Origin of the sequence: Corynebacterium tuberculostearicum (assembly GCF_022347385.1) — a bacterium.
Classification (GTDB): domain Bacteria; phylum Actinomycetota; class Actinomycetes; order Mycobacteriales; family Mycobacteriaceae; genus Corynebacterium; species Corynebacterium tuberculostearicum_M.
The window spans coordinates 1-115,343 of record NZ_JAKRDT010000008.1; the positions used below are offsets into that span (position 1 = coordinate 1).

Genomic DNA, 115,343 nt, shown 5'->3' on the forward strand with positions numbered 1-115,343 from the left:
CCGTTCGCCACTCGAGTACCCTGCAAGCAGGGCCTTTCCGTTCGACTTGCATGTGTTAAGCACGCCGCCAGCGTTCGTCCTGAGCCAGGATCAAACTCTCCACAAAAAAATTTCAGAACAACATCCGAAACAGGCCGTGAAAAGCCCGAAACCCAACAAAAGAACAAACCACCACAAACCACACAAAAATGCAGCCCATGCTGGCGTCCAAAAAATTACTACAAAGAAAAAATACAGTTCCCTCAACCCGACGGGGTCAAAAATAAGGAAACCAAAAAAGTTGAACACAATCACATGCCAACCAATCCATCTCAATGCAGCCGAAACACCAAACAGCATTCAAAAAGGTACGCGTTTCACATACCCAACCGGCACACACCAACCAACAAACCACCTAGGCCTATTGGCAGACAAACCAATCAACACACAACCATGCACACAAAAAATAAAAAGTACATTGGCACACTATTGAGTTCTCAAACATCATCCACACACCCCAAGAAAATTAACTTTCCGTTAACCTCTCGTTGGCGGCTCGTACAAACTTACTCAACTCAATGAACCCTGTCAAATCATCGAACCAAGTCCGCACCAAATTCGCTCAAAAGTAACCTCCCGGCTACCTCGCGGCGACTTCGATTAATGTAGTCCACCACAACCACACAACACAAACCCGCAGGGCAGAGTACAAAAATGAAAAATGACGCCCTTCCAACGAGTGGAACGGACGTCATCTACTGCTGTTTAGCTCAACTTAGCGCCAGCGAAGTTCTTCTTGCCTCTGCGCAACACGAGCCAGCTGCCATGCAGGAGGTCTTCTGCAGACGGCTCCCACTCTGCCGATTCAATGCGCTGGTTATTCACGTAGGCACCGCCTTCCTTAATGGTGCGGCGGGCAGCACCCTTGGAATCGGCCAAGCCGCTAGCCACCAGCAGGTCAACAATTGTGCGCGGTTCGCCGGCGGCAACTTCGGCGACAGTGGTTTCAGAGAGCGCGCCAGCAAGGGTCTTTTCATCCAGCTCGGAGAGTTCGGCCTTGCCGAATAGCGCTTGAGCGGCAAGCTCGACAGCCTTGGTTGCCTCTTCACCGTGAACCAGATCGGTCATCTCTTGTGCCAAGCGGCGCTGAGCGGCGCGCTTATAAGGTTCTTCTTCTACCGCACGCTCGTATTCGGCGATTTCCTCCTGCGTCAGGAAGGTAAACCAGCGCAGGTAGTCAATAACTACAGAGTCTCCTGCATTGAGGAAGTACTGGTACCAGGAGTATGCGGAAGTCTTTTCCGGATCGAGCCATAGCTTTCCGCCGCCAGTAGACTTGCCGAACTTCTGTCCGGAGGCGTCGGTAACCAGCGGCACCGTAAGGCCATGTACCTTGGCGCCATCGATACGACGGTTAAGGTCCACGCCAGAGACGATGTTGCCCCACTGATCGCCGCCGCCGATCTGCAATACGCAATCGCGCTCGCGGCGAAGCTGCACGAAGTCATTGGACTGCAGGAGCATGTAGGAAAACTCGGTGTAGGAAATGCCGTCGCCCTCGAGGCGTCGCTTGACGGTATCGCGATCCAGCATCGTATTAAGGGAGAAGTTCTTACCTACGTCACGCAAAAAGTCGATGACGGACATGTTCATGGTCCAATCGGCGTTGTTGACCATGGTGGCAGCCTGCTCGCCGTCGAAATCGATGAAGCGACGCAGCTGCCCCTTGATGGCCTCGAGGTTATGGGCCAAGTCTTCCTCGCTCAGCATGGAGCGCTCGCCGACGTCGCGCGGATCACCAATAAAGCCAGTTGCGCCACCCGCCAATGCGATTGGGTGGTGGCCGGCGTTTTGGAAGCGGCGCAGCATGATAAGTGGGACCAAGTGGCCAGCATGGAGGGAGTCGCCCGTGGGGTCGAACCCACAGTACAGCGCGATGGGGTTCTCACATGCCTCGCGCAGGGCCTCAAGATCGGTGGACTGATTGATCAGTCCGCGCCATTGCAGTTCATCGATGATATTCATGGGGGTCTTTCTAAACGTCGAAGTTAAGCTGGCCATTTCTGGGCGTGGTCTACAAGCATGACTGGGATGTCATCCTCAATGGGATAGGCAATGCCCAGCCGCTCGTTGACGAGGACCTGTTTATCTTCCAGATATGTCAAAGGGCCCTTGTCTTGCGGGCAGACAAGGACCTCTAGCAACTTCGGGTCAAGACTCATGCGTCTTATCTTAGCGGGTAGAGGAAGAAGTTGGATCCCTCTACCCCACCTTCGACTTAGAGCAGGGATGGAACGTTTGCAACCAGGGAGAAGAGATCCTTCGGGTCATCCGGGTTGGCGATGATGTCGATCTCAGACTCCAAGTCGGTGCCCTTGACGGAATCGCGCAGGTAACGCAGCGCGGAGAAATCGTTGATGGCGAATCCGACGTCGTCGAAGAGCGTGATCTGCTCATCGTCATCGCGGCCGGTGGCCTGACCAGTGAGCACCTGGTAGAACTCGACAACCGGGAAGTCTTCCGGCTTCTGCTGGATTTCACCTTCAATACGGGTCTGCTCTGGGAACTCTACGAAGACCTTGGACTTGTCCAGGATGGAGCTCTCCAGCTCGGTCTTGCCCGGGCAATCACCGCCAACGGCATTGAGGTGGACGCCTGGGGCGACGTGGCGCTCAGCCAGAATCTGGTTCTGAGCCTTGTCTGCGGTACAGGTGGTGATGATGTCTGCACCCAAAACCGCCTCGTCGACGCTGGAACAAGCAGTGATATTAAAGCCCAGTGGCTCCAAGTTGCGCTTGAACTTTTCTACCGCCTCAGGGTCGATGTCATAGATGGTAATGTCCTCAATTCCCATAACGCCGCGGAAGCCAAGCGCCTGGAACTCGGACTGGGAGCCCGCACCAACCATGGCCATGCGCTTGGAATCCTTGCGTGCCAAGTGCTTTGCCACCATGGCGGAGGTCGCGGCGGTACGCAGTGCGGTAAGCAGCGTCATCTCGGCTTCGAAGGTGGGGTAACCATTGTCGACGTCGGCAAGCACGCCAAAGGCAGTAACGGTCTGGAAACCGCGAGCTGGGTTGGATGGGTGACCGTTGACGTACTTGAAGGAGTACTCCTTGCCATTGGAGGTAGGCATGAGCTCGATAACGCCGAACGGGGTGTGGGAAGCAACGCGCGGAATCTTGTCGAAGCGCTCCCATTCGCGGTAGTCGGCCTCGAGGTAGTCCACCATTCCGGTAATGATGTTTTCTACGCCTTCGCGCTGAATCCAGCGCGCCATATTCTCTACATCTACGAACTTAACTGCGTGGTTCATAAAAGTTCCTTTCTATTTCTTTGGGTGAAGGTCTGTTTGCGGTGCAGCCGGGAAGCTGGAGGTTGGCAGGTGCTTGGCCTTCCTCTCTTCCGCGATGGCGCGAATGCGGTCGCGCCATGCGTACCACATTGCCATAAAGACCGGAACGAGGAGCAGGGTCGATGCAAGTGCAAAGGTGCCGATTGGATAATCAAAGGCCATCAAGATAATGACTAGGCCAATGAAGATGAGCACTGCCCAGTCTCCGCCTTCGCCAAACGGCGAGCGGTATCCCGGTCGGGTGTAGCTTCCGCTCTTGGCCAGGCGCACAAACTTGAGGTGTGAGAGCGCAACTGCCGCCCAGGACGCCAATGTGCCCAAGGCTGCCAGGTTAAGCACGATTTCAAACGCCATCTCCGGCACCACATAGTTGAGGAAGACGCCTACCAAGCCCACCATGGCCGCCATCACGATGCCGCCGTAGGGCACGCCCGACTTGGACATGCGAGCGCCGAACTTCGGGCCGGAGCCGGAAGTGGACATGTTGTACATAATGCGGCCGGTGGAATACAGGCCGGCGTTGAGCGAGGAAATCGCAGCGGTGATAACGACAAGCTGGAAAATCGGGGCCGCCGCACCTACACCGAGGGACTCAAAGAAGGTCACGAATGGCGACACGTCAGCGACGTAATCGGTGTACGGCAGCACGAGCGTGAGCAGCAGCACGGAGCCGAAGTAGAAAATCAGGATGCGCAGCAGCACGTTGTTGACTGCACGCGGAATGTGCTTTTCTACATTCTTGGTCTCGCCGGAAGTGGTACCAACGAGCTCAATGCCGGCATAGGCAAAGACGACACCCTGGACGACGATCACGGCTGGCATCAAGCCATTAGGTAACCAGCCGCCGGTGTCAGAAATGAGACTAAAGCCGGTCGGGTCGCCACTCGGGTGGCCAAAGATGAGGACGCCGATGGCTACCAACATGAAGATGATCAGCGCGACGATCTTAATCAAGGAGAACCAGTATTCCAGCTCGCCGAAGATCTTCACCGAGAGCATATTGAACACGAGGATGCCGCAGATGACCACGAGCGCAAGTAGCCACTGCGGGACGGAATCGAGCCACGAGGTGTATTGGCTAAACCATTTGATGTAGATGGCGACGGCCGTGCCATCCGCCACAAGGGTCATGGCCCAGTTTCCCCAGTACAACCAGCCGGTGACGAAAGCTGTCTTCTCGCCATAAAACTCGCGAGCATAAGACACGAAGGAGCCGGAGCTGGGGCGATAGACGATGAGCTCGCCAAGTGAGCGCAAGATGATGTAGCCGAAGAAGCCACATACGAGGTAGAGCACGGCGAGGAAGGGGCCTGCGTCCTGCAGGCGGCCGCCGGTGCCCAGGAGAAGGCCGGTACCGATTGCGGAACCGATGGCAATCATCTGCAGCTGGCGATTGCCCATTCCCTTTTGCAGGCCATGGTCTTCCGAGGCGTAGACCGCCTTTTCATTCTCGTGTGGCCCAGCTGGAGTGGGCGGAGAATTTACTGTCATAGGAGAGATCGTCCTTTCATTACGGTGAACGAGTCTGTTAGGTCACATTCCCTGCAAGAATACTAACGCACCACACTGTTACCCATGTCACCACTACCCCCATTGTGTTCAACAACGCAGTTGACAGGTTGGGAATGGGGGTCAATCTCCCACCCCCGCAGCGAGATAAAAAAGAACCGCATGGCCGAAGACCATGCGGTTTCTAAAGCGCACCGAGAATTAGCGCAGCGGCTTCTGCGCCCACGAGCGAGCAGCCGCGGCACGCTGGCGGACAGTCTCGCGCTGCTCAGCCACGCGGACACCAGCGGTGCCGCCCTTGGTGGCACGAGAGGCCACTGCCCCGTCGATGGTGAGTACTTCACGGACGCTAGGCTTTAGCCGCTTGTCGACGCCCGCCAACTCCTCATCGGTGAGCTCCACTAGGTCAACTCCCCGCTCCTCAGCGATGCGCACGCAGGCGCCGGACGCTTCGTGCGCCTCGCGGAAAGGAACGCCTTGGCGAACCATCCATTCGGCCAAGTCGGTAGCCAACGTGAACCCGCGCGGGGCAAGTTCGCGCATGCGGTCCTCGTGGAAAGTCAGCGTGGACACCAGTCCGGTCATTGCCGGCAGCAGCAGGTTAAGCTGCGCCACCGAATCAACGATGGGCTCCTTATCTTCCTGCAGGTCGCGGTTATAGGCCAGCGGCTGTGCCTTCAGCGTAGACAGGAGGCCAGTGAGGTTACCGATAAGGCGTCCAGTCTTGCCGCGGGTAAGCTCCGGAACGTCCGGATTCTTCTTTTGCGGCATGATGGACGAGCCGGTCGACCATGCATCATCCAGGGTGACGTAGCCGTATTCCGGCGTGCACCAGTAGATAATTTCTTCCGAAAGTCGGGACATGTCGACGGCAATCTGCGCCAAGACGAAAGCCGTCTCGGAGGCGAAGTCACGAGCCGCAGTGCCATCCAAGGAGTTCTCCGCGGCGGCATCAAAGCCAAGCTCCTCCGCAATGGCTTCCGGGTCTAGCTGCAAGGAGGAACCGGCTAGCGCGCCAGAACCGTAGGGCGATACAGCCAAGCGCTTATCCAGGTCCTGCAGACGCTCAATATCGCGCAGAAGTGGCTGTGCATGCCCCAAAAGCTCGTGCGCCAGAAGAATTGGCTGTGCCGCCTGCGAGTGAGTTTTGCCCGGCATAATGGCGTCCGGATGTGCTGCTGCCTGATCAGCCAAGGCATCCACCAAGTCACTCACCTGAGCCGCGGTATCGCGAATGGCATCGCGTACCCACATGCGAAACAGCGTCGCGACCTGGTCATTACGGGAACGACCGGCGCGCAGGCGACCGCCGACCTCTGGGCCCACAATCTCGATGAGCCCGCGCTCCATCGCACCATGGACGTCTTCGTCCGTGGGCGCTGGGTGGAACTCACCGGAGGCCACCTTCTCCCCTAGCTCGGTGAGGCCGGAGAGCATGGTGTTCAAGTCGCCGTCGGAAAGCAAGCCCGCTTTGTGCAGCACCTTGGCATGGGCCTTGGAGGCTAGTACGTCATATGGCGCCAGCACCCAGTCAAAGTGAGTGGATACAGAGAGGGCAAACATCGCCTCAGACGGTCCGCCGGAGAAGCGGCCACCCCATAGGGCACCCTCATTAGTCTTATGCGGTTCCATGTGCTCCTACTTCTGCGCGCTGGTGGGGAAACCACCGTCGCGGTCACGCTGGTTGGAGATCTGGGTGGACAGGCCGTGCAGCTGCACAAAGCCCTTAGCTGCGGTCTGGTCGAAGGTATCGCCAGTGTCATAAGTAGCCAGGTCAAAGGAGTACAGGGACTGGCCGGAACGGCGACCGGTGACTGTGGCGGTACCGGCATGCATGCTCAGGCGGATATCACCGGTGACGTTTTCCTGGGACTCCTCAACGAAAGCATCCAAGGAACGCTTCAGCGGCGAGTGCCAGAGGCCGTCATAGACCTCCTCGGACCAGCGGGCATCGGTCAAGCGCTTGTAGCGAGCCAACTCGCGTTCCACGGTGACATCCTCCAGCGCCTCGTGGGCCTGGATGAGGACCATGGCGCCCGGAGCCTCATAGACCTCACGGGACTTAATGCCCACCAAGCGGTCCTCCACCATATCCAGACGGCCAATGCCCTGGGCACCAGCGCGGCGGTTGACCTCTTCAATAATCTGCAGCGGGGACATCTTCTGACCATCGACTGCGACCGGGATGCCCTTCTCAAAGGAGATGATAATTTCATCCGGGGCATTACCCAGGCCTGGATCCTCGGTATAGGCGTAGAGATCCTTTGTTGGCGGGTTCCACAGATCTTCAAGGAATCCGGTCTCTACCGCGCGGCCCCACAGGTTCTGATCGATAGAAAATGGCGAGGACGCGGACTGCTCAATCGGCAGGTTGATCTCTTCCGCGAAGGCGATGGCCTTATCGCGGGTCCACGCATAATCGCGTGCAGGGGCGATAATTTCGAGGGAAGGATCCTGGGCGCGGAAGGAAACCTCGAAGCGTACCTGGTCATTACCCTTGCCGGTGCAGCCGTGGGAGACGTGGGTGCCGCCGAATTCCTGCGCGGCCTTTACCAAGTGCTTGGTAATGAGGGGGCGGGAAATAGCCGATACCAGCGGGTACTGCTTCATGTACATGCCGTTTGCCTTGATGGTGGGAACGCAGTACTCCTCTGCGAACTCATCCTTGGCATCGATAACGATGGACTCTACGGCACCGCAGTCAAGTGCACGCTGGCGAACCGATTCCATGTCTTCGCCACCCTGGCCCAAGTCCAGGGAAACGGCGACAACGTCACCACCGGTCATTTTTGCCAGGTATGGGATGGCAACGGAAGTATCAAGGCCACCAGAGTAAGCCAAGACTACGCGTGCGGACATGGTTAATCTCCTTGTTCTATTGGAAACAATTCATCTAAGCACATAATATACGATGGTGGTCTGGATTGCCACCACCACCGTCTAAATATTTCGCGTGGTAAGTGTCACCGCCAGATCTGCGCCCGTGACGCCCTCGCGCGCCAGGACGAAGATGGTGTCATCGCCGGCGATGCAACCAATGACATCGTGCAGCCCCACCCTGTCAATAAAGCTGGCAAGGTACTGGGCCGCACCGGCAGGGGTGCGCAGCATAGCTATATTGCCGGAAGAATCATGGGATACCACCAGTTCATCGAGCATGCGGCGCAGCTTTTCACGGGGGCCGCCCACCTGGTCTTCAAATTGCTCCAGCTCACCGCCGACCACGTAGAAGGAACGGCCACCATCGCGCTTTACCTTCTTCGCGCCCAGCTCATCCAAGTCACGGGACAAAGTGGCCTGCGTGATGTCGATGCCGTCTGCGAGGAGAAGCTCGGATAGTTGCACCTGGCTGGTGACGCGATTGCGATCCAAAATCTCTAGGATCTTGGCCTGCCGAGCATTGCGGGTGGTCGGGGTGTTCATTACTTAGTTGATCTCCTTATTTATTTCGAGCAACCAGACAAGAAGCGCTTTCTGCGCATGCAGGCGGTTCTCCGCTTCATCAAAGACGCGCGACTGTGGTCCATCAATTACCTCAGCCGTGACCTCATTTCCACGGTACGCCGGCAAACAATGTAAGAATATTGCATCCTTATGCGCTTTGCTCATTATGGTCGAATCAACCTGATATGGCAGGAATGGCGTACGCCTATCGCGGCCATCATTTTCCTGCCCCATAGAGATCCAAGTATCGGTGATGACTACATCTGCGCCTGCAACTTCATCCACGTCATCAGTAATGGTGATGTTGCCCCGCTTGCGCGCGCGGTCGACGAATTCCTGACGCGGCTGGAATCCTTCGGGCGCGATAATAGAGACGTCTATGCCGGCCGTGGCAAAACCAATCATGTAGGAGTTAGCCATATTATTATCGCCATCGCCCAGGTAGACGGCCTTTTTGCCTTTGAGGTCACCTAAATTCTCACGACAGGTCAGCAAGTCAGCCAGAATCTGGCAGGGATGCAGGTCGTCGGAAAGCGCATTGACCAGAGGAACGGTAGCAGTCTCCGCCATCTGGAGAAGGTTGTCATGGTCAAAGGTGCGCCACACGATTGCCTCCACGTACCGCGAAAGCACCGCGGCCGTGTCTTGGTAAGACTCCCCCTTGCCCATCTGAGTCGTAGAAGTATCGACGGTAATGGCCTTGCCGCCCATATTCGCTACTGCGGTTTCAAAGGAAAAGCGGGTCCGCGTAGATGTTTTATCAAAGAGCACCGCTACGGTCTTAGGCCCCTCTAGTGGGCGCTCCGCAAAGGGATCCTTCTTGAGCCTTTCAGCTAAATCCAAAACGGTTGCTTGTTCTTGTGGGCTGAGATCGTCGTCAGCCAGAAAGTGTCGCAGGTTCATGCCAGTTCCTCCATTATCGTCCGAAATGTTGTCAGTGCTGTGTCTAGTTCGTCGTGGGAAATAACCAAGGGTGGGGTGAGGCGGAGTACATTCTCACTGGGCGCGTTGAGGATGAGCCCCTGTGCAAGTCCGCCGCGCACGGCCTGCTTAGCCACAGGTTCTGCTAAAACAACGCCGAGCATCAGTCCGCGGCCCCGTACGCGTTCTACAAGCGGCAATTTTTCAATCTCTTGCCGCAGATAGTCACCCTTATGAGTAACTTCCGCAAGAAATTCCGCATCCACGTATCCGGTGACGCCTGCTATTGCTACTGAAATCGTCATAGGGGCGACTATAGCAATAAATACACTCGGCCGTATGTTATTCATGTAAATTGGGGATATTCCCTGGTTAATGCAGCACCAGAAATGAAAAAATGCATGAAAAAAGGGGCGGTGAGGTAAATCTCACCGCCCCTTCCTAGGGCCTAGCTATGCGCGCATCTCTGCGCCCAAGCGCTGCTTAGCCAGCTCCGCTGCGGCCGTGCGGTGCTCATTGACTTCCTCATCGGTCAACGTGCGATCCGCTGCACGGAACAGCAGCTGGAAGGCTAGGGACTTCTTGCCCTCACCCAATTGCTCGCCACGGAACATGTCGAAGAGCTCGACGGACTCGATGAGTTCGCCCGCTCCCTCTTCCACAGTGGCGCGCACGCGCTCTGCTGGGACTTCTTCATCCACCACGAGCGCAATGTCCTGGTGCAACGCTGGGAAGGAGGACAGTACCGGCGCAGGGAATTTCTCTTCCAATGGCATAGCGGTAACGTCCAGTTCCATAGCGCAGGTACGCGCCGGCAGGTTCAGCGCTTCCAGAACCTGCGGGTGAAGCTCACCGGCATGGCCCAGAACCACGTCAGTACCTGCCACCTTCACGGCAGCGCAGCGGCCTGGGTGCCAGGGAAGAACGTGCGCGGCCTCCAGCTCGATATCCACACCTGCGGCACGAGCGACCTGGCGGGCGGATTCGATGGCGTCGGCGTAGCTATATGCGCGTCCTTCGCCCCATGGTCCCTCATGCTCGATATTGCCGGTGGCCACCGTTGCAACGTGCAGCGGCTGCTCAGGAAGGGTATCCAGGAGTTCGGAAACAACCTGTTCAGAAGGTCGCTGCTCTACAGAAGGCATGGGCGATGCCTCGGCACGCTTGAATGCCACCTGCTGCAGGCCATACAGGGCGAGGTCGCTGCGGCCACGCGCAACATTGCGGCCGATGGCCTCCAGCATGTTCGGAAGCAGAGTCGTGGACAAGATGGCCTTGTCGGCCTCAAGCGGATTCTGCACCTCTACGGTGCGGCGGCGAGCATCATCCTTGTCCAAGCCCCACACATCAAAGGTGTCGTTGGCCACGAACGGGGCCGGCAATACCTCTGCATAACCGGCATAGGCCAGGCCGTGGCCAATAGCGCGGCGACGCTTCTGCGCTGGGGTGAGACCGCGACCGCCGGCCAGAGTAGGCAGGACGGTAGGAATGTCTTCCAAGCCCTCGAGACGTAGCACCTCTTCGATGAGGTCAACGTCCATGGAGATATCGGTGCGCCACGTAGCAGGCGTTACCTGCAGCATTTCACCCTCATCAGCGACAGTGCAGCCAACTTCCTCGAGGCGGGAAATAACAGTCTCACGGGAGTAGTCAACGCCGGCATACTCGCTAGCCTTTGCGGTGCGCAGGGCAATGGGCTCGCGCTTGGCGACGTCCCCAATAAGCGTCCGGCCTTCCTCAATAGTGCCACCTGCCAGCTGCTGCAAGAGCGCACAGGCGGTGTCCAGAGCGACCTCGACGACCGCTGGATCCACGCCACGCTCGAAGCGGCGGGAGGACTCGGACGACAACTTATGGCGGCGGGAGGTGCGCGCCACGGTAATCGGATCCCAGATAGCGGATTCGAAGACCACGTCAGTGGTTTCCGCCGAGATTTCGGAGGTAGTACCGCCCATGACTCCGGCCAGTGACTGGATGCCATTGTCATCGCAGATGACCACATCTTCTGCAGAAAGCTCACGCTTTACGTGATCCAGGGTCTCAAACTTCTCGCCTTCGTTGGCATTACGGACAACGAGATTTCCTTGGATAACGTTGGCGTCAAATGCATGCATCGGGGCGCCCAAAAGCAACATCACATAGTTAGTAATGTCCGTGGGCAGGTTGACGCTGCGCTGGCCGCAGAGCATAAGCTCGCGCTCGAGCCAGAACGGGGTGCGTGCCTGCGGGTCGATGCCGCTGACCTTGCGGAGGCCGAAACGCTGCGCCTTGGTCTCGGGGGTGAGAGTGACGTCGATAAGCGAGCCCTGCGCCGCTGGAACAGCAGAGGTATCAATGCCAGCAACGGACGGATCTTCGGCAATATCGGCAAAGTCCAGGTCGAAAGCGGAGGCAATCTCACGGCTCAAACCGCGCGCGGACAGGGCGTAGCCGCGATCCGGGGTGATGTTGACGTCAAAGTCGGTATCATGCAGCCCAATAACCGGGCGAGCATCCTCGCCCACCTTATCGGCGACGTCATCACCCAAGACGATGATGCCGTTGGCCTGCGCACCCAAACCGAGCTCAGCACCGGAGCACAGCATGCCATTGGAGATGTGGTCGTAGGTCTCGCGCGCCGCAATCTTGAAGCCGCCAGGAAGCTCCGAGCCCGGAAGCGCCACAACGACATAGTCATTCAAACGGAAATTACGAGCACCGCAAATGATGCCCTGCAGCTCGCCCGTGCCATTAGCCTGGCCTACATTTACCTGGCAGTAGCGGATGGGCTTTTTGAACTGCGTAAGTTCCTCGATCTCTACCACCTGGCCGATGACCAGCGGACCGGTGCTCTCCGGAACGACAGCGTAGCCCTCGGTTTCAAAACCGACGCGCACGAATCCGGAGTCCATATCGGCAGCGGAAACGTTCCAACCAGGGTTCTTAGCGCCCAGGATGCGGGTGACCCAGTCTTGGGAAATAAGCATTAGTGTGTCTATCCTTTCTGGGTTTTAGGCCTGTACGCCAAACGGCAGGGTGAAGCGGACATCGCCTTCGACCATGTCGCGCATATCGGTCAAGCCATTGCGGAACTGCAGCGTGCGCTCGAGGCCCATACCAAAGGCAAAGCCCGTGTATTCCTCTGGATCAACACCAACGGCGCGCAGCACATTGGGGTTCACCATGCCGCAGCCGCCCCACTCGATCCAGCCAGCGCCACCCTTCTTATTGGGGAACCACACATCAACCTCGGCAGAAGGCTCGGTGAACGGGAAGTAATTCACGCGCATGCGCGTCGTGGTCTCCGGACCGAACAGCACCTTGGCCAAGTGCTCCAGGGTGCCGCGCAGGTGGGCCATGGTCAGGCCCTTGTCCACGGCCAAACCTTCTACCTGGTGGAAAACCGGGGTGTGGGTGGCATCCAGCTCATCGGTGCGGAATACGCGGCCTGGGCAAGCGATATACAGCGGCACATCGCGCTCCAGCATGGTGCGCACCTGGACCGGAGAGGTGTGCGTGCGTAGCACCTGCTTAGAGCCCTCGCCGGAGACGTGGAACGTATCCTGCAGGGTACGTGCTGGGTGATCCGGCTTAAAGTTCAACGCATCGAAGTTGAAGTACTCCGCCTCAACCTCGGGGCCATCCGCGATTTCCCAGCCCATACCGACGAAAATATCCGCAATGCGCTCAGAGAGTGCGGTAATTGGGTGAAGGGCACCAGTCTGGGTGCGGGTGGTGGGAATGGTGACGTCAACGGTCTCTGCTCGCAACTGCTCCTCGCGAGCCTTTTGCTCCAAGACATCCTTAACCTGGGCAAAGCGCTTTTCCATCTTGCCGCGGGCCATGTTGACAGCCTTGCCAGCGCTCTTGCGCTGGTCCTTAGGCAGCTGCCCCAATGACTGGCGAGCCTGCGGAATATAGCCGCCATCTCCTAGGTGCTCGCGGCGGGCTGCAGCCAGCTCATCGAGCGTTTCGGCTGCGTCGAAGGCTGCGATAGCCTTATCGGCCGCGGCCCCAAGAGCCTCTTCGGTCAATTCGATCTGCGGTGTATCGGACACGTACTTCGTACCTTCTTCTCGCGCGAAAACTAACGCGTGCAATCTTACTCTGTCCCGGCTAGGCCGACCGCCCCAGGGACCCCCTTTTCATTCGGGGATCTGCTTAGCTGTGCTCTTGGGCCTTCGCGGACTCATAAAGACAAATGCTGGCGGCTGTTGCCAGGTTGAGTGACTCTGCTCGCCCACGTAGCGGAATACGCACCCGCATATCGGCTTCTTCCAGTAGCTCGCCCAACCCGTGGGCCTCGTTGCCAAAAAGCCACGCCGTCGGCTGAGACAAATCTGCCTCGGCAAGGTCTACCTCGCCATCAGCGGCTGTCGCCACAATCTGCATGCCCGACTTACGCAGCTGCCCCAAGACGTCCTTAATATTGGGGTCTCGCGCTACCGGGACATGAAACAGCGAGCCGGCTGAGGAGCGCGCTACCTTGCAGCTGAGGGGATCGACCGTCTCGCCCGCAAAAATTACTCCATCTGCTCCCATGGCGTCGGAAGTTCTAATCAAGGTGCCTGCATTGCCGGGCTCCGAAGTAAGCACGGGAACAGAAACCAAACTTGGCTTGCCATTAAGGATTTTGCCCGCGGACCACAGCACTGGCTTACATAGCGCGAAAAGCCCCGTGGTGGTGGCGGTATCAGATAAATGCTTAGCCGCTTTATCGGTGATGGGATGTACGTACACTCCCATGTATCCACAGGCGGTAATAATGTCACCGAAGCGTTCTGCGGCCTTTTCAGTAACGAAAACATCGACAGCAGCGCCCGTAGACACCGCTGCATCTACGGCGTTTTCTCCCTCAATCAGGAATTGCTTCGCCTTCTTCCGGTTAGCAGCGCGGTGCAGCTTGGCTGCGTTAACAATGCGCGGGGTGCGTTCAGTAAAGGCAGAGTCAAAATCCAAATTCATGGCTTCTACCCTACCTACTAGTTGCCTAGACCCAGACTCAGCCCCAGCTGCGTAGGCAAAACAAAAAATCCTGTTGCCGATATGGCAACAGGATCACAATGCTGGGTGCTACTTAGCTAGTGGCACGCCGCGGGCGTCCTTATCGTAATCACCGGCGCCGGCAATGATCATGATGAACTCAATGAAGACCCAGATTCCGACGATGGCCCAAAATGCGAATCCAAGCAAGAACCAGAAAGTAGCCCAGCCCAAGATATTAAGCACCAGCTGCGCTACGCCGAAGGTCGTGCGACCGGTATAGAAGTTATGCGCGCCAAAGGAACCCAAGAAGAAGCACAGAAGCAGAGTCGCGATCCAAGACTTTTGCTGTCCTTGCGCCACATACTGCTGCTGCACTGGATAGGAACCCATATTCGGTTGTGGTGCATAGCCCTGGTTGTACTGCGGCTGGTAACCGGCTTGCTGGTTGTAGGGGTTGTACTGCTGCCCCTGGTTGTTGTCATAGGACTGGCCAGAATACTCGCCATTTTCTGGTTGGTAGCCACCATTTGGGTTTGTCACAGGGAATCTGCTCCTTGGTCTCGGGGTCACTCGTGGTCTGGACTCAATGTAGCATGCGAGACTGAGCTCACTAGACAGATAGAGTGTAAAACGAACAAAGCCCGCTTCGCCCGGCACATAAGCCGGAGAAACGGGCGTTGTATTCCTAGTAACTAGGCAGCCTTAGGAGCGTTGACGTCCTCAGGCAGAGCAGCCTTAGCAGCCTCGCACAGTGCGGAGAATGCCTCGAAGTCATTGACAGCAAGCTCAGCCAGGATCTTGCGGTCAACCTCGATCTCAGCCAGGCGCAGGCCGTGGATGAGGCGGTTGTAGGTGATGTCGTTCATGCGGGCAGCAGCGTTGATGCGCTGGATCCACAGCTTACGGAACTCAGACTTACGAGCGCGACGATCGCGGTAAGCGTAAGTCATGGAGTGCAGCCACTGCTCCTTCGCCTTACGGTACAGGCGGGAACGCTGGCCGCGGTAGCCCTTAGCGGACTTCAGAATCGCGCGACGCTTCTTCTTTGCGTTAACTGAGCGCTTTACTCGTGCCACAGTGATACTTCCTTAATTCGAATTGTGATGGCGGATGTGGGTTGATTCGGCGCTATTATGCGCGGCCGAGCAGGCGCTTGACGCGCTTGGTGTCAGGTTGTGCGACTGCCTCGGTGCCCTTCAGACGGCGGGTACGCTTGGACGGCTTGCCCTCCAGCAGGTGGCGGCGGCCAGCCTGCTCACGGCGCAGCTTGCCGGAACCGGTCACCTTGATACGCTTTGCGGTGCCCTTGTGGGTCTTCTGCTTCATGAGTATTAAGTCCTTAAATCCTACGTGGAATCTGGTCTACTTCTTGCCCTTGCGAACCGGACCCAAGACCATGGTCATATTGCGACCATCCTGCTTGGGGCGGGACTCAACAACGCCAACTTCAGCGACGTCATCGGCCAAACGCTCCAAGAGGCGGAAACCTAGCTCCGGACGCGATTGCTCACGACCACGGAACATGATGGTCACCTTGACCTTGGATCCCTTCTCGAGGAAGCGAACTACGTTACCCTTCTTGGTCTCATAATCGTGATCATCGATCTTCGGGCGGAACTTCTGTTCCTTAACCACGGTCTGCTGCTGGTTCTTACGGGCTTCGCGAGCCTTCTGAGCCTGCTCGTACTTGAACTTGCCGTAGTCCATGATCTTGGCCACTGGGGGCTTTGCCTTCGGGGCTACCTCAACCAAGTCAAGGTCAGCCTCGTATGCAAGCTTGCGAGCATCATCGGTACGGACGATGCCCACCTGTTCACCACCGGGGCCTACCAAACGGACCTCGGGTACTCGGATACGCTCATTGATGCGAGCTTCAGCGCTGATTGTGGTTCTCCTCGATTAGGGGGTGTATGAGTAAGTAGTTCACCTACCGGGACCACAAACGAATCGAACCCGGTCTGCCAAAGACAGCCGGGAGTTCTCACAGTGCCAAGCACGGGTGCTTGGTTACCTTTACCTTTATCCTACGAACCATGTTCGCGGCATCGGGTGGGAGAAGCTCCGCTTGTGACCCACGAACCTCGAAAAGGCGTCATGGGCGGTAGTGGCTTTGAGGATAGCAGCTTCTACCCTTTCCACCAAATCGCAACTCGCTTAGCTGTCCTTGCATTGAGCAGCTGGTTCAATGTTGCCCTTCTCTACCCCTTTATCAACGATGTCCACTAACTCATGGGCGAGATACTTTACCGCTGGCTCGGCTTTGGCATAGTCCTCGCCATCGGTAACCACAGATAACGCGACGCCGACGCGCTTGCCAGCAACCTCATGAACGCCAAATTGGCGGTAGGTGTACTCATTGTCGTCCTCGTCCAAGCCCCAGCCGCTCTTGGCGCGGGTTCGCTTCTCTTTCGACAGACCAATCTTCTGCCAAGCCACAATGTCTTTGAGCACCTTGTGGACGTAGTCCGCCTCCTCAATGCAAGGCAATTCAGCACCGAAGACTGCTTGGTCTTTCAATGACCACGTGGAGTAACCAAAAGCGGTGTCATGGATATCCGCGTGTGATCCATAGTCTTCGAGCAATTCCTCTACTGCCTTATCGGCGGAGCCTTCGCGCCATTTCACCTGGGACCATAGGGCGTAGGCGGCATCGTTATCGGATTCCTTGATTGCCAAGTCAACCAGGCTTCTATCCGCGCCGTCTTTAAGCGCGGCGATAGCGATAGGGACCTTAACCGTGGACCAGACAGGACCCTTGCCCTTATCGCCCACAGCAATGGTGTCATCACCGGCCGAAATAGCAACCCCAACCTTGGCGTGGTACTTCTTTGCAGTCTTGTCTACTGCACGGTCAAGCTGAGTGCGCACTAAGTCCGGGTCGGGCGCCGGAGAGGTCGTCGCGGGCGCTGAGACGTTCTCGGCCTCAGGATCACCAGAGCAAGCGCTCACCATAAACAAGGTGAGCGCTGCCAACAGGCTGGCGCCGAGGCGGTAACTATTCACAGTGTCCCTACTTCAACATGTCCTTTAGGTAGCTACCGGTATAGGAGCCCTCCACCTGCGCGACATCTTCCGGGGTGCCCTGCGCGACTACGGTGCCACCGCCGGCACCGCCTTCCGGTCCCATATCCACGATCCAGTCCGCAGCCTTGATGACATCGAGGTTGTGCTCGATGACGAGCACCGAATTTCCCTTGTCTACAAGGCCCTGGATGACCAACATCAGCTTGCGGATGTCTTCAAAGTGCAGACCGGTGGTCGGCTCGTCCAGGATGTAGATAGTCCTACCGTTGGTGCGCTTTTGCAGCTCTGAGGCGAGCTTAACGCGTTGCGCCTCACCGCCAGACAGTGTGGTAGCGGCTTGGCCGAGGCGGACGTAGCCCAAGCCGACGTCGACAAGCGTGGCAAGGTAGCGGTGAATCGAGTTGATGGGCTCGAAGAAGTCCGCTGCCTCAGAAATTGGCATGTCGAGCACCTCGGCGATGTTCTTTCCCTTGTAGTGCACTTCCAGGGTCTCGCGGTTATAGCGAGCGCCCTCACACACCTCACACGGAACATACACGTCCGGCAGGAAGTTCATCTCGATCTTGATGGTGCCATCGCCTTGGCATGCCTCGCAGCGCCCACCCTTGACGTTGAAGGAGAAGCGGCCGGCCTTGTAGCCGCGAACCTTGGCCTCCTGGGTTTCGGCAAAAAGGTTACGGATCTTGTCAAAGACGCCCGTGTAGGTCGCCGGGTTGGAACGCGGCGTACGGCCAATCGGGCTCTGGTCAACCTGGACCAGCTTATCCAGGTGCTCCACGCCCTCGACGCGCTTGGCGCGGCCGGGCACCTGGCGGGCGCGGTTGAGCTTATTGGCCAAGGTCTTGGCCAAAATCTCATTAACCACGGTGGACTTACCAGAACCAGAAACACCGGTAATGCATGCCAACACTCCCAGCGGGATTTCGACGTTAATGCCCTTCAGGTTATTCTCGCGTGCACCCACCACTTTCAGGGTGCGGCCCTTGTCGATCTCGCGGCGGTGATCCGGGACAGCGAGCACCTTCTTGCCAGAAAGGTACTGGCCAGTCAGGGACTCCTCTACCTTTTCAATTCCCGCCGGTTCGCCTTGATAGACCACCTCGCCACCATATTCACCGGCACGCGGGCCCACATCGACAAGCCAATCGGACTCTCGGATGGTGTCTTCGTCATGTTCGACCACGATGAGGGTATTGCCAATATCGCGCAAACGCTGCAGGGTCTTAATAAGGCGCTGGTTATCGCGTTGGTGCAAACCAATGGAAGGCTCATCGAGCACATAAAGTACGCCGGCCAAACCGGAACCAATCTGCGTGGCCAAACGGATGCGTTGTGCCTCGCCGCCCGAAAGCGTGGATGCGCCGCGATCCAGGGTCAGGTAATTCAGACCGACGTCCAGAAGGAAGCGCAACCGAGCCTGGGTTTCCTTGAGTACCGCACCGGCAATGATTTCCTCGCGGTGCCCCAGCACCAAAGAGTCCAGGAATTCAGAGGCATCCTCAATCGAAAGCGCACACAGTCCCGCAATGGACTGCTCACCATGAGTAGTAGAAGCCAAGCGGACAGCCAAGATCTCCGGCTTCAAGCGCGTGCCTTTACAGGTGCTGCACGGCACGCGGCGGGTGTACTGCAACAGGCGGTCCTTTTGGGACTGAGAATCGGTCGTTTCCAGCTTGCGGTGAATGAAACCGGTCGCGCCCTCAAACGGCGCGGTCCAATTGCGCTGGCGCCCGTAGCGGTTCTTGTACCGAACCTGCACCTCCTCGTCCGTGCCATAGATGAGCGCATGGCGCTGCTCCTTGGTCAATTCGCTCACTGGCGTCTTAGGGTCAAAGCCCTTTGCCTTGCCCAGACCCTCCACTAGTTTGACAAAGTAGCGGGAGTTGGGAGAGGAGTGCCACGGCTGAATCGCATCAACCGCCGGGGCATCCGGATCCGGAATAAGCAGGTCAACATCGACTTCCAGCTTGGTACCCAAACCATCACACACCGGGCAAGAACCAAACGGAGCATTGAAGGAAAAGGCACGGGGCTCATACTCTTCAATGGTCAAGGTGTGGCCATTGGGGCAGGCGGCCTTTTCCGAGTACGTGTGGGTGAGCTCTTCCCTATCTACGAACTCGATGGTGACCAGACCATCGGCCAAGCGCAGGGCCGTTTCCACCGAATCCGTTAAGCGTTGCTTCTGCGAGGCCTTCACCTGCAGGCGGTCAACCACTACCTCAATATTGTGCTTGATCTGCTTCTTTAGCTTGGGAGGATCACTGAGCTGATGGGTCTCTCCATCCACTCGCACGCGGGAATAACCCTGCGCCGAAAGATCCTGAAAAAGATCTACAAACTCGCCCTTGCGCTTACGCACTACCGGTGCAAGCACCTGGAACTTCAGCTTTTCTTCCAGATCCAGCACCGCATCCACAATCTGCTGCGGCGTTTGGCGTTCAATCACCGCATCGCACTTAGGGCAGTGCGGCGTACCAGCACGGGAAAATAGCAAGCGCAGGTAGTCGTAGATCTCCGTGATCGTGCCCACCGTAGAGCGTGGATTATGGTTGGTGGATTTTTGATCAATGGACACCGCGGGTGACAGGCCATCAATAAATTCCACGTTGGGCTTATCCATCTGCCCTAAGAACATGCGGGCATAAGAACTCAAGGATTCCACGTAGCGGCGCTGGCCTTCAGCGAAGATGGTGTCAAAGGCCAGCGAAGATTTACCGGAGCCGGATAGGCCGGTAAAAACAACCATTTTATCGCGGGGAATATCGATATCCACGCCCTTGAGGTTGTGCTCGCGGGCACCGCGCACCACCAAACGATCAGCCACTATGCTCATACCTCCAGTCCTAGGGATTGCAATCTTCCCTCGAATGTACCCGTAGGCTGGGACACATGACTAACGAGCTTCAGCTACATCAGATTTCCGTGTCCGAGATGGACAATAACTGCTACCTCCTTCAGGCGGGCGAAGAGGGCTTGCTTGTCGACGCCGCCGATGACGCGCCCGCAATCCTCGACATGGCCCGCAAGGCCGGAGTGAAAATTACCGCGGTGCTCACGACCCACCGCCACTGGGACCACGTGCGCGCACTCGAGGAGATTTTGTCCGAAACGGGTGCTACTCACTACGCCTCCTTCCTTGATTCCCCCGCCATCCCGGCTGAGGTAGACGTGGAGCTGCGCAAGGGCGATTCCATCGAGTTCGCGGGTCTTCAGCTGCCAGTCATCATCTTGCGCGGCCACACCCCCGGCGGTGCAGCCCTAGTTGCAAGCATCGATGGCGTCACCAATCTCTTCGTAGGCGATTCCCTCTTCCCCGGTGGCCTGGGCAAGACTACCTCTGAGGGAGACTTCGTCCGCCTATATAAGGACGTCACCGCGCGCATCTTTGATGAGTTCCCCGACAATACGATCGTGCGCCCGGGACACGGCAAGTCCACGACCTTGGGCGAGGAGCGCCCCAAGCTTGGTGACTGGTGGGAACGCCGCTGGTGATCCAAAGGCGGTTTTCCGCGTACAATGGTCTAGCACACGATAGGTCTAGAACAACGAGCTAAGGAGCTTTAAGGACTATGATTCGCAAGCTTGCCCGCCCCATGCTGGCATCCGTATTTGTATGGGAAGGCGTAGACAACCTGCGCAACGCGTCCGAGCACGTGAAGGAAACCGAGGGTTTCCTCAAGACCGTGCGCAAGGCCGTTCCTTCTGAGTATCAGGGCTACATCCCCAATGACCCAGAACTAGTTACCCGCGCCATTGGCGGCGCTAAAGTAGGCGCCGGCTCCACCTTGGCTCTGGGCAAGGCACCGCGCACTTCCGCTGCGGTACTGGCCGCCGCTACCCTGCCTAACCTGATTGGCAAGAATAACTTCTGGGCAGCAGACAACAAGGAAGACAAGGAATCCCGCCGCAACGGATTCGTTACCAACACCGCTTTGCTCGGCGCCCTGTTTATCGCTACCCAGGACACCGAGGGCAAGCCTTCCCTGCGTTGGCGCGCACAGAAGGCCGGCAAGCGCACGAATAAGAAGATTCAGCAGGCGCTGCCTACTAAATCTGAATCCGAGCAGAAGCGCGAAGAGCTCTCTGCCCGTGCTAACGAGCTGTCTTCCAAGGCCGGCGACTGGATCAACGAGACCTCTGCCAAGGCACAGGCTTATGTAGACGACAACAAGGATGACTGGCAGTCCACCGGCCGCGGTCTGCTGGATACCGCCAAGTCCTATGTTGACGATGCCAAGACCTACGTAGAGGACAACAAGGACGATTGGCAGGAGTCTGGCCGCGGCTTGCTGGGCAACGCTAAGTCCTTCATTGAGGACTCGGTCGACAACGCCAAGACTTACGTTGAAGACAATAAGGGTGACTGGCTCGAGACCGCACAGGCTAATCGCGACATCGCCCGTACCCGTGCTGTGAAGGCAGCTACCAAGGCTCAGGCACGTGCCGACAAGGCCGTCGCCAAGCTGGATGGCGCCAAGTCCAAGCGCGCAAACAAGAAGGCTTCCAAGCACGCTGACAAGCTGCAGCAGGAGGCAAATAAGAAGATTGAGGCAGCTATCAAGAAGCTGGAAAAGCGCTCTAAGTAGCCACATCTTCCTTGGCCGAGTATCTCGGCGATGACTCAACGGCCCAGCCTTATGCTGGGCCGTTGTTCTTTGTCACAGCAGGGTCTAAACTCATCTCTCCCCCTCGCCGGACAGCGTGCCCGGCACCTTCCACCCCATCAACGTCCAATCACCAAGGAGTCACGTGAACTCAGCATCCCAAAAGCACGCGGCGGCCGCAGGTTCCTCGGAGCGCGAAGCCATCGCTACGGAGCAAGATTATGTGGACGGCCTTTTCTCCCGCCTCGACGATGAGGTGGCTGCAGCAAATGAACGGCTCAATGAGGTGCAGGCGGACGTAGATCCCTCCACCCCGGACGCAGATGCCTTGGTACGCCGCGAAACGGAATACCACGGGCTCCAAGCCAAGCTGGATCGTCTCAATGTGGCCCAAATGGGATTGGTCTTTGGCCGCATCGATATTGACGCCCCCGGTGACAATCCCACCGCGGAAGGCCTAGATCGCCGCTACATCGGCCGCATGGGACTCGATGCGCGTGAAGAGGACTATCGCACGCTCCTTCTAGATTGGCGTGCCCCCATGGCACGGCCCTTCTACCTCGCTACCACCGCCCAACCAGAAGGCGTGCACACCCGCCGCCAAATCCGCACCAAGGGGCGCACCGTCACCGGCATTCATGATGAGGTCCTTGCCGGTCCCGGCGTGCGTGAAGAAGAGGCCGGCGTAGCGAGCGAATCCGCTCTCTATCACGCTATGCAGCGAGCCCGCACGGGCCACATGGCTTCCATTGTGGAGACCATTCAGCGGGAGCAGGACGAGATTATCCGCGATAACACCCGCGGCGTGATGGTGGTAGAAGGCGGCCCTGGCACCGGTAAGACCGCAGTTGCGCTGCACCGCGTTGCCTATCTGCTCTATACCCACCGCGAGCTGCTTTCTGCCACTGGCGTACTCATCGTTGGTCCCAATAGCAGCTTCTTGGACTATATTTCGCGCGTGCTCCCAGAACTAGGCGAGACCGGCGTGGTGCTCTCCACCATCGGCGGACTCTTCCCTGGAATCGAACCGGAACACGAAGAAGACCTGGTGGCTCGGGAAATCAAGGGCAGCGACGCCATGGTGGAAATCCTCTCCACCGCGGTCAAGGACTACCAGCTGCTTCCCGACGACCCGCGTGAACTGGCAGTCGACGGCCTGGCCCTAGAGGTAACGCCCAGCATGGTGAAAAGCGCCCGCACACGTGCACGCCGCTCGCGAAAGCCACACAATGAGGCTCGCGGTGCCTTCATTGAGCACCTCGTAGAAGACCTTGCCCAGCAAATGGCAGAAAAGGTAGGTGCCGATCCGCTTGGCGGAAAAAATCTCCTTTCGCGCGCCGATATTGATCAATTCCACGATGACCTTGCTGAGGACGCGGCGGTTACTGCCTTGATCGATGAGTTTTGGCCCGAACTACACCCCACCGATGTACTTGCTGCTCTAGTCTCCTCACGCGAGCGTATCGCTTCTGCCGCCCACGGGTATGACGAGGAAACCCAAGAAGCGCTCTACCGCGCAGAGGGGCGAGCATGGACGGGTTCGGATGCGGCCTTGCTAGACGAGCTTGCCGTCCTCATCGGCCTACCCAACCCTGAAGAAAAGAAGGCAGCCGATGATGCGGCGTGGCGCGACCAAGTGGCTGATGCGGAAGACGCATTGGATATCTTGTCCTCCTCCGAGTCCACAGATAATGACGATGACATGTTTGAAGCAGAAATCCTCTCTGCCCACGATGTCATCGACGCCGAGACCTTGGCGCACCGCCAGGAGGTACGCGATAAACGCACCACTGCCCAACGCGCCCGCGAAGATCATACGTGGGCTTATGGTCACATCATCGTGGACGAAGCCCAGGAATTAACGCCTATGGAGTGGCGAATGCTCTTCCGCCGCTGCCCTTCGAGGTGGATGACTTTGGTGGGTGATACCTCCCAGACTGGTTCCCCGGCAGGTGTTGATGACTGGGGCGAAGCTTTGGAGCCGTTTGTGGCGCAGCGCTTCCGTCACCACTTCTTAACCGTCAACTATCGCACCCCGCAGCCCATTACGGAATTGGCCAATGGCCTGTTGGAAATGATTAACCCTGATGCCATCCCGGCGACAGCCATCCGTGATGGAGTGCAGGTGCGCCGGCTTGAGCAGGGCAACTACGTCCCTGGAGTACACAGCGAAGAGGACGGCAGGCTCACAGCGGTTATTGACGCCGGCACGGCGGAGCGCTACAAGGGCCTCGAGTTTGACCACGTGGTCGTGCTCGATCCGCAGCGCATCGTGGATGCCTCCCCACAGGGATTGCAGAACCTCTATGTCTGCATCACTCGTGCCACTCAATCCCTCACGCTCGTTGGTGACTGCGGCGAAGTTCTTTAGGCTCCCGTAAGCTTTATGCCATGGCCTTATCTGACATCATGCGCAAAGCTGAAAGCTCACTTAACTCCATTACTTTGAAGCGCTCCCAACGGCGTGGATGGCAGCCCCTGATTGTGGGATATACAGGCTATGGCACCACCGATCAGGTGAGAATCTTCGGCCGCGTACTCATGCACGATCCTGATGAAGGCAAGAAGGATACGTGGGGTCAGCGCGGCTACCAGCAGTTTCTTACCATTCAAGTAGGACACCACGATGTTTCGGTAACTATTGGGGAAAAGACTGTCACCGGCACCACCGATCGAAACGGATACATTGACTTACTAGTCCATGACCACGAACTAGAGCCCGGGTGGCATACGGCAACAATCGAGGCCGCACATGCGAAGGCTGTGGAGGCTCAACTACTTATCGTTGATCCGGCGGCCAAGATCGGCATTGTTAGCGATATCGATGACACGGTGCTTGTCACGTGGCTGCCGCGTGCGCTCACCGCGGCGTGGAATTCCTGGGCCAAGCGCCCTAGCAAGCGACAGGCCGTTCCCGGAATGGCCGAATTCTATGCTCAACTACAGCAGCGCTTCCCCCAAGCCCCAGTGTTTTATCTTTCTACGGGCGCTTGGAATACCTTTGGCTCGCTCAAGAAATTCCTGTCTCACCATGGTTTCCCCGCGGGTCCCATGCTGCTGACGGACTGGGGCCCAACGGAAACGGGACTTTTCCGCAGCGGTCAGGAGCACAAGCGTGTTCAGCTGCGCAATCTGCTCATTGCCTACCCGGATATGCAATGGATTCTCATTGGCGATGACGGACAACATGATCCACTGACCTACGGCGATGTGGCTAATGAGCATCCGGACCGGATTCACTCTGTGCTCATCCGCAATCTGAGCCCGCAGGAGCAGTTGCTCTCCCACGGCTCGCTGAGCCCTTTGGCCGATGCCAATGAGGAGGGCCACTTCTCTATCCCCTTGATCCAGGGCGCGAACGGCAACGCCATCGCCGCCGCATTCAACGCTGCACACCCTACGGACTAAGCTGCGCTTAACGACGAAACTCGCCTTGGTCTTTCCAGAACAAGACCAAGGCGGGTTTTAATCACCGCTTTTAGCTGACGGTGTGAACGATCATTACATCGCAGTCAGACTGGCGAGCAACGTCTGCCGGCACGGAGCCCAGCAGGCGACCGGTCAGGGAGTTGATGCCGCGGTTGCCCACGATAAGCAGGTCAGCATCGTTGTCGTTGACGATGGACATCAGGGCCTGCACTGGGGTGCCCGGGCGAACAGCGGTTTCTACCTTGGAAGCGCCGAACTTCTCAGCGTGTGCCTTAGCATCCTTGAGGTTTGCCTCCGCCTTCTCATCGCCCAAAATGGTTACGGAATCCTGGCGCAGGGTCTTGGAAGCCTGCTCCTGGTTTTCGTAGTAAGCACAACCGATAATCAGATTGGAATCGAATGCGGCGGCGATCTTAGCTGCTCGCTCTACAGCGAGGAGAGAAGACTTAGAACCGTCAGTACCGACAACGATCGAGTTGTAGTCGCTCATGATGACCTTTCTTTGTGGGTGTGTACCCGGAGTGTTCATTTAGCCTACAGAGGCATTACTGCCAGTGTAACAACGAAAAAAGATTAACGTTTCTCGCTGGTATTAACTACGACGACGTCTACCTTTGACTTGTGGGTTAGTTCCGTTGGGACAGAACCAAAGACTCGACCACGAACGGAATTCACGCCGCGGTTTCCCACCACGAACAGGTCCACGTCATAGTCCTGGCCTACTTCCAACAAGGCTTTTACTGGGTCTCCAGATTTCCCTACGATTTCAATGTGTTCCGCACCCTCTGACTCGGCGATACGGGTGGCATTGGTTAGGTAGGTACCGGCCATGTCCTCACTTACAACGGGCAGACCGGCTTCGTCGCCCCTCGGAGCACCAAGCATGGATCCAGCGTGGTTATAAAAAGCTGAGATAATAATCAGCTTAGCGTCGTACGCCCGTGCCATGGACGCCGCAGCGCGGACCGCGCGCAGGGAGGTTTCAGAGCCATCGGTGCCGACGGCAATGTTTTTATAAGTAAGCATTATTCTCCTTGCAGTTGAACTATTTCACAGTGACAACTAAACGGCGCTTCTGGCACTTATCCAGTATAACTAGCGCAGCCCTTAAGAGAAGCACCCGCGGAGCCAATCATCACTTTCAGGGGGAGAAAACTAAATTCCCGCTTCCTTCAATCCACGCAATTCCTTCTTTAGATCAGCAATCTCATCGCGCAGACGACCAGCCAGCTCGAATTTGAGCTCGCGTGCGGCGGCCCCCATTTGGGCCGAGAGGTCGTCGATAAGCGCCTGCACCTCATCGGTAGCCATGCTGGAAATATCCCGCTTCTCCACCACTGCAGAGGGGTCAGAATTGGACTCTTCGTCCCCGCCGTCTTCATAGACTTGGTCAAGGATATCGGCAATCTTCTTCCGCAAAGGCTGCGGGTCGATGCCGTGTTCCTTGTTATAGGCTATCTGCTTTTCGCGGCGTCGCTCCGTCTCCTCGATTGCCTCTTGCATCGAATCGGTGATTTTATCGGCATACATAATCACCTCGCCAGAGACGTTACGGGCAGCACGGCCGATGGTCTGGATGAGCGAGGTGGTAGAGCGCAAGAAACCTTCCTTGTCCGCATCTAGGATGGCAACGAGCGATACCTCGGGGAGGTCAAGGCCCTCACGCAGAAGGTTGATGCCCACCAGCACGTCAAACTCGCCTAGGCGCAATTGCCGCAAAAGCTCGACGCGCTGCAAGGTGTCGATATCCGAGTGCAGGTAGCGCACCTTAATCCCCTGCTCCAGCAGGTAATCGGTGAGGTCTTCTGCCATGCGCTTAGTCAGCGTAGTCACCAGTACTCGCTCTTGCTGCGAAATGCGGGTGCGTACCTCATCAATAAGGTCATCAATCTGGCCCTTAGTGGGTTTGACGGTAACCTTCGGATCCACCAGACCTGTCGGGCGAATCACCTGCTCCACGTACTCACCGTCCGAGGACGTAAGTTCAAAGTCGCCAGGGGTGGCAGACATGTAAACGGTTTGTCCCACGCGTTGTTCAAACTCATCGAAGGTCAGCGGGCGGTTATCCACTGCGGAGGGCAGCCGGAAACCGAATTCCACCAGGTTGCGCTTGCGGGACATATCGCCCTCGAACATGCCGCCAATCTGTGGGACCGTGACGTGAGACTCGTCAATGATGGTGAGAAAATCCTCGGGGAAGTAATCCAGCAGAGTTGCCGGTGCGGAGCCGGCCGGACGGCCATCGACGTGGCGGGAGTAGTTCTCGATGCCGGAGCAAAAACCTACCTGCTCGATCATTTCTAGATCGTATTCGGTGCGCATGCGAAGTCGTTGTGCCTCCAGCAGTTTGCCGCGGTTTTCCAGATCTTCCAGGCGCTCGGCCAATTCCTCCTTGATGGCAGCCACAGCTTTTTCCATGCGTTCGGGTCCTGCCACGTAGTGAGTCGCGGGGAAGATGCGCACTTCGTCTACTTCCTCGATGACATCGCCAGTGACGGGGTGAATGTAGTAGAGGGAATCGATATCATCGCCAAAGAATTCAATGCGCACTGCGCGCTCCTCATAAGCCGGAATGATATCGACTGTGTCGCCCTTGGCGCGGAATGTACCGCGGGTAAATCCCACATCGTTGCGTTCGTATTGGATATCCACCAACAAACGGAGGAAGCGGTCCCGGTCCAGCTCCTCGTCCACGGAAATAATGACCGAGCGATCCAAATAGGACTGCGGGGTACCCAAGCCGTAAATGCACGATACGGAGGACACAACCACCACGTCCCGGCGGGACAGGAGGGCCGAGGTAGCCGAGTGGCGCAGGCGCTCCACGTCCTCGTTGATGGACGAATCCTTTTCAATATAGGTATCCGTCTGCGCGATATATGCCTCTGGCTGGTAGTAGTCATAATAAGAGACGAAGTACTCCACCGCGTTATGCGGCAAGAGTTGACGTAGCTCGTTCGCTAGCTGCGCTGCCAGAGTCTTATTTGGTGCCATTACCAGCGTGGGCCGTTGCTGTTTTTCGATCAACCACGCAGCGGTGGCGGACTTACCTGTACCGGTAGCACCCATGAGTACTACATCGCGCTCATCGCGGTTGAGGCGTTCATTGAGCTCTGCAATAGCGGCGGGCTGGTCTCCGGCCGGCTCGTATTCAGAGACAACCTGAAACTCACCTGGGGTGCGCTCGACCTCGCTGACGACGCGGTGCTCGGAATTTGGAATAAGAGGATGTTCAGCAGCAAAAGCCATGCCCACTACTCTACTGCTTATACGGCGCAGCTAGCTATGTTCACGGCAAGGAGTCCTGCGCGGTGCGCAGCCACTCTTCCAGCTCGCCGGTGGTCTCCCACAGCGCATAAACAGAAGACGTCTCTGGTCGCATCGCACTATTAATGCGGCGGCGCAGCCACGCTTTAGACTGCGGCGTATACAGGGGCGCAAGATCCTCGCGGTGGATTCCTTCCGGCAGCGCATCAGCTTTCAGCTTCAACAAGGCGCCCAGTGCGATCATGGTTTCTGCGTCATCGGAGTCCATGGGCTCTTCGGCACATGACTTCTGAAAGGCTGTGAGATCGAAAGAGCCATCACGCAAGCTAGCGAGCAGTTCTCGCGCCGCGTGATTATCAAAAGGCCCAGTATCCCACGTTCCCACGGCGAGTAGCTTAAGACGCGAAAGTTAACGCAACTTCGAAACTGCGTAAACTCTAACCACCCAACGGTTAAAGTTTGGGTGACCCCGCATCTATGACTCCGCTTCTATACGGTTCATGACCTCGGCCGCTCGCGCACGCAGCTGCTCCAGCGTGCCGTTGTTGTCAATGACGTGCGTGGCCGCGGCTAGTCTTACCTCATCCGCTACCTGCGCTGCTATGCGACGTCGCGCATCGTCCTCTTCCAGCCCGCGTAAAGCTACGAGGCGACGGACGCGCTCTTCTACGGCCACGTCGACCACAATGACGTAGTCCATGTCTTTGTCTAAGCCGTTATCCACCAAAAGCGGCATATCGTAAACGGCGAAGTCATAGCCGTCTTCACGTGCCTCCGCGAATTGGCGCTGCGTTTCCGCTTGGATGCGTGGATGGGTAATGGAGTTCAACAGTTCGGTATGTTCCTTGTCCGCAAAGGCTCGCCGAGCCAGTTCCTTGCGGTTGAGGCTGCCGTCCGGCAGCAAAATATCTTCTCCAAATGCTGCCGCCAGCTCCGATAGAGCGGGCTTGCCAGGCTTGACGACGTCGCGGGCAATGCCATCGGCGTCAACCACACGCCACCCCCGTTCGCGGCAGAGCGTTGCGACTGTTGACTTACCACTGCCAATACCGCCTGTAAGGCCAATGAGTTTCATGGCAGCCACCCTACGCGAAAAGGAACCCCGCCATACACGATGATGCGGGGTTCCTCTGTCGCTATAGGTGTCAGCGTTACTTTATTCCGCTGCTTCCTCCGGCTTCGGCGGAATGCGGAGCAGTTCATCACTCGGGGTAACCTGGCCGGCTTCGCCGGAGACCGCGCCGAATTTGGTGGCGTTAGTGACCACAACCGGAGTAATCAGGTTATAGCCCTTGGAACGGATGAACTCCGGGTCAAAGCTAATCAGCTTATCCCCTGCGGAAATGCGTTGCTTCTTTTCCACGTGCACGTCGAATCCTTCGCCTCCCAGTTCCACGGTATCGAGCCCTACGTGGATGAGCAGTTGCACGCCATTGTCGAGGCTTAGGCCTACCGCATGGCCGGACTTTTGAACGGTGAGCACCTTGCCGTCGGCAGGCGCATAGACGGTATTGCCAGTTGGCTGGACTGCCATGCCAGGCCCCAGCTTTGCGCCTGCGAAGATAGGATCCGGGACCTCCGAAAGATCAACTGCCTCGCCCTCTAGAGGGGAATCCAACACGATGTCGTCCTTACCGGCCTGCTTGGCGGCTACACCAGTAGCAGCAGCGCCCGCAGCGCTGGCAGCAACGGCGCCACCCGCATTCGGGGACTCTCCCTTGTCGGCCTTGGCGGGCTTAAACTCCGAACGAGCAGCTACGTCATCCACAGATTCGCCCTGTTCGCGGGCGATGCGCTCCAAGTCTGCCTGCTTTTCTTCTGCTGTGCGGTAGCCGAAGAACAGGGTCAGGAAGAAAGAGGTAAGGAATGCAGCCGTGATACCAAGGACGTAGCCCAGCTGCGGCGTCATAGCGCCGGTGGTCAATGCAGAGGTAAAGACGAAGGCCTCAGCGCGGACATCAAAGATACCGATGATTGCGCCGCCTACCGCACAACCTGGCAGCAACCGGTAGTAGCTGCGGCGGAAGCGCAACAAGATGCCGTAGAGGGAAGGCTCCGACACGCCACCGAGGATGCCCGCTGCGAAGGCACCAATAGAGACCTGGCGCATGGCATTGTTCTTCTCCCTGAAGGAGATAACCATGACCGCGCCAACAACGCCGAAGCAGGCGAAGTTCCATGCGCCCATCGGGCCTTGGATGAAGTCGTAGCCGTAGGTCGCGATGTTCTGAATCATGATGACATTCAGCGGCCAGTGCAGGCCCATCGGAACGAGGAACGGGTACAGCAGCGGAATGACGATAGCCAAGATGAACGGCGAGAAATCATTGATTTGGTACAGGACCCAGGAAATGCCATTGCCCACGCCAATGCCGAACGGGCCGAGCAGGAAGGCCGTTGCCGGAATCATGATGAGCAAGGAGAAGAACGGCACGAAGACCATATGAACTGCGCTCGGGATGATCTTCTTTAGCCCCTTTTCCACCCAGTACAGGCCGATCGCGGCCAAAATGGGCGGGAATACCTGGGAGCCATAGGAGTTGATGACCAACGGCAGGCCAAACACGTTGACGGTATCGCCCTGCTCACCCAGCGACATAAATTCGGGGGTCAAAAGTGCTGCGGGAATAGCTGCGGAGACCCACATATTCGCGCCCAGCTTTTGGGCCGCGGTCGCACCGACCATTACGGGCAAGAAATAGAAGACCGACTGGAACATGGCATGAGCCAGACGGAAGCCTTCCGGCTGCTCCTCCAGCGGTGCACGGAAATCCTGGATGTGTGCCGTGTCCGCCAGGATGAGCAGCATGATGATGAGCGAGGCGCCGAGCAATGCCCACAGGACGGGGCGGAAAGTATCAGAAAGGAACTCGAAGCAGTAATCTACCCAGTCATACTTACCGCGAACACCGTCATACTCCTTCTTGGAGGACGCTTCTTTGTCGCCGGAAGCATGCACACCGGGCTGCTTGATGATCTCGTTGTAGTAGTCAGCAACGCCGCCGCCCATGACTACCTGGTAGCCGTGAGCGCCCTGGGGCACGGTACCAAGCACCGCTGGGTCGCTATCGAGCTTTTCTTGGTCAACTTTCCCCGCATCGGCCAGTTGAAAGCGCAGGCGCGTCGCGCAGTGCGTCAGCGACGTGATGTTGTCGGCGCCGCCGATACTCTCAACGATGTGGGTGGAAGTGTCCTTAATAGATGCCACTTCTTACTCCTCAGTTCAAATACCACTTATAACCAGTACTGCACTGGCTATAACGTCAGGTTTGAGTATAAGAGGATTCCCACATGAACAAAAGCCCGTTTTGTGGACTTGCCAGGGAGTTTTTCCACTTGTCACTGCTTGTCCGCTGGTCAACCATCTAAAGGCAACGATCATCCCGGCAAACGATTGCACAAACTGTCTAAAAGATCACAAAAGCCGCGCCCACCCCATCTAGGTGATGAAGTGGGCGCGGCCGTGAGCCAAGCCCTAAGGCCTAGCGGAAACTAAGCGGAAGCTTTAGTTGCCAGCGAGCTTGTCGCGCAGTGCAGCGAGCTGCTCGTCGGAAGCCAGGGAGCCGCCAACCTCTGCCTGAGTCTCGGATGCCGGAGCTGCATCGGAGGAATCAGAGGAGTAGTTGGAGGACTCTGTAGACTCAGCAGCCTCAGCGGCTGCGGCGCGGTTGCGCTCGATCTGAGCGGTGTGCAGGTTGAAGCGACGCTCGGACTCTGCGTAGCGTGCCTCCCAAGCCTGACGCTGCTCGTCGAAGCCTTCCTTCCACTCGTTGGTCTCAGGGTCGAAGCCCTCAGGGAAGACGTAGTTGCCCTGCTCGTCGTAGGAGTCAGCCATGCCGTACTTGGACGGATCGAACTCTTCGGTGTAGTCCTCGTCCGCCTGCTTAACGGACAGGGAGATACGACGACGCTCGAGATCGATGTCGATGACCTTGACCATAACCTCCTGGCCAACGGTGACAACCTGGTCCGGAACCTCGACGTGGCGCTGAGCCAGCTCGGAGATGTGAACCAGGCCCTCGATGCCCTCCTCGACGCGAACGAAGGCGCCGAACGGAACGAGCTTGGTGACCTTGCCCGGAACGATCTGGCCCACAGCGTGGGTGCGGGCGAATACGCGCCACGGATCTTCCTGGGTAGCCTTCAGGGACAGGGAAACGCGCTCGCGGTCCAGATCGACGTCCAGAACCTCAACGGTTACCTCGTCACCAACGGTAACAACCTCAGATGGGTGGTCGATGTGCTTCCAGGACAGCTCAGAAACGTGAACCAGGCCGTCGACACCGCCGAGATCGACGAAGGCGCCGAAGTTGACGATGGAGGAAACAACGCCCTTGCGGACCTGGCCCTTCTGCAGCTGGTGCAGGAACTCGGAGCGAACCTCGGACTGGGTCTGCTCGAGGTATGCACGGCGGGAGAGGACAACGTTGTTGCGCTGCTTGTCCAGCTCGATGATCTTTGCTTCCAGCTCCTGGCCGATGTACGGCTCCAGGTCACGGACGCGACGCATCTCAACGAGGGATGCAGGCAGGAAGCCACGCAGGCCGATATCCAGGATGAGGCCGCCCTTGACAACCTCGATAACGGTACCGGTAACAGGCTCTTCCTTGGCCTGCAGCTCCTCGATGGCGCCCCATGCGCGCTCGTACTGCGCACGCTTCTTGGAAAGGATCAGGCGACCTTCCTTGTCCTCCTTGGTGAGAACAAGTGCGTCAACCTCATCGCCGACCTCAACAACCTCGTCCGGGTTGACGTCGTGCTTGATGGACAGCTCGCGGGAAGGGATAACACCTTCGGTCTTGTATCCGATATCCAGCAGTACCTCGTCGTGGTCAACCTTGACGACGGTACCCTCGACAATGTCACCATCGTTGAAGTACTTGATGGTGGCGTCTACAGCTGCGAGGAAGTCCTCTGCGGTTCCGATATCGTTAATCGCAACCTGCGGGGTGTTAGAAGATGGCATATTGAAAAATGCTCCGAATAAATGTAGGAAATCGAAATTGGACAACTGCGCGTCTCTCGAAAAAAGCTTGCTAAGCTGCGCAAATGCAGCTAAAAAGAGAAATAATCGATCCCGCCTCGTGATTGCTTAAAGCCTTCCTACAGGGGCTTAGAACAACCCGTGGCATAGACACGCCCGTTCAACACTACATCTGTCCAGCTAAAAGGGCAAATACGCAGACCAACTATTTCGCAAAGGAATTTCTTCCACCGTGACTTCCCCCTCGCACGCAAACCAGGCCTACTGGGATAGCGACGCCGCCCACTACCACACCGAGCACCCCGACTACCTATCTTCCTTTTACTGGTGCCCAGAAATGCTGCACGAAGACCAAGCACACTTGCTAGGCGACGTCTCGGCTTCCTCCGTCCTCGAAATTGGCTGCGGTTCCGCACCGTGTACCCAATGGCTCCAGACACGCACGCACTTCGCCACCGGTTTCGATATTTCCCGCGGCATGCTCAACCACGCTGCACCCGGACTCCCCTTAGCCCAGGCCGATGCACTGTCACTCCCCTACGCCACGGGCTCTTTCGACGTAGCCTTCTCGGCGTTCGGCGCCTTCCCTTTTCTTGCCAACCTTGACTTAGCCCTAAGTGAAGTCTCGCGTGTCCTCAAACCTGGCGGTAGGTTCGTCCTTTCTGCCAACCACCCCATGCACTGGATATTCCCTGATGATCCCACCGATCTGACGGCCGATATCAGCTATTTCGATCGCGCTTATCTGGAGCAAGACCGCGAGGGCAACCTCACCTATGCGGAGTTCCACCGCACTATCGCCGACTGGTTTCAGGCATTACAGGGCGAAGGCCCGTTCCTAATCGAGGACATCATCGAGCCCGAATGGCCAAGGGAGCTCACCACTACGTGGGGCCAATGGTCGCCGGAGCGCGGCGAAATCTTCCCCGGCACGATTATTTTCGTCTGCCGGAATTGCCGCTAACCTATGGGCATGTTTCTGGATCGAATTGGCCTACTCCTACGCCGCGGCCTCGCATGGTGGATCGACGCCTTCCTGGCAGCGGCCGTTATCGTTGTGGTGCGCTGGGCAATCAATGCACTTGCCGACGCCCCCTTAACCGGCCAAGCCCTGGAAATTTACAACGCTGTGGCCCTCGCCCTAGTCTTCTACGCCTACCGCGTATGGGCCGAGGCCACGAAGACAACTTCGCTAGGAAAATGGTCACTCAAGCTGGAGATCATTGGCACCCAGCCCGGCGTGCGCGCGGCCTGCCTGCGCAATTCCTGGCTGTTACTTTCTATACTCACACTGACGGGAGTGCCGTTTATTGTGCCGTTGCCACTCGGCGTCCTAAGCGTGAGTGTCCTCGCCTTCGGCCAAACACCGTTCGACATGCTGGCCAATTGCCTAGTCGAGCGCCGATCTCAGATAGACACGCCTTCTTTTCGCGGCACCAAGTAATACAGGAGCGCAAGGACTACCAGGACAGCGAACATCCACGAAGATGGGAAGAGGAATGCTAGTGCCGTAGCTACCACCATCACCGCTACGGCCGTTAACCTCCTAACCTTAGGGTTAGGTGCCAAACGGGCGTTAGCCATGGCACCCCCAAAATACGCCACCGCAATAATTCCGTACCCGATTACACTTACCCTATATTCTGCAAGATACCGTTCGAGCCCGAAGTCAGCAATATCGGTGGCTGGAAAGATTACTTGAATGGCCCACAGGCTTTCAAAGACGCGGAGGGTCCACCTATTCGTCTTCTCTTCTAACGCCACGGCTCGGCAATTCCCTTCTTAGCTTTTCGACTTACACTCATAACTTTTTCCGCACAGAAAAGGCTACCTAAAAAAACTTAGTGCGCATCCCGCCACAACTTTTGAACTTTCCGCATTGCATAGCCGGGCATGCCCAAGTCTTCAATGGCTTGCTTATTCCACGTTCCGCGGACCTGTCCATCCACCACGATGGCGCGGCGAAATACTCCACGATTTCCCGGTACCAGTACTTCATGGACCTCGTTTGTCATCGCAAATAGACGGGCTTGATAACCCAAGATGTACTCGTCAAATGCTCCCAGCAGCAATACCGATTGCTTCTTTCGCGCTTCGGCCATTTCCACTATCTCAGCCGACACAAGGTCCTGGGAATCTTCGCCGCAGCGCACGATGTCCGGCGCGAGGTTTTCGGCTGCGGGCCGTATCAGTCTTTGTGGGAGCTTTGCCCACCAGGCAAAGTCCCGCAATGTTGCGGGACCGTGCGTTCGGAAGTACCGAGTCATCAGCTCCGCGGTCGCCGCGACTTTATCACCGTTGAAGGTCTCCTCTAGCCCCGGCAGATCCACCGGTGTGATGAGCTGATCGGCTCCTGAATAGACGGCGTGACCGCTTTCCATTGCTACACGCACAACATGCCAAAAGGGTACGTCGGGCAACGCTGTTGCAGCCCGCTCCTTGAGCTCGGCGCGCGAAAGCGGATTCTCAATGAGCTTGGTTACCCCTGCTCGCAGCTCGGTATCACCCTTGCGCCCCTTCGCGCAGAGTTCGGTTATCCAGCCTATGTCCTTGATAGAAGCCGCGAAAAGCGTATTGCGCATGGGATACCCACGCACAATGTTTCCAGCATCTGAATGGTCTTTCGCCCGCAAGGCCAGTGACCGGCGCACCGAATGCAAGTCTTGGCCTTGCATGACGCCGAAGGCGCGGGCTGTCTCCTCAGCGCTCTCCCACCGCCTCATGGTTAGGCCTTGCGAGGCGAGCCTCAAGCGCGCCTTTTCCCGGCGGGAGAATATAACCGAGCTAGTGGGCTGCGGCATCCCAATCCTTGCCTGCGCCGGCGGAGACCTCTAGCGGCACGTTGAGCTCGATGGCAGAGTCCATCTCTCGTTCGAGAATCTCTCGAACCGTGTCAGCCTCACCGGACGCCACCTCGACTACCAATTCATCGTGAACCTGTAGCAGCACGCGAGACTTCATTCCTTGCAGTGCGCGGTCCACACGAATCATCGCCACCTTAATGATGTCCGCGGCAGTGCCCTGAATCGGTGCATTAAGCGCTGCGCGCTCTGCGTTCTCGCGTGCTAGGCGGTTATCGGAGTTGAGCTCTGGCAAGTAGCGGCGACGGCCGAAGAGCGTTGCCGTGTAGCCATCCTTGCGGGCTTGGACCACGACTTCATCGAGGTACTTCTTCACGCCGCCAAAGCGCTCAAAGTAGCTTTCCATGATGGACTTTGCTTCCCCGGCCGGAATGCCCAATTGCTGGGATAGGCCGAAAGCGGAAAGTCCGTATACCAACCCATAAGACATGGCCTTAACCCGACGGCGCAGCTCGGGTGTCACTTGATCAACGGGAACGTCGAAGACTCGAGAGCCAACATAGTTGTGCAGGTCTTCGCCTTCCTTGTAGGCCTCGATGAGGCCCGGGTCAGCGGAGAGGTGCGCCATGACACGCATCTCAATCTGGGAGTAGTCCGCAGTCATGAGTTCATCGAAGCCATCGCCCACGATGAAGGCAGAACGAATCTGGCGGCCTGCTTCGGTGCGCACGGGGATGTTTTGCAGATTGGGTTCGGTGGATGACAATCGGCCGGTAGAGGCCACGGTTTGGTTAAACGTGGTGTGAATGCGGCCGTCAGGCTGCACGGTTTTGATGAGGCCCTCCAGGGTGGTCTTCATCTTCTGGTACTCGCGGTGTGCCAAGAGGTGATCGAGGAAAGGGTGAGGGTTTTTGGCCGCGAGCTGTTCAATCTCCTTGGCCGCGGTGGAGTAACCCGTCTTCGTCTTTTTGGTCTTGGGCAGCTCGAAGGTCTCAAAGAGCACGGTTTGCAGCTGCTTCGGCGAGTTGAGGTTGAGCTTGTCATCGCCGGCAAGCTCGCGGGCGGCGCGCTCTTGTTCGGCAACCTGCTCTACAAAGGCATCCTTTTGCGTTTCGAGAATGTCAACGTCAACGGCGATTCCGGTAGCCTCCATGCGCGCCAGGATGGTTACCAGCGGCAACTCGAGGTCGGTATAGAGCTCGAAGGAATCAATCTCCTGTAGCTCCGCAGTGAGCCGTTCTGCCAGCTCCATAATTGCCGCGGCTTGGTCAACCAGGGAGGAATCATCCAGGAGAGACAGCTGCTCCGTGGCGGCGCCGAGAGTCTTTTGGAGGTGGCGCTGGTAGACGTCGGCAAGCGCATAAGTGCGCTGACCTGGGCGAAGAAGGTAGGCGGCAAGGGCTGTGTCATGGGCAATGCCGGCCAGCTCTATCCCACGACCAGCAAGCATATGAAAGGCCGCCTTTGCCTCGTGGAAATACTTCGGCGCATCGGAGGCCAACCACTGGGCTAGGGCCTTATCGTCCTCAGCAGAAAGATCGCCCAGCTCCACTTGCAGGCCGTGGCGTTCCAGGTCCACGAAAGCAATCGCAGACGCATCGCCCTGTCCCGGGTTTCCCTCGCCTTGGACATACACCGCAACGTGCTCGCGGCCGGGCAGCCACTGGGACAGCGGCTCTTCATCGATGACCGTCTCTAGCTCTTGGACTTCCTCGGTCTGCTCTGCTGCCTCAGCACCATCATTGGGAATGGCGGCGAGTACGCGATCGCGCAGGTTGGTACCGAACTCCAGGTCGTCGAACTTGGCGGCAACGTCGGCGACCTTGGCTTCCTTAAAGGCCAAATCATCTGGACCGACTTCTAAGTCCATGTCCGTAATCATCTGGGTGAGCTTCCGGTTCATCTGCACCTGCTCGATGCGCTCGCGGAAGTTATTGCCCACCACGCCCTTAATTTCCTCGGCGTGCTCTACCAAGGATGCCAAGTCTCCATACTTGACAATCCACTTGGTGGCCGTCTTCTCGCCTACCTTTGGGATGCCCGGCAAATTATCGGAAGGGTCGCCGCGCAGGGCGGCAAAGTCTGGGTATTGCGCGGGGGTGAGACCGTACTTTTCCTCAACTGCAGAGGGGGTAAAGCGGTGGAGCGTGGATACGCCCTTCATGGGATAGAGCACCGTCGTGGACTCATTGACCAACTGGAGGTAGTCACGGTCGCCGGTGACGATGAGAGTCTCATAGTCCTGCGCCTCGGTTGCGAGAGTGGCCAGAATGTCATCGGCCTCGAAGTTCTCCCGAGAGAGGGTGGTAATTCCCAGTACCTCGAGCACCTCGCGAATGAGGTCTACCTGACCCTTAAATTCCTCCGGCGCGGCCTCGCGCTGGGCCTTATAGTCCGGGAACATCTCAGTGCGGAAGGTCTTGCGTCCCACGTCGAATGCCACCGCAATGGCGTCGGGGGCCTCTTCCGCCACGATATTAGAGAGCATCGATAAGAAGCCATACACGGCATTGGTGTGCTGACCTCCTGAGGTGGAGAAATTATCCACCGGCAGGGCATAGAAGGCGCGAAATGCCATGGAGTGGCCGTCAATGAGCAGAAGTCGAGGCTGATTAGTAGTCACCTGCCCCATCCTAGAGAACCAAGCCGACATCCGAACACCCCGGTGCAGATTTTGTGGATGACGTGCGCATTCCGCCGCTGCCCCTACCCAATTAGGAATTCGCCTAGTGCCTGCGCTACTATTTTCACAGTCAAAGGCAGTCCGCCTTTACACTGTGCGCCCCTGTAGCCCAATTGGCAGAGGCAACGGATTCAAAACCCGTCCAGTGTGAGTTCGAGTCTCACCAGGGGCACTTTTCGCAACAACCCTCTGACCGGGAACTTCCTGGTAGGGGTTGTTTTTTCGTGTTACGAAACTGCAGTCATTGCGATCATTACGATCACTAGATGTTGTCAATTGTTGTCACGGAATCAGGCCCATAGATCAGACATCTTCGCAGACACAGCCCCTAGGTCGTCGTCAAAGAGGTCAGCATAAGTATTTAGGGTCATGGCCGCGTCCTCGTGCCCCAGCTGCCTGCTCACCACCAAAACGGTGGCCCCAGCACTAATCAGGAGAGACGCCGCGGTGTGCCTCAAACCATGCGGGGTGATATGCGGGAACGTGGGGTCTTCGGCCTGTAGACGAGCCACGGCCTCCGTGAACCAACTGCCGGAGCTGGGCAAACGCATAGGGGTATTGGGATCGCCGGGGCTGTGGAATAGGTATTCTCCTGGTCCCACAGCTGCTACACGTGCCCTAAGATCGTCGGCCACCACATCAGAGAACGCCACAGTACGGGTTTTGCGTGTTTTTGGTGGCCCCACGACTATTTTTCCGCCCACAGTGGTGGCAGAGCGACGTACTACTATTCTGCGGGTAGAAAAACTAATGTCCCATCACGAAGCATTGGACTACGCCACCTCGCAGGAAGTAGAAATCGAGTACCATCTCACCCAACCCGTCAATACGGGGTAGTAAAAGAAACGGAACTAAACCCAGGACGCTTCATCACCCGGTTGTGCTGCCTGTACCAACGATAAGCCGTAGGAGCTTTGCCTGTGTAAAACGGGTTGCGACTAAAGCGGTGAGAAAAATGCGGATCGTGGTCTAAAAGCTCACCTAGTACGCGTGTGGTTGCTGCCAGCAACTTCATCTGCGCTGATTTACCACCCCGGTCAGCGTAGACGGGATCAATAAGCCAAATGAACTGAGCTTTCCCGTTAGTCGGGTTGATTCCCACCCAAGCCGGCCCGATGGTGTGCGAAATAAGTGAGCGCACCACACTACGTACATAAGGGTTTAAGTCTGCGGGGTCACCACCGGCTGTTCCTATCTGGTCAACGTCAACAACCAGGACGGCGGCATACTGCTTACTGGTAAGCATGACGTACTCGCACCGTCCTAAAGCCTCAGTGTCGAAGCGATACATGCGCGGCGAGTTCGTACCGTCAGCATTACGCATATAAGACTTGGAAAAATCCCGTCCAACAGACCCGTGGAGCACCTCGCGGCCTAAATGCGCGCGGAGCAAGTCGCGGTCACTGGCGGATGCTGGGGTGTTATCCAGCCCGCCACGATCTGGTTCGACACGGGTAGGTGTTTTAATGTGCGCGTTTTGCGCGTAAGCCTGTAGACTCATGGCCATGCTTTCTCCCAGAGATGAGCTGGGTGATAAGCGAAAGTCACTGGGTTGCCGCCCGGTGGCTTTCTTCGTTTTCACTGTCTCCCACCGACTCTAAATGACACCAGTGTCATTTAGTAGTCATGACACGCGAAAAATGTGCCTTTTACCTGCAGTTACGCATGGCTTTCCATGTGTAACTGTTTTCGTCTGCAGATCTACTTCCCCATTTTCTCGTGCGCATATTTACCGTCACTGCGGTGGGGATGACGCATGTGGAACTGCTGGGTTTACAGGAATACATCTTTACATAACCTGTATTCCTGTAAACCCTTATTTATTGTTGCGCACGTATTCTTCGAGGTAGTTGCTGACAATCTCGCGTATGGTCACTCCTTTTTGCGCGGCGATGACTTTGAGTTCTGAGTGAAGTTCTCGGTCAATTTCGACGGTCATCTTCTTGACGTAGTCGCGGCCGGTGGGTTGGTGGAATGCACCTCGTACTGTTTTCTTCTCCACTGCCGGGGTCGGCTTTGCGGTTTTCTTTGTCGAGGTTCGCGGGCCTTGCTGTGCTCTGGCGCGTTCTTTGCTGGTGCTCATTTCATCATCTCCATGAGTTCGTCTGCGACCTGTTCATAGCCGTGCATGTCTGGGCCTGGGCAGTAACCGAAGGCTAGGTGCATGTCCTCGCGTAGCGGTATTTCGGTTTTAAAGTGGGGCATTTGTTCTGCATCAAGCGCTTCTCGTGCAGCATCAAGGGCACTGGTACCTTTCCTGGCAAACGTCAGCAGGACTGCATGTGGTGTTCCGCTAACTGCGTCGCGCAGTTCCCACACGCGGGAAAGGTCAGCGGCAGCAGAACGGGTCGGAAGAATGATGAAGTCACTGACAGCGATTGCTGCTTCGATAGCGTTCTCGTCTCCTGGCGGTACATCGATGAACATGAACTCATCGTCTCCGACGAGTGCTGCTTGCCTATCAACGCGCTTGGGAATGGACAGCTCGACCTCAAACGGTAAAGGGTCGCCTCCGTCTTCCGCGCGTTCCGACCATTCCAGAGCTGAGCCCTGTCGGTCTAAGTCTGTGACTGTCACGGTCTTTCCTCGGTGGGCGAAAACCGTAGCGAGAAACATCGTTGTAGTGGTCTTGCCAACGCCACCCTTGACGTTAATGGCAGTAATGATCATGGCTTCTCCTAGATAAACAAATCCTTACATCTGTCACTTTACATATTTACAGCTATACACTTCTACATTTATACAGGTTAATCTACAGATTAGAAGCAGGGTACAAAAGAGCATCCTGAAGGCTAAATTTCCATAGTCTGGCCCGTCCAAATAAACAGGGATCTGACACTCGTCGAAAAATGGTCAGGATCGAACAGGTCATGCCAAAGGAGTTCAGAGAACATATCCTCAGTAAAGGATCTGTCAATAGCCCACAAGCGCCAAGCAAGCCAACAGCTAAAGGAGACCCTTTCCTAGGTAAACCTACTCAATCCCTGAGTTTTACACGATATTTCAGATAGAAAAATAGTAAATCTCTATGTAATATTTATGCTTGCAGGTACTAAACGCTTGCTTCACCACTCCAGCCCCCGAAAGAGAAGATGATGAAATTTAAAAAGCCCCTCTGGGGAGCATCTCTGGTTGTCCTCACCGCCTTTTCCGCAGTTCCTAATGCAGTTGCGTCTACCGAACCAACCGTTCGTGCCGCCGCTGATTCTGCTTCCGAATCAGTAACTGAGGAATCGATGCAGGAGCTAATTAGCTACGTTGATTCACTTCCTGAAGACGTGGTTAGGGAAAAGAACGACAGGGATCTTGCCTCCTATATCGCTAGCCATGCCCCGAAAGAGTACTTCCCTCCCGTCACCACCTATAATGCCTGGGAATGTGCAGGAGCCATCACCCTAATCATTGCCGGCACAATAGTTCCAATATCGAAAGCGGTTAAGATCGCTAAGCTTGTACGCGGATTGGGCGGCGCAAGCAAAGTCGGCAAAGCAATATCAGAGGCTGGTGGCATCAGGAAGATCGTGGCCACTAAGGGGGCCTCCATTAAGGCTGAGTCTATGAAAAATGGCTTACTCTCCCTAGCCGCAGAGCTAACGGGAATCGGCACTGCGCAAGAGAAGTGCTAAAAGTACTCCATGAAGAAAGCTTCAACATATATAAGTATTGCGCTTTGCATAATATGCATCGTGTTGGCGATAGCCCACGTTGGCTTCCCTACACTTTCCCTTGTTGTACTAGCTCTAGCATTTCTTACTAGTGTTATTGGAGATATTCCGAACAAGAGCAAGCGCTGAAGTAAGGGAATCTACTTCTTACTAGGTAGTAGTTTCCAAAGGTAAACATATGAACAACAAATAGCTCCTCGACTCCCCTTGAGGAGCTATTTTTCATTTCCTGAGTAACCCTTTAAATAGAATAACCTGTGGTTGCACACTGAAAGAATAGCCAAGTTCTAATAGAACATTGGATCTAGTTCAATCGCGTAAAAGTATGCCTTGAACAGGATTTCACTATTTTGGAGAATGGATTACCCTCGTTCTTTGTATTCTATCTCATCTTCCGCTTGCCTAATCCATCGGGCAAGCGTTGGCTGCGATATGTTTAGTCGCTTGCGTCTTAGATATCGACGGCACCCAGGTGCTATCTAAGCGCATCAACCAAAACGAAAAATCCCTGCGCGCACTGTTTTCAACGTTCAGCGCACACGACCACAAGGTCCTTGTCGTCGTGGACCAGCCAAATAACATTGGTCGACTAACTGTCGCGGTTGCTCAAGATCTCGGGATCGACGTGCGCTACCTTCCCGGTTTGGCCATGCGTCAACTCTCACGCATCCACGCTGGCAATGCCAAAACTGATATCCGGGACGCCTATATCATCGCCCACGCTGCAAAGAACCTTCCGGAATCCCTCCGCAGCGTCGACCGTGCCGAAGAAGCTTTCCTCCAATTGAAGGTCCTCAACGGTATCGACGAAGACTTAGCGCGCTCCTACACCAGGCTCATCAATCAGATTCGAAGTGCACTAGTGGGCTGCTACCCGCAATTTGAACAGGCCCTTCGCGGTCAGATAATCCACCGCAAGTGGGTTCTGCACCTACTTGCACGCTACGGCGGGCCGACCAAGATAAAGCGCCTCGGAAAAGCCAAAGCAGCTGCCTTTGCTCGACGCTATAAGGCACGCAATCCTGAACCTGTCCTTGATGCCATATTCGCTGCCATCTCTGAGCAAACAGTCGCCATTGCTGGTGCACACTATGCCGAAATGGGCGTAGCAATGTCAGCGAAGGACGCACTCTTAAAGCTCGAGCACCGCAAACAAATCGAGCAAGAAGTCATCGAGCTCATCAACGACATCCCCCACACTCAAATCCTGCTATCCATGCCAGGAATCGGACCAAAGACGGCAGCACAAATTCTCATGGCTGCGGGCGACATGTCCGACTTTCCGACAGCTGGGCACCTGGCCTCTTACGCTGGTTTATCGCCCCGAACGAATCAGTCCGGAACCTCGATCATGTCGAACTCACTGAACCGAGCCGGCAATAAAAAATTAAAGAACGCCCTATGGCAATCATCTTTTGCATCGATCAGATTCCACGAGCGTTCCCGGCAATTCTATGAACGAAAGCGCCGTGAAGGCAAGAGACATAACGCCGCAGTAGTAGCACTAGCCCGCAGACGACTCAACGTCCTCTACGCCATGATGCGCAACCACGAGCACTACCACGATCCCACACCATCACAGGAAGACCTAGCCGCCTAGACACTAAGAGTAAAGATAGCCGACCGGGTAAAATCCCAGTCGGCTAGCAGCCATGCCCGAAAACAACACGGCCAAACAACCCCGGCTGGAAAATTAACCCCGGCTAATCCACCCGCGAGGTTGACAAACTATATAGGAACACCCCCACACCTTCCTCAGCAGAAGCAGAGACTGCACACGAGGAAGAACCCAAGCAACCCCCACAGCAAGGATTCTTCGGACGCCTTCGCGGCCTATTTTCCTAGCCAGTGTCGAATGATCTCCTGGGCGTGACGCAACGACTCCCCATCCGAATTACCCGACCGGGATGCAGCATCCATTGCGTCAAAAACTCATCCGTCCCAGACTCCATATCGTTAGCCATGCGACCTACACCTTCATCTACAAATGTGTCCGCATATGTTGTGTTAGAGCACGATGGTTGTCTAACTCCGCTCCTGAAAAATAGGCATTTACTAGGAACAAGAAGTTTAAATTCTATCTACTGCAGACTAATACGGTCTGCAATATGCTGATGCTGAGTACGCAGTACTCTCTTTCTTTTCATCTGGCACACATTAGACAGGAAATGAGGACTCTATGAGAGTATCTCCGCCTTGCCGCAACAATTCTGTCCGCTTCGACTCTGGTAGCTGTCGCTCCACAGGCATCTGCCCAAACGCCTAATGAGCCTCAGGTCATCGACAATAAAGTTCTAACAGTAGACTCTGAGGGAAACCCTACGTCTGGGGTAGCAACACTTGACATCGATTCTCCGTCGCAGGACGGAACTTCTTTCCGCAAAATTCCTGGATTCCCAGGAACCAAAACTGAACAAGTCGGAGGAGGAAGCTGGAACTACGGGTGGGAGCTCATTAACGGCACCACCAAGCGATGCTTTTCCCACTACAACCACCCAAGCCGTTCGCACAGAGCCAGCGTATCGATGGGCACCCTAACCGACAGCAAGACGGTACGCCCTAACAATTGGGCGAAAGCCAGCGTCATGGCAGGGATAACTGCCGGGACATGCAACGTCTACTGGGATAACCAGTAGATTCTAAATTAAGAAGCCGCGCCTAAAGAACGTTCTGGGCGCGGCTTTCCGCTTCTGGAAGCAATTCGTTTTCAAGGACCTCTATCAAATCAAAAATAGAATTCCTTTCTTCAGGAAACATCCGATGATTGAGATAGTCCCATGCCTCAACTTCTTTCCCTACAAGAGAATCAAGTTCTTCCAGAAAATTATCTACGCTTTTTAGGCTCTCAATAGCAGTTTTTGTTCTGACAATTATTTGTTCGATGTTTATCTCGTTCCCCATGCAAAAAATTGTATCCCATAAACGAAGTGTGCACGTCCTGAAATATTTCCTAACGTCGGCGCTTTTTCTTTGCCCTCCGGGCGGCACGATTCAAGCCAGCAGGCGCGGCAGAACGGCGCGCATTTTTATCCATAAGCTCGGCAAACTCACGCACCGCAAGCACTAACTCCTGGTGCTCATCACTGACGTAAAACTCGCGCCCCATCCGGAGATCGCGAGTCATCTCCCTGACGACACGAGCCGCGTCAGCTACCTCCTCTCTGGGGGTACGCAGCTTCAGCGTGGCTTGCTCATGCGCCTGCGCCAACTCCTCTTGGTGCTGTCGCTTACGGCGTTCACGCGACGCAGCAGCACGGCATGCACCCGAGCAAAACCGCGCCTGCCGCCCACGCGGATCCGTCCGTTGCGGGATTGGTTTGCCGCACCTTTCGCAGACTTCTTTTTGGGTCGCCATGCCCCCACTTTATCGCACGTGCGATAAAAGTCGCCAGGCACTGAAATGCCTGGTCACCCGATGTCACTAAGAGTGCATATAGTGTGTGTCTCCCAAGCCGCTTCGCGGCGTGGGCTCGGGCCGGTTCCTCCGGCCCGAAAGACTGACGGCACCCCGCCGCAAAACTGCCCGGCTTGTCCGCCAGGACTGGCCGGTGGGCCAGCAACATATTTGGCAACATTCCGCCCGACCGCGCTTATCAGTCCTGCGGGGCGGTGTGGCGGCTTCTCGCGGCGCGCTGTGTGCCCGTCTAAGCCGTTGAAGACCCGGCGGCGGTACCCACGGAGGGCTGGGGGCTTCTGCGCGATTGAGTACGCGAGGACTGTATCGGGGCAACCGAGCCGGACGGCTCGGGCGGCAGCCCAGACCGAGCGCCCCGAGCACCCGGAGCCGGACAACGCGGCGGTTGCGATATTCCTTTTCCGCACGACCGAAATACGGGACGTGCAAAGGAGCTTTCCATGCAAAGAAACTCGAACCCCCGCACCAGTCTTAGGCGACTCTCCGAGCTGCGCTCGCTCGCGCTAGGCGCTGCCGTCGGCGCGATTCTTGCCGACCCCATGGCCACGATCCACAGCTGGAACGAACTGCTCGACCTACTCGACTTCTGGCCGTAGCGGCAACACACTATTGGCACTCTTAGTGACACCGGGACATAGTCCATCAAACCCAGTCTTGTTAAGAGAGGTTTTACTTAACTGCCTAACGGCAGGGGAACCGTATATTGCTTACGGTGTGAGCCCCTTTTTACTCCGCAGGAACCATTCCTTGTTCACGCAGCGCAGCAAGGTGTCGAGTGACCGTCGCACGAGACAACCCCGTCTCCTCCATTATTTGCTTACGCGTCAACACGGCCCCTGTTTGTACATAGGAGTCACCGATTAAGGCTTGTATACGGGCGCGCGTAGTCTGACCTTCCACTCGCTTCTTACGATGTGTCTTTTCGAGCTTCGACCTTTGTGCTTGCGCATATTTACCTTCGGGGTCGGTTTTCCAGCGTTGTGCGGCTTTCTGGCCGCCTCTGCGGCCCATGGTGGCTAGTGCTTTGCGTTCGCTGCTGGTGGCTTTTCCTGGCGCGCTAGTGCTTCCATAAGCCTTACTCTTGGACTGGGTGACGTAGCCACGCACGCGACGTGCCATGGTTTGGCGGTCGCGCATGGGTGGCATCTCACTGTCACGCCCGGCTCCGCCGTGTGTCTGGGCGACGTTGTAGGCGTGCTCGTAGGCATCGATAATGGCAGCGTCCGTCAGGCGCTGCCCTTGTTGGCGCAGACGGTGGCCGGCCTTGAGCGCATGACGGAAGGCGGTTTCGTCACGTGCCGCTTTACCTGGGGTAATCCACAGCACGCGCACACCGTCAATAAGCTCCGGATCGTATTGGTCAAGACCATCAGCGATTTCAGCATCTACGTCCTGGGCAAGAGCTTTAAATGCTTGGGCTTCCTCGCGACGGGTTTTAACTGCATTGATAAGTTCCCGGCCAGAGGAAAACTGTTGGCGCGGGGTGGGGTTGAACTGGTCGTGTCCTGCCATGTCCCTCACCTTTTTTACCAAGTCTCCAGGACGCTTCAGTTTTCTTCAAGTGAGGTTTTATATAACTGCCTGGCGGCAGGGGAACCGTATATTGCTTACGGCATTCACACCCTAGGGCTGTATCAGACCAGCTTTCTTTAGGGCAGAAATATGCCGAGCTACAGTGCTTCGTTCGCATCCAATTTCCTCGGCTATTTGCCGTGCGGTCGGGGCACTTCCGGTATCAAAAAGAGTCTGAGCATAGACAGACAGAACGCGTCCACGAGTGCTTTGGCCTTGAACAGACCGGCGCTTATTTGCTGCTGCTAAAGCTTCTCGTTGTTCTTGCGCATATTTACCCTCAGGGTCTGTTTTCCAGCGCTCTGCTGATTTCTTGCCGCCTTTGCGTCCCATGGTGGCCAGTGCTTTGCGTTCGCTGCTGGTGGCTTTACCTGGCGCGCTAGAGCCGCTGTAGGCCTCGCTCTTGGACTGGGTGACATACCCGCGCACGCGCCTAGCCATGGTCTGGCGGTCACGCATGGGTGGCATCTCACTGTCACGGCCTGCCCCGCCGTGAGTGTGTGCGACGTTGTAGGCGTGCTCATAGGCATCAATGATCGCCGCGTCTGTCAGGCGTTGGCCTTGCTGGCGCAAGCGGTGGCCAGTCTTAAGCGCATGCCTAAAGGCTGTTTCGTCACGGGCAGCTGTTCCTTGGACAATCCAGAGCACACGCACGCCGTCGATTAACTCTGGGTCGTACTGGTCGAGTCCACCGGCGATTTCCGCGTCTACCTCCTGGGCAAGGGCTTTGAATGCTTGGGCTTCTTCGCGACGAGCCTTCACCACGTTGATAAGTTCCCGGCCAGAGGAAAATTGCTGGCGCGGGGGCGGGGTTGAACTGGTCGTGTCCTGCCATGTCCCTCACCTTTTTACCAAGTCTCCAAGACGCATCACCCTATTGTGCTGCCTGTACCAGCGATAGGCCGTACCACACTGACACGCCCTCTACCATGTAATCTGTGACTATGGGAAAGCTGATTGGGGAGCGACATGTTTCCGTCATCCTTTTTGAAGGATTCGAGGTGTTAGACGTCTTTGGGCCGGTGGAGCTTTTGAGTCAGGTTCCGGACATACGTATAAGTTTTTTAGGAAAGGAAAAAGAGCCCGTCCAGAGCGCCCAGGGCGTACGTGTCTTGACAGATCTGCCTTACACAAACCTCGAGAATCCGGATATTCTCCTGATCCCCGGGGGTGCGGGGACGCGAACCCTAGTTCAAGACACCACCTTCCTGTCCTGGTTAAAGGAAACGGGACAGCGCGCCGAGATAGTGGCATCGGTCTGTACTGGGTCAGCCCTACTGGCAGCCGCGGGTCTCCTTAAAGGGCGCCGAGCAACGAGCAACAAGAGGGCATTCGGTTGGGTTTCTTCCTTGGATGATGATGTTGAATGGCAATCTCAAGCCCGCTGGGTGGAGGATGGAAAAATATGGACATCCTCGGGCGTTGCGGCGGGTTTGGACATGGCTGCCTCGCTGATCCAGCACCTCTTCGGTGCAGAAGCTTTTGAAGAAGCGACCACGCTAGCGGAATATCAGCCACAAACAGACAGCACTGTCGACCCCTTCGCCCATATTTATGGCCTCATCTAGTTCACCTTATAGAAAGCCTCAGCTGGCCTACCCGACCCCCGCAGACGTACCTCATCCCAAGCCAGACAGTCGACGACGCCCATGATAGACCACGGCCGACGGGCAGGTGTACGAAAAACGCCCGGGCAGTGGTGTTGTTGTGCATCGTGGGAGTAATCGGCGCCGCCATCGACTTCGGCACCATGCACTTCCTTGAAACCTCCGGGGCAAACGCCCTGATTGGCCGGGCAATCAGTTACATTCTGGGCAGCCTGTTCGCCTACTACGCCAATAGCGTTGTCACTTTCTCCGGCAACCGGTCCCCCACCGAGAAGCGGGGGCTTCATCGTCTACACCGCGTGTTTGATCATGGCGGTGCTGGGCAACAAGCTCGCCCGTATCCCGCTGGCGGATTTCGAACACACGGTTTTTACTCTCGTGGGTGATTTCGCAGGCAACAGCCACCACCCTCAACTTCATCCTGCAGAGCAAGTGGGTGTTCACCAGCGAAAACACCTCGCGGTGAGCGCATTCCGCTCCGCCAAGCCCCTGTCTAGTAAGCGACAACCCGGCAATCAACCCTCATCCTGCCCGGCAGGGCAAGGTGGGAGAAGGACTGTCGGGTTAGACGTCCATCTCGATCGAGGTGGGAGTTCCATCCCTCTTCGTCTTCACCGTCACGGGGTGCCCTCCGAACATGTACCCGTCGTCGAACTCGACGCCAATGTTTCCCCTGTGGGGAATGTTCACCGCAGTCGGAGTCAGCTTGGCGTAGACGTCCTCCACCCCAAGTTTCGGGGCGGGTGTCGGCCTCCCTTCCGCCTCGGCCACATCGTGGTGCCACCGGTTCGCGGCCGGAAGGGTGTTGTTGCAAAGTTGGGGCAGTAGGAAGACCTGCGCGAAATAATCACAGCCATGGGTATCTTCTCTGGTCGTCATTTCCCCCCGTGACATCATTCTGTCGGCAGTGCGGTGGTACTGCCGCTACGGGGTGAGCTACCGCGATCTGGAGGAAATGATGATCGAGCGGGGCGTGCCAGTCGATCACACCACGATCTACCGCTGGGTCCAGAAATACGCCCCTGAGCTGGACAAGCAAACACGGCGGTCCCGGCAGGTACCCGACTGACAGGCCACTTCCTGGCGAGTGGATAAGACCTATATCCGGGTCGGCGGCAGGTGGTGCTACCTCTATCGGGCGATCACCGCCGGTGGTCAGACCCTGGATTTTTACCTCTCTCCGAAGCGGAACGTGGCCGCAGCGAAGCGTTTCCTGGCCAAGACCCTCAGATCCAATGCATCAGCCGGGTATCCCAGAGTGATCAACACCGATAAAGCACCCTCCCTAGCCAGGGCAATCGCCGAGTTGAAGTTAGAGGGAATCTGCCCGCCAACAGTGGAACACCGGCAGGTAAAATACCTCAACAACATCCTGGAAGGCGACCATGGTCGGCTGAAGCAGATCCTCGGGCCGAAAGGCGCGTTTAAGAACCGGACATCTGCATATCGGACGTTGAAAGGGATGGAAGCGATGCACTCATGACGGAAAGGCCACGGCGCGATGTATGCCTACGAGCAACCGAACCCGGATGCGGTGATCGTCAACCGGGTCTTCGAGGCTACCTGAGAACGCCGACCCGCAGCGAGCATCAGAGGATGAAGACTGGGTCGTCACGGCTCTCCGCCTGAAGTTTGCAACAGCACCATGCGGGTTAGGTACCCACACACAAACCATCAGACACTCTCATCATAGTTGTCAAATCGTTGTCACAAACCGGGTCATCGTAAATTATCCCCTGGTCAGACTATTAAATTGCGACAGGCCGTGTGAGTTCGAGTCTCACCAGGGGCACAAAGAGAAAAACCTCGGACCTTTCTTACTGATTAGGTTCGAGGTTCTTTTAATGCTTCAGCCCTTCTCCTCGATTTCAGTTTGATCGGATACTTGGAAACGCTCGGGTACTTTTAGTCTTTCGATGCCCAAATAGCCCGCCAGAGCAAGGCAGACTACCGCTTGCACAGACCGCACAACCACCAAGCTAGGCAATTCCGCCCTAAGAACGAGATATCCGAATCCTATGGCTGAAAGGACTGAGTACACCCCCATAATCAGCGAACTATTCCCGTCTGACTTCTTCAGCATTTTCTTCAAATAGAGAAAGGACACTATCCACGATAGTGCTACCACTGAACGGATCAGTAGGAGCCCTCGCAGTATCCACCGCTCGACCTGTACATCTTCAATTCCGTTAAACGAATCTCGATGAATCGAGACAAACGCGTCGGCATATTCATCAAACGAGACAATACACAGGACCACATTCAGGGCAGAAAGCGCAAGAACAAGAGCAATAGTTGCTAAGAACACCTTTTCACGGCGCCCATTTGCCCCCAGGCTACTTCCATCATTTCGTTGATCAGACATTCCTCAAGCCTCTACTCCCAACAGACAGTGCCTCTAGGTTCACCCCAAACCTAGCTATTTACTTCTACCCTAAGACAGTTACCACAAAGTTACTTTACCAATACAGAGTGTAAACTATTGTTGACATCAAGACAATATTCTTTTATCTTGGGTCTTGTAGATGCGATGTGTCTGTCACGATGAGGTGTTTTATGAAAAGGTTACGAATTGAACGCACGAAAGCGGCGGTATTCACCGCATTGGCAATCATCACGCTTCTGGGTGCATTAGTTCTTCAACAACCTTCACAGGTTTGGATATCAATTCTGCTGGGTGGAGCAGCAGCATGGTTTTGGTGGAAGGTACATTTCTATACAAAGCAGGAAGAGCTATAAAAACTAAATGTGCTTAAGCTCGCCCACATGGCGCGAGAAACCTAAGCACATTTGGAACGATTGCTTGCGCAATCCCACCGCCAAAAATTGGCCCTCTCACACAACCTAGTAAAGCTCAGGCAACGTAGGTAGATGGTACTTGCGCAGCGCTGCGTTGATCTGCGGGATGGAAGCCTTCAGCTGCGGTAGCGCTAGACCGATGAGTCCGGCCACGCCTGCGATGCCGAGGAGTGCTCCCAAGATGGCGGGCTTTGAGCTCGCGCCGTTGCTCGATGCGGAGCTGCCTGCGGCCGGCTGCGTAGTATCGACCGGTTTGCCGTCATCGTGTGCACGGGCGGTTAGCCATTCGTCCTTGCCCAGAACACCCTGGGTCAGGCGGGTCTCGCCGATCCAGCCGTACCACGGATCCTGCGGGCGCTGGTTGTCAAAGCCGCCACCCATGACCCACTGCAGGTCCCGCGGGAGGAGGCCTTCGGCGCCTACGGCATTGCGCAAGATAGGCGCGCCGTTGATGAACATCTCCACGCTATCGCGCTCCGGATCATTGACCACGGCGATGTGCATCCACTCGTCCTTGGGCACCTCGTGGGACCATACGGTAGAACCGCTTCCCTGCTTCGGCTCCGCCCACCAGCGCAGCTCGCGCAGGTTGGAGATGCCAAACATGACCGTGGGATCCGTGTCCTCAGAGCCGTCGACCAACTTATTGATGGCTGAGTCGCGGCTGAGCGCGCTTCCCCAACCATGCTGGGCACCATTGAAGTCTTTAGGAATCTTGACGAAGGATTCGAAGGTGTAGCCCTTGGTGGTATCGACGCTATTGGCCGCGGCGCCCTTGTCGGTGCGGAACTCGGCGTTGCCTACCTTGCCGGCAGGGTCGGACCAGAAGAGGGAACCGGCATCAGAAGACAGCGGGTGGTGATCGGAGCTATAGGTCACCCGATCACCTAGCATGGCGCCAGAGCGGTGCAGGTCGCTGCCGGAATCGCTGGCAATATCGGGGATGGTGGTGCCGCGGCCGGCAGGGGCGCCGTCGGCAAGCGCATGGCCGTCCTTGTCCTGGGCCTGGCCCGGGCGCCAGTGGAATACCGTGCGATCATTCTTGGCAAAGTCATCCGCGCCCTTGGGCAGCTCATCCTCCGCGATGGTGTAGGGCCTATAGCCTTCCGCGGCGATGTCGCGCGCACGCTGCGCTAGGTCCGGCTGGTGGCCCTCGCCCACGGTGAAATCCGGGGAAAAGGAGGAAAAGCGCTGCTCAAAGTCGAACGGAATGGCGTAGCTATCGCCCTGATCATCCAGGGTGAGCTTATCGAATTGCGTCAGCTCCTCGTGCGGCTTCTGCGCCACCCACGGCGAGAGCGCGGTCATCTCCAGCTGCTTGCCGGAAAGGTCGAACTCGAGCACGCCCAGCAGACCATTTCCGCCCTGATAGGCCATCTGATAGTCCTGCAAGATGGAAACGACATCGTGGCCGGCATCGTTCTTATCCACGCGGTAGCCCGCACCGTGGTGGTGGCCGCCCATCACCAGGAAGATCTGGTCGTTGCGCTTGATGAACGTATCCCACAGGCCCTTGCCATAGTCATCGGAATAGAAAACGTTGCCCTCGCCATCGATATTAAGGGCTTCGTGCGTCGTGACGATGACGGGGAGGTTGGGGTGCTTATCGATGATGCCTTGCGCCCACGCAAGGGCCTTCTCATCGGCGCGCCAGCCCAGCGCAAGGTTGAGGTACTTCTGCCCCTCGGCTTCAAAGATGTGAGCCTCGGAGTCATTATTGACCGCAGTGTAGCGCTCTTGGAAGGTCTCCGGATTAGCGTTCTTGGCACGATCGGCGCTAAACCACTTGTCATACGGGTGAGCCGCCGCACCCTCGACGTCCATGTCGTGATTGCCGGGCAGGATGGAGTAGTTCAGGTCAGAATCATCGAGGACCTGCATGGCCTTATCGGCTACCTGCCATTCGCCCTCCACGTTCCATTGGTCGACGACATCGCCCAAGTGGGTGACAAAATCCATGTTCAGCTCGTCTTGGTGATCTACCAACCATTGAGTTTGGGCCAAATAGGGTTCGCTTCCGTAGCGAGCTTGGGCCAAGTTGCCCGTCTCAGGGGTGGAATAGCGCGAGTAGAACTGGGTATCCGGTAAGACGCCGATACTGAAACGAGAGCCCTCGCTTGGCGACGCCCCCTCGGCCCCAAACTCCGCAGCACTTGCGGCCGGTACAACGATGAGGTTACCCGCCACCGCGGTTGCAGTTAGGGCAGGCAGGACGAAACGGTTTTTCATAGAGAGTCCTTTAAGACTGGAAAGGAATGCTTGCTCAGGGGAGATGGCGGGAATACGCGAGGGATTCTAGGACGTGAAGCTTTCAGCTAGTTGAAGCCCGCGTAAACAGGAGACTGAATAATGGGAAACTTATGGTTGCTTCTGAATGGACCATCCCACTGTGGCCAAGTCCGTATATCCTGCCCCGAACTGCATAGTTGCATTGGGGTGTATTAAACTGACAGAATATTCGTGAATACCGTTTTACCTCTACGGTTAGGGAGAAGTTCCTCCCTTCTCGCGGTAGGTAGCTAACGATCCTCTAATGAAAGATATGCATTACGCTTCACAGCGGTTCGCCTAGCCTCCCACTTCGGCACTTTTCTGCCGCCTTACTAGGCCAGTCGCCCTCCGCACCAGCCCCCTCCCAGGTAGATTTTTATTTTATGCAGTACATTTTGAACGCTATCCGCGGCGCCCTCATCGGCATGGCCGAGCTCGTACCGGGCATCTCCGGTGGCACCGTGGCGCTCATCGTGGGCATTTATGAACGCGCAGTCCACAACGCCAACGATCTCATCTCCGGCCGCTTCAAGAAGGTCGAATGGAGCTTCCTCATCTCCGTAGCGATCGGCATGTTCATCGCCGTCTTCGGAATGTCCACCGTGCTTTCTAACTTCGTAGATAATCACGTATCGGCTTCCGGAGCGCTCTTTTTGGGCATGGTGGCTGTGTCCATTTTTGTACCGCTATCCATGCTTTCTAAGCAGGAGAGGCTGCGCCCCTCTTCCATCATTGCCTTTGTGATCGCTGCGATTGCCATCTTCTTTATCACCGGATTCACCTCCGAACCGCACGAGGACCCCAGCCTCATCGTGGTCTTCTTCGCCGCCGCCATCGCGGTATGTGCACTCATCCTGCCTGGCATCTCCGGCTCGCTTATCCTGCTGACCATGGGCCTCTACCAGCCCATCATTGGCGCCGTTTCAGATCGTGACCTAGGCACTATCGCCATCTTCGCGCTGGGTGCCCTGTGTGGTCTTGCGGCGTTTATCAAGGTGTTGAACTTCCTGCTGGATCATCACCGCGCCCCTACGCTGATGGCTATGGCAGGTTTCATGCTCGGTTCTCTGCGCGCACTGTGGCCCTGGGGAGCTGACCAAGATGCCTCTAGCGGCATCATCATTGGCATGTTCATCCTCGGTGCACTCATCGTCTCCGCCTTCATCTTCGTAGATATGAAGAAAGCCCGCGCTATAGATGAAAGGACGGCGCAAAAATAATGCCGCGCTCGTTTTCTCGCCGCGCGATTATCGCCGCGGTCCTCGTCCCCACGCTGAGCTTGGGTGCCTGCGTCACCAACGAGGAAGATTCCACTCCGGACGGCTGGGAAGAACCCCATTCCGCAATGGTGCCGGAAATTGCCGCCATGTATGACGACAACGATGGCGTCCTTACCGCCGGAACTAACCCGCCCTATGCCCCATTTCAGCTTAAGGATTCCCACGGGGCGCTCCAGGGCGTTGAACTCGATCTTGCTCACGCCGTTGCCGGCGTCTTGGGACTCGATTTCCAGCCCGTGGAACAGGACTTCTCCATGATCTTGCCCGCCGTGCAATCGGGCCAGATTGATATGGGCGCATCCGGGTTCACGGATAACCCCGACCGCCGCAATGAATTCGACTTTGTAGATCACCTCTACGCCGGCATCCAGTGGGCCGAGCGAGTAGATGGACCTAAGAAGGTTGACCCGGATAATCCTTGCGGCTTGACCGTTGCGGTGCAGCGCACCACGGTATCTGAAACCGACGATGTGCGGCCTAAGAAGGATGCATGCAATGGCGATCTGACTGTCTTGTCTTATGACACCGGTGACAATGCCGCGCTGGCGGTCCTTATGGGTCGCGCAGATGCCCTGTCAGCGGACTCCCCAGTTACTGCGTGGGCGGTCAACCGCTCCGAAGGAAAGATGCAGCAGGTAGGCGATATGTTCCAAGCATCGCCCTATGGCTTTGCCGTACCCAAGGATTCCGATTTGGGCAAGGCCTCGGCTGCGGCACTGCAGCACCTCATCGAAACCGGTGAGTATGCAGAAATTTTGTCCCGTTGGGGCATCGAGGATGGCTTAATAGACCAGGCAATGATTAATGAAAGGCCGATCAATGGTTAATGAAAATGCGGCGACGCCAGCTACGGCAGAGCCTAAGAAAAAGCCCGCCAAGATCGAGGCGCGACCTCTACGCCACCCGTGGCGCTGGGTCTTCGCCGGCCTGCTTATCGTGCTCGGCGTGTGGTTCATCATCGCCTCCGCCCGCAACGAGGCTTTTGGCTGGGACACCTACTTCCAGTATCTCTTTGATAAGCGCATTGCGCTTGCCTCCCTGCACACCATTGCCATCACCATTTTGTCAATGATCATCGGCGTTGTGGGTGGTGCCATACTCGCGGTTATGCGCATGTCCCCCAATCCAGTGCTGCGCAGCGTTTCCTGGGTATTCCTCTGGGTCTTCCGCGGCACGCCTATCTATGTGCAGCTGGTGTTTTGGGGCCTGCTGTCCGCTATCTACCAATCCATCAACCTGGGCTTTACCGAGGTATCCTTGCAGACGATCCTCACCAACGCCTTCTTCCTTGCGGTGATGGGCCTGGGCCTCAATGAAGCCGCCTATATGGCCGAGATTGTGCGCTCCGGTATCACCTCTGTTCCCGAGGGGCAGAAGGAAGCTTCCAAGGCACTCGGCATGTCCTGGTGGATGACCATGCGTCGCACCGTCCTTCCGCAGGCCATGCGCATTATCATTCCGCCCACAGGCAATGAGTTCATTTCCTTGCTCAAGACCTCTTCCCTCGTGGTGGCCATTCCTTATACCGAGGAAATCTTCGGCCGTTCCACGGATATTTCCGCCGCCCTCTTCCAGCCCATCCCGCTGCTACTGGTCGCAGCGTCCTGGTACCTCGTGGTTACTTCCCTGCTGATGGTGGGTCAGTACTTCCTGGAGCGCCGCTTTGAGCGCGGTGCCACCCGCGAACTCACCGGCCGCCAACTTGCTGCGCTGGCAGACGCTGAAGGAACCATCCCCCGCAACGTATCCGTGATTTCGGAGGCTAAAAACTAATGGCTACTCCCATGATTTCCGCCCAGAACGTCCATAAGTCCTTCGGGCAGCTCGAGGTCCTCAAAGGCATCGATCTTGAGGTCCAGCCCGGCGAAGTGGCCTGCCTACTAGGCCCCTCGGGCTCCGGCAAGTCCACCTTCCTGCGCTGCGTCAACCACCTTGATAAGGCGACGGCGGGCCGACTCTATGTCGACGGCGAGCTGATTGGCTACCGCGAAAAGAACGGCACCCTTTATGAGATCAGCGAGAAGGAAGCCGCAGAGCAGCGCTCCGATATCGGCATGGTCTTTCAATCTTTCAACCTTTTCCCCCACCGCACGGTGATTGAAAATATCATCGAGGCACCGGTGCAGGTGAAAAAGATTCCGGAAGAGACCGCCCGCGCCCGCGCTATGGAGCTGTTGGAGGACGTTGGCTTGGCGTCCAAGGCCAATAACTACCCGGTACAGCTCTCTGGCGGCCAGCAACAACGCGTGGCCATTGCTCGTGCGGTGGCCATGGATCCTAAGCTTATGCTTTTCGACGAACCTACGTCCGCCCTCGACCCCGAGCTCGTCGGCGAAGTGCTGCGCGTTATGAAGGACCTCGCAGCCGAAGGCATGACCATGCTCGTAGTCACCCACGAGATGGGGTTTGCGCGCGAGGTGGCCGATAAGGTCTTCTTCATGGACGGCGGCGTGGTCATCGAGTCTGGCAGCCCAGCTGAGGTTTTGGATAACCCGCAACAACCACGCACCAAGGACTTTTTGGCTTCGTTGCTATAACCCCACTACACTCCACAGATTGCCTTCAGCCCGCCGCCCTCTTCCGCGAAGAGGACCGGCGGGCTTTGCCGTGGCTGACTCGTCTACGAAAGCGTCAAAATGCCCCGAATCAGTGCGCTGGCCGCGCCCAACCCGGCAACGCTCAGTGAGAGCACGCGGGCCTTTTCTCGTGGAACACGCTGGGAAATGCGGGTGCCGGCCCAAATTCCGACGAACATACCTAATACACCGGCGGGCCACATCACCCAAGGCAAGCCATCAAAGTGGGCCGCACCTGTGAGCGTCTTGGTCATCACGGAAAAGAATCCGCCTACGACAAAAATCGGCTGCAGCGTAGCTGCGTAGACATTTTGGGGCCACTTTGCCGCCTGGGCGTAGACGGTAATAACAGGGCCGGCCACGCCCGCCAAGGTATTGGTAAAGCCGCCGAGAATACCGGCGGAGATGGCAGGGCCTTTGCCCTCCATCGGCGGGACAAACTTCTTTCCAAATGTCACTACGGCCAATGCGGCCAGAAGCGCAGCGCCCACCACGATCATCAGCCCTGCCGTGTCCATGCGCCTAATGAGCAACGCCGCGGCCAAGGAACCAATCACCATAACTGGAGCTATAAGTCCGAACTTCTTCCAGCTCACATTTTCACGCACGGAATAGGTGGTCAGAATCGCATTTATGCAGGCCAGAACGTTGATCACCAGGATGCCTTCGACCGGCCCCATAATGAGCATGAGGATGGGGCCGCCGATGAGGCCGAGCCCCATTCCGGATACCCGTTGCAGTGTCGAACCAACGACAACGACGAGGAAAATAACCAGTGCGAGGCTCACTGCCGGTATTTCTCCTTTACCGCACGGCCGACAGACTCTGGGAACATTCCGGTTACGTCGCCGCCAAACTTGGCTACCTGCTTACACAGCGAGGAACTAATATAGCCGTACTTCTCGTCCGTGAGTAGGAAGACAGTATCGATTCCCGAAAGGCGCCGATTCATCTGCGCCATAGGCAGCTCATATTCATAATCGAGAGAGCTACGCAGTCCCTTCACTAGGACGTCTGCCCCATGCTCCGTGGTGTAGTCCACCAACAGCCCGGAGCAATAATCCACCTTGATGGATGAATCCACGCTTTGGCGGATAAGTTCCATGCGCTCCTCCACGCTAAAGAGCCCAGAAGGCTTGTCAGGGTTACCGGTTACCAACACGGTGACCTCATCAAACATCTGGTTAGCGCGATTGATGATATCGACGTGACCTAAGGTGACGGGGTCGAAGGATCCAGGGCAGACGGCCTTAGTCATGCTACTTTCGCTTTCTTTTCAGGGGATTAGTCTTCGGCGTCCTCGCTGCCGGGGCGAGTATAGACCGCCATATCCATGCGGGCGATGCCAAAGGTGCGCTTCTTAAGCTTTTGGCCGGTGGGCTCAAAACCAGCAGGCCACACCATATCCGCGGAATCGACGTGGCGCTCAATTACTACCATTGCGCGATCAGTAAGCACCGGTTCGATGGCAGCAATGAGTGCATCCACCTCATCAAAAGCATAGGGCGGGTCCGCAAGCACCAGATCGAAGTGTTTGCGCGGGGCACTAGCCAGGTAGGTGCCTACCTTCATCTCTTGCACGCGCACGCCGGGATGCTTGACGACGCCCATGTTGTGCCGGATGATTTTCACCGCATCGGCCGAAGATTCCACCAGTACTGCTTCATCTGCTCCACGGCTCGCCGCCTCTAGGCCCAGGGCACCAGAGCCAGCAAAAAGATCGAGCACCGAAGATCCAGCAAAGCCCCACCGTGCAGTGAGAGATGAAAACAGCCCTTCGCGGGCGCGGTCTGCGGTAGGCCGGGTTCCTTCTGCAGGCACTTTAATGGTGCGTCCGCGAGCTTCGCCGGCAATAATGCGCGTCATTTATGCTTCTCCAATCTCCATCAAAAGGTCTCCGCCCACCACATCACTAAAGTCAGAGACCACAATACGGTGGACCTTTCCTGGTCCCGGGCTTTCTACGGGAGCCTCGAGCTTCGTGGCTTCAACGGTCGCAAGCGGTACTCCGGTATCAACAGTGTCTCCCACATTCACATGGCAACGGACGATGCCCGCGAAAGGGGCGTAAATTTTCATGCTTCTAGGTTAACCCGTCTTAGTTCTTCTCCAAGTATTCCTGTTCGCTTTCGCTCAAATTGCGCGTGAGTTCCTCAGCCAGCTCGGGATTGCGCATCACCATGGCGCGCGCATCCGTGTGGGTGCGCTCCACAATGTCTTGGTCATCCGCCAAGTTCAGTAGCCGCAGTGTGCGGTGAGTTCCGGACTGCATGGTGCCCAAGATGTCGCCCTCTTGCCGCTGGCGCAAATCAAGCTCGGCCAGTTCAAAACCCGAGGACGTTTGGGCGATCTGAGTGATACGACGGAAGGACGGAGTGTTATCGGCTGCCGTCGTGTGCAAAAGGCAGACGGAGGCATTGCCGCCTCGTCCCACACGCCCACGCAACTGGTGCAACTGGGAAACGCCGAAATGCTCGGACTCGCGAATGAGCATCACCGTGGCATTGGGAACATCCACGCCCACCTCAATGACCGTGGTAGAGACCAGGATATCGATCTCTCCCCTGGCAAATGACGTCATTACCTCGTCTTTATTGGGCATCTTCCCATGCAAAATGGCGACCCGCAGTCCCTTGAAGGGACCGTTTTCTAACTGCTGTGCAAGCTCTAGCACCCCGCCTTTGCCTTCAATGCGCGGGCAAACGATATAGGCCTGATGGCCGTGGGCAACCTCCTCGCGTATCCGCTCGAGTGCGCGCAGCACCCAGGTCGGCCGCCACTCGGCCACCACTGCTGACTGAATAGGTTTGCGACCACCGGGCAGCTCGGTCAGCGTTGATACGGCGAGGTCACCAAAGACGGTCATCGCAATGGTGCGCGGAATCGGTGTTGCTGTCATCACCAGCACGTGGGGGCTGAGGCCTTCACGTGCCTTTAACCGCAGGCTATCGCGCTGCTCTACACCAAACCGGTGTTGCTCATCTACGACGACCAATCCCAGGTTAAAGAACTCCACGCTGTCTTGGATAATCGCATGGGTTCCAATGACGATGTCCGCGTCACCGGAGACAATATCCAATAATGCCTGCCGCTTGTCCGCCGTACGCATGGAGCCGGTCAGGAGTACCACCTTGACCCCTTCGGGAACCGAGGTTCCGATGGAGGCAGCGTGTTGGGAGGCGAGTACTTCCGTCGGCGCCAACAGCGCGGCCTGCGTTCCTGCGTCAACAGCCTGCAGCATAGCGCAGGTAGCCACCATGGTTTTGCCAGAGCCAACCTCACCTTGCAGCAAGCGCATCATGGGCAGCGGACGAGCCAGATCGTCTTCAATCTCGCTGATGACGCGCCGCTGCCCTTCAGTCAGATCAAAGGGCAGATGGCTCAGCAGTTCCTCGCGATAGCCGCCTAAGGTAGCCGGCATGGTAGAAGCGGTCCGGGCTTCGGCATCTCGCTGGCGCAATGCCATCACCAGGCCAATGGACAGAGCCTCGTTGTACTTCAGCCTTTGAATCGCACGGTACGGGCCCGCCTCCCCCGGCTCATGGATTTCCCGCACTGCCTTATCGAGGCTGATGATCATCTGATAATCCAGCGGTTCCTCAATCGGCGGGGTCTTAGATAAGACGTAGTGGATGGCACCCATGATGTACCACGAAGTCACCTTGGACGTAGCCGGGTACACCGGTATCCATTCGCGTTCCAAGAGGAGCTGGTCGAGCCTGCCAAACTGCGACAGGTTCCGCAGCGAGCCGGTGGCCTTTGGGCGGTGCTTCTTGCCGGATTCGGCCGCTGGCTGGCGGTAATCATCCAGTTCGCCATCGGGGCGGCCAAACGCATCGATCTCTACAAAGTCCGGCTGCTGCAACTGCGGCTGATTGCGAAAGAACTTAAGCTTGCCGCTCATCATGACGCGCTGTCCGCGGTGCAACATCCGCATCACGTAATTGGCATTGAAAAACGTCGCAATGATGCTGCCATCGAGCTGCACATTGATGATGGTGGTCTTGCCCGAGTCATGTCGGGTAAATCCGGTAATGGTTCCGGTAACCGTGACGATATCGCCCTCCGCAGCGTCTCCTAGGCCGACGTCCTTGTTGTGGCGGATATAGTCTCGCGGATAGTGAGCTAAGAGCTCGCCGCAGGTCTCATACCCCAGTGCTTTGGTAATCTTCGCGGCGTCCTTCGCCGCAAGCACCTCTGTCAAAGGGCGGTTGTCCTGCCAGCCGAGCATTGCTATTCCACTCCGATTTCGGTTGCGATATCCGGTACTTTCAGTGCCATAACGTCCACGCGAAGCTGTTGAGCTAGGTCCTCCTGGTCTAGATCAAGGGCGCTTAAGACTGTGACCTGCTCACCGCCTTCTGCTAAGAGATCGCGGCAAGTGGCAATGATTGATTGCGGGGTTTCCTGGCTCGGGTAAGCCACTCGCATGGACTTGGCAGCATCACGCATGGCGGCAACGACGGCACCAGTATCTGGGTTATCCGGTTCATAGACGGAGATCGCGGCTAAGGCTGCAGCCAGCGATTGCGCGGGCACTACTCGCCCAGCAGCGGTCTGCGAACTCACGCCGGTAGCAAGAACGATGTCCTCGTCTTTCGCCGCAATGGGATCATCCGGTGACACGACGCTAACCCCCGCAGATGCCAGAAGATCGCTGATGGGCCCGGCTGGTGCGGCGGCAAACACTCGGCGAGCAATCGGATCTTCGGAAGCAGGTTCGGCGTGAGGAGGCAACACCTCGAGGTGCAGGTTGGAGACCTTTCCTGTTCCAAAGGCGGTTTCGATGACCTTGCCTGCCTGCCGGGAGTGGATATGTACATTAGCGCTGTCCTCGGTGGCGCGAGCGATGACGAGGCTATCTCCCATAGGGGAAATTGCTGTTTGCAGCGCGTCTATATCTCCCTCGAAGAAAAACACCACTTCCAGTTCAGTTGTCGGCTCCGCCTCGGGCAGGCCTGTGTGCCCAGTCGAGCCTTCGATCTCAGCAAGGAGAGACTCTAAGAGGATAACGAGACCAGCGCCGCCGGCATCCACCACTCCTGCCTCGCGCAGGGCTGGCAATTGCGAAGGAGTGCGCTCGAGGGCCGTTTCCGCGGCAGCGATTGCGGCACTCACAGTACTGTGCAAGGTTGCGCCTGATTGCGCTTGAGCGTCGCCGGCAGCCTCGGCTGCTGCCTTCAAGACCGTAATAACTGTGCCTTCCACCGGCTCGGCGATAGCCCGGTCCACCAGCTCCACGGCCTGCTTGAGGGAGCGGACAAAGACGGCACCGTCGATAACTGAGTCCACAGTTGACTCGGCCACGCCGCGCAGAACCTGCGAGAGCACCATTCCCGAGTTTCCGCGGGCACCACGCACCGCCCCGAGCGCGAGTGAATCGGCGACATCGCCACCATTGTCCAGCTCCGCAACCGCTGCCTCCATAGTGTGCGCCATATTCGAGCCCGTATCGGAATCCGGCACGGGAAAGACATTGAGCGCGTTGATCTCATCGCGGCGATGGGCTAATTCCCCCACGGCGCGGGTGGCCCAATTGCGCATTCCGTGGGAATCCAGCGTGCTGGGGTAGGACATGCGCAATAGTTTACAAGCGCCAGTCTATTTCCTGTGCGCCTTGGTCCCGCAAAAGGGCGTTTGCCCGGGAAAAGGGCTTCGATCCAAAGAAACCGCGGCTGGCAGAAAGCGGTGAGGGGTGTGGGGACTTGATACAGGGGACGTCGGGAAGAAAGCGCTCACACGCTTGTGCATCCCGGCCCCAGAGAATCGCGACCATGGGGCTGCGGTTGAGCGCGCGAATGGCAGCCTCGGTGATCTCTTCCCAACCGATGTGACGGTGCGAACCGGCTTTGCCTGGGGCTACGGTAAGCACCCTGTTCAGCAGCAGCACTCCCTGGTCCGCCCAGGCGCTCAGGTCCCCGTCTTCCCGGCCGTCGATACCCAGATCATCGTGCAGCTCGCGGTAAATATTGACCAAGGAACGCGGCGGTTTCACACCCGGGCGAGTCGAGAAGGCCATGCCCATGGCGTGTCCTGGGGTGGGATAAGGGTCTTGGCCCACAATGAGCACCCGGACCTCATCCAGCGGCATCTGCAACGCGCGGCAGACGTCCTCCGCCGGGGGCAAATAGTCCTGCCCCTCAAGAGCGTGAGAAATCTGTGGCCATTGCTTTTCAACTACCGGTGCCAGCACCGGCTCCCAAGAGGGGTGGTAGGTGGGGTGCATGGTTAAAAGCTCAGCCAGCCTTTCTGATAGCTCGGTGTCGTACCTCCCAGCGTAACCCCGCAGCCGCGGGTTACGGTGCCAATCTTTCGGAATCCGGAGGGCGCTTCCTTTGCCGTCGTGCCGATGAGGGTGTGGTCTTCTCCACCGCTGAGTACCCATTCCCACGGGTCGCAGTCGAGTAGATCCGCGGCTTGGCACAGCAATTCTTCCGGTTGCAAGGCCTGTGGATCCAAGTCCATGTGTACGCAGGAGTGCTCGGCCATCGTCGTGCAGTCTTGGATCAGCCCGTCTGAGTTATCGGTCATGGCGGTGACCCCCGCGGCACGGGCAATGACGCCGCGGCCGGGGTTGAGCCAGGGGGCACAGTGGGCGTCGATAAGCGGCTGCAGGTGCTCATGCCCTGCAGGAAGGTTCCGGCCGAAGCGCTCCAACAAGGCCAAGCCGGCGGCCGAGTGGCCGATCTTGCCGTGCGCTACCACCTGCTGACCTGCCCGCGCCCCGTCCAAAGTCAAGGCGGGAAGGCTGCCGCCCAGGAAGCCTACGGCCGTGATATTGATGACCAAGAGATCAGACTTCGTGAGGTCGCCGCCTACCAACTCGGCGTTATAGAAGGAGCTATGTTCCGCAATTCCCTCGGCAATGCCACGTACGAAGGGCACCGGGGTATCGCCTGGCGCGGCGATTGCAAGCAGGGCAGCAACCGGACGGGCACCCATAGCTTCCACATCGGCAAAATTGCGCAAGATGGCCTTCTTGCCAATCTCGCGCGGGGTAGACCACTCGCGCAGAAAATGACGTCCCTCCACCATCAAATCAGTGGCCGCCACGGTGCGGGAATTCGGCGGCGCGCTGGGCAGTACCGCGGCATCGTCTCCATTGAGCCTACTGGAGGCCACGGAGGTAATTTCCCGGATGGCGGCGCGTTCTCCCACATCTGCGAGAGTCTGAGTTAAGTTCACCAGCTTCCTTTCGATACTATGAGCCCTTATGACATCCCAATTTAACCGCACCGCGATCTTCATTTCACTTGGGTTGTCCATAGTGATGGTTCTGGCGGTCCTTTTCGGCGCAAAATACGTATTCAATAACGTCGCCAAAGCACCAGTGGCGGTCTCCCCCGTGGAGTCTAAGGAGGCAGACTCGCAAGCCTGCCGCAGCTTTATCGACGCCCTTCCGGATCAGGTCATGGATAGGCCACGTGCCGATATTGCCGAGCCCGTGCCTTCGGGCGTCGCGGCCTGGGCCACTACCTCAGAGGATAAGGTCACCGTGCGCTGTGGCGTAGATATGCCTTTCCAGTACACCGAGTACTCCCAGACCCAGGACGTAGAAGGCGAACAGTGGTTCCAGGTGCGCGATGCCACCCCCGGCTCCAACCTCACCACTTGGTATGCGCCGCAGCGCTTCCCCGTTGTCGCGGTCACTGCCTCCACTGACGCAGAGCCGGGCGAGCTGAACGACGCCCTCTCTTCCCTCGAAGAAAAGCCTGCCACTGCCCACGAGGCGCCACTTAAGGCTCTCAAGGCGGGGAATGACCAGATGTGCGCAGAAGTAGACAAGGCCCTGCCCGATTCGGTGGCTGAGGGATACAGCCGCCGCGAGGTTGAGGATAAGAATACCTATGTATGGAGTGCCGAAGGCCGCGAAGACATCGTTGCGCGATGCGGCGTAGCCAAGCCGGAGAACTATCGCGCCGGAGTCAAGCTCCAACAGGTCAACGATATTCCGTGGTTCGAGGACACCACCTTGGCCCATGGCACGACCGCGGGCACGTGGTTTGCCCTCGGCCGCGAGGACTACCTTGCGCTACACGCCCCACAAGATGCCGCGCAGGCGGCCCTGGTGGAAATTGGCGATGTGCTCGCAGAGCACACGGCCGAAAAATAAGCAGCGCTTGGGCCTACTTGGCTAGGGCCTGCTCGATAAGCGCCTCGAGCAGCGCCGGGTACTCAACGCCCGAGGCCGCGAGCACCTGCGGGTACATGGAGATCGGGGTAAAGCCCGGCAGGGTATTGATCTCGTTGATGTACACAGATTCCTCGGTGACGAAGAAGTCGACCCTAGACAAGCCCTCACAGTTGAGGGCCTCGAAGGCGCGGATTGCCATGTCGCGTAGCTTCTCGGTCAGCTCAGGTGCGAACGGCGCCGGGATTTCGGCGGTAACCACATTGTCGAGGTACTTGGTGTCGAAGCCATAAAAGCCCTCGTCGGAATCATCGATACCGGCGAGCAGTGCCGGGACGGAGGCCAGCAAGGTGCCATCGGCATAGTGGAGCACGCCGATTTCTACCTCTTGGCCAACGATTTCCGGCTCCACCAGGATCTTTTCGTCATCCTCTAGCGCCAGGTCGACGGCTGTGGGGAATTCCTCCCAGGTAGTGACCTTGGATACGCCAATGGAGGATCCACCGCGTGCGGGTTTAACAAAGACGGGCAGGCCTAGTCGCTGCTTTTCGTCCTCGCTTAGCTCGGTGCGGCCTTTGAGGATGACCTCGGGCGCTACTGGCAGGTCTGCGGCCGCCAGCACCTTCTTGGTAAATTCCTTATCCATGCCCACCGAGGACGCCAAGACCCCTGGGCCTACATAGGGCAAGCCGGAAAGCTCAAAGAGGCCTTGGATAGTGCCGTCCTCACCGAAGGGGCCGTGCAGAATGGGAAATACCACGTCGACCTCTGCAAAGAGCGTGCCGTCGGTGACGTTGTGGAACTGTCCCCTGGCATTGGGATCAAGAGAAAGGGTCAGCTCCGCACCTGGGCTGACCTCCGGCATAACACCATCGACAATTTCTAAGCCCTCAGTGGTGCCGGGCGTCCACGTGCCCTCACGGGTAATACCGATGGGCACCACCTCGAACTTCTCTGGATCGAGGTGGTTCATGATCGCGCCAGCGGATACGCAGGATACGGAATGCTCGGTGCTACGGCCGCCATAGATAACGGCCACGCGGGTCTTTTCAGTCATGCCCGCAGATTTTACCCTCGACCTACTCCGACTTCTTGGACCGACCCATCAAAGCGATGATCATATCTTCCACCGCCATGCCCTCGTAGCACACGCCATAGACCGCGTGGGTGATCGGCATCTCTACCCCGGCCTGCTGGGCTAGGCGATAGATGGAGTCACAGGAGTAGACGCCCTCCGCGACCTGGCCATTGGTGGCTGCCTTGGCCTCTTCAATCGTGCCACCTTGGCCCAGGCGGTAGCCAAAGGTGCGGTTGCGCGACAATGTCGAGGTGCACGTTGCCACCAAGTCGCCCATGCCTGCCAGGCCGGAAAAGGTAAATGGATCCGCCCCCAGCTCCACGCCCAGGCGGGTAATCTCCGCCAGACCGCGGGTGATGATGGTGGCCATGGTGTTATTGCCCAGCCCCTTGCCGGAGGCGATACCACAGGCCAAGGCGATGACATTCTTGCAGGCGCCACCGATTTCCGCGCCGATGACATCGGTATTGGTGTAGGGCCGCAGGTACGGCGCGGCGACCGCAGCCTGCACGCGCTGAGCGCGGTCTTCATCGGAGCAGGCAATCACCGTGGCGGCCACTTGGCCGGCAGCGATCTCCTTGGCCAAGTTCGGGCCAGACAGTACCGCCACGCGGTCTGCTGGCACGCCCGCCGCATCCATAATGACCTCACTCATGCGCTTGAGCGTGGCAGTCTCTACGCCTTTAGAAATAGACACCAGGGTCGCGTCCTCTGGCAGGTGCGGCGCCCACTTTTCCACGTTGGCGCGCAAGGTTTGGGAGGGAACGCCGAACACGACGACGTCGGCAAGCGCCAGCGCTTCGACATCATCATGGGTGGCCCGCACCACGGCCGGCAGGCGGGTATCCGGCAAATAGTCCGGATTGGTGTGGGTCTCGTTGATGGCCTGCGCCAATTCCGCGCGGCGCGCCCACAGGCGAACGTCATTTCCGGCGTCCGCAAAGACCTTGGCCAAGGTAGTGCCCCAAGAACCAGCACCCATCACGGCAACATTAACCATGGTGTCTCCTCCAAACGTGCAAATCTATAACCCTAACCTTAAAGCATGCCCGTCCCCCGTGGGGCAAGGATGCACAACGCGCCTAACCCGTGGGACAATGGGCCCTTAGACGTTGTTCTTATAAACCCAATTACTGTGGAAAGGCCCCGTGGAGGCAGACGATGCCCAATATTAAAAAGATGCACGAAACCGACAAGGATCAGCAGCACGAGGAGTTTATTTCCGGCCGCCACCAGGAAATCCCGGTGGACCCCGCCAAGGAATTCCACCGCACTACCCTTGCCGCCGGCGCCGTAATCTGGCGCGGCTCCCCGCAGGACCCGGAAATCGCGCTCATCCACCGCCCCCATTACGATGATTGGTCCCTGCCCAAGGGCAAGGTCGATCCCGGCGAATCCCTGCCCACTACCGCGGCCCGGGAAATCCTGGAGGAGACCGGCTTTAGCGTGCGTCTAGGCAAGCTCATCGGCAAGGTAACGTACCCAGTCCAAGGCCGCACTAAGGTGGTCTACTACTGGGTGGCCAAGTACCTGGGCGGAACCTATTCCGCCAATAGTGAAACCGATGAGCTACGGTGGCTGCCCATCGATGAAGCGCAAGACCTCCTGTCCTACGACGTTGATACCGCGGTAGTGGCCAAGGCGGCTAAGCGCCTACGCATCGCGCCCGCTACCCGCGTGCTTTATGTGCGCCACGCACGCGCGCATGAAAGCGGTAGCTGGCAAGGCGATGACAACCTGCGGCCACTGGATAAAAAGGGCCGCCGCCAAGCAGAGATGCTGGTGCCGATGCTCAGTGCCTTCCAGCCCACCGCCATTTACTCTGCCCTGCCCCAGCGCTGCCAGCAGACGGCTGCCCCGCTTGCCGACGAACTGGGCAAGGACATTTCCATCAACAAAAACTTTGGTGACGAGGCCTGGGAGAACGACCCAGAAGCGGCCAAGAAAGCCTTCCACCGCGTGGTCAACGAAGGCGGGGTGCCCGTCATCGTCAGCCAAGGCGCCACCATTCCTGGCATCATTGAAGACCTCGCCCCAAAGTTCCTGAAAAAGCCGGTGGACAAGCTGAAGTTTAAGAAGGCTTCTGTGTGGGTCTTGTCTTTCAACAATGGCGAGCTCACCGGTGCCGATTACCTGGCTAGCCCACTGCCGGTGCGCTAGTTTCCTGGCTTCTCCCCGACCAACAATTAAGGCCCTGCCTGCCACCTGATTCGGTGGACCGGCAGGGCCTTCTGTGCACTCCTATTGTGCGACTGCGCAGCTTTCTAGCCGCGCAGTTCAAGGGTGCGGCGGACAAAGAGAACCATAATGAGTGTATTCAGCGCCGGGAACAAAATAGCGCCGACGATGGTAAAGCTCAGCACGGCGTACAGGACGGCAATTAGGACGAGCACCAAGATGGTCACTCCAACGTTCTTCTTTGCGACCTCGATGGATGCACCAAAGGTTTCGCCCACAGATAGCTCAGGGCGTGCAGCCTTGACGGCCGGCATCCAAGTGAAGAAGAAGGCGGCGAAGAGTCCCGGAATAACCAGGAGAATGAAGCCCAGGGTAATAACCAGGTACGAAAGCACATTCACCGCCATGAGACCGGCGACATTTTTAAAGCTCAGAAAGTCCGTTATCTCCAGCGTCCCGGTATCCACCTGTTTATTAGCAGCCTTGTACCAAGTGCTAACTGACCAAATAACCACGAGGAACATGGCGATAAAGGCTAAGAACATTACTGCAATGAGCCCACCGGTAAGCGCGGCATCGGAACCCGAGCCGCTATTGGCTAGAGCATCAATGGATGCACCGCTGCCTGCTAGGACGGCGAACATCAGCAAATAGAGGATCAAGACAACTACCATCTGCACCAGCGGACCGAAAATCCACTCCGCCCAATTGCGGCCGAAGTAGCGGAAGCTATCCGCGACGACCTGAATAGCATCTACGTCTCGGCCATACAGGGAATCGTCTCCCGGATACGGGCTCCCGGCGTATCCAGGCTGGCCGTACTGCTGTTGTCCATACTGTTGCTGGCCAAACTGCTGGTGGCCGTAGCCAGACTGGCCATTCGCACCATTTCCATGAGATACAGACTCATGGTCGGCTCCGGGATACTCTGCCCCGTTGTTTCCTGAATTGAAGGAATCATTATTCGAATAGGGATTGCTCATAAGTCTAAAGCTAGGGCGATACTTTGTTGCGGGAAACTGGAGCAAGCAATTGTTACCTATACGTTACCGAGTTGTACCCCCATTTACCCCAAGGCGAAAGTTTAAAGTTCACGTGTGAGCGCACGGCGCCCCTACGGCCTCTTCGCGTTGCAAGACTGTAGGGGCACTGCTGGCCCGCCGATCGCCATCGATTCTTCTGCTATTGGGCGTGAACAGCGGGCTTGAAGCTGGGGCGATGCGATTCGTAGGCAGCGATTGCATCCTCGTTGCGGAGCGTAATGCCGATGTCATCCAGCCCTTCCATCAACCGCCAACGGGTGTAGTCATCAATATCGAAGCGGTAGGTATTTTCACCCACCGTGACCGTTCGGGCCTCTAGGTCCACGGTGACCTGGGTTTCTCCTGCTTCCAGCTGTTTCCAGATGAGCTCAATATCTTCTTGCTCCATCAATCCAGTAAACAGTCCGGATTTTCCAGCGTTGCCGCGGAAAATATCAGCAAAGCGGGAAGAAAATACCGCGTGGAAACCGTATTCACTCAACGCCCACACTGCGTGCTCACGGGAGGATCCGGTGCCAAAATCACTGCCCGCGAAAAGCACCGAGCCATCCTTGAATTGCGCCTGGTTGAGTACAAAGTTGTCATCGGAGCGCCAATTTGAAAATAGGCCATCTGAAAAGCCGGTACGCTTGACCGACTTCAAGTAGCGCGCGGGGATGATCTGGTCAGTATCCACGTTGGAAGCACGCAGGGGCACGCCCGTTCCCGTATGCGTAATAAATTTCTCCATTGTCAATGCCTTTCTAAGCGCTTAATCCAGATCTGCAGGGCTAGACAGGTAACCGGTCACGGCAGTCGCGGCAGCCACCTGCGGGGAGACAAGGTGGGTGCGCCCACCAGGGCCTTGTCGCCCCTCGAAGTTGCGGTTGGAGGTGGAGGCGGATCGCTCGCCCGGAGCCAATTGATCTGGATTCATACCCAAGCACATCGAGCAGCCGGCGGTACGCCACTCCGCGCCGAACTGTCGGAAGATTTCGTCGAGGCCCTCCTCCTCCGCTTGGCCCTTGACCACGGCGGAGGACGGCACGACCATCATCCGCGTATTGGCAGCGATGGTGCGCCCCTTGACCACGTCGGCTGCAGCGCGCAGGTCTTCAATGCGGGCATTGGTACAGGAACCGACGAAGACGGTATCGATCTTGATATCGCGCAGCGGAGTACCTGGCTGCAGGTTCATATACTGCAAAGCCTTTTCCACAGTGGCCTTTTCATTATCGTCACCACAATTTTCCGGATCTGGGACCTTCTCCCCTAACGGAAGGCCCTGTCCAGGATTGGTTCCCCACGTAACAAATGGGGTCAGCGAGGAGCCATCAATTTCCACGACAGTATCGAATTCTGCCCCTTCGTCCGTGGGAAGTGTCTTCCAATACTCAACTGCAGCATCCCAGTCTGCTCCTGTGGGAGCGAACTCGCGGCCCTTGACATACTCGAAGGTCGTCTCATCGGGAGCGACCATGCCGGCGCGGGCTCCTGCCTCAATAGACATATTGCACATCGTCATGCGCGCTTCCATGGACATCTTGCGGATGGCCTCACCGCGATATTCAATAATGTGGCCCTGCCCGCCACCGGTACCAATTTTCGCGATAATGGCCAAGATGAGATCCTTGGCAGATACCCCTTCTTGCAGCTCGCCAGTCACCTCAATAGCCATGGTTTTGAATGGCTTTAAAGAAAGCGTCTGCGTAGCCATGACGTGTTCTACCTCAGAGGTGCCAATACCCATGGCGATAGAACCAAAGGCGCCGTGCGTGGAGGTATGCGAGTCGCCACACACGATTGTCATACCCGGCTGGGTGATTCCCAGCTGCGGGCCAACTGTGTGGACAATGCCTTGCTGCGCATCTCCCATGGAGTGCAAGCGCACTCCAAATTCCTCGCAATTCTTGCGCAGGGTCGATACCTGGGTGCGTGAAACCTCATCCTTGATTTCCAAGAGATTGCCGGACTTGATGCCTTGCGTGGGAACGTTATGATCCTCGGTGGCCAAGTGCAGCTCAGGGTGACGCAACGTGCGGCCGGCCAGCCGCAAGCCATCAAAGGCCTGCGGACTGGTAACTTCATGTAGTAGCTGAAAGTCAATAAAGATAAGGTCTGGCGCCCCAGCATCGCCGTGTTGGACGACGTGATCGCGCCAGACTTTTTCTGCCAATGTCAGCTTCTGGTTCATAAACATCTCTCCACACTTGAAATCTCATAAGTTGGGACGTAGATTTCATTGTATGGGAGAGTATAGCGCAGTTTCCGGAATTAAAGTGTTGGATCGAGCAATGGCCATAATGATGGCCGCCGCCAACCACCCCTCCACCCTCAATGAATTATGCGAAACCACGGGGCTACCTCGGGCGACAGCACACCGATTGGCCACCGCACTCGAAGCACACCGCATCCTCGTTCGCACCCCCGATGGAAAGTGGAAGGCCGGCCCAGCCCTTCCCGGCAACCGCGATCACCTCCTCGAGGCAGCCGGGCCAATCATGGAGAAACTGCGCGAACATACCGGAGAATCCATCCAACTCTTCGAGGTCACCGGAAATACCCGCACCTGCATTGCCACCAGGGAGCCGGAATCCGGCCTCCACAACGTCGTGCCAGTCGGGCGCCAGCTACCGCTTAGCTCCGGCTCTGCCGCACGCATCATTGCCGCATATGTAGACATCAATACCGAAGACGCCTCGTTTACCCAAGAAGACATTGAGGCGGCCCGAAACCAAGGCTATTCCGAATCTATTGAGGAACGTGAAGCCGGCTTAGCCTCCATTTCCGCGCCGGTTTTCGATGGTTCCGGAACTTTCCTCGCAGTACTGTCAATCTCCGGATCGGTCGAGCGCTTCCAACCTTCCCCGGCCCAGAAATACGCCGACATTCTCATTTCCGCCGCACGCGAATTGAGCAATCTCCTCTAAGGCCCTCCCTAGCTTTACGACGCCCGCCTCCACCTAGCCCCAAGGAGGCGGGCCCTTTTATTTCCCAAACCGGAAAATTAGAGAAACGCGCCCACACCTATTGAAACTCAAATGAAAATACGGTTTAATGAAAACGCACTGAAAACAACGGGGAACGTCCCCTACCAGAGAGGATCAGGCATCATGACCCACAACACCCACGAAGACCATACCCACACCCATGGCGCCGATTGCGGCCACGTTTCCTTCCCACACGGTGACCACACCGACTATCTCCACGAGGGCCACATTCACCGTGAGCATGATGGCCACTGGGATGAGTGCGAGACCACCGAGCACGTTGAAGCCGAGGCGCACGCCGACCACACCCATGGTGAAGGCTGCGGCCACGTAGCGATCCCACACGGCGACCACGTGGACTACCTGCACGACGGCCACCGCCACGCCGCCCACGGCGATCACTACGACGAGCACTAAGCGCCTATCGGGGCCCAGCCCCACGTGCTTGCCGCCTAGGTCCCTTGAACTGAGGACCCAGGCGGCTTTTTCTATGCCCACCCTACTGCTGAAATCGTCCCCGAAATTCACACCAGAAACATATCTGCAAGCTCGACGGGACGCGCTCTCTCATTTCTGTTAAAACTGACAGTCAGGCTATTAGTTCTTTCCGGTTGGGTGTTACGATTTTTCGAGTGATTACTAGTTGGAAGATTTTTCTTCAAGATTTTGTCCGCTTGTGGCGGACCCCGCAGGTCTGGGTGATCCTCATTGGTTTGATGATCACCCCAGCCCTGTATTCCTGGGTAAACATCTCCGGTTTCTGGGACCCCTACGGAAACACAGAACACCTCAAAGTCGCCGTAGTTAATGAGGACAAAGGCGCATCCTCGGAGATGACCGGCCACTTAGACGTCGGCGGGCAGATGATTGACAAGCTTCATGACAATGACAAGCTGGGCTGGCAGTTCATGGACCGCCAGGAAGCCGAAGACGCCGTTAAGAAGGGTGACGTCTTCGCCTCGGTGATCGTCCCCGAGGACTTTTCGGCAGATTTCGTGAGCCTTTTTAAAGGTACCTATTCTCAGCCCACGCTGGAATATCACGTCAATGAAAAGCTGAACGCCATTGCACCGAAGATTACTGATACTGGCGCTTCGACCCTAGACACCACCATTAGCTCTACCTTTAAAGAGCAGGTAGCGGATTCGGTGGCCACTGAGCTAAAGAACTCCGGTGGCGATTTGAGCCAGAAGATTAACAGTACTGCAAACAAGACCGCGGATTCTTTTTCAGATACTGCAGATACGGTAGCTAACTCCCGCAGCCAGCTTGCTGACGTGCATTCCACCATCGAGAAAGCGCGCCCAACTATCGCGCAAGCCCGTAAGTCTTTGGGCACGGTGCAAAAGACCATCGATGATGCCCAGACCGCCCTGGATCAACTTAACTCCATTACTGCGGAGGTCCAGCGGGAAGTTACTTCTTTCTCCGATGATGCCACCGCCGCCTATGTAGAAGGCACGACCGCGATGGCAGATGGAACCGCCTCCGCCAATGCCACCGTGGGCTCGGTCTCCGGCAAGCTGCGCGGCGCCCTAAATCGCGTAGGTGCCGCATCTGCGGGCGCGTCAGGAATCGTCGGTGAAGCTGACCGGGCAATCGATCAGCTTGAAAAGCTTGCGTCTTCACCGGCCCTGCCACCACAGGTTTCCCAACAGATTAAGGATCAGGTAGGAGACCTCCGCAAACGCAATGATCAAAATAAGGCCGTTCTCGGTGACTTAGATACTCTCAACGGCGATACGAACGACACCATCGATTCGCTCAATAAGACCACGGGTATGCTGGAAAAGATGGCTGCCCAAACGCGCGATGATTCCCACGCGCTGCGCGATAATGTAGCCGAAGGCCTACCCAAGCTCAACGCTGCGCTGTCCGACGTCACCGCTACCACCGGCAAGCTTTCCGCCTCGCTCGAAAGCCAGCAGGCACTGGTCGGGCAAACCGATGGGCTCTTGGGGGGCGTCGACGAGCAGCTAAGCCAGGCCCAGCAAGTAGTTGAGCGTTTTTCTGTGGACCTCGACGGCATTGAGGAGGGGCTTCGCGCCTCCCGCAGCGACGTGATTGCGCTGAGCAATACTGCCAATAACAATTCCATCCTGCAGTCTGTCAAGGGCCTTAACACCGATGAGGTGTCTTCCTTCCTTGCCTCCCCTGCGGAGATGGAAAGCCACGCCGTATTCCCTGTAAAGCACTATGGTTCCGGCATGTCCTCGCTCTTTATCAACCTCACGCTGTGGATCGGCGCGTTCATGCTGCTCATCATCTTCCGTGCTGAGGTAGACCCGCAGGGCCGCAAGGACCTCACCATTACCAAGGCTTACCTTGCCCGCTTCCTTTTGCTTTCCTTCTTTGCCATCGCACAGGCACTCATCGTGTCCATCGGCAACCTGGCCATTGGTGTTGAACATGCCAATGCATTGGCCTACGTCGCTACCGCGGTCATCGTGGGCCTGTGCTACCTGAGCATTACCTATAGCTTGGTTTCTACGTTTGGACACGTAGGCCGCGGCATCGCGGTGGTCTTCGCCTTCATCCAGATTCCGGGCGCATCCGGCCTCTACCCCATTGAGATGACGCCGGACTTCTTCCGCGCCGTACACCCATTCCTGCCCTTTACCTATGGCATCGGTGCCATGCGCGAGACCGTTGGTGGTTTCTACGGCAACCACTATGCACGCAACCTTGCCGCGCTCATCGGCATGGCCGCGATCGCTTACCTCATCGGTACCGTTATGCGCCGCGGCTTGTCCAACGTCAATATGCTGGTCAACGACGAACTGCATAAGGGCGGTTTGGTTATCAATGAGCAGGTCCATCTGGTCGGCAGCCGGTACCGCTTTACCGACCTCCTCCATGCCTTGAATGACCGCGAGGCGTATCAACAAAGCTTGGAGGATAAATGGAGCATGGCGCGCAGGAATTACTCCCAGCTGATGAAGATTACCGTCGCGGTAGGCCTAGCGTTAGTCGTAGCTTTGGGCATCTACTCACGCATTAACCCTGAAGAAAAGGCCATCATCTTCGGCCTGGCCTGCCTGGTCACGCTCATTGCGGTGGGGGTTATCTGCTCCCTTGAGTACGTCAAGCAGAGCATCGCGCACGATAACCGCCTGGTGGATCTCAGCGATGAGGAAATCCAGGAGCACCTCGAGCACCGACAGGAACACCCAAACCGCTACCTCCTAGAGGACTTAGACGAAGATTCCACACCTTCTAATACCAGCGAGACCAAGGAAATGCCCGCCGTTGATGGTGCTGACTCCGGAAAGGGAGGCGAGTAAGTCATGAAAAACATTCTGACCATTCTCCGCGATGACCTCCACGCCATTCGCACCAATGTAATGACCGCGCTCATCATTTTTGGCCTTGCCATCATCCCGTTGCTTTTCACTTCCTTCAACGTGCTGGCTAGCTGGGATCCTTTTGCTAATACCAACCAGCTCAAGATTGCTGTGGCTAGCGAGGATGAAGGCCACGAAAGCGACCTCGCCTCCATGAAGCTTAATTTGGGCGATAAGGTGCTCTCGCAGCTCAGCCGCAATGACGATATCGATTGGGTCATTACTGATAGCGCCGATGCAGTTGAAGGAACAAAGTCCGGCGAATACTATGCCGGCATTGTCCTTCCCAAAGACTTCAGCACGGACCTTCTCACGTTCTATGTAGAAGGAACCGAACCAAGCAAGCTCAACCTCTATACAAATGAGAAGAAGAATGCGCTGTCTACCACCATCACGCAAAAGAGTGCGGACGGCGTCATCCAGAAAATCGACGAGTCCTTCACCCGTGTGGTAGCCAATGTCGGCCTTGGCGTCGTCTCGAATTTTGATAAATACCTCAATGAGGACGATACCCAGACTGCACTCAATAACCTGCACAATCGCGTCAATAACGTCAGCACCCGCCTTGATGCTGCGGCTGGCACCGTAGGTGCACTAAGCAATCTGGTCGACTCCACCCTGCCGCTTACGCAGGCTGCGGACAATATTCTCGCCGAGGCTGGACGCCAGGCTACGAAGACCAACAATGACCAAGGCGAAAACCCCATCGACGTTCTGCGCTCTACCCTCAATGACTCGGCTGGTTCGCTCGACGCTTCCTTGGCTGCTACAACGCGAAGCTACGATGCGCTCTCTGCCCAGGTCGATGAGTTGCTCAATAATGCAAGCAACACCAGCGCACAAACGGCGCAGACCTACCGCACCGCCGCTGAACGGGTGAATGAGCAAACTCAGGCCTTTGAGGGAGTTCGCACTTCCATCAAGGAGCAAGCCGATAAAGTAGCTCTACCTGCCGCAGTCGCGGGTGGATATAAGGCGATGATGGGCCAGATTGATGCCTCCATTGCCCAGAGCAACGCTCTGCATGATTCGCTCGTATCTACCGCCGATGACCTTGAGCAAGGCCGTGGCACGTCCCAAGACTCCCGACAGCGCACCAAGGATGCCATCGCCAATGCCAAGCAGGCTGCTGAAAAGGCACGTAATTCCTATAACGAGAACCTCAAACCGCAGCTAGATCAGCTCAACCAGAGCGTCTCGGTTGTCGCGGACGATATTGATGCTATCAAGCAGGACATCGCAGGCATTCGCTCCTCGGTTTCCGAGAATGACGAGTCGCCACAGCAAAGCCTGGCGCGCGCCCGCGATACCACTGCCGGCCTTGCCGGCACCCTGCGGGAGCAAAGCGGCCGTTTTGCGGACATGGGCCGCAAGATCGACAAGGTGCGCCGTGGCGGCGATTTGGCCAAGCTGGCGGATATCGTCGGCAACGATCCAGAACTGCTTGCCTCTCGCATCGCCGCTCCCGTGGCTGTAGACCGCCAGCCGGTCTACCCTGTCGCTGCCTTTGGCGTGGGTATGACGCCGTTCTACCTCACCTTGTCGCTATGGGTAGGCGCCCTTCTGGCATGCGTGCTGGTGCATACCAACGCCGAGCGTAAATACTTGCGCAAGGACGAGAACGGGAAGTACGACGAGAGCGAATTCACCCGTGGTCAGGCGTTTTTCGGCCGCTTTGCCACACTCGGCCTGGTCGGCCTCGCGCAGGCCACCTTGGTGGTTCTCAGCCTCATCTTCTTCGTCCAGATCGAGCCCGCTCACCCATTCATGCTCATGTTTGCTGCATGGATAGTCTCGCTGGTGTTTATGTTGATCATCTATGCACTTGTCATCACGCTCGATAGTGCCGGCAAGGCCTTAGCGGTGTTGTTGCTCGTGATACAAGTCTCGGGCTCCGGCGGCGCATACCCGCTGCCTTTGCTGCCTGAATGGTTCCAGAACGTGAGCCCCTGGCTACCAGCCACCTACGCCATCGATGCCTTCCGCAGCGCCATTGCTGGTATCTACCACGGCGACATATGGCGCGAGCTGGGCATGCTACTGCTATTTACCATCCCTGCACTCATCGTCGGCCTCGTTCTCCGCCGCGCCATGGATGCCTATCACAAGCGCATGCAGAAAGCGATTATGAAGACGAAGGTTATGGCGTAGCCACGCTTGCCGACGTCTTCCCTTCCACCCTTCCTATACCGCCCACCAAGCCCTTTTCACGGTTTGGTGGGCTTTTTCTTGGTCGGGGGTCCCACGCTAGTGCTCGAAAGACCTAGAAGGGGCTGAGAAAGCCGCATACGCATCCGCTAAGAAGTTCTCGGACGCCCTTTATCGCTAGGTCTAGCTCCTTTCTCTAGGGATTCCCTCGAACGCAGCTATCGGGCACGTAACCACTTACAGCCCACCTGAGTCCCTACTAAAGGACCGCTACGGGAATCTGTGCCCCGCTCTTTACCTCAGCTCCTATACCGTCCCGTGGGCAGGACGGTTAGCGCTTGGACATCGTGGCCTGTCCTACATACCGCTAGACCGCACAGGTCTTGGGTTAAGGGTCAGAATGTGTGTCTAGGATCGGGGATATCTAAGGCCTGACCTGTAGGTTCTTGTAGAATATATGGTTTGTAGGCGTATATCTGAGTTTCAGACGCGAAATCCACGGTGTGCCAGTGCACCCGTGGTAGTAAGCGGTGGAATGGTGGCCTAATGCCAAAGAACCGACCACGCTGTCACTGTGGTGGTAATAAAAATGCAACGGAACAAACAGTTGAGACTCCACCCGATAACGGTGTGAAAGCTGGTGACTCCCCGCCGACAAAGGTCTTCCTGGAGTCGCCTAGGCAGCAATATTCACCCAGGCCACCGTGTATTGCACTGCCTCGAGAACCTGAACGGCACCAACTCAATCAAATGGTGTTAGTGCCAGCCCACGCTGGGACGGCGATTTAGCAGGTGCTACTTGGTTGGCGTTCCCTAGTGCACCATCGGCTGTACTGGGCATGCTAATGACCAGGACTTCACCAACGCCGTCTACGCCCAGTCAAGCAGCCGCAAAACGGGCGTATCTAACCTCAACGACACGCCGAGCCAGACACACATTTTGACCCTTAACCCCAGGTCTTAGGTAAAGAAAAAGCTGCGAGCCATCTGGCTCGCAGCTTTCCGTTGGTACCCCGTACGGGATTTGAACCCGTGTTACCGGCGTGAGAGGCCGGCGTCCTAGGCCGCTAGACGAACGGGGCGCGTTCGCAGCAATCGCACACTGTGCGTTGCGGACTTGTTAAGAGTAAACGATGGGTTAATTCAGCACAAATCGCGCGGTCAAGGACGGTTTTAAGGGCAGGCGAAGGAAAACGCAAAAATTCCCGAGCCCGGTACTGCAGTGAGGGTTCTTCGTGGCCGAGGTGCGGATCGAATCAGTGGTTATTCCGCAAGCAATCTGTGGATAGTCCGTGGCCGAGAACGCTGTGCTAGTAGGACTCGGGATGGCGCTGTGCGTCGAAGTGCATATGCTGCAGGCTCCTATACTTCATACAAACGTTGGTGGGAAGGAAGTTGTGGATTATAGCGTTACTACCTGGCTGTGCTTTCGGGCTGTGCGCCTTGGCTGTGGTGCGTTTCGCTTTCTGTCACCCGCTCTCCTTTCTGTCTGTTTTCTGCTGTACCTGCAGTCTATGCCTGCACGTGCAGGACAGGAAGGGTTTTGCATAACTTCGCGGCGGTCTTAACCCTGGTCTCATTGGCAGCAGGCTGCTGCCTGCGCGGACGAGTGCAATGGTCTGGGGTAGGTTATAACCAGTTTTACTTGCGTCGTGGTCGCACCCCAGACTGACGCTGGAAAAGATGTTTCCCCGGAAATGAAAAATCCTCCAGCCTAAAGGCTGGAGGTCTTTGTACCCCGTACGGGATTTGAACCCGTGTTACCGGCGTGAGAGGCCGGCGTCCTAGGCCGCTAGACGAACGGGGCATAGAACTAGTGATCCTGCCGTTTAAAGCATTTTCACTGCTGGCCTACCAGGACTCGAACCTAGAATGGCGGTACCAGAAACCGCTGTGTTGCCAATTACACCATAGGCCATTTGCTAACTTGCGTTGGAAGCTTATTGCCTTCCGGCTGTGCTCCCTTGCTCGCTGCAACGTGTAATAACTATAATGATCAACGCGTAAACTGCCAAATCGCCAGCGCACACGCCATTTTCAGGCCAGTAGAGTGGTTAATAAAATGCGGCGAATGACAGCGCTGTAGTTCAGCTGTCATTCGCCGCATCGAAGGGCGGGATTAGATATCTATCGCCGCCTTACGGGAGGCGCTCCCCCCTACTGTGCCGCCGGCACATAAGGAGTCACTTCACGGGCCGCACGAAGGCGGGCCAGGGTGGACTCCTTACCCAGCAGCTCCATGGACTCAAAGAGTGGTGGGGAAACCTGGGCGCCGGAAATAGCTACGCGCAGTGCGCCGTAAGCCTTACGGGGCTTCAACTCAAGGTCTTCAATAAGCGCTTTGGATAGTGCCGCCTCAATATTCTCGGTCTTCCACTCCGCAATGCCCTCGAGGGTCTCGATGCCGACCTCGAGTGGCTGAATGGCCTCTTCCTTGAGGTTCTTCTTCGCTGCCTTCTCATCGAGCTTTAGGTCGGCATCCGGGGTGACCAAGAAGCTCATGAGCCCGTAAGCATCAGACAGGGTCTTGATACGGGTCTGCACAAGATCTGCGGCGAAGGCGAACTTCTCGCCGTCATAGTCGGCCGGGAAATCCGTGTATTCGGTCAGGTAGTTACGCAGACGGAAGGCAAACTCTTCTGGGTCTAGCTGGCGGATGTGATCCGCGTTGATGGCCTCGAGTTTCTTCTGGTCAAAGCGTGCAGGGTTACCCAGCACATCGTGGACGTCGAAGTTTTCTACCAAGTCATCCATGCTGAAGATGTCTTGGTCCGCGGACAGGGACCAGCCCAACAGGGACAGGTAGTTGAGCATACCCTCAGGGATAATGCCGTTATCGCGGTGATTAAACAGGTTGGACTGCGGGTCGCGCTTAGACAGTTTCTTATTGCCCTCGCCCATCACGAAGGGTAGGTGGCCAAACTCTGGGGTAAACTCGGCGATGCCGATCTTCTGCAGGGCGTCGTAAAGCGCGAGCTGACGCGGAGTAGAAGAAAGTAGGTCCTCACCGCGCAGCACGTGGGTGATGCGCATCAGGGCGTCATCAACCGGGTTAACCAGGGTGTAGAGGGGCGCACCATTGGAGCGAGCTACTACATAGTCCGGCTGGGTCTCAGACTTGAAGGTCATCTCGCCACGCACCAGGTCGGTCCAGGTCCAATCCTGCTCCGGCATGCGCAGGCGCCAGACAGGCTTGCGGCCCTCCGCCTCAAAAGCGTCGATCTGCTCCTGAGTGAGGTCACGGTCATAGTTGTCATAGCCCAGCTTCGGGTCACGGCCAGCAGCCTTGTGGCGCTCCTCTACCTCTTCAGCCGTGGAGTATGCCGGGTAGACAAATCCGCCGTCGATAAGCTTGTCTAGAACCTCCTTGTAGATGTCCATGCGCTGGGACTGACGGTAAGGCTCGTGCGGGCCACCGACATCGATGCCTTCATCCCAGCCCAACCCAAGCCAGGTCAGGGAATCAATGATGGCCTGGTAGGACTCTTCAGAGTCACGGGCGGCATCGGTGTCCTCGATGCGGAATACCAGCTTGCCGCCGGTATGGCGGGCGTAGGCCCAGTTGAATAGTGCGGTGCGCACCATGCCTACGTGCGGTGTGCCGGTTGGGGACGGACAGAATCTAACGCGTACTTCAGTCATGCCCACCATCGTAGTGGAGGCGCCGATTCCAGTCCGCACCAGCCCAAGCGCCCCTGAATCCTGCCCGGCGCGCGGCGGCTTGCAGTCTATTCCTACACGCAAATTGGGGTAATTGGAAACGGGTTTCACTACAAAGCTACTGGTCGGTGAAATCGGTTTCCATTACGGCTAGCAGGTTATGGGATTCATTTTCTATAGTTTCTGGTGAACTTGTGAGAACTGTAGAAAGGCCTTCCCAACTGTGGCTTCCCCACGCACCCGTTTCCTTGCCACGCTGAGCACGCTAGCGCTTATCACGCCCGCCACGGCCGTCGCCGGCCCCGATGATGGCAAGCACATTGCCACCGATACCCACGTTGACTCCCCTAAGTCTTTCTGGGAGAACAACGACTTCGTGCTGAAGTCTGAATTTGGCGGCCAGGAACCGCCGATCGCAGACACCGTCGCCTGGGTGGGCAGGGGCTACAGTGCCATGGACGGCCACAACCAGTACCTCTATACGCTGCCGAAAAATGGCACTCAGGACTATATTGGGGCGCCCGGAACCACGTACTACACCGCGCCGCACCAAGTGTCCGGCAATACCTCACCCATCTGGTTGGGCTTTGGCGCCGATACCTCCCTGCCCACTGACAAATTCCGCGATGGCGTAGCTTTCCTCGACTTGCTGAGCGTTGATGGCCCCGGCGAGGTCGAGCTTTTCACCAATAAAGATGATGAGGACGGAACCCAGCTGCACCGTATGCTCGGCTCCTTCCCTGATTCACCGCATTCGGCCTATCTCGTTGCCGGCACGCACACCCACAACTCCACGCTGTTTACCAAACCTGGCCGTTACCGCCTGACCTACCGCACCAGTGCGCGCGGAAAGGATGGCCAGCTCATAGCCAATGAGCCACAGACCACCACCATCCAAGTTGGCGGGCAAAAGCCCAAAGAGGAAAAAACGCCGAGCCTCAAGGAGCGCTTCGCCCAGTCTGCGGCCGGCAACGCCGCTGCTGCAGGCTACAGCCTGCGCATGGCCCCCAAGTCCAATCCTGAAAAAGACGGTGACGACAAGCTCACCACCATTTCCTTCGACGCCAAGAACAAGGCACAAGGCACTCTCACTCTGCTTATCGACGGCTACTTCCTCACCGACCTTCCCGTTAAGAATGGCCGCGCGCAGTGGGACGAGTACATGGGACCAGATCCGTCCAAGGTCCAGGCCGTATTTACCCCAGAGGGTGATGCCCCGCGCTGGATTTCTAATCCCCTTGACGTCCAGCCTGGCGCGTCCGTCCAGACAGATTCTTCTTCCGCTGCCGAGACGTGGCAGGAAGCCTCCCACCCGCGCCAGCTTGCCCCCACCCAGGAAACCGAGCTGCAGGAACTGGGCTATACCATCCGTATGCGCAAGCAGGGCAAGGGCGGCACCAAGATCGTGGTCGATACCGACGATAAGAACTTCAACGGCCTTCTCACCGGCGGTCTTTATGATGCCAAGGATTCCAAATACCCCACCGTGGATCTGGAAACCCCTATTACTAACGGGCACGGCGAGGTCGCCTTTGATGAGGGCGAGTACTTCGAAGGCTATTTTGCCAAGGTAAACCTCTTCCCCCATTCCACTGTTAAGGCCGGACACGCTAGCAGCGTTATTACGGAGTCTTTTGCTTTTGGTGAAAACTATGAAGCCAGTGGGAAGTTCTCCACTTCCAATGAGGAACCGGAGGCTACCCCAGGCAAGGAAGACACTCCGTCTTCCGCGCCGCAGCCAGGCACCGAAGAACCGCAAGCCGGCAATGCACAATGCAGCGAAAAGTACCTACTAGACCGTGGTCATGTAGACATCAAGGCCCAGCCTGCCGAGGGAGGCTTTGCAACGGTTCTGCGCGATGACACGGCACAGGTGGACAAGAAGTCTGTTGACCGCAAACTCGATGACGTTGTACTCGGCGTACACGATAATGCGCTCACCCCGCGCAATAAGAAGCTCGCAGGCAAGGAGTTCGATTTCCTAGGAAAGCCCGGTGAGCGCTTCTATCACCTGCCGCAAACCCAGGATCAAAACATCATTTGGCCCGGCTATAACACCCAGGACCTGGATTATTCCTCAACCAAGGACAACGCCGTCAACCTCAACTTGAAGCCCACCTCCACGCCGGACGGTGCCGAGTGGGGCGCATTCATCGATGGCTCCCATGGCAAGGGCTTTTCGGTCCTCGCCAATTCTGCGGCTAAGGACTACACCATTGAAACCAACTTTCCGGCTCATACCCATACACACTGGGCCTTTTCCAAGCCTGGCTTGTACACCTTTGAGGCTACTTATTCGGCCACGGGCACGGACGGCAAGGAACTAAAGTCCGCGCCCCAAACCCTCACCTTTGCCGTGGGCGATAAGACGTTGGATTCCTGTTCCTTCCGCGCGCCGGGCACGTCTGGGAGCGGAGAGCCCAGCGAAAGTCCAACGGATAAGCCTTCCGCGGAGCCTTCCGCGGAGCCTTCCCAGGAGCCTTCCCAGGAGCCTTCCACCCAACCATCCGCCCCAGATACGCCGGACAAGCCAGCTCACCCCGGTAGGCCAGAAGAGCCCACAGGGTCCTCGTTTAGCCCGTGGAGTCTGGTCCTCCCAGCGGTTCTCGTGGTGGTTTTCAAGGCCTTTTATAACTTCTTCCGCGATAACGAGGACCTCATCCGCAAACGCTTCGGCCTCAACTTCTAAGCCTCTTCTACCCCACCAACTAGACGGGAAACCACAATGCACTATTCACCATCCTTTGCCTCCCGGCGCGTCCCGCTGCGGCGCCGATTCATTCACGTATTCGCCGCCGTCTTTGCCACAGCATTGGCCTTCTTCTCCCCCGCCGCGGCACTTGCCTTTGATGAGGTCTTCGACTCTGGCCACGTAGACGCCTTCTATGTCACGGCCCCAGATGGTCAGCTACATCTGTCAATGAAGGAAGACATCACTGGATCGGGCGTCCCACGCTCCGGCGATGATGTGGTGCTCAAGGTTGTCGAGGATGCCTGGTCGGATGCCACCGAGGCCGTGCCGGAGATAGGCCAGCCCACCTACTTCCTGCCGCAATCGCAAGACCAGCGCATCATTTGGCCGGGCTGGGATACCCAACCTGCACGCGATGGCGGCTTTGACAACGTTGACCTAGAATTCGCCGAAGTTTCCGGCCCGGGTTCGGTATATGTCTTTGAGACCAGCGGTTTCGGAGACATACAGGCGGTTACTGATTCCGGTTCAATGGAGCTGACCAGCGGCGAGGTTATCAACCAACCCAATCCAGCCCACCGGCACGTCAACTGGGCCTTTAGCGAGGCCGGCACCTATACCATGACGGTGCGAGCCCATTCCAACGGCGAAACCAGCAATGCTGTGACCTACACCTGGGAAGTGGGCGACGGCGGCGATGCGTCCACAGCCGATCGATCGGCTGACACGGGCGAGGTAAGCAATGACCAAGAGGCTACGAACGCCCAACGACCAGCAGACAAGGGCGGGGCTGCAGCTGCCGATAAGTCCGGCGCCTCCGGGGACGAAGAGTGCACCCCGGGAATGACTCCGCAAATCAAGGACGATACGGTCTCCCCCTCCCAGTGGCGCGATGCTGATGGCGCTACCTTTTATCTCTCCGATAAATCAAGCGTCGATCTGCCTCAAGAGGTAGGTCCAGTGCCAGCTGGTCAGGCGTGGATGATTGGTTCTACCCAGGTCGATGGTGTGCCGTGGCTCGGCGCTAATACCCAAAGTCCGACCATGCGAGAGAATATCCCTGGAGATGTCACCTGGGAGCTAGCAGGCTTCAAGGGACCCGGCCCGATGATGGTCTACTCCCAGGGCGGCTTGGGAAAAATCGTGGGCGATGAGTGGTTCCGCGGCAATGCAGATGAGGCGGAGGGTACCTATTCGATTGCGCCCAATACGCACGTGCACCCCAACTGGGTCTTTGGTGCTCAGGGCACCTATGACGTCACCATCCGCCAGGTGGCCAAGACCAATGAGGGCAAGCAAGTTGCCGGTGAAGCGACACTTCACTTCGTGGTCGGCGGCGACAAGCCGGCTGAAGCCTTTGACAACGGACACTTCGACTTGGGCGCTGCGGTAAATCCGGAGGGCGGCGACTGCGGGCATGGTGCTGCGGCAGGTGGGGCGTCGGCAAGCGCTAGTGGCTCTACCGCAAATACCGGATCAAACACTGGCCAGTCCGGGCAGGCATACAGCAAGGGCGGTTCTTTAGCCAATACGGGGACTCCTATTGTTCCCTTCGGCATCGGGGTGTTGGGCTTGGGCATGCTCTTCCTCGGCCTAGGCATTGCCCGTCTAGCTGTAGCTAAGGCAGCGGACTAATGGCGCGTGCGCTTTCTCATAGACGCAGGCTTCGGACCATAGGCGCGCTGCTGGGCTCCTGCCTGCTGGCTACTGGTTGTGCCCCTTCGGCTGCGTTGGATACCGGAAGCGGAGAAAAATTCGCCGTGGTGGCCACCACCCCGATCCTCGCGGATCTTGCGCGCAACGTCGCGGGAGAAGATGCCCGGGTACAAAGCCTTATCCCCAGCGGAAAAGATCCGCATACCTTTGAGCCAACGCTGCGCACGGTGCGCGATGTTGCCAATGCCGATTTGGCACTGAGCAATGGCTACTTGCTGGAGCCGCAGTCTCTCATCGATACGCTGCACGAATCCACCGATGCCCCCGTGGTGGAAGTCGCCGATGCTGCCTCCACCCGCGGTGCCACTCTGGTGCCGCTGGTAGAAGATGTCTCGCTCGAGGCGATTTGGCTGGGCCTGCGCATCAGCGGTGCACAGCAGCGCTCTTCCGGAGTGGACTTCCGCATGGTCTCTGCCGATGGGCCAGGTAACGTCGCGGCCTATGTGGTCTCTACTTTCGGCACCCCGGAGGTCCTTTTTGACTCGGCCGATGGCATCGATGGAAAAGACTCAGTGACCTTGCCGGCCAACGCCCACACGCACGTCTCCTGGGGATTTTCCCAGCCAGGAATCTACCACCTCGGGTTCCAAGCAGAGGGCACCGACGTCCAACACCTCACTGTGGCCGTGGGAGTAAACCCTCCTAAAGGCATGCACGTGATAGATTCCGGACACCTGGATATTGCAGGTGACCTAGCCAAGCACAGCATTGACTTGCGCGATCAGGACAAGCGCTTCGACCCTGCCACCACCGTGGTGTCAATCCCCTCTTCGGTACTGCAGCCCATACCGCCAGATCCGTCCTACCGCTTCCTGGGCAGGCCGGGATCGGATACCTACCTATTGCCGCAGGCGGTGCTGGGAAAACACATCCACGGCGAGGTGGACCCGCACCTGTGGCACAACGTGGACAATGCCATCGCCTACGTCGATGTCATTGCCGAGGAAATGGCGCAGGCAGATCCTTCCCACGGGGCGTCCTACCGCCAACGGGCGGAGGCCTACACGCAGCGTCTGCGGAATACGGATACCTATGTTGACCGCGCCATTTCTTCTATCGCAGAAGAAAACCGGCACCTTGTGACCACGCACCACGGCTACGCCTATCTGGAGCAAGGATATGACATGTCGGTGGCCGGCTTCGTCACCCCCAATCCGGCCATCGAGCCTTCCCCACGCGAGGTCATTTCCTTGCGCCGCACGCTGGAGAACCTCCATCTACCAGCCGTGTTTGTAGAGCCCGTGCAGCAGGCAAGCACCGAGACCCTGAAGCAGGCTGCCGCGGAGCAAGGCGTGGAGCTGTGCCCCATCTACGGCGATACGTTCGATGACACCGTCAGCTCTTACATCGACCTTATGAGATTTAACGCTGACTCCCTGCAGCGTTGCCTGAACCCCAACCCCACCCATGGAGATAAAAATGCTTAAATTCGCTACTCGTACCGCCACCCGCACCGCCGCCTGCGTCCTTACTGCAGGTCTGGCACTTTCTACCAGCCCTGCGTGGGCGGGCGACCTCGCCCAGGTGGTCGGTGCCGACGAACACGTTGCCCCGCAGGGCGAAGAAAAGGTCATCGACACCGGTCACGTAGACGTTGGCGCCCTGCTTGATGGCACGGATTCTGAGCTTATGGCCCGCGATGATGCCGGCGATAAGCCAGTCTGGCGTCACTTGGACGACCTCGTGTTTTCCGTGGGCGATAAAGCACAGCAAACCCTTCCCGACACTGATGACTTTGGCTTCGTTGGCGCTGAGTCCGGCGATAAGGTCTGGGTGGTTCCTCAAACCGAGCAAGTCGGCGTTCCCTGGCTGGGGTGGAATACCCAGGCGCCCTCCCTTGTCGACGCCGCCGACCGCGGCGTCACCATGGAATTCCTCGGCCATTCCGGACCAGGCGATTTCTCCCTCTTCTTACAAAACGGCGGCTTTGAAGCGCCACAGCTCTTGTGGTCCACCGCGCAGAAGAGCGACGAGGACTTCTGGGTAGACCTCAATACCCACACCCACGCCAACTGGACGTTTACGGAGCCAGGTACTCACCAGGTGGGCATCAGGGTGAAGGGCAAGACCAAGGACGGCGCCGATTTCAGCACTGATGGCGTACTCACCTTCGCCGTGGGCGATGATGCCGACGTCCAAGCGGCCCAAGACACTACCTGGAATCCAGACGATGCCCAGACCGCGGGCTCGTCTATTCCCACCTGGGTCTTTGTTCTCGCCGGCGTTGGCGCCGTAGTACTACTGCTGGCCCTAGGGCTCGCCCTGCGTTCAGCTAAGCGGGGCGATAGCCGTGGCTAAACCGCTCATTTCCGTTGCTGATCTCAACGTCTCGCTCTCGCACCGCAGCGTAATTAGCGATGCCAATCTAGAGGTCCACCCCGGCGAATTCATCGGGCTCCTCGGGCCGAATGGTGCTGGTAAGACCACCCTCATGCGCGCCATTTTAGGGCTCATCCCTTCCTCCGGAACTCGCAGCATCTCCGGCACCGTGGGGTATGTTCCCCAGCGTCACGAAGTGGAATGGGGCTTTCCCATCAATGTCTATCGCACCGTGCTCAGCGGCCGTACCGGCCTTATCGGCTGGCTGAAGCGACCGCGCTCTAAGGATCATGCCGCAGCAGCAGAGGCGCTTCGGCTGGTTCACATGGAAGAATTTTCTACCCGCCCCATCGAAGAACTCTCCGGTGGTCAACGCCAGCGCGTGCTCATCGCCCGGGCCCTCGCCACACAACCACACGTGCTGCTGCTCGATGAGCCCTTTACCGGACTAGATGCGCCCAATACCGAATCGCTCCTCGAGCTTTTTGAAGAGCTTTCCCACCGCGGAACATCCATCATTATGTCCACTCATAACCTTTCTGAAGCCGCACATTCTTGCCACCGCCTCATTCTCTTTAACGGCACCGTAGTAGCCGATGATTCTGCCTCGACCCTTCTTCACCAGACGGATCCGTGGACAAAAACCTTTGGCGTGCGTGCCGGTTCCCCTTTGCTTTCTGCCATTGGAGTCACCGCATGATAGAAATTTCCTTCCTCGATTTCCTGCGCGACCTGGTCAATCCCCACCTTGACTTTCTCGCCCGCGCGGTAGGCATCTCCTTGCTTGCGGCCATCGTATGCGGCGTCATCGGCTGCTATGTCGTGCTACGCGGCATGGCCTTTATTGGCGATGCCGTCTCCCACGCCGTATTCCCGGGACTAGCCATTGCCTTCGCCCTACAGACCTCGGTGCTCGTGGGTGGCGCAGTCGCTGGTGCGGTTGTGGCCTTGCTCATCGCCGCTTTTTCGCAGCGTCGCCACGTGCGAGCGGATTCCATCATCGGTATCTTCTTCGCCGCTGCTTTCGCTTTGGGCATGGTGATAATCTCGCGCACCGATGGTTATAGTGCTTCGCTGACAAGCTTCCTCTTCGGCTCACTCACCGGCGTTTCCCGCACCGATATTATCGTCGCGGGCTGCGTGTGCGCCGTTGTTGTCGCCATCGTTATTGCCTTTGGCCCCCAGCTCAACGCCACGTGCTTGGACCGGGAAACTGCCCGCGCAATGGGCTTGCCTGTCTTTGTGCTGGACATCATTTTGTACCTGTGTGTCACGGCCGCAGTGGTCATTTCCGTGAGCACCATCGGCAATATCTTGGTCCTCGCGCTGCTCATCACTCCGGCCGCGACGGCACGCCTGCTTAGCACAAATCTAACGACCATGATGTGCCTTTCTGCCCTCATTGGTGCGCTGTCGAGCTTCCTAGGCATCTACCTGGCATGGGCCATTGATCTTCCGGCTGGCGCCACCATCGTGCTCACCCTCACCGCCATTTTCTTGGTTGTATGGGCCATCCATCCACTTCTCGGCGCCCGCAAGCACGCAGGTGCCTCGCTTTCCGACGCCCCACACCCCACCCCACGAAAGGAATCCGTCTCCTCATGAAACCTGTCTGCCGCACCGCGGTGGCCCTTGGCACCGCGGGACTGATAAGCCTCGGCGCCCTTCCGGGAGCGGGAGTAGAACTCTTCGAGCCCGCCACCGCATATGCAGAAGAATCCACCGAAGCATGCACTTCCAGCGACTTCGACCTCATCACCAAGGGACACCAGGACATGGCGCTCAGCGGCGATTCCGGTGATCTCAGCTTCAAGGTCAAAGATGATGATAAAGGCATCGAGCATGACTCTGAATCCTTTGCCATTGAGGTAACTGATGACCTTAAACAACCGCTATCGGAGCTCGGTGATTCTTCCCTGCCCGATGAAGGTTGGATTCTGCCGCAAACGCAAGACCCCGATGCTCCTTGGCTAGGTTTTAATACCCAAGAGTTATCTCAGGATCTCCTCGCCGCTGGAGACACCGCTACTTTGAGCATGGCTATCGCACAGGGCCCTGAGGATGGCCGCATCCTGGCCTACCAGGTGAATCTTGGTGACCCCAAGGTGCTTATGGACACTGCCGATGGCTCTGCCTGGGACTACCCCGGCAACTCCCATTCCCACCCGGCCTTTGCCTTTACCGAGCCGGGTACTTACGCAGTGAGCTTTACCTTCGAGCTTCCCGACGGCTCCCGACACCACTTGCATGCCGGCTTCCTCGTCGGCGAGCAGGCAGATGCGAAGGATCTATGCGGTGTGGACTATGCCGATGCGGATGGTGCTTCCGGCAACAGTGGTGACTCAAATAGCCGCCCCAAGCAACTGGAAAAAGACGTCAAAGACGTAGACAAAGCCATCGCCGGGTTGGACAAAGAGCTCGACAATACCCTGCAGGAGGGCCAGAAATTCCTAGAAGGTGGCAAGACACAAGAAGACAAGAAGGGTTCTGACGAGGACAGCGCGGGCAAGCGCAAGCAGCCCTCCCGCACCAAGGAAAAAGACGCTGGGAAGGATGGAGCGCCACGTAAGACGCCGTCCACGGGTTCGGCTCACGCCTCTGGTACTACTCGAAAGTCTGGTGCTGGTTCTGGGGCTACGACCCACCATTCGGCTAGCCGTGTTAATGATTCTGCCTCCACTGCGAAATCCGGAAAAAGCGGAGGCGCTGGCACGGGCTCGCACCGTTCTGCTTCCACCAGCGGTTCTTCCCACTCGACGGCCAAAAAGTCCACCGGCTCTCGGGACGCAAAGTCCGCAAAGCGTACCAAGGGCAAGGCCGCAGGCACCGCTGGTGCACAGAGGGTGCCGGATGCTGGCGCTGCGGAAGGCAGGGACTCTGAGAATGTACTGACTAATGCCGCTGCGTATACCGCCACTCTGGCTAAAAGCAGCTTCTGGGCGGGCCTTTTAGCCGGACTAGGCGCATTCGCTCTGGTGCTCGGAATCGGCCTGTTGGTCTATGTCCAGTTCTTCCGCAAGAAGAAGGCCCCAGCGCAGCAGCCGGCCGATGATGCCACGGCAAACTTGCCGCGCGTCGACTAGCCCAGTGCTAGTCATCGGCCAACAATAGAACTAGGCCCAGAGGATCTCTCCTCTGGGCCTAATCCGTGGCTAAGCGCCGCTGTTTTTATACCCTGGTCTTGGACGAGAGGAAGTCCCAGACCACCCGTGGAGTATCTGGCTGCCAGAACCAGGTGTGGTCTTGTGGAACCTTGACCAGCTGAACATCCTTCTGGCAGCCGTTGAAGCTCAGGCGTTCGGAACCGCCAGCCTCCGGAGTGGACTGGAAGGTCATATCGCAGCGATTGCGCTTAAGGTAGCCGCCGAGCACCGTACGCACAGGGAGGTATCCAGCCTCGTGCCGGTCACCGCCCTCATAGGTCATCATCTCGTCGTTAACGCCGTGCATGATGAGGGTATTCATCGGCGCATCGGCACAGTTGACCTCAACCGGGTTGTAGAAGGCACCCGAAACCATGGCCACAGCAGCAAAGGTGTCCTGTGCGTGGCAGCCAAGCACCGAGGTAAAGCCGCCTCCATTAGACATACCCATGGCGTAGACGCGGTTTCGATCAACGTGGTAGTCCTTGTCTACCGAATCAAGAATGCGCTTGATAAAGCGGATATCCTCCCCATCGCGCGTCTTGGCATAGGGCGCAGCCTCCCAGGCGCGCTCGAATCCCTCTGGATAGACGATGATGGCCTCGTTATTGGCCTCAGTGGTCTGCATGCGTGCATAGCTGGAGTAGTTCTCCGGGGAATCTCCCCACCCACCGAAGCCGAAGAGAACGGGCGCCGCCTTTTCCGGCGAATAGTGGTTAGGAATACGCAACAAGTACCTGCGGGTCTTGCCCTCGTGCTCCATTTCTAGGGACTGCATGGAACCCGGCGCAAACGGCGGGTTGGGATTGATGCTGGTATCTACCATTGCCGGCCGCGGCGCTGGCTCGGGAAGAGACGATCCCTCAGGACCAGGCGCTGCATTGTCATCGCTGCTGCCGCCTTCTACAGGTGCCGGGGTGGATTCCTTAACACCTTCTGGAACTAGGTGGGACCCATCAGGCTGCGGGGTAACCGGCTTTGCATTTTCGGGAGCAGGTGCTGGAGCTGGTGCTGGCTGTGGTGCATTTTCAGGGCCAGGGGCGGGTGCGGGAGGTGGCCCTTCTTGAGCATGGGCAGGAGCGGCGCACACAAGCGCAGCGCTAGCCAGCGCAGCAGCGAGGATCAGGTATAGGGAACGATAAAGAAACTTAGTAACATTAGCCACAAGGTTAAAATTAACCACATCCTTCACTTGATTCACTGTTTACACGCCCAGTGCACACTCAATTCTGTAAGAAAAGCCCAAGGCACTAAGCTAGATCCCCATGCACGAAGACAGACCAAGCACCGCCCCCGATTTTTTGCTTTCGCGAGCAACGGGGTCTGTCCGTACCCAAGGTGCGCGCCACACTTTTAATGACACCGACGCGGCAATTTCCGCCCTGCGTAGCAAGGATGTAGACATGGTGGTCGGCGCGATTCCGTTCGACTCTGACACGCCCGCTGCACTGACGGTGCCGGAGGCCATCATCCGCGAAGAGGGCCCCTTGGAGCCGCACGCCTACTACCGCAATAAAAGCCTAAACTCGCGAGTGGTCGGATTCGATCCGGAACCCGAAGAGCACCTACGCCGCGTAGAGGCGGCTATCGGCACGATCGAGACCTCCAAACTGGACAAGGTGGTTTTGGCCCGCGCCGTAGATATCGAATTCCCTGAGGCTATTGATCCACGCCTCGTGGCGGCGCGCCTTATCGATCTTTCCGCCAACCGCGATGGCTTCATTGCCGATCTCTCCCCCGCTGGCCGGCCGGGCGCGATGCTGGTTGGTTCTTCCCCAGAGGTTTTGGTCAAGCGTCAGGGCTCGACTGTTTCTGCTTTCCCCCTGGCGGGCTCCTCTCCGCGCCGCACCTCAGCGGCTGAGGACCACATCGCAGGTCAAGATCTCTTGCATTCCGCCAAGGATCTCCACGAGCATTCCTTCGTAGTGGAACACCTGCGCCGAGTGCTTAGCCCACTGTGCGAGCGGCTAGACATTCCGGACACCCCGCAACTTATTAGCACCAATGAGATGTGGCACCTTGGCACGCCAATTTCCGGAACACTCAAGGATAAAGACTTGACCGCTCTTGAGCTTGCCCTGGCAGCACACCCCACACCAGCCATCTGTGGCACCCCTGCAGAGGCCGCCCAAGCCCTCATTGAGACTGCAGAAACGGACCGTGGATTCTATGCCGGAGCGGTCGGCTGGTGCGATAGCTCCGGCGACGGCGAGTACATGGTAGCCATCCGCTGCGCAGAAGTAGCCGGCGATGGTCTTTCCGCGCGCGCGTGGGCCGGCGGTGGCATCGTAGGCGATTCCGATGCCCATGCCGAGCTGGAAGAAACCACGGCCAAGCTGCGCACCATTTTGAAGGCACTTAGCCTCTAGCCCACACGCTTGGCGACGAGCACGACATCGCTTTGGTGGTGCGCACACGCGCCTTCCCCACATCCAATGCCGAGGGCGGTGCCGGGGTTAAGTCCCGCGGCGTACTCGACAAGGGTCTCATTGGGGTTGCCCGATCACACCCGCCCAGAACTCTGGTAGTGTTCCCCCGTTTCTTCGGAGGTGGGTACGCAGGCGCGGTGCTCCTAGTGGCTTGGGTTATGCACGGTGGATGGAATTGCGCAGGGTGCCGAGGCCTGGGATCTCGATTTCGATGGTGTCACCTGGGACCATAGGAGCGGTACCAGCTGGGGAGCCGGTGGTGATGACATCGCCGGGCAGCAAAGTGTAGGCAGCGGAGATCTCCTCCAAAATGCCGCCCATCTTCACGATCATCTGGTCCGTATTGGAATCCTGCTTTTGCTCGCGAGAACCCTCGTGCGTCAGATACGCATTAATCTTCTGATCGTCTAGATTCAAGCTATCCAGATCGGTTTCGATCCACGGGCCGAGCGGGCAGAAGGTGTCAATGCCCTTGGCACGAGCCCATTGGCCATCCTTAAACTGCAGGTCACGGGAGGAAACGTCGTTACAGATGGTGTATCCCAGCACGTGGTCTTTCCAGTTCTCGGCCTTGATGTTTTTCGACGGCTTAGAAATGACCACGGCAAGCTCGCCCTCAAACTCGACGTTGGTGGCGTAGTCCGGAATCTTGATTGCAGCATCCGGGCCAATGACCGCGGTAGATGGCTTGATGAAGATGGTGGGAGGAAGGCTATCAGCAGACTTTTTGAAAACCTCGGCAACGTGGTCCGCATAGTTGCGTCCAAGCGCTACCACCTTGGTGGGAAGGGTCGGTGCCAAGAGGCGAACCTCGTTAAGCTTCCACTCACGGCCGGTTGGCTCCGGCGGGGTGAAGGGCGTGCCGGCGATTTCCTTGGCTACTAGCTCTTCCAGTGGGGCGTCTTTTGGCCCATCGATAATGGCGAAACAGATTCCTTCTGGGTGTGCAATTCGTCCTAAACGCATAGCGGCAATCCTACTCAATCGCTTCCTTCACATGTGTGCAAAGGGTACGGTGTTAATTAGTTAATTTGAGTAAATTCCCATTGTCCTTTAATCACCGTTGCTAACCCCAGTGCGGACTACGCCAGGAAACACTGGAGGTTTCAGGACGTCGGCAAGCGCCCAGCGCAAGAAGCCAGTCTCTATGCGACGAGAAGCTGGGCGATTCGGTCACCGACTTCGACGGTGTCTATTGGTTCAGCACCGCGGCGCGCAACGTCTTGTGCCACCGCATCCTCAATCCGCTGGGCGTTGGACTCATCACCCACGTGGCGAAGCAGCATGGCGGCGGACAAGATTGCCGCCGTTGGATCTGCAATCCCCTTTCCCGCAATATCTGGCGCAGAACCGTGCACCGGCTCGAACATGGAAGGATTCGCGCCAGAGGCATCGATGTTTCCGGAGGCAGCAAGGCCGATACCGCCGGTTACCGCGCCCGCCAAATCGGTGAGAATATCTCCGAAAAGGTTATCGGTCACGATGACGTCATAGCGCGCCGGATCGGTCACCATATAAATGGTTGCAGCATCAATATGCTGATAATCCACTTCAACCTCTGGAAACTCGGCGGCGACTTCATTAACAGTGCGTTGCCACAAACCACCAGCATTGACCAAGACATTTTTCTTGTGCACCAAGGTCAGATGCTTATGGCGCTGCGCTGCTCGCGCAAACGCATCGCGCACTACACGCTCCACGCCGAAGCGGGTATTTTGCGATACCTCACTGGCTACCTCATGCTCAGTACCTTCCCGCAAAGTGCCGCCGCTTCCGCAGTACAAACCCTCGGTACCTTCGCGCACCACAACGAAATCGATATCGCCCGGTTCAGCGAGCGGCGAGGAAGCGGTGGGATAGAGCTTAGAGGGACGCAGGTTCACGTGATGATCCAGCGCAAACCGCATCTTAAGCAACAGCCCCCGCTCCAGCACGCCCGGCGGCACCTCACCTGGGGCGCCGATCGCCCCCAACAGGATCGCATCGTGTTCGCGCAGGCTCTTCAAGTCTGCATCCGTGAGAAGTTCTCCGTTACGCAGATAACGTCGCACGCCCAGGTCATACTCAGTGGTTTCAATATCGGAGCGAACGGCGCGAAGAACCTTGAGCGCCTCGGCCGTCACTTCTGGTCCAATTCCGTCGCCGCCAATCACCGCTAGTTTCATTATGTAAGATTCCTTTCTCACAGAGTGGATATCAAATTACCTTAGCAAAAGAAACCCGCGCGGCGCAGGAAATTACCTAGCACCACGCGGGTTGAGATTCTGTTGCAGTCCGCAGCCTTATGAATCCATGTTCAGCTGTTCGCATTCAGCGCCCAAGGCCGCATTAATTTCGGCGATGAGCTCCTCTGGCACCTCGGCCTCCACGCGCAGAATCAGCACAGCATCAGATTCCTGTTTACCGTGCGTAAGTGCGGCCGCCACGATATTGATTCCCGCAGCGCCCAACTTGGTACCTACCGTTCCCAGTGCACCTGGGGCGTCCACGTAGCGGAAGAAAAGATTGCGGCCGGTAGCACGCATATCTACGCCGCGGCCGTTGATGCGAATGAACTTTTCGGACCCATCGATGCCGATAAGTGCACCGGTGAGCGAGGAGACCTCGCCATCGGCGCCAATAACCTTCACCTGCAGGGAAGAGCGGTGCCCCTTGGACTCCGCATTAGTAGATACCTCAACCTCTACCCCACGACTATGCGCGATCTGCATTGCATTGACAAAGGTCACCGGCTCTGAAGTCACGCCGCTAAACAGACCCCGGACGGCAGAAAGTCCTAGCACCTCTACATCTTCGGTAGACAACTCGCCACAGGCCTCCACCTCGACGGCAACGGGGGCCTGACCCAAAAGGCGGCCAGCAGTAAGTCCTAGCTTGCGGGCGAGGTCCAGCCACCCTGCAACCTCTTCTCTCACTGGCCCGCCGGAGACGTTGACCGCATCCGGCACAAACTCTCCTTCAAGCGCCTTCAAGACAGACTCCGCTACATCGGTTCCCGCACGGTCCTGGGCCTCTACAGTGGAGGCGCCTAGGTGCGGAGATACGGTGACTTGCGGCAGCTTAAAGAGCGGAGAATCAGTGCACGGTTCCGTGGCATAGACATCAAAGCCCGCACCTCGATGGTGTCCCGACTCGATAGACTCAGCCAGGGCCGCTTCATCTACCAAACCGCCTCGCGCTGCATTAATGAGAATCTGCCCTTGCTTGGCCTTTGCCAAAAGTTCCCTATCAAACATTCCGGCAGTCTCGGAAGTCTTTGGCAGGTGAATGGTCACGAAATCGGAACGCGACATCAGTTCTTCCAGCTCAACCAATTCCACGCCCAGCGCCGCCGCGCGAGCCGGGTTGGCATAGGGATCGTGCGCGATAATGGTCGTCTCAAAGGACTTCAGGCGCTGGGCAAAGAGCTGGCCAATGTGCCCAAAGCCAACAATGCCGATGGTCTTTCCGTAGACCTCCACACCCTTGAAAGAAGAGCGCTTCCACTCCCCTTTGCGCAGGGACTGGTCAGCCGCTGGTATCTGGCGCGCCGTCGCTAAGAGCAGTGCAATTGCCTGTTCACACGCAGAGTGGATATTCGATGTTGGCGCATTGACCACCATGACGCCCTTGTCTGTGGCCGTTGGAATATCGACATTGTCCAGCCCCACCCCGGCACGGCCCACAATCTTGAGCTTTGTGGCCGCTTCCAGCACCTCTGCATCAACGGTGGTGGCAGAGCGCACCAGCAAAGCCTCTGCATCCGGAACCGCGGCGAGGAGCTCCGCACGGTTCGGCCCATCCACCCAACGGACCTCAACAGAATCCCCCAAGGCCGTAACCGTGGACTGGGCTAATTTATCGGCAATAAGGACTACCGGCTTCGACATATCTTCCTTCGCTTAAGTGTGATGCGGTGTACGCGGTATAACCGCGTGTCAAGGAAGTGTAGTTCAGTCAGGGGTGCCCTGCTTGATTTTTGCCTTAAATTCTTTCACTCGACCGAATTCCGGCCCGAGGGCCACTAAGGCGCCATCCTCAAGGCCCGCAACAGCGGCCATACTGTGCTTATCCGCTAGCGGATCGGCAGTCGGCACGACCAAAACTCTTCCACCGTAGGCTGCCGCAGTAATAACGTTCGCGATGGGACTATCCTTAGTGGCAACGATATTTGGCGCCATCTGGCCGTCCCTGCGGGACTGTGCTGGGATGGGTTGGTTCTTTTCCTCTCCGGCATCAAGTTCGCCTTCATACGGCACCCAGGCAGGACGCAGCTCCATATGGGGAGTCTTATCTAGCTGGGCAATATCCTTCACCATCTGCTCCGGGGAAGCTACCACCTTAGAACCATATTGGAATGCCGTGAACTCCCCTAGTGCCTTATGCGTTCCTGGATCCTTGATCACGCTGAATTCACCAGAGGTTTTCGTCCACGGCACGTCACCTACTACCACCAAGCGACTTACTCCCAAGTCCGTGAGCAACTTATGGATCTCCAAACGCCTAGCATCGTCATACTGCACCGCTGGCAAATGCTGGTTTACCGCCAAGGTTGCTGCACGAAGAATCGATTTATCGTCCGGGGCAAAAAGGACAAGCGAATCCGAATCTTCAAAAAATAGTCGGCTGGCTTCAATTCCAATGGGGTCATTAACAATGACCAACTTGCCATCAAATTTCGGATCAATAAGACGGTTTTGGTTTTCCGCCTTGGCCTTGCTGAGATCGATTTCGGACTCATCCAGATCGGACAGACCACGCCTGACCAGCTTGGATTCTGTGACCGGAGTGCCACAGGCTGCTAGCGCAAGAGAAGCAACAAGCACTGTAGCGGCCAAGCGCACAGATTTAGCGATCAAAAGCTTGCGGACCTTCCTCTCCACCAAAAAGGTTTGCTTCATCCACATCGCGGATAACGGGTTTACCTAAAGCATATTCCACAATGCCCAAGAATCGGTGACGGCGGTCCGCAAGGAATTCACGCGGCTGCGATGCGCGCAGATATTCCAGGTTCATTTCGTGGGATGCTAGCACCTCATCAAATTGCGCATCTTCCATGATGGACTTGGACTGAACGCGAGGTAGGTAGCGGTTGGGAGCGAAACCGTCGAGCACTACCTCGGTTCGTTTGCCCATCGGGGTGTAGTTCATCACCGACTCAGCCAAGACGGGATCAACTCCGTGACGCTTGCACCAATTTAGCGGGAACACAGGGAAAAAGCCTGGCTTGAGCTCTTCAAAGGTATGCCGAGTGAAGGCCTTTCCAGTGCGCCAGTCCTTCGCGCCGCGCGCCATAAGGAGGGCATAGAGTCCGTGCCATACGCCATCTTTGCCATCTACGGAAAGCAGCCGGGATTCACGGAAGGTGGCATCAGCGACGGTCTTCGGCGTCTCGTCCGTTGCACCGGCTACCCATTCGGTGACCTCATCTACGTCGCGAGCTGCACGCAGCTGCACTGCAGAAGAGCCGTAGAGCTCGCCAAAGACGCCACACCAGAACCATTGGTTGATACGGTTCCAGGACTGCTCGGTAGAAAGCGCTCCCCCGCGCTTGGCCAAGCGGGCGATAATGACTGCCAGGGGAACAATCTGCTCATTAAACGGAACCTGATCCATGCTGAGGATGCACCGCTCCGCCAAGAACTCTGATACCTCACGGAAGGTAATGCGCAGATCGTTGGCTGCCGACTTGTACTCCGCCAATGACAACTTCAAAATATCCTCGCGCTGGCCACCTGCACAGCCCTTTTCACCGGAGACCAGAAGCGATACTGCAGAGAGGAACTCGGTGCGCCCAATTCCATCCAAGGCTGGGGACTTACGCAGATCCTTTTCCACTTCTTGCCAATCAGCGGCCAAGTGGAAGCTGGGGTCCTCAGAGGCAAAGACGGCAGTGAGCAGATCGAATACGTCCATCTGCAAGCCGGCCGAGTTCGCTTGGGCAAAAATCGAGCCGATGCCGGCTCGCTCCGTCTCGCGGGAAAGTCGAATCATTGGCAGGTCATAACCGGACAATGGCCGAATGATGCGATTATTAAAGGCCGCCAGTTCCGCGCTGTATTCCTGCTTGGTCGCCGCAAGTTCAAAAAGCATACCGACGCCGTCTTCACTGAGCAGAGAAGCCACGGGAATGCACATATTCTCTAGCGCATCTTCGCGCGTTAGGATTTCGCTCTCGATTGCCGGTGCGAAGTGCGAGCAAATCTTGCCGTCTTGATTGACCGCGAAGATGGCATCATCCGGCATAAGATTGCCGCGTACGGCTGCGCGAATATCGATAAAGAAGCGGCGGTGAATCTTCTTCTTGCGGAAGTCAGTGGTATCTACGAAGCCCTCGCCGTTGAAGCAGTGAAACAGGGTGGTCAGGCGCTGCTGCCCGTCTAAAAGGAGCAAGCCGGGGTCGACGCCAGTGTCAGGTGCGCCCGCAAGGGCACGGGGACGAAAGCGCATCTTTTCGTTTCGGGTGTCAAGAGCCATGAGCGCGCCGATGGGATAACCGCGCAGCACGGAAACAATAAGAGATCGAATACGATCTTCATCCCAGGCATAGCTGCGCTGGAAGTCAGGTAACTGGATATCCCCGCGATCAATTCGTGCAAAAAGGTCTTTGAGATCATAGCTTGGCGTCGTAAAGCCCATGGCCCTCATCCTACTCCCCGCACCGGAGTTTTACCTGACACAAATAAGGCAAAACCCACGGTAAACATGCCTGTTCACCGTGGGTGTGCGCTGCAGACGCCGCTTTTTATTCCTAGGCCGTAGCATCCAGCGGGTTCTTGACCCAGCTCATCAAATCGCGCAGCTTGATGCCGGTCTTTTCAATGTCGTGCTGCGCAAATTCCTCACGCAGACTCTCCAGCTCCTTGTTGCCGCCCTCAATATTGGCCAGCAGGCGCTTGGTGAAGGTGCCATCCTGGATATCGGACAAGATATCCTTCATGCGCTGCTTGGCATCGGCATCAATAACGCGAGGGCCAGAAATGTAGCCGCCAAACTCGGCGGTATCAGATACCGAGTAGTTCATGTTGGCGATGCCGCCCTCAAACATCAGGTCCACGATGAGCTTCATCTCGTGCAGAACCTCGAAGTAGGCCATTTCTGGCTCGTAGCCAGCCTCAGTCAGAACCTCGAAGCCGGTGCGAATCAGGAACTCTACGCCACCGCACAGGACAGCCTGCTCGCCAAAGAGGTCAGTAACCGTCTCTGCCTCAAAGGTCGTCGGGATAACGCCGGCACGCGCACCACCGATAGCTGCTGCATAAGACAGGGTCAGATCGTGGCCTTCGCCCTTAGGATCCTGTTCGGTAGCGATGAGGCACGGAACGCCCTTGCCGTCAACGAACTGGCGGCGAACCAGATGGCCAGGCCCCTTAGGGGCAACCATGCCGACGGTGACATTGGCCTGTGGTTCAATCAGCTTAAAGTGGATATTCAAGCCGTGCCCAAACAGCAGCGCATTGCCGTCTTCCAGGTTGGGGGCAATTTCATCTTCAAAGATCTGCTTCTGAGAGGTATCTGGTGCCAGCAGCATGATTACGTCTGCCCACTTGGCAGCTTCTGCAACGGTCTTGACCTCAAAACCGGCTTCCTCGGCCTTCGCCGCCGACTTGGAGCCTTCACGCAGACCAATAACAACCTCGACGCCGGAATCGCGCAGGTTCTGCGAGTGCGCGTGCCCCTGGGAGCCGTAGCCAATAACGGCTACCTTGCGCCCCTGAATGATAGACAGATCCGCATCATCGTCGTAGAAGGTTTCAATAGCCATGTCGTAGTCCTCAATTCTGTAGTAATTGTAAGTTCAATGAATTAACGTCCCACCTAGCACTATACCACTGTGCGAGACGGAGTGACCATATAGTGGGATTTAATTTCGCGGGGGCGCCATCGCCTTGGGACCACGCCCCAAGGCCACGTCACCAGACTGCACCAGCTCGAGCACACCGAATGGCTCCAGGACATCGAGAAGCGCCGCCAGCTTTCCAGGGGTACCGGTAGCCTCCACCACCACTGATTCTTGTGCCACGTCTACCACGCGGGCACGGAAGATATTGACGGCATCGACCACCTGCGGCCGGTTGGCATTATTCGCAGCCACCTTGACCAGCATCAGGGCTCGCGCCACGGTCGAGTCCGCTTCGAGCTCCACCACCTTGATGACCGGCACGATCTTGTTGAGCTGCTTGGTCACCTGCTCCATAATCCTTTCGGAAGCATCGACCACGATGGTTAGTCGGTTAATCCCTGGATTTTCCGTTTGCGCAGAAACCAGCGAAATGATGCTGTAGCCACGCCGGGAAAACATGCCGGTCACGCGCGACAAAATTCCCTCTACGTCTTCTACCAGGACCGACAGGGTATGCCGGGAAACGTCACTGGGTGCCATGCCTATACCTCCTGGATAGTCTCGTCGATATCGGCTGGAGTTTCTGCCGCCGATTCGTTTTCATCAAACAGCGGGCGCAAGCCGCGGGCATATTGAATTTCTTCATTAGACGCCCCACCGCCGATCATTGGCCAGACTTGGGCGTCCTCACCAACGATGAAGTCAATGACCACTGGGCGATCATTGATTTCGCGGGCCCGTTCAATGGCCGGCACCACTTCTTCCTCACAGGTGACGCGGATAGCCTCGCACCCCAGCGCCTCTGCCAAGCGGACGAAGTCTGGGGTATAGACATCTCGTTCTCGCAGCTTGGTATTGGAGTAGTTCTCATTAAAGAACAGTGTCTGCCACTGACGGACCATGCCAAGGTTGCCGTTATTGATGACGGCAACCTTCAACGGAAAGCCCTCCAATGCCGCGGTGGTGAGCTCCTGGTTGGTCATTTGGAAGCAACCGTCACCGTCAATCGCCCACACCTCCTTATCCGGGCATGCCGCCTTGGCGCCGAGGGCCGCCGGCACGGCGTAGCCCATAGTTCCGGCACCACCGGAGTTGATCCAGGAGCGTGGGTGTTCAAAGTCAATGAACTGTGCCGACCACATCTGGTGCTGACCCACACCGGCGCAGTAGATAGCCTCAGGACCTACGGTTTCACTCAGCTTTTCCAACACAAATTGGGGATTGAGCTGCCCATCCGGAGTGGGATCATAGCCACGGGGGAACCGTTCCTTGAGGCCATCGAGGTAGCCCCGCCATGGGCCTAATTCCGGAGATTTCACCGCGGAGTTCTTGCGGTACTCCTTTAAGAGACCTGCCAACACGTTGCGCGCATCGCCCACGATTGGCACGGCAACGTCGCAGATTTTCCCAATTTCAGCCGGGTCAATATCCGCATGAATTACCTGGGCCTCAGGGGCAAAGGTGGAGGTATCACCGGTTACTCGATCATCGAATCGCGCGCCGATAGTAATCAACAGGTCAGCTCGCTGCATGGCCGCAACCGCAGGGACGGTGCCATGCATGCCCGGCATGCCCATGTGCAGCGGATGAGATTCCGGAAAGGCCCCCAAGGCCATGAGCGTAGTCACCACAGGAATTCCGGTAAATTCCGCAAACTCGCGCAGCTCCTTGGCCGCCTCGGCCTTGATGACACCGCCACCGGCATAGATGACCGGCTTTTCTGCCTGCGAAATGAGCTCAACCGCTTGCGTGATTTGGCGATGGTGCGGCTTGGTCGTCGGTTTATATCCAGGCAGATCAAACGTAGCCGGGAAGGAATAGTCCAATTCACCGTTTTGCACGTCCTTTGGGATGTCCACCAAGACCGGCCCCGGACGGCCCGTAGCAGCCAGATGGAATGCGGCTGCAATGGCAGCTGGAATCTGGCTCGGTTCCGTCACGATGTAATTGTGCTTGGTAATCGGCATCGTCACGCCGCGGATATCGGCCTCTTGGAAGGCATCGGTTCCCAAGAGGTTGCTGCCCACCTGGCCGGTGATGGCGACGATGGGAACGGAGTCCAGGTTGGCGTCGGCAAGCGCTGTCACTAGGTTGGTCGCACCCGGCCCGGAGGTAGCAATGCATACGCCTACCTTGCCGGAAGCTTGGGCGTAGCCTTCGGCGGCGTGGCCGGCACCCTGTTCATGGCGGGTGAGCACATGGCGCAGCGTGGTTGAGGTGTGCAGGGCATCGTAAAGAGGAAGCACGGCACCGCCTGGAATGCCGAAGACGAGATCGGTTCCCAGGTCTTCGAGAGTGCGGACAATGGCGTGGGCACCACTCATCCGCTCCGGAGCGTGGGCACGTGAGGCCGCAGCCACCGAAGCGGGCGTGGGCGAAGTTGTCGTAACCACGGTTAATGTGCTCCTTGGATTGGTCTATTACAGGTCTTGATCATCCTCAGTACCGGCCCCAGATATGAACAAAGCCCCCGCGGGCTTGTCTGTCTGCGGGGGCGAGAAGCGTCGACGTCACGAGGCGTCGCGGTCACCACCGCGTTGGTACTACCTGAAGTCGAATAATGATCATGGGCATGACTATACCTTGATAGGTATTACCCTCGCGAAGATTACCCCCTTTTTGGGATCACATTCCCACCTGGCGGGACACGCCTGAAAATAGGTTCGCCCTTGCCCGCCTTAGTGAATTAGGCTTGCACACTATGACTCCACCACCTAAGGACAACAAACCTCGTCAGTCCACCACCCAGGCAGAGGTTTTCAAGCCATCCCGCGACCACATCTTGGGCATCCTCATCCTGTCCGCCATTGCTCTGCTAAGCATCGGATGGGCCCCCAAATACCTCGCCTGGCTGTTCATTATCCCCATCCTCGGATTGTGGTGGGTCATAAAATCCCGCACCAAAGTCTCCGAATCTGGAATCGCTATCTCTTACGCATTCCAGAAAAATATCCAGATCGCATGGGACGATTTTGCCGGAATCGGCTTCCAACGCGCCCGCGCCTTCGCCCGCACCAAGGCCGGCGCGGAGCACAGCCTGCCCGGCGTGACCTTTAACTCGCTCCCGCGACTTTCGGAGGCCTCCCGCGGCCGCATCCCTGACGCCCTTACCCAGGGCCGTGAAGCGGCAGATGACAAGGTGGTCATTGTCCACCGTGACGGCCAACAAGTCCTCCTCAGCAAAGAAGAGTATGCGGACTACCTCGAGCGCCACCCCGAGCTCAAGCCTTCGGCCGAAAACTAAATACGCCGCCTACACTCTCCCCCACATCCTTTGAAGGAATGGTGACTGAAAACCATGTTCCCGCTGCGTTCAAAAGTAACTACCGTCGGCCGCCAAGCCTCTGGCGCCCGCGCCCTCTGGCGGGCCACCGGCACCAAGGAAAATGACTTTGGCAAACCGATTGTCGCCATCGCCAACTCCTACACCCAATTCGTCCCCGGCCACGTACACCTTAAAAACGTTGGCGATATCGTCGCCGACGCCGTGCGCGAGGCCGGCGGCGTGCCCAAGGAATTCAATACCATCGCCGTCGATGATGGCATCGCCATGGGCCACAGCGGCATGCTCTACTCGCTGCCTTCACGCGAAATCATCTCCGATTCCATCGAGTACATGGCCAATGCCCACACTGCCGACGCCCTGGTATGCATCTCCAATTGCGATAAGATCACCCCGGGCATGCTCAATGCGGCACTGCGCCTGAACATTCCCACCATCTTCGTCTCCGGCGGACCGATGGAGGCCGGCAAAGCCGTCGTGGTTGATGGCGTAGCCCACGCCCCCACCGACCTCATCACCGCCATCACCGCCTCTGCCAATGACGCGGTATCCGATGAAGGCTTGACCCAGGTAGAGGAATCCGCCTGCCCCACCTGTGGCTCCTGTTCTGGCATGTTTACCGCCAATTCCATGAACTGCCTGACTGAGGCCCTCGGCTTGGCGCTGCCCGGCAACGGCACCACCCTGGCCACCCACACGGCTCGCCGCAGCCTTTTTGAAAAGGCCGGCTCTACCATCGTTGATATGTGCCGCCGCTATTACGGCGAAGAGGACGAATCCGTTCTCCCCCGCAATATCGCCACCAAGGAAGCCTTCACCAACGCCATGGCGCTTGACATGGCCATGGGCGGATCCACCAACACCATCCTGCACACGCTCGCAGCCGCACAGGAGGGCGAGGTGGATTTCACCCTCGATGACATTAATGACATCTCCTACCGCGTGCCCTGCCTGTCCAAGGTCGCACCCAATGGCACCTACCACATTGAGGATGTCCACCGCGCCGGCGGTATCCCCGCTATCTTGGGAGAGCTTCGCCGCGCCGGGCACTTGAACCTGAAGGTACATACGGCGCTCTATGACAACGCCGAGCAGTGGCTCGATGACTGGGATATCCGCAACCCCCACGCCACCGATGAGGCCCGCGAACTGTACTACGCCGCGCCGGGCGGCGTGCGCACTACCGAACCATTTTCCCAATCCAACCGCTGGGACGAGCTCGACACTGACGCCGCCAATGGCTGCATTCACGACGCCGAGCATGCATTTTCTTCCGATGGCGGCCTGGTAGTCCTACGCGGAAACCTGGCTCCAGACGGGGCCATCGTGAAGGCAGCGGGCGTGGAAGAAGAACTGTGGACCTTCTCTGGACCTGCCCGTGTGGTCGAATCCCAGGAGGAGGCCGTATCGATAATCCTGAATAAGGAAGTTCAGCCGGGCGACGTGGTGGTCATTCGCTATGAAGGCCCGTCCGGCGGCCCGGGTATGCAGGAGATGCTCCACCCCACCTCCTTCCTGAAAGGCGCCGGTTTGGGAAAGGCATGCGCCTTGATTACCGACGGCCGTTTTTCCGGCGGCACCTCCGGCCTTTCCATCGGCCACATCTCCCCCGAGGCGGCCCACCAGGGCCTTATCGGGCTCATCGAAACTGGCGACACCATCACCATCGACATCCACGAGCGCCAACTCACCCTGGATGTGGACGAGGACGTGCTGGAGCGCCGCCGAGCCGCCCAGGAACAGCGCGAGCAACCGTGGACTCCGGTGAACCGCAACCGCCCCATCACCAAGGCACTGCGTGCGTATGCAGCCATGGCCACCTCTGCCGATCGCGGCGCGGTGCGCGTGGTCGATGGCCATGTGAATTAGCCAGTATTAACTGCTAAATCCCTGTGAGCCTCGGTGGGGTGCGCACCCGTTTACCTGCAGATCGCATAAAGTGTACTGCGATGAAACTCGCGCGCACCCCATTTTTCCGTTATGCCTTAGCTCTGCTGGGCCTCATTTTTGGCGCCTGCAAGATTATTCAAGACACCCGCATCACGGACTTTCCCATTGACATGGTGGTCTACCGCGAGGGCGTCAAGGCCTTCCTTGAGCACCGCTCCGTTTATAGCGAGCCCATGCTGGCCGGGGATATTGAACTTCCCTTCATTTATCCGCCCTTTGGCGCGCTGGTCATGGTTCCGCTCACGGCCTTTGACGGCATTGACCACGATATGGCGGGCGACATCATGGTCGTCCTCTCCGATCTACTCCTGCTTGTCTGCCTCTACTTTGTCTTCAAGGCGGTGCTGAAGAAGCCGGATTTCCTCTTGCCCATTACCGCCATTACCTGGGCCATTGCCTTGCGCTTTGAGCCGGTTGATCTCAACAATGGTTTTGCACAGATCAACATCGTGGTGATGGCGCTGGTTATCCTCGATCTGGTTCCACGCAAGCGCTTCCTGCCCCAAGGCATTTTGATTGGCCTGGCCGCGGCCATCAAAATTACTCCGCTAGCAATGCTGCTTTACTTCCTCGTGCGCAAGGAATGGAAACAGATTGCCACGGCTTTCCTCTCCGCAGTCGCTGCCACTCTCCTCGCCGCAGCCTTCCGCTGGGACGCATTCGTGGAGTTCTTCAGCTCTAAATTGCTCGATATGGGCTCTGGCGGCGACTTCGGCGTGGCAACCGAGTACCAGTCCAATAGTTCCATCAAGGGAGCCATTCAGCGCATGTATTCCTCTACGGAAGCCATGGACGCCAATGGACTGACCATCAACCTTGCGTGGCTCGCAGCTTCCCTAGTGGTTATTGCCTTTGCTGCGTGGCTTATCAAGCGACTGTGCGAGGAGCATCTGCTTGTCGACGCCCAATTGGTGACCGCCCTCACCCTCCTCCTTATCTCCCCGGTTTCCTGGTCGCACCACTGGGTCTGGCTCACGCTCATCATCCCGGTCTTTATCTACCGCGCCTGGACCTGGCTGCCGTCTGGATGGGCCGCGGGCAGCCTCCTGACTATCCTTATCGCCTGGGCAGCCATGCTGCTGACCGTCCCTCCTAAATGGTGGTGGGGTGATCAAGTCGATGTCCACGCCATGGAGCGCTACCAAAAGTTCTGGGTGGATGACTTCGTATGGCTAACCATACTGGCCGTCGCACTTTTCGCAGCCGCTTTCTATGCCTCCCGGCGCAATAACCGGAACACGAGTACCGCTACTCCTGCCCCGCTAGTGTCTTAAGCGCTGCAAGGTGCGAATCGAATGCGGCCTTACCTTTTGCCGTGAGCATCACCCATACCGTGTCCTTGCCACGCGAAGACCCATACTCCCGAAAGCGGCTGATATACCCCTCTTTTTCCAGTGCGCTTAGCTGCTTAGACAGCGTGGCATCGGATTGATTCACTTTGTCCCGAATCGCGGCAAAGCGCATCTCTTTGTTGATGGCGCCTTCCACTGCCCCGGCCGCGTTGAGCACCGCACAAATCTTAAACCGATTTAGCGGGTGGATTACCGGATCGAGCTCATTCATCGCCGCTTGCCCGCTTGCCGCTTGCGCTGTCCCGCGTGGACATATCCATCGCACCGGAATTGAGAACCCAAAAGACAGCGATGCCGCACAGCGTGAATACCACGGCCGCAGTGACCAGGTGTCCTTCGAGGAAGGTCTGGAAGAATATAGGGCCAAACATCAGAATGATTCCGAAATAGTATTTCTTATCCGGCTGCGGCTGAGCGAAGGGATCTTGCCTATAACCTGCGCGCACGTTGCGCTTCTGAGCGCCAACCCAGAGAGCTACTCCCATGCAGACCACCACTAAACCAAGGGACAACCACCACGGTATGCCATTCCCCCATTGGCTAAAGATAAAGCAAAGTACTGCCAGTGCTGCAGCGAACAATGCATTAAGCGCAGTCTTCCGTCCGTCGCTTTGTTCCTTCTCCACTTCCTCGTTGAAGGACAGTGCCTCGTGCACGCTTTCATCCATGATCGCCGTTCCTTTCGCCTTCGACTTTTCGTTGTTTTCCACTTTAGAAAGTATCATACTTTCCACCCTAGAAAGCAAGGGGAAAAGAAAATCCGCCGCTATTGCGACGGACAATCTATTAGTGCCTAGTTCAGCGGATTAACGCCTGCGCCGAAGAACCAGAGGGCGGCGAGGATGGCGATGCCGATGAGAACAAAGGCCCAGGAAGTACCCAGCGGGCGGCGTGCCCACGAGCGCTTGAAGTCTAGAGAGATAAAGCCTGGGCCAGTAAACTGCAGGCCCACTGCGATGACAAAGAGGACCAAGGAAAGCCATACGGATTCCGGCCAGCTAAAGACATCCAGGCCGGCATCGGTCTGCGCTAGCTCATGGACGGCGGTAAAGCCGGTCACCACCAGGCCAATCATGGCCGCCAGCGGCGTAATGAGGCCGAGCAGCAAGAACACACCAGCGATAAGCTGCATGGTCGGCACCGCGATAGACAGTGCGGTATCCCAGGCATAGTTGGCAAAATCGCCTTCCAGGCCGGACAAGCCCTCGCTATCGCCAAGCGTGAAGAAGGTCTTTGCTCCCGCGACGATAAGGTAAGCGCTCAGCGCCAAGCGGATGAAAAACAGGCCGAAGTCGATGGTGCCGCGGCGACCATAGCGTTGGTAGCCTTCCTTTTCTTCCTGTTCCGCTTGCAGGCGTGCCTCGCGCTCCTCTGCGGTTTCGGTGCTGAGGGTGCTCTCCACGGGGGCGTCGGCAGTAGCAAGTGCCGTTTCTTGCTCTACGCTAGCCGGCGTGGTGGACTCCGGTTGTGCGAAGGCTACGGTCTCCTCGCCGGCACCACTGTTCTGACGTGCGGCTTCATTTGCACTGAAATAGGACAGTACCTCGGTTTCCGGGTTGTCCTGCTGCGCCTGAGAAGGCTTGATCTCCCGCGGCTCGGCACGGCCGGCGCGCTCGAATAGGCCCGGCTTCGACTTTCCCTGGCCGGAGACAGAATCCTTGCTAGCGGGCTTCGCGTTGTAGGTTGGCACGTCCATATCCTCATCAAACGGGGTGGCTTTATCCGGTTGCTGCTTATCGCTCATAGCTCCAACTTAGGGCACGTGCCTGCACTTTTGTGGTACCCACCACGGCGCGCCGCACGAGCTTGCGCGCTATGCGGCCACCAAGTCGCTCGCAGCCTCGAGAACCGAACGCGTAAGTTCGCTTAAAACCTCCGATTCCAAGCGCCAACGCTGCCAGTAGAGGTCGATATCGAGCGGGGAGTCGTCGAGAAGCACCAGCTCTTTCGCCGCCAATAGGGGCAGCGCTTGGGCTTGGGGCAGCAACCCCCACCCCAGGCCAACGCGTACGGCCTCCAGGTAGCCCTCGGAAGAGGGAATCTGTGACACCCGCGCACGGACCACGGCCGAATCAATAAAGCGCTCGCGCATCGCATCATCCAGTACTTGATCGTTGGGACCATAGCCCACAAGGGGCATAGTTTCCCAGGTCAGCCGGCCGCTATGGAAGCTTTCTGCAATATGTGGTGCCGCGACTGGGAAGTAGCGCATCGTACCTAAGAAGCTAGACTCGCAGCCCGAGACCGGCGTGGCTTCCCTCGTTACCGCGCCAAGCACATCGCCCCGCCGCAGCTTGGCTAAGGTGCGCGCCTCATCCTCAATCCGGATGCGCAGGGCGACATCACCCCGCCGCGCGGTATCACTAAGGACCCTGCGAAACCATGTCGCTAGGGAATCCGAGTTCACTGCAACTGAGAGCGGGACTCGGGCTAGGCGGTGGCCCAGACGGGCATCCGTCTCGGCCTGTACCAACGCCATACGGCGTGCGGATTGCACCAGGATCTCCCCCGCTTCTGTCGCGGTTACCGGAGTGGCACGGCGAAGGAGCACTCGACCGGTGCTCGATTCTAGGGCCTTGATTCGTTGACTTACCGCAGACGGCGAGATGCCGAGCACGGCTGCGGCGACATCGAAGCTTCCTTCGTCCACGATGGCGAGCAATGTTTCCAGGTGCACCGGGTTCATGAAGCTATTCTAAACCAACTGTAGATTCATTAACTGGACTAATTCAGGCCGGGAATTCACACTAGAAGGCATGTCCATCGTGCTTGCTGGTTTCTTCCTGGGATTATCGCTCATCGTGGCCGTCGGTCCGCAAAACGCCATGCTGCTCAAATACGGCATCCGCCGCGACCACATCGGCCTCATCATTGTCGTCTGCGCGCTTTCCGACGTCATCCTGATCACCTCCGGCACGGCCGGCGTGGGCTACTTGGTAGAAAAATTCCCCAACGCCCTGCAGGTTCTTAAATATGTTGGCGCCGCTTACCTGGCGTACTTCACCTTCACCTGCTTCCGCGATGCATTCAAAACCAAAGGCGAGGCCATCGAGGTTGAATCCACGCAACCGAAGGCACCGCAGGAAGTCGCCTCCTTCGATGGCTCTCAGGCACGCAGCACGACCAAGACCGCAGCTCGCGTCGAGATCAAGCGATCCCCCTCCTGGGTCAAGCCACTGCTGACCGCCCTAGCCTTAACATGGCTCAACCCAGGCGCTTATGTAGATGTCGTGGTGATGCTCGGCAGCATTGCTAATCAATATGGCGAATCGGGGCGCTGGCTTTTCGCCGTGGGCGCAATCTGCGCCAGCTTCACTTGGTTCCCCTTCATCGGCTTTGGAGCGGCGCGCTTTTCCCACGTGCTGTCCCGGCCCACAGTGTGGCGCTGGATTAACTTCGGCATCGGCGTCATCATGATTGGCCTAACGCTCAAGTTGCTCCTGCTCTAGGGCCGGGATTCAGCCCGCCTAGTTTCCTCGCACGCGGGAGGCGGTGGCGCCGGCCCAGCGGTTGATGCCGGCGTCATGGGCGGCGTCGTCAATCGCAGCCAGCTCGTCTGCGCTGAAGTCAAGGTGATCCAGCGCGCCCAGGTTGTGCTCGAGCTGCTCCACGGAAGAAGCACCCAACAGTGCCGAGGTAAGCGTGCGATCCCCCTGGTCACGCAGCACCCACGAGATGGCCATCTGGGCCAGCGACTGCCCGCGCTTGCCTGCAATTTCGTTGAGCGAGCGGATCATGGAAAGGTTTTCCTCATTGAGCCAGTCCTTTTCCAGGGTCTTATTCTTCGCCGCGCGCGAATCTGCGGGGATGCCGTCGATATACCGGTCCGTCAGCATGCCCTGCGCCAACGGGCCGAAGCCGATGACGCCTAGGCCGCTGCGCGCTGTGACATCAAGCAGCGACTCGCCGTCTTCGCCCGGGCGCTCAATCCAGCGGTTCAAAATGGAATAGCTGGGCTGATGAATCAGCAACGGGCAGCCCTCATCTTCCATAAACTCCACGGCCTCAGCGGTGAGCTCCGGACCATAAGAGGAGATGCCCACATACAGCGCCTTGCCGGAGGCTACGATATCGCGCAGCGCGTACAAGGTCTCCTCCAGCGGGGTATCCGGGTCCGGGCGGTGGTGGTAGAAGATGTCCACATAATCTAAGCCCATGCGCTTCAGGGAAGCGTCCAAGGAGCTCACCAGGTACTTGCGGGAGCCACCAAAGCCGTAGGGCGAATCATTCATCACCCAGCCGGCCTTGGAGGAAATGATCATTTCATCGCGGAAGGGGCGGAAATCGCGGGCGAAGATGCGTCCGAAGTTGTCCTCGGCGGCACCTGGTTCAGGGCCGTAGTTATTGGCCAAATCGAAATGAGTAATCCCCCGGTCATACGCCGCGCGCAGGATTTCGCGCTGCGTGGCCAGGGGACGGTCGTCACCGAAGTTCTGCCATAGGCCAAGGGAAATGGCCGGCAGCTTCAGCCCAGAGTTGCCTACTCGGCGGTACTCCATCGAATCATAACGGTCAGATGCGGGTGCATAGAAACTCATGGCACCCCATTGTCCGCTTAATTCTTGGAATTGTCAGCCTTTGGCAGCTCCTCATCTTCCTCAGGGTCGCCGGATGCGCCGGTTTCTTCGACCCACTTTTCAATTTCTTCCGGGGTGCGGTCAGTTTCTACCGCATCACGCTCGGTGTAGTAAGAGTGGTCGTGGCGATTTTCTTCGTACTTTTCCTTGTCAAAGTCCACGTCGTCGTCGCCATCGAGTTCTTCGGTGACTTCCTCCACCAGCTCATCATAGAGGGCCTCATTGTCCATATTGGAGTCCTCGATGTGCTGGCCAATTTCATCGTCGTAGCGCTCGGCGTCGTAGTCCTTGTCTGGGTGCAGCTTCAGGTGCATGAGGGCACGTACGCGCTCACGGCGCACGGCCTCATCCTGGATCTGGGACTGGCTGCGGAACCAAGCAAAGACCAAGATGGCCACCATCAGAATGCCCATGTAGCCGATGACTGGGTAGATGTAGTTCATCAGGGTCTTAAAGCCGGCGAAGGACACGGCGAAACCGGCCAAGCAGCCAACGATAAAGATAACCGGGAAGCGCTTCTCATGGCCGGCAGATAGGCGCTTGCCCAGCGCGTAGAACATGCCGATAGCGGTATTGAAGATCATCATGTAAATGATGACCGCCATGATGGCGCCCAGCGTCGGGTTAACGTCATCTACCAAGGACAGCATCGGAATATCGGAACCTTGTGCCTTGTCCGAGTTCATCAGCAAGGAGAATCCGGCAAGGCCCATCATGATGGAGTAGATGACGCCGCCTACAACGCCGCCCCAACCGGCCTCGCGCGGGCTGATATTGTCGCCGCCGATAACCAGGGACATGGACACGGCGAGCATCAGCGCCAGGCCGTTGTAGTTCAGTGCGGAGATGAGCCAGTTGCCAATCGGGGTGTCGATCTGGCTGGAAGCATCCATAGCAGCACCGATGTCATCCGGCATATTGAGACCGGTGTAGATGGCCACGCCGATGACCGCAATGATGATGGTCGGCGTCACGGCACCGATAACCTTGGACACCTTGTCCACGTCGAGCATGCCCACGATAAGCACCATTACCAGCATGAGCGTGGAGCCGATCCAAGTCTTCCAGCCAAACTGCTGCTCCATATTGGAACCCGCGCCGGCCAACATCACAAAGCCAATAGCGAAAAGGGTGATGATGACCGCGACGTCCAGCAACTTGGAGACGATCGGGTGGGTGACATTGCGGAAAACGGTGTTGTGCTCAGAAGCGTGGAAGTAGCTGCCCAGCTGCAAGAACACGGTACCGGCAAGGGTCATGATGAGTGCGGCGATAATGATGCCAGGAATACCCCAGGAACCAAAGGCAGTGAAGTACTGCACCACCTCTTGGCCCGTGGCAAAGCCGGCGCCCACC

At 57.4% G+C, this 115,343-nt stretch carries 99 protein-coding genes, 4 tRNA genes, 1 rRNA gene and 4 pseudogenes (1 of these 108 running past the window's edge); 37 read left to right on the forward strand and 71 right to left on the reverse strand.

From position 1 onward, the window contains the following. The 19 genes from MHK00_RS05925 to uvrA form a co-directional block, all read right to left on the reverse strand. Positions 1 to 106: ribosomal RNA gene (locus MHK00_RS05925) — 16S ribosomal RNA — on the reverse strand; the annotation flags it as partial. Between the two features lie 638 nt (positions 107 to 744). After that, the gene (gene tyrS / locus MHK00_RS05930; RefSeq protein ID WP_005323249.1) at positions 745 to 2,004 is read right to left on the reverse strand and encodes a tyrosine--tRNA ligase; all 1,260 of its coding nucleotides are present in this window, start codon (positions 2,002 to 2,004) and stop codon (positions 745 to 747) included. A gap of 23 nt (positions 2,005 to 2,027) precedes the next feature. Next, positions 2,028 to 2,201, reverse strand: a complete 174-nt coding sequence (locus tag MHK00_RS05935; protein WP_005323252.1) for a Trm112 family protein — start codon at positions 2,199 to 2,201, stop codon at positions 2,028 to 2,030. A gap of 56 nt (positions 2,202 to 2,257) precedes the next feature. Beyond that, positions 2,258 to 3,295: an ornithine cyclodeaminase gene (gene ocd / locus MHK00_RS05940; RefSeq protein ID WP_005323253.1), complete on the reverse strand. Its 1,038-nt coding sequence runs from the start codon at positions 3,293 to 3,295 to the stop codon at positions 2,258 to 2,260. 12 nt (positions 3,296 to 3,307) lie between these two features. Beyond that, positions 3,308 to 4,825 carry an amino acid permease gene (locus tag MHK00_RS05945; RefSeq protein ID WP_200435249.1) on the reverse strand — a complete coding sequence of 506 codons (1,518 nt, stop codon included), beginning with the start codon at positions 4,823 to 4,825 and terminating at the stop codon, positions 3,308 to 3,310. Between the two features lie 219 nt (positions 4,826 to 5,044). Continuing rightward, on the reverse strand, positions 5,045 to 6,475 hold the full coding sequence (gene argH, locus MHK00_RS05950) for an argininosuccinate lyase (RefSeq protein ID WP_250410836.1): 1,431 nt from the start codon (positions 6,473 to 6,475) through the stop codon (positions 5,045 to 5,047). Between the two features lie 6 nt (positions 6,476 to 6,481). Further along, positions 6,482 to 7,702: an argininosuccinate synthase gene (locus MHK00_RS05955; protein ID WP_150850449.1), complete on the reverse strand. Its 1,221-nt coding sequence runs from the start codon at positions 7,700 to 7,702 to the stop codon at positions 6,482 to 6,484. 81 nt (positions 7,703 to 7,783) lie between these two features. Further along, positions 7,784 to 8,266 (reverse strand): arginine repressor, encoded by a 483-nt coding sequence (locus MHK00_RS05960; RefSeq protein ID WP_005327871.1) that lies wholly within the window; start codon positions 8,264 to 8,266, stop codon positions 7,784 to 7,786. 3 nt (positions 8,267 to 8,269) lie between these two features. Continuing rightward, positions 8,270 to 9,190, reverse strand: coding sequence for an ornithine carbamoyltransferase (argF, locus tag MHK00_RS05965; RefSeq protein ID WP_250410837.1), 921 nt, complete (start codon positions 9,188 to 9,190; stop codon positions 8,270 to 8,272). Next, positions 9,187 to 9,513 carry an aminotransferase class III-fold pyridoxal phosphate-dependent enzyme gene (locus tag MHK00_RS05970; RefSeq protein ID WP_250410838.1) on the reverse strand — a complete coding sequence of 109 codons (327 nt, stop codon included), beginning with the start codon at positions 9,511 to 9,513 and terminating at the stop codon, positions 9,187 to 9,189. Before MHK00_RS05970 ends, argF begins: the two co-directional genes overlap by 4 nt. Before the next feature lie 147 nt (positions 9,514 to 9,660). Next, entirely contained in the window at positions 9,661 to 12,174 is a 2,514-nt protein-coding gene (gene pheT / locus MHK00_RS05975) for a phenylalanine--tRNA ligase subunit beta (protein ID WP_250410839.1), read from the reverse strand. Between the two features lie 24 nt (positions 12,175 to 12,198). Then, positions 12,199 to 13,245, reverse strand: a complete 1,047-nt coding sequence (pheS, locus tag MHK00_RS05980) for a phenylalanine--tRNA ligase subunit alpha (RefSeq protein ID WP_005327862.1) — start codon at positions 13,243 to 13,245, stop codon at positions 12,199 to 12,201. Positions 13,246 to 13,348: 103 nt separating this feature from the next. Next, positions 13,349 to 14,152 carry a TrmH family RNA methyltransferase gene (locus MHK00_RS05985; protein ID WP_250410840.1) on the reverse strand — a complete coding sequence of 268 codons (804 nt, stop codon included), beginning with the start codon at positions 14,150 to 14,152 and terminating at the stop codon, positions 13,349 to 13,351. Between the two features lie 108 nt (positions 14,153 to 14,260). Then, positions 14,261 to 14,713, reverse strand: coding sequence for a TM2 domain-containing protein (locus MHK00_RS05990; protein ID WP_239279287.1), 453 nt, complete (start codon positions 14,711 to 14,713; stop codon positions 14,261 to 14,263). A 152-nt stretch (positions 14,714 to 14,865) separates the two neighbouring features. After that, positions 14,866 to 15,249 (reverse strand): 50S ribosomal protein L20, encoded by a 384-nt coding sequence (gene rplT, locus MHK00_RS05995; protein WP_005323264.1) that lies wholly within the window; start codon positions 15,247 to 15,249, stop codon positions 14,866 to 14,868. Positions 15,250 to 15,304: 55 nt separating this feature from the next. Further along, a complete protein-coding gene (rpmI, locus tag MHK00_RS06000) occupies positions 15,305 to 15,499 on the reverse strand; it encodes a 50S ribosomal protein L35 (protein ID WP_005323265.1) in 195 nt (64 codons plus the stop codon). A gap of 36 nt (positions 15,500 to 15,535) precedes the next feature. Then, positions 15,536 to 16,057 (reverse strand): translation initiation factor IF-3, encoded by a 522-nt coding sequence (gene infC, locus MHK00_RS06005; RefSeq protein ID WP_080970442.1) that lies wholly within the window; start codon positions 16,055 to 16,057, stop codon positions 15,536 to 15,538. Between the two features lie 270 nt (positions 16,058 to 16,327). Continuing rightward, positions 16,328 to 17,176: a serine hydrolase gene (locus MHK00_RS06010; protein ID WP_250410841.1), complete on the reverse strand. Its 849-nt coding sequence runs from the start codon at positions 17,174 to 17,176 to the stop codon at positions 16,328 to 16,330. Positions 17,177 to 17,183: 7 nt separating this feature from the next. Next, positions 17,184 to 20,024: an excinuclease ABC subunit UvrA gene (gene uvrA, locus MHK00_RS06015; protein ID WP_250410895.1), complete on the reverse strand. Its 2,841-nt coding sequence runs from the start codon at positions 20,022 to 20,024 to the stop codon at positions 17,184 to 17,186. A 65-nt stretch (positions 20,025 to 20,089) separates the two neighbouring features. On the opposite strand from uvrA, the gene MHK00_RS06020 reads away from it, so the two are divergent. The 4 genes from MHK00_RS06020 to MHK00_RS06035 all read left to right on the forward strand — a co-directional run bounded on the left by MHK00_RS06020 (position 20,090) and on the right by MHK00_RS06035 (position 25,212). Beyond that, positions 20,090 to 20,692, forward strand: coding sequence for an MBL fold metallo-hydrolase (locus tag MHK00_RS06020; protein ID WP_005327847.1), 603 nt, complete (start codon positions 20,090 to 20,092; stop codon positions 20,690 to 20,692). A gap of 77 nt (positions 20,693 to 20,769) precedes the next feature. Continuing rightward, positions 20,770 to 21,786 carry a DoxX family protein gene (locus MHK00_RS06025; protein ID WP_005323270.1) on the forward strand — a complete coding sequence of 339 codons (1,017 nt, stop codon included), beginning with the start codon at positions 20,770 to 20,772 and terminating at the stop codon, positions 21,784 to 21,786. Positions 21,787 to 21,949: 163 nt separating this feature from the next. Next, positions 21,950 to 24,175, forward strand: a complete 2,226-nt coding sequence (locus MHK00_RS06030; protein ID WP_250410842.1) for a HelD family protein — start codon at positions 21,950 to 21,952, stop codon at positions 24,173 to 24,175. A 20-nt stretch (positions 24,176 to 24,195) separates the two neighbouring features. After that, complete coding sequence (locus tag MHK00_RS06035) at positions 24,196 to 25,212, forward strand: App1 family protein phosphatidate phosphatase (protein WP_250410843.1); 1,017 nt, start codon at positions 24,196 to 24,198, stop codon at positions 25,210 to 25,212. Positions 25,213 to 25,282: 70 nt separating this feature from the next. Here MHK00_RS06035 and MHK00_RS06040 read toward each other — a convergent pair whose 3' ends face one another. The 7 genes from MHK00_RS06040 to rpsA form a co-directional block, all read right to left on the reverse strand. Continuing rightward, on the reverse strand, positions 25,283 to 25,723 hold the full coding sequence (locus MHK00_RS06040; RefSeq protein ID WP_005323273.1) for a universal stress protein: 441 nt from the start codon (positions 25,721 to 25,723) through the stop codon (positions 25,283 to 25,285). An 83-nt stretch (positions 25,724 to 25,806) separates the two neighbouring features. After that, complete coding sequence (locus MHK00_RS06045; RefSeq protein ID WP_005323274.1) at positions 25,807 to 26,259, reverse strand: universal stress protein; 453 nt, start codon at positions 26,257 to 26,259, stop codon at positions 25,807 to 25,809. A gap of 129 nt (positions 26,260 to 26,388) precedes the next feature. After that, entirely contained in the window at positions 26,389 to 28,482 is a 2,094-nt protein-coding gene (uvrB, locus tag MHK00_RS06050; RefSeq protein ID WP_179386448.1) for an excinuclease ABC subunit UvrB, read from the reverse strand. Between the two features lie 40 nt (positions 28,483 to 28,522). Beyond that, positions 28,523 to 28,885: a DUF4259 domain-containing protein gene (locus tag MHK00_RS06055; protein ID WP_250410844.1), complete on the reverse strand. Its 363-nt coding sequence runs from the start codon at positions 28,883 to 28,885 to the stop codon at positions 28,523 to 28,525. Between the two features lie 90 nt (positions 28,886 to 28,975). Further along, the gene (gene coaE / locus MHK00_RS06060; RefSeq protein ID WP_250410845.1) at positions 28,976 to 29,575 is read right to left on the reverse strand and encodes a dephospho-CoA kinase; all 600 of its coding nucleotides are present in this window, start codon (positions 29,573 to 29,575) and stop codon (positions 28,976 to 28,978) included. Positions 29,576 to 29,656: 81 nt separating this feature from the next. Next, the gene (locus tag MHK00_RS06065; protein ID WP_250410846.1) at positions 29,657 to 31,708 is read right to left on the reverse strand and encodes a glucose PTS transporter subunit IIA; all 2,052 of its coding nucleotides are present in this window, start codon (positions 31,706 to 31,708) and stop codon (positions 29,657 to 29,659) included. 297 nt (positions 31,709 to 32,005) lie between these two features. After that, positions 32,006 to 33,466: a 30S ribosomal protein S1 gene (gene rpsA / locus MHK00_RS06070; RefSeq protein ID WP_005323279.1), complete on the reverse strand. Its 1,461-nt coding sequence runs from the start codon at positions 33,464 to 33,466 to the stop codon at positions 32,006 to 32,008. Between the two features lie 250 nt (positions 33,467 to 33,716). Here rpsA and MHK00_RS06075 point away from each other — a divergent pair, with 250 nt between their 5' ends. Both MHK00_RS06075 and MHK00_RS06080 read left to right on the forward strand, forming a co-directional pair. Continuing rightward, a complete protein-coding gene (locus MHK00_RS06075; protein ID WP_250410847.1) occupies positions 33,717 to 34,448 on the forward strand; it encodes a class I SAM-dependent methyltransferase in 732 nt (243 codons plus the stop codon). A gap of 9 nt (positions 34,449 to 34,457) precedes the next feature. Continuing rightward, the gene (locus tag MHK00_RS06080; RefSeq protein ID WP_250410848.1) at positions 34,458 to 34,928 is read left to right on the forward strand and encodes an RDD family protein; all 471 of its coding nucleotides are present in this window, start codon (positions 34,458 to 34,460) and stop codon (positions 34,926 to 34,928) included. Positions 34,929 to 35,325: 397 nt separating this feature from the next. Here MHK00_RS06080 and MHK00_RS06085 read toward each other — a convergent pair whose 3' ends face one another. Next, entirely contained in the window at positions 35,326 to 36,207 is an 882-nt protein-coding gene (locus MHK00_RS06085) for a DNA glycosylase AlkZ-like family protein (protein ID WP_250410849.1), read from the reverse strand. Between the two features lie 61 nt (positions 36,208 to 36,268). After that, positions 36,269 to 38,917, reverse strand: coding sequence for a DNA polymerase I (gene polA, locus MHK00_RS06090; protein WP_250410850.1), 2,649 nt, complete (start codon positions 38,915 to 38,917; stop codon positions 36,269 to 36,271). Between the two features lie 149 nt (positions 38,918 to 39,066). Between polA and MHK00_RS06095 the strand changes: the two genes are divergently transcribed. Further along, positions 39,067 to 39,140, forward strand: a tRNA-Leu gene (locus MHK00_RS06095). A gap of 118 nt (positions 39,141 to 39,258) precedes the next feature. Here the strand turns inward: MHK00_RS06095 and MHK00_RS06100 are convergent. The 4 genes and pseudogenes from MHK00_RS06100 to MHK00_RS06115 all read right to left on the reverse strand — a co-directional run bounded on the left by MHK00_RS06100 (position 39,259) and on the right by MHK00_RS06115 (position 41,638). Then, positions 39,259 to 39,672: a tyrosine-type recombinase/integrase gene (locus tag MHK00_RS06100; RefSeq protein ID WP_436232071.1), complete on the reverse strand. Its 414-nt coding sequence runs from the start codon at positions 39,670 to 39,672 to the stop codon at positions 39,259 to 39,261. Between the two features lie 161 nt (positions 39,673 to 39,833). Then, a pseudogene (locus tag MHK00_RS11940) lies at positions 39,834 to 40,475 on the reverse strand (replication initiation protein); the annotation flags it as partial. Between the two features lie 309 nt (positions 40,476 to 40,784). Next, complete coding sequence (locus MHK00_RS06110) at positions 40,785 to 41,051, reverse strand: hypothetical protein (RefSeq protein ID WP_150851485.1); 267 nt, start codon at positions 41,049 to 41,051, stop codon at positions 40,785 to 40,787. After that, positions 41,048 to 41,638, reverse strand: coding sequence for an AAA family ATPase (locus tag MHK00_RS06115; RefSeq protein ID WP_250410853.1), 591 nt, complete (start codon positions 41,636 to 41,638; stop codon positions 41,048 to 41,050). The genes MHK00_RS06110 and MHK00_RS06115 overlap by 4 nt, the downstream gene beginning before the upstream one ends. 422 nt (positions 41,639 to 42,060) lie before the next feature. Between MHK00_RS06115 and MHK00_RS06120 the strand changes: the two genes are divergently transcribed. From MHK00_RS06120 to MHK00_RS11945, 3 genes are all read left to right on the forward strand, one after another. After that, entirely contained in the window at positions 42,061 to 42,594 is a 534-nt protein-coding gene (locus MHK00_RS06120) for a hypothetical protein (RefSeq protein ID WP_150851487.1), read from the forward strand. A 448-nt stretch (positions 42,595 to 43,042) separates the two neighbouring features. Next, positions 43,043 to 44,233, forward strand: coding sequence for an IS110 family RNA-guided transposase (locus MHK00_RS06125; RefSeq protein WP_250410896.1), 1,191 nt, complete (start codon positions 43,043 to 43,045; stop codon positions 44,231 to 44,233). Positions 44,234 to 44,843: 610 nt separating this feature from the next. After that, entirely contained in the window at positions 44,844 to 45,269 is a 426-nt protein-coding gene (locus MHK00_RS11945; protein WP_366512264.1) for a lactococcin 972 family bacteriocin, read from the forward strand. Between the two features lie 22 nt (positions 45,270 to 45,291). Here MHK00_RS11945 and MHK00_RS06130 read toward each other — a convergent pair whose 3' ends face one another. Then, positions 45,292 to 45,534, reverse strand: coding sequence for a hypothetical protein (locus MHK00_RS06130; protein ID WP_200436342.1), 243 nt, complete (start codon positions 45,532 to 45,534; stop codon positions 45,292 to 45,294). 49 nt (positions 45,535 to 45,583) lie between these two features. Next, complete coding sequence (locus MHK00_RS06135; RefSeq protein ID WP_250410854.1) at positions 45,584 to 45,988, reverse strand: P-loop NTPase family protein; 405 nt, start codon at positions 45,986 to 45,988, stop codon at positions 45,584 to 45,586. Positions 45,989 to 46,488: 500 nt separating this feature from the next. Here MHK00_RS06135 and MHK00_RS06140 point away from each other — a divergent pair, with 500 nt between their 5' ends. After that, positions 46,489 to 46,644 carry a hypothetical protein gene (locus MHK00_RS06140; protein WP_200436343.1) on the forward strand — a complete coding sequence of 52 codons (156 nt, stop codon included), beginning with the start codon at positions 46,489 to 46,491 and terminating at the stop codon, positions 46,642 to 46,644. 130 nt (positions 46,645 to 46,774) lie between these two features. Here the strand turns inward: MHK00_RS06140 and MHK00_RS06145 are convergent. Together MHK00_RS06145 and MHK00_RS11950 are read right to left on the reverse strand one after the other, a co-directional pair. Beyond that, a pseudogene (locus tag MHK00_RS06145) lies at positions 46,775 to 47,602 on the reverse strand (ArsR family transcriptional regulator); the annotation flags it as partial. 69 nt (positions 47,603 to 47,671) lie between these two features. After that, positions 47,672 to 48,526, reverse strand: a pseudogene (locus MHK00_RS11950) (LexA family protein); the annotation flags it as partial. A gap of 38 nt (positions 48,527 to 48,564) precedes the next feature. Between MHK00_RS11950 and MHK00_RS06155 the strand changes: the two are divergent. Both MHK00_RS06155 and MHK00_RS11955 read left to right on the forward strand, forming a co-directional pair. Beyond that, positions 48,565 to 49,188: a DJ-1/PfpI family protein gene (locus MHK00_RS06155; protein ID WP_250410857.1), complete on the forward strand. Its 624-nt coding sequence runs from the start codon at positions 48,565 to 48,567 to the stop codon at positions 49,186 to 49,188. 146 nt (positions 49,189 to 49,334) lie between these two features. After that, positions 49,335 to 49,613 (forward strand): GtrA family protein, encoded by a 279-nt coding sequence (locus MHK00_RS11955; RefSeq protein ID WP_366512262.1) that lies wholly within the window; start codon positions 49,335 to 49,337, stop codon positions 49,611 to 49,613. 178 nt (positions 49,614 to 49,791) lie between these two features. Here the strand turns inward: MHK00_RS11955 and MHK00_RS06160 are convergent, their stop codons facing one another. Continuing rightward, entirely contained in the window at positions 49,792 to 50,106 is a 315-nt protein-coding gene (locus MHK00_RS06160; RefSeq protein WP_250410858.1) for a DUF2262 domain-containing protein, read from the reverse strand. On the opposite strand from MHK00_RS06160, the pseudogene MHK00_RS06165 reads away from it, so the two are divergent. Continuing rightward, a pseudogene (locus MHK00_RS06165) lies at positions 50,083 to 50,794 on the forward strand (IS6 family transposase). The gene MHK00_RS06160 and the pseudogene MHK00_RS06165 overlap by 24 nt on opposite strands. A gap of 282 nt (positions 50,795 to 51,076) precedes the next feature. On the opposite strand, the gene MHK00_RS06170 reads toward MHK00_RS06165, so the two are convergent. Continuing rightward, a complete protein-coding gene (locus MHK00_RS06170; RefSeq protein ID WP_250410859.1) occupies positions 51,077 to 51,592 on the reverse strand; it encodes a hypothetical protein in 516 nt (171 codons plus the stop codon). A 191-nt stretch (positions 51,593 to 51,783) separates the two neighbouring features. On the opposite strand from MHK00_RS06170, the gene MHK00_RS06175 reads away from it, so the two are divergent. After that, positions 51,784 to 51,966, forward strand: a complete 183-nt coding sequence (locus MHK00_RS06175) for a hypothetical protein (RefSeq protein ID WP_150850365.1) — start codon at positions 51,784 to 51,786, stop codon at positions 51,964 to 51,966. A gap of 105 nt (positions 51,967 to 52,071) precedes the next feature. Here the strand turns inward: MHK00_RS06175 and MHK00_RS06180 are convergent, their stop codons facing one another. After that, positions 52,072 to 54,255, reverse strand: a complete 2,184-nt coding sequence (locus tag MHK00_RS06180; RefSeq protein ID WP_250410860.1) for a LamG-like jellyroll fold domain-containing protein — start codon at positions 54,253 to 54,255, stop codon at positions 52,072 to 52,074. 425 nt (positions 54,256 to 54,680) lie between these two features. Between MHK00_RS06180 and MHK00_RS06185 the strand changes: the two genes are divergently transcribed. From MHK00_RS06185 to MHK00_RS06200, 4 genes are read left to right on the forward strand one after another with little or no spacing between them, the layout of a single operon-like run. Further along, entirely contained in the window at positions 54,681 to 55,517 is an 837-nt protein-coding gene (locus tag MHK00_RS06185) for a DUF368 domain-containing protein (RefSeq protein WP_250410861.1), read from the forward strand. After that, positions 55,517 to 56,404, forward strand: a complete 888-nt coding sequence (locus MHK00_RS06190; RefSeq protein ID WP_250410862.1) for an ABC transporter substrate-binding protein — start codon at positions 55,517 to 55,519, stop codon at positions 56,402 to 56,404. Before MHK00_RS06185 ends, MHK00_RS06190 begins: the two co-directional genes overlap by 1 nt. Then, positions 56,397 to 57,350: an amino acid ABC transporter permease gene (locus MHK00_RS06195; RefSeq protein ID WP_250410863.1), complete on the forward strand. Its 954-nt coding sequence runs from the start codon at positions 56,397 to 56,399 to the stop codon at positions 57,348 to 57,350. Before MHK00_RS06190 ends, MHK00_RS06195 begins: the two co-directional genes overlap by 8 nt. Beyond that, on the forward strand, positions 57,350 to 58,114 hold the full coding sequence (locus MHK00_RS06200; RefSeq protein WP_005323289.1) for an amino acid ABC transporter ATP-binding protein: 765 nt from the start codon (positions 57,350 to 57,352) through the stop codon (positions 58,112 to 58,114). The genes MHK00_RS06195 and MHK00_RS06200 overlap by 1 nt, the downstream gene beginning before the upstream one ends. 83 nt (positions 58,115 to 58,197) lie before the next feature. Here the strand turns inward: MHK00_RS06200 and MHK00_RS06205 are convergent, their stop codons facing one another. The 8 genes from MHK00_RS06205 to MHK00_RS06240 are packed head-to-tail and all read right to left on the reverse strand — an operon-like array spanning position 58,198 to position 65,419. Next, complete coding sequence (locus MHK00_RS06205) at positions 58,198 to 58,941, reverse strand: TSUP family transporter (RefSeq protein WP_200435231.1); 744 nt, start codon at positions 58,939 to 58,941, stop codon at positions 58,198 to 58,200. Then, positions 58,938 to 59,411 carry a pantetheine-phosphate adenylyltransferase gene (gene coaD / locus MHK00_RS06210; RefSeq protein ID WP_005323291.1) on the reverse strand — a complete coding sequence of 158 codons (474 nt, stop codon included), beginning with the start codon at positions 59,409 to 59,411 and terminating at the stop codon, positions 58,938 to 58,940. Before coaD ends, MHK00_RS06205 begins: the two co-directional genes overlap by 4 nt. Positions 59,412 to 59,437: 26 nt before the next feature. Beyond that, positions 59,438 to 60,019 carry a 16S rRNA (guanine(966)-N(2))-methyltransferase RsmD gene (rsmD, locus tag MHK00_RS06215; protein ID WP_005323292.1) on the reverse strand — a complete coding sequence of 194 codons (582 nt, stop codon included), beginning with the start codon at positions 60,017 to 60,019 and terminating at the stop codon, positions 59,438 to 59,440. Further along, the gene (locus MHK00_RS06220) at positions 60,020 to 60,232 is read right to left on the reverse strand and encodes a biotin/lipoyl-containing protein (protein ID WP_005327804.1); all 213 of its coding nucleotides are present in this window, start codon (positions 60,230 to 60,232) and stop codon (positions 60,020 to 60,022) included. 19 nt (positions 60,233 to 60,251) lie between these two features. Continuing rightward, positions 60,252 to 62,384: an ATP-dependent DNA helicase RecG gene (locus MHK00_RS06225; RefSeq protein ID WP_250410864.1), complete on the reverse strand. Its 2,133-nt coding sequence runs from the start codon at positions 62,382 to 62,384 to the stop codon at positions 60,252 to 60,254. A 2-nt stretch (positions 62,385 to 62,386) separates the two neighbouring features. Continuing rightward, positions 62,387 to 63,730 carry a DAK2 domain-containing protein gene (locus tag MHK00_RS06230; protein WP_250410865.1) on the reverse strand — a complete coding sequence of 448 codons (1,344 nt, stop codon included), beginning with the start codon at positions 63,728 to 63,730 and terminating at the stop codon, positions 62,387 to 62,389. Between the two features lie 10 nt (positions 63,731 to 63,740). Continuing rightward, on the reverse strand, positions 63,741 to 64,379 hold the full coding sequence (locus MHK00_RS06235; protein ID WP_250410866.1) for a uracil-DNA glycosylase: 639 nt from the start codon (positions 64,377 to 64,379) through the stop codon (positions 63,741 to 63,743). A gap of 2 nt (positions 64,380 to 64,381) precedes the next feature. Beyond that, complete coding sequence (locus MHK00_RS06240; protein ID WP_005323297.1) at positions 64,382 to 65,419, reverse strand: thiamine-phosphate kinase; 1,038 nt, start codon at positions 65,417 to 65,419, stop codon at positions 64,382 to 64,384. Between MHK00_RS06240 and MHK00_RS06245 the strand changes: the two genes are divergently transcribed. Next, on the forward strand, positions 65,367 to 66,266 hold the full coding sequence (locus MHK00_RS06245; protein ID WP_034668164.1) for a DUF3515 domain-containing protein: 900 nt from the start codon (positions 65,367 to 65,369) through the stop codon (positions 66,264 to 66,266). The two genes, MHK00_RS06240 and MHK00_RS06245, sit on opposite strands and share 53 nt — an antisense overlap. Positions 66,267 to 66,279: 13 nt before the next feature. Here the strand turns inward: MHK00_RS06245 and MHK00_RS06250 are convergent, their stop codons facing one another. Then, complete coding sequence (locus tag MHK00_RS06250; protein WP_250410867.1) at positions 66,280 to 67,341, reverse strand: D-alanine--D-alanine ligase family protein; 1,062 nt, start codon at positions 67,339 to 67,341, stop codon at positions 66,280 to 66,282. A 22-nt stretch (positions 67,342 to 67,363) separates the two neighbouring features. Beyond that, on the reverse strand, positions 67,364 to 68,362 hold the full coding sequence (locus MHK00_RS06255) for an NAD(P)H-dependent glycerol-3-phosphate dehydrogenase (RefSeq protein ID WP_239228519.1): 999 nt from the start codon (positions 68,360 to 68,362) through the stop codon (positions 67,364 to 67,366). Positions 68,363 to 68,523: 161 nt separating this feature from the next. On the opposite strand from MHK00_RS06255, the gene MHK00_RS06260 reads away from it, so the two are divergent. Next, positions 68,524 to 69,522, forward strand: coding sequence for an NUDIX hydrolase (locus tag MHK00_RS06260; protein ID WP_250410868.1), 999 nt, complete (start codon positions 68,524 to 68,526; stop codon positions 69,520 to 69,522). A gap of 104 nt (positions 69,523 to 69,626) precedes the next feature. Here the strand turns inward: MHK00_RS06260 and MHK00_RS06265 are convergent, their stop codons facing one another. The 3 genes from MHK00_RS06265 to leuC form a co-directional block, all read right to left on the reverse strand. Then, entirely contained in the window at positions 69,627 to 70,523 is an 897-nt protein-coding gene (locus MHK00_RS06265) for a YciC family protein (protein ID WP_250410869.1), read from the reverse strand. 199 nt (positions 70,524 to 70,722) lie between these two features. Beyond that, on the reverse strand, positions 70,723 to 71,313 hold the full coding sequence (gene leuD / locus MHK00_RS06270; RefSeq protein ID WP_250410870.1) for a 3-isopropylmalate dehydratase small subunit: 591 nt from the start codon (positions 71,311 to 71,313) through the stop codon (positions 70,723 to 70,725). Positions 71,314 to 71,334: 21 nt separating this feature from the next. Continuing rightward, positions 71,335 to 72,756, reverse strand: a complete 1,422-nt coding sequence (gene leuC, locus MHK00_RS06275; protein ID WP_250410871.1) for a 3-isopropylmalate dehydratase large subunit — start codon at positions 72,754 to 72,756, stop codon at positions 71,335 to 71,337. 52 nt (positions 72,757 to 72,808) lie between these two features. Between leuC and MHK00_RS06280 the strand changes: the two genes are divergently transcribed. The 4 genes from MHK00_RS06280 (at position 72,809) to MHK00_RS06295 (ending at position 79,047) form a co-directional block, all read left to right on the forward strand. Continuing rightward, positions 72,809 to 73,492, forward strand: coding sequence for an IclR family transcriptional regulator (locus MHK00_RS06280; RefSeq protein WP_250410872.1), 684 nt, complete (start codon positions 72,809 to 72,811; stop codon positions 73,490 to 73,492). A gap of 183 nt (positions 73,493 to 73,675) precedes the next feature. After that, positions 73,676 to 73,969: a hypothetical protein gene (locus tag MHK00_RS06285; protein ID WP_083798063.1), complete on the forward strand. Its 294-nt coding sequence runs from the start codon at positions 73,676 to 73,678 to the stop codon at positions 73,967 to 73,969. Between the two features lie 215 nt (positions 73,970 to 74,184). Then, positions 74,185 to 76,836 (forward strand): YhgE/Pip family protein, encoded by a 2,652-nt coding sequence (locus MHK00_RS06290; RefSeq protein ID WP_250410873.1) that lies wholly within the window; start codon positions 74,185 to 74,187, stop codon positions 76,834 to 76,836. 3 nt (positions 76,837 to 76,839) lie between these two features. Continuing rightward, positions 76,840 to 79,047, forward strand: coding sequence for a YhgE/Pip domain-containing protein (locus tag MHK00_RS06295; protein WP_250410874.1), 2,208 nt, complete (start codon positions 76,840 to 76,842; stop codon positions 79,045 to 79,047). 1,003 nt (positions 79,048 to 80,050) lie between these two features. On the opposite strand, the gene MHK00_RS06300 is transcribed toward MHK00_RS06295, so the two are convergent. The 4 genes from MHK00_RS06300 to gltX all read right to left on the reverse strand — a co-directional run bounded on the left by MHK00_RS06300 (position 80,051) and on the right by gltX (position 82,695). Continuing rightward, a tRNA-Glu gene (locus MHK00_RS06300) sits at positions 80,051 to 80,126 on the reverse strand. Between the two features lie 652 nt (positions 80,127 to 80,778). After that, positions 80,779 to 80,851: transfer RNA gene (locus MHK00_RS06305), tRNA-Glu, on the reverse strand. Positions 80,852 to 80,890: 39 nt separating this feature from the next. Next, positions 80,891 to 80,962, reverse strand: a tRNA-Gln gene (locus MHK00_RS06310). 239 nt (positions 80,963 to 81,201) lie between these two features. Then, positions 81,202 to 82,695 (reverse strand): glutamate--tRNA ligase, encoded by a 1,494-nt coding sequence (gene gltX / locus MHK00_RS06315; RefSeq protein ID WP_250409249.1) that lies wholly within the window; start codon positions 82,693 to 82,695, stop codon positions 81,202 to 81,204. 232 nt (positions 82,696 to 82,927) lie between these two features. On the opposite strand from gltX, the gene MHK00_RS06320 reads away from it, so the two are divergent. The 7 genes from MHK00_RS06320 to MHK00_RS06350 are packed head-to-tail and all read left to right on the forward strand — an operon-like array spanning position 82,928 to position 92,514. Further along, positions 82,928 to 85,393: a choice-of-anchor M domain-containing protein gene (locus MHK00_RS06320; RefSeq protein WP_250410875.1), complete on the forward strand. Its 2,466-nt coding sequence runs from the start codon at positions 82,928 to 82,930 to the stop codon at positions 85,391 to 85,393. Positions 85,394 to 85,429: 36 nt separating this feature from the next. Beyond that, positions 85,430 to 87,031, forward strand: a complete 1,602-nt coding sequence (locus MHK00_RS06325) for a choice-of-anchor M domain-containing protein (RefSeq protein ID WP_250410876.1) — start codon at positions 85,430 to 85,432, stop codon at positions 87,029 to 87,031. Beyond that, positions 87,031 to 88,539: an anchored repeat ABC transporter, substrate-binding protein gene (locus MHK00_RS06330; protein WP_250410877.1), complete on the forward strand. Its 1,509-nt coding sequence runs from the start codon at positions 87,031 to 87,033 to the stop codon at positions 88,537 to 88,539. Before MHK00_RS06325 ends, MHK00_RS06330 begins: the two co-directional genes overlap by 1 nt. Next, a complete protein-coding gene (locus tag MHK00_RS06335) occupies positions 88,532 to 89,410 on the forward strand; it encodes a choice-of-anchor M domain-containing protein (RefSeq protein WP_250410878.1) in 879 nt (292 codons plus the stop codon). The genes MHK00_RS06330 and MHK00_RS06335 overlap by 8 nt, the downstream gene beginning before the upstream one ends. After that, positions 89,397 to 90,131, forward strand: coding sequence for an anchored repeat-type ABC transporter ATP-binding subunit (locus tag MHK00_RS06340; protein WP_436232072.1), 735 nt, complete (start codon positions 89,397 to 89,399; stop codon positions 90,129 to 90,131). The genes MHK00_RS06335 and MHK00_RS06340 overlap by 14 nt, the downstream gene beginning before the upstream one ends. After that, positions 90,128 to 91,036, forward strand: coding sequence for an anchored repeat-type ABC transporter permease subunit (locus tag MHK00_RS06345; protein ID WP_250410880.1), 909 nt, complete (start codon positions 90,128 to 90,130; stop codon positions 91,034 to 91,036). Before MHK00_RS06340 ends, MHK00_RS06345 begins: the two co-directional genes overlap by 4 nt. Then, positions 91,033 to 92,514, forward strand: coding sequence for a choice-of-anchor M domain-containing protein (locus MHK00_RS06350; protein ID WP_250410881.1), 1,482 nt, complete (start codon positions 91,033 to 91,035; stop codon positions 92,512 to 92,514). Before MHK00_RS06345 ends, MHK00_RS06350 begins: the two co-directional genes overlap by 4 nt. Positions 92,515 to 92,599: 85 nt before the next feature. Here MHK00_RS06350 and MHK00_RS06355 read toward each other — a convergent pair whose 3' ends face one another. Beyond that, the gene (locus MHK00_RS06355) at positions 92,600 to 93,739 is read right to left on the reverse strand and encodes a CE1 family esterase (RefSeq protein ID WP_244261895.1); all 1,140 of its coding nucleotides are present in this window, start codon (positions 93,737 to 93,739) and stop codon (positions 92,600 to 92,602) included. A 100-nt stretch (positions 93,740 to 93,839) separates the two neighbouring features. Here MHK00_RS06355 and MHK00_RS06360 point away from each other — a divergent pair, with 100 nt between their 5' ends. Further along, complete coding sequence (locus MHK00_RS06360; protein WP_179386419.1) at positions 93,840 to 94,943, forward strand: isochorismate synthase; 1,104 nt, start codon at positions 93,840 to 93,842, stop codon at positions 94,941 to 94,943. Positions 94,944 to 95,159: 216 nt separating this feature from the next. On the opposite strand, the gene MHK00_RS06365 is transcribed toward MHK00_RS06360, so the two are convergent. From MHK00_RS06365 to MHK00_RS06400, 8 genes are all read right to left on the reverse strand, one after another. After that, entirely contained in the window at positions 95,160 to 95,969 is an 810-nt protein-coding gene (locus tag MHK00_RS06365) for a fumarylacetoacetate hydrolase family protein (RefSeq protein WP_179386418.1), read from the reverse strand. 179 nt (positions 95,970 to 96,148) lie between these two features. Next, positions 96,149 to 97,168: a 3-isopropylmalate dehydrogenase gene (locus MHK00_RS06370; protein ID WP_250410882.1), complete on the reverse strand. Its 1,020-nt coding sequence runs from the start codon at positions 97,166 to 97,168 to the stop codon at positions 96,149 to 96,151. Positions 97,169 to 97,285: 117 nt separating this feature from the next. Further along, positions 97,286 to 98,872, reverse strand: coding sequence for a phosphoglycerate dehydrogenase (gene serA, locus MHK00_RS06375; RefSeq protein WP_250410883.1), 1,587 nt, complete (start codon positions 98,870 to 98,872; stop codon positions 97,286 to 97,288). Positions 98,873 to 98,935: 63 nt separating this feature from the next. Further along, a complete protein-coding gene (locus tag MHK00_RS06380) occupies positions 98,936 to 99,841 on the reverse strand; it encodes a hypothetical protein (protein ID WP_236587080.1) in 906 nt (301 codons plus the stop codon). Then, on the reverse strand, positions 99,831 to 101,621 hold the full coding sequence (locus tag MHK00_RS06385; protein ID WP_040425014.1) for a GmrSD restriction endonuclease domain-containing protein: 1,791 nt from the start codon (positions 101,619 to 101,621) through the stop codon (positions 99,831 to 99,833). Before MHK00_RS06385 ends, MHK00_RS06380 begins: the two co-directional genes overlap by 11 nt. 112 nt (positions 101,622 to 101,733) lie before the next feature. Beyond that, positions 101,734 to 102,747: a ketol-acid reductoisomerase gene (gene ilvC / locus MHK00_RS06390; RefSeq protein WP_250410884.1), complete on the reverse strand. Its 1,014-nt coding sequence runs from the start codon at positions 102,745 to 102,747 to the stop codon at positions 101,734 to 101,736. A gap of 99 nt (positions 102,748 to 102,846) precedes the next feature. Then, positions 102,847 to 103,365, reverse strand: coding sequence for an acetolactate synthase small subunit (ilvN, locus tag MHK00_RS06395; RefSeq protein ID WP_005327728.1), 519 nt, complete (start codon positions 103,363 to 103,365; stop codon positions 102,847 to 102,849). Between the two features lie 2 nt (positions 103,366 to 103,367). Next, a complete protein-coding gene (locus MHK00_RS06400) occupies positions 103,368 to 105,218 on the reverse strand; it encodes an acetolactate synthase large subunit (RefSeq protein WP_250410885.1) in 1,851 nt (616 codons plus the stop codon). A gap of 308 nt (positions 105,219 to 105,526) precedes the next feature. Between MHK00_RS06400 and MHK00_RS06405 the strand changes: the two genes are divergently transcribed. From MHK00_RS06405 to MHK00_RS06415, 3 genes are all read left to right on the forward strand, one after another. Further along, complete coding sequence (locus tag MHK00_RS06405) at positions 105,527 to 106,069, forward strand: PH domain-containing protein (protein ID WP_250410886.1); 543 nt, start codon at positions 105,527 to 105,529, stop codon at positions 106,067 to 106,069. A 54-nt stretch (positions 106,070 to 106,123) separates the two neighbouring features. Then, positions 106,124 to 107,977 carry a dihydroxy-acid dehydratase gene (gene ilvD / locus MHK00_RS06410; protein ID WP_250410887.1) on the forward strand — a complete coding sequence of 618 codons (1,854 nt, stop codon included), beginning with the start codon at positions 106,124 to 106,126 and terminating at the stop codon, positions 107,975 to 107,977. Between the two features lie 80 nt (positions 107,978 to 108,057). Beyond that, positions 108,058 to 109,332: a glycosyltransferase family 87 protein gene (locus MHK00_RS06415; protein ID WP_250410888.1), complete on the forward strand. Its 1,275-nt coding sequence runs from the start codon at positions 108,058 to 108,060 to the stop codon at positions 109,330 to 109,332. Here MHK00_RS06415 and MHK00_RS06420 read toward each other — a convergent pair. The 4 genes from MHK00_RS06420 to MHK00_RS06435 all read right to left on the reverse strand — a co-directional run bounded on the left by MHK00_RS06420 (position 109,307) and on the right by MHK00_RS06435 (position 112,096). Next, positions 109,307 to 109,621 carry a transcriptional regulator gene (locus MHK00_RS06420; protein ID WP_250410889.1) on the reverse strand — a complete coding sequence of 105 codons (315 nt, stop codon included), beginning with the start codon at positions 109,619 to 109,621 and terminating at the stop codon, positions 109,307 to 109,309. The genes MHK00_RS06415 and MHK00_RS06420 overlap by 26 nt on opposite strands. Beyond that, positions 109,614 to 110,120, reverse strand: a complete 507-nt coding sequence (locus MHK00_RS06425; protein WP_250410890.1) for a hypothetical protein — start codon at positions 110,118 to 110,120, stop codon at positions 109,614 to 109,616. The genes MHK00_RS06420 and MHK00_RS06425 overlap by 8 nt, the downstream gene beginning before the upstream one ends. 83 nt (positions 110,121 to 110,203) lie before the next feature. Continuing rightward, on the reverse strand, positions 110,204 to 111,154 hold the full coding sequence (locus MHK00_RS06430; protein WP_250410891.1) for a DoxX family protein: 951 nt from the start codon (positions 111,152 to 111,154) through the stop codon (positions 110,204 to 110,206). 69 nt (positions 111,155 to 111,223) lie between these two features. After that, complete coding sequence (locus tag MHK00_RS06435) at positions 111,224 to 112,096, reverse strand: LysR family transcriptional regulator ArgP (protein ID WP_250410892.1); 873 nt, start codon at positions 112,094 to 112,096, stop codon at positions 111,224 to 111,226. Between the two features lie 70 nt (positions 112,097 to 112,166). Between MHK00_RS06435 and MHK00_RS06440 the strand changes: the two genes are divergently transcribed. After that, entirely contained in the window at positions 112,167 to 112,859 is a 693-nt protein-coding gene (locus MHK00_RS06440; protein WP_005323335.1) for a LysE/ArgO family amino acid transporter, read from the forward strand. 18 nt (positions 112,860 to 112,877) lie between these two features. On the opposite strand, the gene MHK00_RS06445 is transcribed toward MHK00_RS06440, so the two are convergent. Next, on the reverse strand, positions 112,878 to 113,948 hold the full coding sequence (locus tag MHK00_RS06445) for an aldo/keto reductase (RefSeq protein ID WP_250410893.1): 1,071 nt from the start codon (positions 113,946 to 113,948) through the stop codon (positions 112,878 to 112,880). A gap of 17 nt (positions 113,949 to 113,965) precedes the next feature. Further along, positions 113,966 to 115,343 carry the 3' portion of a YkvI family membrane protein gene (locus MHK00_RS06450; protein ID WP_250410894.1) on the reverse strand. It continues 50 nt past the right edge of the window, so 1,378 of the gene's 1,428 nt are visible here — the last part of the coding sequence; its start codon lies off the right edge, out of view — the gene reads right to left on this strand; its stop codon occupies positions 113,966 to 113,968.

Excerpts from the sequence above, each read along its gene's own strand:
- MHK00_RS06035 (WP_250410843.1), top strand. The coding sequence starts at position 24,196 with ATGGCCTTATCTGACATCATGCGCAAAGCTGAAAGCTCACTTAACTCC.
- MHK00_RS06330 (WP_250410877.1), top strand. The coding sequence starts at position 87,031 with ATGGCGCGTGCGCTTTCTCATAGACGCAGGCTTCGGACCATAGGCGCG.
- MHK00_RS06445 (WP_250410893.1), bottom strand. The coding sequence starts at position 113,948 with ATGAGTTTCTATGCACCCGCATCTGACCGTTATGATTCGATGGAGTAC.
- MHK00_RS06435 (WP_250410892.1), bottom strand. The coding sequence starts at position 112,096 with ATGAACCCGGTGCACCTGGAAACATTGCTCGCCATCGTGGACGAAGGA.
- argF (WP_250410837.1), bottom strand. The coding sequence starts at position 9,190 with ATGAACCTGCGACACTTTCTGGCTGACGACGATCTCAGCCCACAAGAA.
- MHK00_RS06085 (WP_250410849.1), bottom strand. The coding sequence starts at position 36,207 with ATGAGGCGGTGGGAGAGCGCTGAGGAGACAGCCCGCGCCTTCGGCGTC.
- rpsA (WP_005323279.1), bottom strand. The coding sequence starts at position 33,466 with ATGCCATCTTCTAACACCCCGCAGGTTGCGATTAACGATATCGGAACC.
- MHK00_RS06220 (WP_005327804.1), bottom strand. The coding sequence starts at position 60,232 with ATGAAAATTTACGCCCCTTTCGCGGGCATCGTCCGTTGCCATGTGAAT.
- MHK00_RS06025 (WP_005323270.1), top strand. The coding sequence starts at position 20,770 with ATGATTCGCAAGCTTGCCCGCCCCATGCTGGCATCCGTATTTGTATGG.
- MHK00_RS05970 (WP_250410838.1), bottom strand. The coding sequence starts at position 9,513 with ATGACGATTTCAGTAGCAATAGCAGGCGTCACCGGATACGTGGATGCG.
- serA (WP_250410883.1), bottom strand. The coding sequence starts at position 98,872 with ATGTCGAAGCCGGTAGTCCTTATTGCCGATAAATTAGCCCAGTCCACG.
- MHK00_RS06200 (WP_005323289.1), top strand. The coding sequence starts at position 57,350 with ATGGCTACTCCCATGATTTCCGCCCAGAACGTCCATAAGTCCTTCGGG.
- MHK00_RS06110 (WP_150851485.1), bottom strand. The coding sequence starts at position 41,051 with ATGAGCACCAGCAAAGAACGCGCCAGAGCACAGCAAGGCCCGCGAACC.
- ocd (WP_005323253.1), bottom strand. The coding sequence starts at position 3,295 with ATGAACCACGCAGTTAAGTTCGTAGATGTAGAGAATATGGCGCGCTGG.
- MHK00_RS05955 (WP_150850449.1), bottom strand. The coding sequence starts at position 7,702 with ATGTCCGCACGCGTAGTCTTGGCTTACTCTGGTGGCCTTGATACTTCC.
- MHK00_RS06335 (WP_250410878.1), top strand. The coding sequence starts at position 88,532 with ATGCTTAAATTCGCTACTCGTACCGCCACCCGCACCGCCGCCTGCGTC.
- MHK00_RS06370 (WP_250410882.1), bottom strand. The coding sequence starts at position 97,168 with ATGAAACTAGCGGTGATTGGCGGCGACGGAATTGGACCAGAAGTGACG.
- MHK00_RS06365 (WP_179386418.1), bottom strand. The coding sequence starts at position 95,969 with ATGCGTTTAGGACGAATTGCACACCCAGAAGGAATCTGTTTCGCCATT.
- MHK00_RS05985 (WP_250410840.1), bottom strand. The coding sequence starts at position 14,152 with ATGAATTTGGATTTTGACTCTGCCTTTACTGAACGCACCCCGCGCATT.
- coaD (WP_005323291.1), bottom strand. The coding sequence starts at position 59,411 with ATGACTAAGGCCGTCTGCCCTGGATCCTTCGACCCCGTCACCTTAGGT.
- MHK00_RS06080 (WP_250410848.1), top strand. The coding sequence starts at position 34,458 with ATGTTTCTGGATCGAATTGGCCTACTCCTACGCCGCGGCCTCGCATGG.
- MHK00_RS06155 (WP_250410857.1), top strand. The coding sequence starts at position 48,565 with ATGGGAAAGCTGATTGGGGAGCGACATGTTTCCGTCATCCTTTTTGAA.
- MHK00_RS06195 (WP_250410863.1), top strand. The coding sequence starts at position 56,397 with ATGGTTAATGAAAATGCGGCGACGCCAGCTACGGCAGAGCCTAAGAAA.
- MHK00_RS06245 (WP_034668164.1), top strand. The coding sequence starts at position 65,367 with ATGACATCCCAATTTAACCGCACCGCGATCTTCATTTCACTTGGGTTG.
- MHK00_RS06045 (WP_005323274.1), bottom strand. The coding sequence starts at position 26,259 with ATGCTTACTTATAAAAACATTGCCGTCGGCACCGATGGCTCTGAAACC.
- MHK00_RS06405 (WP_250410886.1), top strand. The coding sequence starts at position 105,527 with ATGACTCCACCACCTAAGGACAACAAACCTCGTCAGTCCACCACCCAG.
- gltX (WP_250409249.1), bottom strand. The coding sequence starts at position 82,695 with ATGGTGGGCATGACTGAAGTACGCGTTAGATTCTGTCCGTCCCCAACC.
- MHK00_RS06135 (WP_250410854.1), bottom strand. The coding sequence starts at position 45,988 with ATGGCGACCCAAAAAGAAGTCTGCGAAAGGTGCGGCAAACCAATCCCG.
- MHK00_RS06260 (WP_250410868.1), top strand. The coding sequence starts at position 68,524 with ATGCCCAATATTAAAAAGATGCACGAAACCGACAAGGATCAGCAGCAC.
- rsmD (WP_005323292.1), bottom strand. The coding sequence starts at position 60,019 with ATGACGCGCATTATTGCCGGCGAAGCTCGCGGACGCACCATTAAAGTG.
- MHK00_RS06420 (WP_250410889.1), bottom strand. The coding sequence starts at position 109,621 with ATGAATGAGCTCGATCCGGTAATCCACCCGCTAAATCGGTTTAAGATT.
- MHK00_RS06120 (WP_150851487.1), top strand. The coding sequence starts at position 42,061 with ATGATGAAATTTAAAAAGCCCCTCTGGGGAGCATCTCTGGTTGTCCTC.
- MHK00_RS06170 (WP_250410859.1), bottom strand. The coding sequence starts at position 51,592 with ATGTCTGATCAACGAAATGATGGAAGTAGCCTGGGGGCAAATGGGCGC.
- MHK00_RS06440 (WP_005323335.1), top strand. The coding sequence starts at position 112,167 with ATGTCCATCGTGCTTGCTGGTTTCTTCCTGGGATTATCGCTCATCGTG.
- MHK00_RS06175 (WP_150850365.1), top strand. The coding sequence starts at position 51,784 with ATGAAAAGGTTACGAATTGAACGCACGAAAGCGGCGGTATTCACCGCA.
- MHK00_RS06325 (WP_250410876.1), top strand. The coding sequence starts at position 85,430 with ATGCACTATTCACCATCCTTTGCCTCCCGGCGCGTCCCGCTGCGGCGC.
- MHK00_RS06225 (WP_250410864.1), bottom strand. The coding sequence starts at position 62,384 with ATGCTCGGCTGGCAGGACAACCGCCCTTTGACAGAGGTGCTTGCGGCG.
- argH (WP_250410836.1), bottom strand. The coding sequence starts at position 6,475 with ATGGAACCGCATAAGACTAATGAGGGTGCCCTATGGGGTGGCCGCTTC.
- MHK00_RS05935 (WP_005323252.1), bottom strand. The coding sequence starts at position 2,201 with ATGAGTCTTGACCCGAAGTTGCTAGAGGTCCTTGTCTGCCCGCAAGAC.
- pheT (WP_250410839.1), bottom strand. The coding sequence starts at position 12,174 with ATGCTTATTTCCCAAGACTGGGTCACCCGCATCCTGGGCGCTAAGAAC.
- MHK00_RS06295 (WP_250410874.1), top strand. The coding sequence starts at position 76,840 with ATGAAAAACATTCTGACCATTCTCCGCGATGACCTCCACGCCATTCGC.
- leuC (WP_250410871.1), bottom strand. The coding sequence starts at position 72,756 with ATGAACCAGAAGCTGACATTGGCAGAAAAAGTCTGGCGCGATCACGTC.
- MHK00_RS05960 (WP_005327871.1), bottom strand. The coding sequence starts at position 8,266 with ATGAACACCCCGACCACCCGCAATGCTCGGCAGGCCAAGATCCTAGAG.
- uvrB (WP_179386448.1), bottom strand. The coding sequence starts at position 28,482 with ATGGCTTTTGCTGCTGAACATCCTCTTATTCCAAATTCCGAGCACCGC.
- MHK00_RS06190 (WP_250410862.1), top strand. The coding sequence starts at position 55,517 with ATGCCGCGCTCGTTTTCTCGCCGCGCGATTATCGCCGCGGTCCTCGTC.
- MHK00_RS06250 (WP_250410867.1), bottom strand. The coding sequence starts at position 67,341 with ATGACTGAAAAGACCCGCGTGGCCGTTATCTATGGCGGCCGTAGCACC.
- MHK00_RS06180 (WP_250410860.1), bottom strand. The coding sequence starts at position 54,255 with ATGAAAAACCGTTTCGTCCTGCCTGCCCTAACTGCAACCGCGGTGGCG.
- MHK00_RS06130 (WP_200436342.1), bottom strand. The coding sequence starts at position 45,534 with ATGGGGAACGAGATAAACATCGAACAAATAATTGTCAGAACAAAAACT.
- MHK00_RS06235 (WP_250410866.1), bottom strand. The coding sequence starts at position 64,379 with ATGCACCCCACCTACCACCCCTCTTGGGAGCCGGTGCTGGCACCGGTA.
- MHK00_RS06345 (WP_250410880.1), top strand. The coding sequence starts at position 90,128 with ATGATAGAAATTTCCTTCCTCGATTTCCTGCGCGACCTGGTCAATCCC.
- MHK00_RS06255 (WP_239228519.1), bottom strand. The coding sequence starts at position 68,362 with ATGGTTAATGTTGCCGTGATGGGTGCTGGTTCTTGGGGCACTACCTTG.
- MHK00_RS06285 (WP_083798063.1), top strand. The coding sequence starts at position 73,676 with ATGACCCACAACACCCACGAAGACCATACCCACACCCATGGCGCCGAT.
- MHK00_RS06040 (WP_005323273.1), bottom strand. The coding sequence starts at position 25,723 with ATGAGCGACTACAACTCGATCGTTGTCGGTACTGACGGTTCTAAGTCT.
- MHK00_RS06160 (WP_250410858.1), bottom strand. The coding sequence starts at position 50,106 with ATGACGACCAGAGAAGATACCCATGGCTGTGATTATTTCGCGCAGGTC.
- ilvD (WP_250410887.1), top strand. The coding sequence starts at position 106,124 with ATGTTCCCGCTGCGTTCAAAAGTAACTACCGTCGGCCGCCAAGCCTCT.
- ilvC (WP_250410884.1), bottom strand. The coding sequence starts at position 102,747 with ATGGCTATTGAAACCTTCTACGACGATGATGCGGATCTGTCTATCATT.
- MHK00_RS06385 (WP_040425014.1), bottom strand. The coding sequence starts at position 101,621 with ATGGGCTTTACGACGCCAAGCTATGATCTCAAAGACCTTTTTGCACGA.
- MHK00_RS06265 (WP_250410869.1), bottom strand. The coding sequence starts at position 70,523 with ATGAGCAATCCCTATTCGAATAATGATTCCTTCAATTCAGGAAACAAC.
- ilvN (WP_005327728.1), bottom strand. The coding sequence starts at position 103,365 with ATGGCACCCAGTGACGTTTCCCGGCATACCCTGTCGGTCCTGGTAGAA.
- MHK00_RS06230 (WP_250410865.1), bottom strand. The coding sequence starts at position 63,730 with ATGTCCTACCCCAGCACGCTGGATTCCCACGGAATGCGCAATTGGGCC.
- MHK00_RS06140 (WP_200436343.1), top strand. The coding sequence starts at position 46,489 with ATGCAAAGAAACTCGAACCCCCGCACCAGTCTTAGGCGACTCTCCGAG.
- coaE (WP_250410845.1), bottom strand. The coding sequence starts at position 29,575 with ATGAAACTCATTGGCCTTACAGGCGGTATTGGCAGTGGTAAGTCAACA.
- MHK00_RS06280 (WP_250410872.1), top strand. The coding sequence starts at position 72,809 with ATGGGAGAGTATAGCGCAGTTTCCGGAATTAAAGTGTTGGATCGAGCA.
- MHK00_RS06415 (WP_250410888.1), top strand. The coding sequence starts at position 108,058 with ATGAAACTCGCGCGCACCCCATTTTTCCGTTATGCCTTAGCTCTGCTG.
- MHK00_RS06115 (WP_250410853.1), bottom strand. The coding sequence starts at position 41,638 with ATGATCATTACTGCCATTAACGTCAAGGGTGGCGTTGGCAAGACCACT.
- leuD (WP_250410870.1), bottom strand. The coding sequence starts at position 71,313 with ATGGAGAAATTTATTACGCATACGGGAACGGGCGTGCCCCTGCGTGCT.
- MHK00_RS06020 (WP_005327847.1), top strand. The coding sequence starts at position 20,090 with ATGACTAACGAGCTTCAGCTACATCAGATTTCCGTGTCCGAGATGGAC.
- MHK00_RS06350 (WP_250410881.1), top strand. The coding sequence starts at position 91,033 with ATGAAACCTGTCTGCCGCACCGCGGTGGCCCTTGGCACCGCGGGACTG.
- MHK00_RS06430 (WP_250410891.1), bottom strand. The coding sequence starts at position 111,154 with ATGAGCGATAAGCAGCAACCGGATAAAGCCACCCCGTTTGATGAGGAT.
- rpmI (WP_005323265.1), bottom strand. The coding sequence starts at position 15,499 with ATGAAGCAGAAGACCCACAAGGGCACCGCAAAGCGTATCAAGGTGACC.
- MHK00_RS06240 (WP_005323297.1), bottom strand. The coding sequence starts at position 65,419 with ATGGACAACCCAAGTGAAATGAAGATCGCGGTGCGGTTAAATTGGGAT.
- MHK00_RS06360 (WP_179386419.1), top strand. The coding sequence starts at position 93,840 with ATGCACGAAGACAGACCAAGCACCGCCCCCGATTTTTTGCTTTCGCGA.
- polA (WP_250410850.1), bottom strand. The coding sequence starts at position 38,917 with ATGGGGCAGGTGACTACTAATCAGCCTCGACTTCTGCTCATTGACGGC.
- tyrS (WP_005323249.1), bottom strand. The coding sequence starts at position 2,004 with ATGAATATCATCGATGAACTGCAATGGCGCGGACTGATCAATCAGTCC.
- MHK00_RS05945 (WP_200435249.1), bottom strand. The coding sequence starts at position 4,825 with ATGACAGTAAATTCTCCGCCCACTCCAGCTGGGCCACACGAGAATGAA.
- MHK00_RS06185 (WP_250410861.1), top strand. The coding sequence starts at position 54,681 with ATGCAGTACATTTTGAACGCTATCCGCGGCGCCCTCATCGGCATGGCC.